General features: G+C 68.0%; 73 protein-coding genes, 1 tRNA gene and 5 pseudogenes. 40 read left to right on the forward strand and 39 right to left on the reverse strand.

The features are described from left to right. Positions 1-125: 125 nt before the first annotated feature. Complete coding sequence (locus A3CU_RS51210) at positions 126-476, forward strand: FmdB family zinc ribbon protein (protein ID WP_084143490.1); 351 nt, start codon at positions 126-128, stop codon at positions 474-476. 138 nt (positions 477-614) lie between these two features. Continuing rightward, positions 615-1,103 (forward strand): hypothetical protein, encoded by a 489-nt coding sequence (locus A3CU_RS0120925; protein WP_027943963.1) that lies wholly within the window; start codon positions 615-617, stop codon positions 1,101-1,103. Positions 1,104-1,123: 20 nt separating this feature from the next. Here the strand turns inward: A3CU_RS0120925 and A3CU_RS45820 are convergent, their stop codons facing one another. The 10 genes from A3CU_RS45820 to A3CU_RS0120975 form a co-directional block, all read right to left on the reverse strand. Further along, positions 1,124-1,291, reverse strand: a complete 168-nt coding sequence (locus tag A3CU_RS45820; protein ID WP_245617237.1) for a hypothetical protein — start codon at positions 1,289-1,291, stop codon at positions 1,124-1,126. Next, entirely contained in the window at positions 1,278-1,778 is a 501-nt protein-coding gene (locus A3CU_RS0120935) for a MogA/MoaB family molybdenum cofactor biosynthesis protein (RefSeq protein WP_043841944.1), read from the reverse strand. The genes A3CU_RS45820 and A3CU_RS0120935 overlap by 14 nt, the downstream gene beginning before the upstream one ends. A gap of 192 nt (positions 1,779-1,970) precedes the next feature. Continuing rightward, the gene (locus tag A3CU_RS0120940; protein ID WP_027943965.1) at positions 1,971-3,017 is read right to left on the reverse strand and encodes a sensor histidine kinase; all 1,047 of its coding nucleotides are present in this window, start codon (positions 3,015-3,017) and stop codon (positions 1,971-1,973) included. Beyond that, a complete protein-coding gene (locus tag A3CU_RS0120945; RefSeq protein WP_027943966.1) occupies positions 3,014-3,730 on the reverse strand; it encodes a response regulator transcription factor in 717 nt (238 codons plus the stop codon). The genes A3CU_RS0120940 and A3CU_RS0120945 overlap by 4 nt, the downstream gene beginning before the upstream one ends. Positions 3,731-4,430: 700 nt before the next feature. After that, positions 4,431-5,549 carry a S1C family serine protease gene (locus A3CU_RS45825; RefSeq protein ID WP_425388270.1) on the reverse strand — a complete coding sequence of 373 codons (1,119 nt, stop codon included), beginning with the start codon at positions 5,547-5,549 and terminating at the stop codon, positions 4,431-4,433. A 502-nt stretch (positions 5,550-6,051) separates the two neighbouring features. Further along, entirely contained in the window at positions 6,052-7,137 is a 1,086-nt protein-coding gene (gene galT, locus A3CU_RS0120955) for a galactose-1-phosphate uridylyltransferase (RefSeq protein ID WP_027943967.1), read from the reverse strand. Positions 7,138-7,182: 45 nt separating this feature from the next. Further along, a complete protein-coding gene (locus A3CU_RS0120960; protein ID WP_027943968.1) occupies positions 7,183-7,968 on the reverse strand; it encodes a DeoR/GlpR family DNA-binding transcription regulator in 786 nt (261 codons plus the stop codon). Between the two features lie 126 nt (positions 7,969-8,094). After that, a complete protein-coding gene (locus A3CU_RS0120965; RefSeq protein ID WP_084143516.1) occupies positions 8,095-9,432 on the reverse strand; it encodes a HAMP domain-containing sensor histidine kinase in 1,338 nt (445 codons plus the stop codon). A gap of 104 nt (positions 9,433-9,536) precedes the next feature. Next, positions 9,537-10,229, reverse strand: coding sequence for a response regulator transcription factor (locus tag A3CU_RS0120970; protein ID WP_027943970.1), 693 nt, complete (start codon positions 10,227-10,229; stop codon positions 9,537-9,539). Between the two features lie 59 nt (positions 10,230-10,288). After that, positions 10,289-10,945 (reverse strand): response regulator, encoded by a 657-nt coding sequence (locus A3CU_RS0120975; protein WP_027943971.1) that lies wholly within the window; start codon positions 10,943-10,945, stop codon positions 10,289-10,291. Positions 10,946-11,167: 222 nt separating this feature from the next. Here A3CU_RS0120975 and A3CU_RS0120980 point away from each other — a divergent pair. Continuing rightward, positions 11,168-11,240, forward strand: a tRNA-Arg gene (locus A3CU_RS0120980). A gap of 119 nt (positions 11,241-11,359) precedes the next feature. Here A3CU_RS0120980 and A3CU_RS45830 read toward each other — a convergent pair. Continuing rightward, positions 11,360-11,593: a hypothetical protein gene (locus tag A3CU_RS45830; protein ID WP_211246475.1), complete on the reverse strand. Its 234-nt coding sequence runs from the start codon at positions 11,591-11,593 to the stop codon at positions 11,360-11,362. Positions 11,594-13,503: 1,910 nt separating this feature from the next. On the opposite strand from A3CU_RS45830, the gene A3CU_RS55700 reads away from it, so the two are divergent. The 5 genes from A3CU_RS55700 (at position 13,504) to A3CU_RS51225 (ending at position 17,638) form a co-directional block, all read left to right on the forward strand. Then, complete coding sequence (locus A3CU_RS55700; protein WP_211246476.1) at positions 13,504-13,830, forward strand: GntR family transcriptional regulator; 327 nt, start codon at positions 13,504-13,506, stop codon at positions 13,828-13,830. Positions 13,831-13,974: 144 nt separating this feature from the next. Next, entirely contained in the window at positions 13,975-15,258 is a 1,284-nt protein-coding gene (locus A3CU_RS51220; protein WP_169739663.1) for a pentapeptide repeat-containing protein, read from the forward strand. A gap of 54 nt (positions 15,259-15,312) precedes the next feature. Next, positions 15,313-15,987: an NsdA family TPR-like regulatory protein gene (locus tag A3CU_RS45835; RefSeq protein ID WP_483756958.1), complete on the forward strand. Its 675-nt coding sequence runs from the start codon at positions 15,313-15,315 to the stop codon at positions 15,985-15,987. Next, entirely contained in the window at positions 15,975-16,499 is a 525-nt protein-coding gene (locus tag A3CU_RS0121000) for an NUDIX domain-containing protein (protein WP_052371929.1), read from the forward strand. The genes A3CU_RS45835 and A3CU_RS0121000 overlap by 13 nt, the downstream gene beginning before the upstream one ends. Before the next feature lie 158 nt (positions 16,500-16,657). Next, positions 16,658-17,638, forward strand: a complete 981-nt coding sequence (locus A3CU_RS51225; RefSeq protein WP_084143494.1) for an HNH endonuclease signature motif containing protein — start codon at positions 16,658-16,660, stop codon at positions 17,636-17,638. Positions 17,639-18,051: 413 nt separating this feature from the next. Here A3CU_RS51225 and A3CU_RS0121010 read toward each other — a convergent pair whose 3' ends face one another. Further along, a complete protein-coding gene (locus A3CU_RS0121010; RefSeq protein ID WP_211246477.1) occupies positions 18,052-18,732 on the reverse strand; it encodes a response regulator transcription factor in 681 nt (226 codons plus the stop codon). A gap of 58 nt (positions 18,733-18,790) precedes the next feature. Here A3CU_RS0121010 and A3CU_RS0121015 point away from each other — a divergent pair, with 58 nt between their 5' ends. After that, on the forward strand, positions 18,791-19,453 hold the full coding sequence (locus A3CU_RS0121015; protein ID WP_027943974.1) for a winged helix-turn-helix domain-containing protein: 663 nt from the start codon (positions 18,791-18,793) through the stop codon (positions 19,451-19,453). Positions 19,454-19,500: 47 nt separating this feature from the next. On the opposite strand, the gene A3CU_RS0121020 is transcribed toward A3CU_RS0121015, so the two are convergent. Further along, on the reverse strand, positions 19,501-21,159 hold the full coding sequence (locus A3CU_RS0121020; protein ID WP_027943975.1) for a right-handed parallel beta-helix repeat-containing protein: 1,659 nt from the start codon (positions 21,157-21,159) through the stop codon (positions 19,501-19,503). Beyond that, the gene (locus tag A3CU_RS51230; RefSeq protein ID WP_084143496.1) at positions 21,159-22,505 is read right to left on the reverse strand and encodes a BTAD domain-containing putative transcriptional regulator; all 1,347 of its coding nucleotides are present in this window, start codon (positions 22,503-22,505) and stop codon (positions 21,159-21,161) included. The genes A3CU_RS0121020 and A3CU_RS51230 overlap by 1 nt, the downstream gene beginning before the upstream one ends. A gap of 34 nt (positions 22,506-22,539) precedes the next feature. Between A3CU_RS51230 and A3CU_RS45840 the strand changes: the two genes are divergently transcribed. Continuing rightward, positions 22,540-23,829 carry a sensor histidine kinase gene (locus tag A3CU_RS45840; RefSeq protein ID WP_043841950.1) on the forward strand — a complete coding sequence of 430 codons (1,290 nt, stop codon included), beginning with the start codon at positions 22,540-22,542 and terminating at the stop codon, positions 23,827-23,829. A 31-nt stretch (positions 23,830-23,860) separates the two neighbouring features. On the opposite strand, the gene A3CU_RS0121035 is transcribed toward A3CU_RS45840, so the two are convergent. The 6 genes from A3CU_RS0121035 to A3CU_RS0121060 form a co-directional block, all read right to left on the reverse strand. Then, the gene (locus tag A3CU_RS0121035; RefSeq protein WP_027943977.1) at positions 23,861-24,286 is read right to left on the reverse strand and encodes a hypothetical protein; all 426 of its coding nucleotides are present in this window, start codon (positions 24,284-24,286) and stop codon (positions 23,861-23,863) included. A 94-nt stretch (positions 24,287-24,380) separates the two neighbouring features. Further along, the gene (locus A3CU_RS0121040) at positions 24,381-25,544 is read right to left on the reverse strand and encodes a hypothetical protein (protein WP_027943978.1); all 1,164 of its coding nucleotides are present in this window, start codon (positions 25,542-25,544) and stop codon (positions 24,381-24,383) included. After that, positions 25,541-26,065: a hypothetical protein gene (locus A3CU_RS0121045; RefSeq protein WP_027943979.1), complete on the reverse strand. Its 525-nt coding sequence runs from the start codon at positions 26,063-26,065 to the stop codon at positions 25,541-25,543. The genes A3CU_RS0121040 and A3CU_RS0121045 overlap by 4 nt, the downstream gene beginning before the upstream one ends. A 12-nt stretch (positions 26,066-26,077) precedes the next feature. Next, complete coding sequence (locus A3CU_RS0121050; RefSeq protein WP_027943980.1) at positions 26,078-27,439, reverse strand: hypothetical protein; 1,362 nt, start codon at positions 27,437-27,439, stop codon at positions 26,078-26,080. A gap of 10 nt (positions 27,440-27,449) precedes the next feature. Then, positions 27,450-27,833, reverse strand: coding sequence for a hypothetical protein (locus A3CU_RS0121055; RefSeq protein ID WP_156960454.1), 384 nt, complete (start codon positions 27,831-27,833; stop codon positions 27,450-27,452). 79 nt (positions 27,834-27,912) lie between these two features. Then, positions 27,913-31,878 carry a type VII secretion protein EccC gene (locus A3CU_RS0121060; protein ID WP_027943982.1) on the reverse strand — a complete coding sequence of 1,322 codons (3,966 nt, stop codon included), beginning with the start codon at positions 31,876-31,878 and terminating at the stop codon, positions 27,913-27,915. Between the two features lie 132 nt (positions 31,879-32,010). Here A3CU_RS0121060 and A3CU_RS0121065 point away from each other — a divergent pair, with 132 nt between their 5' ends. Further along, the gene (locus A3CU_RS0121065) at positions 32,011-32,361 is read left to right on the forward strand and encodes a WXG100 family type VII secretion target (protein ID WP_027943983.1); all 351 of its coding nucleotides are present in this window, start codon (positions 32,011-32,013) and stop codon (positions 32,359-32,361) included. A 29-nt stretch (positions 32,362-32,390) separates the two neighbouring features. Next, a complete protein-coding gene (locus A3CU_RS0121070) occupies positions 32,391-32,690 on the forward strand; it encodes a hypothetical protein (protein ID WP_027943984.1) in 300 nt (99 codons plus the stop codon). A gap of 58 nt (positions 32,691-32,748) precedes the next feature. Here A3CU_RS0121070 and mycP read toward each other — a convergent pair whose 3' ends face one another. Continuing rightward, positions 32,749-34,035 (reverse strand): type VII secretion-associated serine protease mycosin, encoded by a 1,287-nt coding sequence (mycP, locus tag A3CU_RS0121075; RefSeq protein WP_027943985.1) that lies wholly within the window; start codon positions 34,033-34,035, stop codon positions 32,749-32,751. Between the two features lie 112 nt (positions 34,036-34,147). Here mycP and A3CU_RS0121080 point away from each other — a divergent pair, with 112 nt between their 5' ends. From A3CU_RS0121080 to A3CU_RS0121090, 3 genes are read left to right on the forward strand one after another with little or no spacing between them, the layout of a single operon-like run. Then, entirely contained in the window at positions 34,148-34,501 is a 354-nt protein-coding gene (locus A3CU_RS0121080; RefSeq protein WP_027943986.1) for a YbaB/EbfC family nucleoid-associated protein, read from the forward strand. Then, complete coding sequence (locus A3CU_RS0121085; protein WP_027943987.1) at positions 34,501-34,854, forward strand: hypothetical protein; 354 nt, start codon at positions 34,501-34,503, stop codon at positions 34,852-34,854. Before A3CU_RS0121080 ends, A3CU_RS0121085 begins: the two co-directional genes overlap by 1 nt. A 9-nt stretch (positions 34,855-34,863) precedes the next feature. Further along, positions 34,864-52,371 (forward strand): WXG100-like domain-containing protein, encoded by a 17,508-nt coding sequence (locus tag A3CU_RS0121090; protein ID WP_027943988.1) that lies wholly within the window; start codon positions 34,864-34,866, stop codon positions 52,369-52,371. A 37-nt stretch (positions 52,372-52,408) separates the two neighbouring features. Here A3CU_RS0121090 and A3CU_RS55705 read toward each other — a convergent pair. Continuing rightward, positions 52,409-52,501 (reverse strand): annotated as a pseudogene (locus A3CU_RS55705) (IS5 family transposase); the annotation flags it as partial. Positions 52,502-52,702: 201 nt separating this feature from the next. Here A3CU_RS55705 and A3CU_RS50595 point away from each other — a divergent pair. Then, complete coding sequence (locus A3CU_RS50595) at positions 52,703-53,950, forward strand: HNH endonuclease (protein WP_063628864.1); 1,248 nt, start codon at positions 52,703-52,705, stop codon at positions 53,948-53,950. 92 nt (positions 53,951-54,042) lie between these two features. On the opposite strand, the pseudogene A3CU_RS51240 reads toward A3CU_RS50595, so the two are convergent. From A3CU_RS51240 to eccD, 3 genes and pseudogenes are all read right to left on the reverse strand, one after another. Beyond that, a pseudogene (locus A3CU_RS51240) lies at positions 54,043-54,228 on the reverse strand (IS30 family transposase); the annotation flags it as partial. Positions 54,229-54,397: 169 nt separating this feature from the next. Then, positions 54,398-55,828, reverse strand: a complete 1,431-nt coding sequence (gene eccB / locus A3CU_RS0121100) for a type VII secretion protein EccB (RefSeq protein WP_027943989.1) — start codon at positions 55,826-55,828, stop codon at positions 54,398-54,400. Between the two features lie 4 nt (positions 55,829-55,832). Beyond that, entirely contained in the window at positions 55,833-57,206 is a 1,374-nt protein-coding gene (gene eccD / locus A3CU_RS0121105) for a type VII secretion integral membrane protein EccD (RefSeq protein ID WP_027943990.1), read from the reverse strand. Between the two features lie 106 nt (positions 57,207-57,312). On the opposite strand from eccD, the gene A3CU_RS54000 reads away from it, so the two are divergent. The 3 genes and pseudogenes from A3CU_RS54000 to A3CU_RS0121115 all read left to right on the forward strand — a co-directional run bounded on the left by A3CU_RS54000 (position 57,313) and on the right by A3CU_RS0121115 (position 61,581). After that, the gene (locus A3CU_RS54000) at positions 57,313-59,643 is read left to right on the forward strand and encodes a protein kinase domain-containing protein (protein WP_052371930.1); all 2,331 of its coding nucleotides are present in this window, start codon (positions 57,313-57,315) and stop codon (positions 59,641-59,643) included. A 182-nt stretch (positions 59,644-59,825) separates the two neighbouring features. Continuing rightward, positions 59,826-60,134, forward strand: a pseudogene (locus A3CU_RS55710) (DUF6907 domain-containing protein); the annotation flags it as partial. Positions 60,135-60,309: 175 nt separating this feature from the next. Further along, on the forward strand, positions 60,310-61,581 hold the full coding sequence (locus A3CU_RS0121115) for an HNH endonuclease signature motif containing protein (protein WP_043841954.1): 1,272 nt from the start codon (positions 60,310-60,312) through the stop codon (positions 61,579-61,581). A gap of 147 nt (positions 61,582-61,728) precedes the next feature. Here A3CU_RS0121115 and A3CU_RS0121120 read toward each other — a convergent pair whose 3' ends face one another. Genes A3CU_RS0121120 through A3CU_RS0121135 form a run of 4 tightly spaced genes read right to left on the reverse strand, consistent with a single transcriptional unit; the run spans position 61,729 to position 68,016 of the window. After that, positions 61,729-63,843 (reverse strand): transglutaminase TgpA family protein, encoded by a 2,115-nt coding sequence (locus A3CU_RS0121120; protein ID WP_043841956.1) that lies wholly within the window; start codon positions 63,841-63,843, stop codon positions 61,729-61,731. Beyond that, positions 63,840-64,958, reverse strand: coding sequence for a DUF58 domain-containing protein (locus A3CU_RS0121125; RefSeq protein WP_027943993.1), 1,119 nt, complete (start codon positions 64,956-64,958; stop codon positions 63,840-63,842). Before A3CU_RS0121125 ends, A3CU_RS0121120 begins: the two co-directional genes overlap by 4 nt. Positions 64,959-64,960: 2 nt before the next feature. Then, positions 64,961-65,914, reverse strand: coding sequence for an AAA family ATPase (locus A3CU_RS0121130; protein WP_027943994.1), 954 nt, complete (start codon positions 65,912-65,914; stop codon positions 64,961-64,963). After that, the gene (locus A3CU_RS0121135) at positions 65,911-68,016 is read right to left on the reverse strand and encodes a fibronectin type III domain-containing protein (protein ID WP_027943995.1); all 2,106 of its coding nucleotides are present in this window, start codon (positions 68,014-68,016) and stop codon (positions 65,911-65,913) included. The genes A3CU_RS0121130 and A3CU_RS0121135 overlap by 4 nt, the downstream gene beginning before the upstream one ends. 444 nt (positions 68,017-68,460) lie before the next feature. Between A3CU_RS0121135 and A3CU_RS0121140 the strand changes: the two genes are divergently transcribed. After that, on the forward strand, positions 68,461-69,465 hold the full coding sequence (locus A3CU_RS0121140; protein WP_245617239.1) for a type VII secretion protein EccE: 1,005 nt from the start codon (positions 68,461-68,463) through the stop codon (positions 69,463-69,465). A gap of 122 nt (positions 69,466-69,587) precedes the next feature. After that, positions 69,588-70,025: a hypothetical protein gene (locus tag A3CU_RS0121145; RefSeq protein ID WP_027943997.1), complete on the forward strand. Its 438-nt coding sequence runs from the start codon at positions 69,588-69,590 to the stop codon at positions 70,023-70,025. 74 nt (positions 70,026-70,099) lie between these two features. Here A3CU_RS0121145 and A3CU_RS45860 read toward each other — a convergent pair whose 3' ends face one another. After that, a complete protein-coding gene (locus tag A3CU_RS45860) occupies positions 70,100-70,930 on the reverse strand; it encodes an ion transporter (protein WP_052371948.1) in 831 nt (276 codons plus the stop codon). Between the two features lie 195 nt (positions 70,931-71,125). Here A3CU_RS45860 and A3CU_RS0121155 point away from each other — a divergent pair, with 195 nt between their 5' ends. The 6 genes from A3CU_RS0121155 (at position 71,126) to A3CU_RS0121175 (ending at position 77,405) form a co-directional block, all read left to right on the forward strand. Further along, positions 71,126-71,749 (forward strand): TetR/AcrR family transcriptional regulator, encoded by a 624-nt coding sequence (locus tag A3CU_RS0121155; RefSeq protein WP_027943998.1) that lies wholly within the window; start codon positions 71,126-71,128, stop codon positions 71,747-71,749. A gap of 28 nt (positions 71,750-71,777) precedes the next feature. Continuing rightward, positions 71,778-72,689, forward strand: coding sequence for an ABC transporter ATP-binding protein (locus A3CU_RS0121160; RefSeq protein WP_027943999.1), 912 nt, complete (start codon positions 71,778-71,780; stop codon positions 72,687-72,689). Continuing rightward, positions 72,686-74,281, forward strand: a complete 1,596-nt coding sequence (locus A3CU_RS0121165; RefSeq protein WP_027944000.1) for an ABC transporter permease — start codon at positions 72,686-72,688, stop codon at positions 74,279-74,281. Before A3CU_RS0121160 ends, A3CU_RS0121165 begins: the two co-directional genes overlap by 4 nt. 480 nt (positions 74,282-74,761) lie before the next feature. Continuing rightward, a complete protein-coding gene (gene rpmF / locus A3CU_RS51250; RefSeq protein WP_156960463.1) occupies positions 74,762-74,947 on the forward strand; it encodes a 50S ribosomal protein L32 in 186 nt (61 codons plus the stop codon). 29 nt (positions 74,948-74,976) lie between these two features. Beyond that, positions 74,977-76,074, forward strand: coding sequence for a radical SAM protein (locus A3CU_RS45865; RefSeq protein ID WP_084143500.1), 1,098 nt, complete (start codon positions 74,977-74,979; stop codon positions 76,072-76,074). 77 nt (positions 76,075-76,151) lie between these two features. Then, a complete protein-coding gene (locus A3CU_RS0121175) occupies positions 76,152-77,405 on the forward strand; it encodes an MFS transporter (RefSeq protein WP_169739665.1) in 1,254 nt (417 codons plus the stop codon). A 118-nt stretch (positions 77,406-77,523) separates the two neighbouring features. Here A3CU_RS0121175 and A3CU_RS55715 read toward each other — a convergent pair whose 3' ends face one another. From A3CU_RS55715 to A3CU_RS45875, 4 genes and pseudogenes are all read right to left on the reverse strand, one after another. Further along, positions 77,524-78,120 (reverse strand): ClpP family protease, encoded by a 597-nt coding sequence (locus A3CU_RS55715; protein WP_052371949.1) that lies wholly within the window; start codon positions 78,118-78,120, stop codon positions 77,524-77,526. 126 nt (positions 78,121-78,246) lie between these two features. After that, a pseudogene (locus A3CU_RS55720) lies at positions 78,247-78,903 on the reverse strand (caspase family protein); the annotation flags it as partial. A gap of 2 nt (positions 78,904-78,905) precedes the next feature. Continuing rightward, complete coding sequence (locus tag A3CU_RS0121190; RefSeq protein WP_052371933.1) at positions 78,906-79,268, reverse strand: effector-associated constant component EACC1; 363 nt, start codon at positions 79,266-79,268, stop codon at positions 78,906-78,908. A 111-nt stretch (positions 79,269-79,379) separates the two neighbouring features. Next, positions 79,380-80,660 (reverse strand): ROK family transcriptional regulator, encoded by a 1,281-nt coding sequence (locus A3CU_RS45875; RefSeq protein ID WP_052371934.1) that lies wholly within the window; start codon positions 80,658-80,660, stop codon positions 79,380-79,382. A 177-nt stretch (positions 80,661-80,837) separates the two neighbouring features. Between A3CU_RS45875 and ggh the strand changes: the two genes are divergently transcribed. Beyond that, positions 80,838-82,214, forward strand: a complete 1,377-nt coding sequence (ggh, locus tag A3CU_RS45880) for a glucosylglycerate hydrolase (protein ID WP_245617241.1) — start codon at positions 80,838-80,840, stop codon at positions 82,212-82,214. Here the strand turns inward: ggh and A3CU_RS45885 are convergent. Further along, positions 82,166-83,167 (reverse strand): 2-hydroxyacid dehydrogenase, encoded by a 1,002-nt coding sequence (locus A3CU_RS45885; RefSeq protein WP_063628865.1) that lies wholly within the window; start codon positions 83,165-83,167, stop codon positions 82,166-82,168. The two genes, ggh and A3CU_RS45885, sit on opposite strands and share 49 nt — an antisense overlap. Before the next feature lie 41 nt (positions 83,168-83,208). After that, positions 83,209-84,399 (reverse strand): enolase C-terminal domain-like protein, encoded by a 1,191-nt coding sequence (locus A3CU_RS45890; protein ID WP_052371936.1) that lies wholly within the window; start codon positions 84,397-84,399, stop codon positions 83,209-83,211. A 102-nt stretch (positions 84,400-84,501) separates the two neighbouring features. Here A3CU_RS45890 and A3CU_RS0121215 point away from each other — a divergent pair, with 102 nt between their 5' ends. The 10 genes from A3CU_RS0121215 (at position 84,502) to A3CU_RS0121260 (ending at position 95,909) form a co-directional block, all read left to right on the forward strand. Beyond that, positions 84,502-86,760 carry a xanthine dehydrogenase family protein molybdopterin-binding subunit gene (locus A3CU_RS0121215; RefSeq protein WP_169739666.1) on the forward strand — a complete coding sequence of 753 codons (2,259 nt, stop codon included), beginning with the start codon at positions 84,502-84,504 and terminating at the stop codon, positions 86,758-86,760. Continuing rightward, entirely contained in the window at positions 86,757-87,197 is a 441-nt protein-coding gene (locus A3CU_RS0121220) for a (2Fe-2S)-binding protein (protein ID WP_027944004.1), read from the forward strand. Before A3CU_RS0121215 ends, A3CU_RS0121220 begins: the two co-directional genes overlap by 4 nt. Then, entirely contained in the window at positions 87,194-88,114 is a 921-nt protein-coding gene (locus A3CU_RS45895; RefSeq protein WP_084143510.1) for an FAD binding domain-containing protein, read from the forward strand. The genes A3CU_RS0121220 and A3CU_RS45895 overlap by 4 nt, the downstream gene beginning before the upstream one ends. Next, a complete protein-coding gene (locus A3CU_RS0121230; protein WP_027944005.1) occupies positions 88,111-89,079 on the forward strand; it encodes an LLM class flavin-dependent oxidoreductase in 969 nt (322 codons plus the stop codon). Before A3CU_RS45895 ends, A3CU_RS0121230 begins: the two co-directional genes overlap by 4 nt. Beyond that, on the forward strand, positions 89,076-90,188 hold the full coding sequence (locus tag A3CU_RS0121235; RefSeq protein WP_027944006.1) for an NAD/NADP octopine/nopaline dehydrogenase family protein: 1,113 nt from the start codon (positions 89,076-89,078) through the stop codon (positions 90,186-90,188). Before A3CU_RS0121230 ends, A3CU_RS0121235 begins: the two co-directional genes overlap by 4 nt. Next, on the forward strand, positions 90,185-91,522 hold the full coding sequence (locus tag A3CU_RS49905) for an amidohydrolase family protein (protein ID WP_156960458.1): 1,338 nt from the start codon (positions 90,185-90,187) through the stop codon (positions 91,520-91,522). Before A3CU_RS0121235 ends, A3CU_RS49905 begins: the two co-directional genes overlap by 4 nt. An 85-nt stretch (positions 91,523-91,607) precedes the next feature. Then, a complete protein-coding gene (locus tag A3CU_RS0121245) occupies positions 91,608-92,918 on the forward strand; it encodes an ABC transporter substrate-binding protein (RefSeq protein WP_027944007.1) in 1,311 nt (436 codons plus the stop codon). After that, positions 92,918-93,877, forward strand: a complete 960-nt coding sequence (locus A3CU_RS45905; protein WP_084143512.1) for a carbohydrate ABC transporter permease — start codon at positions 92,918-92,920, stop codon at positions 93,875-93,877. Before A3CU_RS0121245 ends, A3CU_RS45905 begins: the two co-directional genes overlap by 1 nt. Then, positions 93,874-94,704, forward strand: coding sequence for a carbohydrate ABC transporter permease (locus A3CU_RS0121255; protein ID WP_027944008.1), 831 nt, complete (start codon positions 93,874-93,876; stop codon positions 94,702-94,704). Before A3CU_RS45905 ends, A3CU_RS0121255 begins: the two co-directional genes overlap by 4 nt. Continuing rightward, positions 94,701-95,909 carry an amidohydrolase family protein gene (locus A3CU_RS0121260; protein WP_043841960.1) on the forward strand — a complete coding sequence of 403 codons (1,209 nt, stop codon included), beginning with the start codon at positions 94,701-94,703 and terminating at the stop codon, positions 95,907-95,909. The genes A3CU_RS0121255 and A3CU_RS0121260 overlap by 4 nt, the downstream gene beginning before the upstream one ends. On the opposite strand, the gene A3CU_RS45910 is transcribed toward A3CU_RS0121260, so the two are convergent. Next, a complete protein-coding gene (locus A3CU_RS45910; protein WP_211246478.1) occupies positions 95,906-97,156 on the reverse strand; it encodes an MFS transporter in 1,251 nt (416 codons plus the stop codon). The two genes, A3CU_RS0121260 and A3CU_RS45910, sit on opposite strands and share 4 nt — an antisense overlap. Positions 97,157-97,326: 170 nt before the next feature. After that, positions 97,327-97,713 (reverse strand): VOC family protein, encoded by a 387-nt coding sequence (locus tag A3CU_RS0121270; protein ID WP_027944010.1) that lies wholly within the window; start codon positions 97,711-97,713, stop codon positions 97,327-97,329. Positions 97,714-98,032: 319 nt separating this feature from the next. On the opposite strand from A3CU_RS0121270, the gene A3CU_RS52545 reads away from it, so the two are divergent. Together A3CU_RS52545 and A3CU_RS49915 are read left to right on the forward strand one after the other, a co-directional pair. Continuing rightward, positions 98,033-98,686, forward strand: coding sequence for a GNAT family N-acetyltransferase (locus A3CU_RS52545; protein WP_156960459.1), 654 nt, complete (start codon positions 98,033-98,035; stop codon positions 98,684-98,686). A gap of 530 nt (positions 98,687-99,216) precedes the next feature. Continuing rightward, the gene (locus A3CU_RS49915) at positions 99,217-100,068 is read left to right on the forward strand and encodes a DUF222 domain-containing protein (protein WP_169739667.1); all 852 of its coding nucleotides are present in this window, start codon (positions 99,217-99,219) and stop codon (positions 100,066-100,068) included. Here A3CU_RS49915 and A3CU_RS54005 read toward each other — a convergent pair. Next, positions 100,022-100,217: pseudogene (locus A3CU_RS54005) on the reverse strand (hypothetical protein); the annotation flags it as partial. The gene A3CU_RS49915 and the pseudogene A3CU_RS54005 overlap by 47 nt on opposite strands.

Genomic DNA, 100,217 nt, shown 5'->3' on the forward strand with positions numbered 1-100,217 from the left:
GGAATCTGCGCGCGAGTGATCCCAAGTGATTCCCGGAAACCCCGTTTGACCTGCGAAGGAACATCCCAGTATCGTTCAGCGTTAGCACTCTTGCCGAGAGAGTGCCAATGCGCGAAGGAGCACCAGTGCCCACGTACCAGTACGCCTGCAAAGAATGCGGTCACCGCTTCGAGGCCGTGCAGTCCTTCTCGGATGCCAGCCTGACCGAGTGCCCCCAGTGCACCGGCCCCCTGCGCAAGCTGTACGGAGCCGTCGGCGTGATCTTCAAGGGCAGCGGCTTCTACCGCACGGATTCCCGGTCGGAGTCTTCGAAGTCGTCTTCGAACGGCAGCAAGTCCAGCTCCACCAAGTCCGAGTCCGGCTCGGCCAAATCCGACTCCGGCTCGACCAACGGGCAGAGCAAGAGCAGCTCGTCGGACTCGAGCTCTTCGTCGTCTTCCTCGAGCACGACGAAAACGTCCGCCGCCGCCTCGTAACGGCGGAGTTGTCCACACACCCCCAGTTGTCCACAGCAGCGTGAGCAGCCGCTTCCAGCGCGCTGCCAGCCACCCCTAGCGTCGATTACGACGGCGGATACCCGTCGTCTCGGCCTTCGATGCTGGGGGTGCGCCGCGATGAAGATCGCCCCACGCTCTTACTGGAACCGCCTGCGACCGCGTTTGCGTGGCCGGACCATCACGCTGACGCGGCGGGTGCTGGCCGCGGGACTATTGGTCGTGGCCGCTGTCATCGCCGCCCGGCCGACCGCGGCCGGGCCGGCTCCGCCCGCACCCGCGCCGGTCTCGGCGCCCTCGGGTGCCGCCATCACGGCAGGACCGGGCTTCGCGACCGTACCGATCCGACTCGCCGACCCGGGTGTCGCCGAACTGCTCAACCGGGGAACGCGCGTCGACGTGGTGGCCACCGAAGGCGGTGAGCCGAGTCGGAAGGTGCTGGCCAGCATGGCGACCGTGGTGGACGTGCGCTCGTCGCCCCCGGCCGCGGGCAACCTGTTTCCCGCCGAAAGCAGCGGCCCGCTGGTGCTGATCTCCGTTCCGGCCGAAGTCGCCGTGCAGGTGGCCGCGTTGTCTCTACGGAACCCGGTGACAGTCACCCTCCGTTGACAGAGCGGAACCGCGTAGCGCTATTCGTGATGGGGCGGCCGATTCTCCTGGTACCACGAGTCACGATCGCGCTCGGGCGCGCCGGCGTCGCGCTCGTCCGAGGTGGTCTCCGGCAGCACATCGCCGAAGACCTCGTCCAGCCGCCTGCGGTCGGGGTCCCGGCGATGCTCGCGATCAGGATCCGTCAAGGCCCGACAACTCATCGATGACGTGGGGAACCAATGACGACAACGTCGCCATGCCGTCGCGCACCGCCGCCCGCGAGCCGGCCAGGTTGACCACCAGCGTGCTGCCCGAGATGCCGACGAGACCGCGTGAAATGCCCGCGTCCACCGCTCCGGCGGCCAAGCCGGACGAGCGCAGTGCCTCTCCTATCCCGGGGATCGGGCGGTCGAGCACGCCGGCTGTGGCGTCGGGCGTGACGTCGCGCGGGGACACCCCCGTCCCGCCCACGGTGATCACCAGGTCGACCCCGCCGATGACGGCGGTGTTGAGCGCATTGCGGATCGCGACCGTGTCGGCGTGGACGACCACCACACCGTCCACGATGAACCCGGCTTCCTCCAGCAGTTCCGTGACCAGGGGGCCGGAGGTGTCGTCGTGCTCACCATGCGCCGCGCGGTCGTCCACGATCACCACGAGAGCGCGGCCAAGCCGCTGTGCACTGCGTTCCATGACGCATACCGTAGAACGTCTTCCCCATGAGCGTGGCGGCACCCGAGCCATCGACCGAACTCGTGCCGGGAACCTGGTGCCGGGGCCCGCCGGGCATCGGTGCCGGGGTCTTGTCAGAACCCGACGGCCGGCTGGCAGGGCTGCGCCGCTGCGGGCCTCGGTCGTGTTGTAGACCGCTTCGTCGAGGCCGAATCAGCGCGCGGCGAGTGGGAGGCGGACCTCGAACCGGCAGCCAGGCCCGTGGTTGTGCACCTGGATGCGGCCCCGGTGCGCCTCGACCAGGCCCTTGGCGATCGCCAGGCCGAGGCCGCCGCCGGTCGTGCTGGTCCGATCCGGCGTGCGCGCCTGAGTTCCCCGGAAGGCGACCTCGAACACCCGGCCGATCTCCTCCAGGGGGATGCCGCCGCAACCGTCTTCCACCGCGAGCAGGGCGTTGTCGCCGTCGATCCCGACGTGCACTGCGACCGTACCGTCGGGCGGCGTGTGCCTGATCGCGTTGGACACCAGATTGGAGACTATCCGGGCCAGTTCTGGATCGCTGCCGGCGACCACCGGCCAGATGTCGGCGTCTGCCCGTAGCTTGACCTTCTTCTGCCGGGCGACCGGTGTCTGCACGGCCAGCGTTTCACTGATGACCTCTTGCAGGGGCACCGCCGACAAGGTGAGCCGCAGGGCCCCGGCGGTGATCCGGGAGAGCTCGAACAGATCGCCGACCATACCGGACAGCCGGGTCGTCTCGCCGCTGATGCGCTGGGCGTAGCCGGCGACCTCGCCGGGCTCCGACACGATCCCGTCCGCCAGGGCTTCGGCCATGGCCCGGATGCCCGCGAGCGGGCTGCGCAGGTCGTGGCTGATCCAGGCCACCAGGTCGCGGCGGGCCGCCTCCGCCGCGCGTTCCCGTTCCCGTGCCTCGCGTTCCCACACGCTGCGCCGCGCGATGGCGCGGCCCAGGATGATGGCCGATGGCACGGTGACCACCCCGACCAGCAGGCATACGAGCAGCATCGTGGTGAGCGCCGGGGTGAACATGAACCCGCTGATCCCGAGCACGCCGGCGAACGTGGCCAGCACCGGGATCAGCATCAGCACGGTGAGCGAGGTGACCAGGGACCGGCCGCGCAGCCGGTACAGCACCGCTCCGCCCAGGAGCGCGACGGGCAACGCGAACACCAGTGCGAGGGGCAGGATGTGCCAGACATGCGTGAGCATGTCCCCGAAGGACTCGCTGGGCTCGATCATGACCGCACCGGGTCGTAGCGGTATCCCACGCCCCATACCGTCGCCACCCGGACCGGTTTCGCGGGGTCGGCTTCGATCTTCTCCCGCAGCCGCCGCACGTGAACGGTCACCGTGGATTGGTCGCCGAACTTCCAGCCCCACACCTTTTCCAGCAGATCGGCGCGCGAGAAGGCGGTGCCGGGATGGTCGAGGAAGAAGGCCAGCAGGTCGAATTCCCTGGTGGTGAGGGGAAGCTCCACACCATCCAAAGTGGCCTTACGGGCGCCGAGGTGCAGGCGCAGGCCGCCGTCGGCCAGTTCGCCGGCCGAGGGTTCCGGGCGGGGCATCCGGGCACGGCGCAGCACCGAGGCGACCCGCAGGGCGAGTTCTCGTGGGCTGAACGGCTTGGTGACGTAGTCGTCGGCGCCGAGTCGCAGGCCGGCGATCCGGTCCTCCTCCTCGCCGAGCGCGGTGAGCAGCACCACGGGAATCTGACTCGACTGCCGCATCCGCCGGCACACCTCGAGTCCGTTGATACCGGGCATCATCACGTCCAACACGACGAGGTCCGGCCGCGACTGCTCGAACAGTTGCAGGCACTCCGTGCCGTTCCCGGCGACCTCCACCCTGAACCCGCCGGCCTCGAGATAACGCCGCACCACGTCACGAACCGTTTCGTCGTCATCGACGACGAGTACGCGGCCGGTCTCAGTCTCAGGCTCAGTGCCGGTCACGGAACTCCCCCAGAGCACTTGATGATTCATCGCCGGCACGGTCACCGCCCGCACGGCCGGCCACCCTCGGCACGAGCCGAGCCGCACGCAGCAACCACACCATGAACGGTGACCAGATCCGCCGAACTCCCATCCCGCCGGACCGTATCTCCGCGTCCGGCGCAGAGAAAGCCGGCACCTCGATTCGTCAGATGTCGGTAAGGAATTCGGAGCGCCGGCCAGATGACATGTCGACATGTCAATACTCGAGGCCCGAACTCATCCGGTGGTGTTTGCGCAAGAGGAACTTGAAGTCGCTGTGGATAACTGGGCGCCTGTGGATAACTAGGCCGCTTTTCGAAGAGGCCCGAGCGGAATGTCGTGGTCCTGTCGCATTGTGGGAGCCATGACGAGGCAAGACCCGCTAACCGCGATCAGCCGGCTTCAACCGAGGAACGCACCTCGGCTCTGTCCGGCATGGTTACTCCGCACCATGCGGTTCGGTGGTTCGCTGCGAAGATCCTTGAGCTGGCTCGCCGGCCGGTTCGGGATGGCTCTCGGCGATGGGCGCGCCGGCACGCCGACGCCTTCGGCGCTTCCTGGCGAACGCACCAACCACTTTCCCTTCCGGCCACAACACGCGGCTCCCGGCAACATGTCCGGATGTTGCCGGGAGCCGCGGTGGTTGGTCTCGGCCGGACATGCGGCCGAGCGCCTGGGATCACCTCACCTGGACGGGCTGTCCGCCGAGCGTGACCTGAAGTGTTCGGTTGTTGTTCAGGGTGAAGGTCACCTTGTCGTTGGGTGCCCGTGTCCTGATCGCCGCGACGAGTCCGTCGGCGTTGTCGATGGCCTGGTCGTCGACCTTGACCACCACGTCGCCGGCCTTCAGCCCGGCCTGGTCGGCGGGGCTGCCGGGGTCGACCTTCTGGATCAACGCGCCGCTGGACTGCGTGTCGGCCACGCTCGCCCCGATGTAGGTCTGCGTCGCCTTGCCCGTCCGGATGATCTCCTGCGCGGTCCGCTGCGCCTGGTTGATCGGGATCGAGAAGCCGATGCCCGCGTTGGTCGCCTCGCTCTGTCCCAGACCGCCCGAGGACGGCGGACTGTAGATCGCCGAGTTGATGCCGATGACCTGGCCGGCCAGGTTGGTCAACGGACCACCGGAGTTACCCGGGTTGATCGCGGCGTCGGTCTGGATCGCGCTCATCACCGTCGTCAGGTCCCCCGAGCCGCCCCCCGCCCGCACGGGACGGTGCAGCGCGCTGACGATGCCGGCCGTGACCGTGCCGGTGAGCTCGAAGGGCGAACCGAAGGCCACCACGGCCTGGCCGACCCTGAGGTCGTCGGAGTTACCCAGTTCGACGGGCTTGAGGTTGTTCACGCCGGTCACCTTGACCACCGCGATGTCCGTCGTGGGGTCACGGCCGATGATGGTCGCGGGTGCCTTCGTCCCGTCCGGGAACGACGCCTGGATCGAGCCGCCGTTGGCGGCCATGTCGACCACGTGGTTATTGGTGACGATGTAGCCGTCGGTGGACACCACGAACCCGGAACCCTCACTCTGCTGCTGGTTGCCGGAGGTCCGCAGTTCCACCACGCTGGGCGAGACGTTCTGCGCCACTGCCTCGACAGTACCCGCGGGAGCTGGACGGCCCGTCTGGGTGGGCAGCGGCTGGTTGAGGGCGTTGTAGCTGCCGCCGCCCGAATTCTGGGTCGCGAGATAGCCCGCGCCCCACCCGGCGCCGCCACCGACCAGCAACGCGAGCGCAGCGACACCCGCGACCAGCTTTCCCACCCCGCGCTTGCGCTGCTGCGGGACTCCGGTGGCCGGATACACCGCCGTGCCGTAGGACGTCGTGTCGTAAGGCCCCGCATAGGGGTGCGACCCCGTCGTGGCGCCTGGCGGAGACGGCTGGCCCGGGGAAGGCTGCTGGCCTTGCGGAGCCGACTGTCCCTGGGAAAAGGACTGCCCCTGGAGCGGCTGGCCTGAAGGTTGCCCGGGTGACGAAGACTGTCCCGCCGATGAGGACTGTGCCCACGGGTTTCCGGGGGTTTGTTGCGCCTGCGCCGACCATGGGCTCGGCGGCTGCTGGGCACCGAGTGGCGTACCCCGAGGGGGCGTCGCAGCGTCCTCCTGCGCCGACTTCTCCGGCACGGCCTCTTGAGCGGCTTTATCCGGCGCGGCCTCTTGAGCGGCATTCTCCGACTCAGCCTCTTGAGGGACACCGCCTGGCTGCGGTGTGCCGGGGTCGTTCTCGGTCATGTGATCACCTTGCTGGTTGGTCCTGAGAGCATGCTGAGGCCAGGCTGAGGTTCCAGCATGAAGTATGCCGAGGTTTTCAGCCTACCGCCCGCAGACGCTCGGCGATTTGCTCCGGAGTGACGTCGTTGATCCACACACCCATACCCGATTCCGACCCGGCCAGGTACTTCAGCTTGTCTTTTGTACGCAGGATCGAGAACAGCTCCAGATGCAGCCAGGCGAGGTCCCGGCCGGAATGGACGGGAGCCTGATTCCAGGAGGCGATATACGGCAGCGGCCGATCGAAAAGCCGATCGCATCGGCTCAACACCCGCAAATAGACGTCGGCGAAGTCGTCCCGTTCCGCCGCGTCGAGGGCCGGGATGTCGGGCACCTGCCGGTGCGGTACCAGCAGCACCTGCACCGGCCACCGGGCAGCCGGCGGCACGAAAGCGGTCCAATGCTCGCCCTCGGCGACCACCCGCGTGCCGACCTTGCGCTCGGCGGCCAGCACATCACCGAGGACCGGCCGCCCGTGCCGCTCCCGATAGGCACGGGCGGTCTCCAGCATGCGCCGGGTCCGCGGGGTGACAAACGGGTAGCCATAAATCTGACCGTGCGGGTGATGCAAGGTGACACCGATTTCCTCGCCACGGTTCTCGAACGGGAAGACCTGTTCGATTCCATCCACAGTAGACAGTTCCGCGGTCCGGTCGGCCCAGGCGTCCATGACCGTGCGTACCCGCTCCGGAGGCAACCTGGCGAACGAGCCACCGTGGTCGCTGGTGAAGCAGACGACCTCGCACCGTCCGCGCCCGGGTGCCGTCGGAACCAGCCCCAGGTCGTCCACTGTGGAAGGAGCACCGGAAACGGACTGCGAGAAGGAGGGGAACCGGTTCTCGAACACGACCACGTCGTAGTCGGACTCCGGAATCTCGGTGGGTCTGCCCGGCCGGCTGGGACACAGCGGGCACAGGTCGGCGGGGGGCTTGTAGGTGCGGGTCTGCCGGTGTGCGGCCATCGCGACCCACTCGCCGGTCAGCGGGTCGAGGCGGATCTCCGAGGCCGCCGCCACCGGAGGCAGGTCGCGGGCGTCCACCGCGACTCGCGGAGCGGTGTCCGCCCGCTCGTCGAAGTAGATGATCTCCCTGCCGTCGGCGAGGTGCCGAACCGTGCGCTTCACGCTTCCTCCGTGTTCCGATTCCGCGGCGGGACCGGCGCCGCCCGCTCAGTCCGCGCCGTCCACCTGCGCGATCAACAGCTCATCCACCTGTTCGGCCAGGATCTTTCGAGCGAGTTCCGGCAGACCGTCGTCGGTGACGACGACGTTCGCCTCGGCGAGATCGGCGATGGTGGATATCCCGGCAATCCCCCACTTCGTGTGATCGGCCAGCACGACCAACCTGCTTCCCGCCTCGACGAGCGCGCGGTTGGTCTCGCTCTCCGTCAGGTTCGGCGTAGTGAAACCCGCGCCATCGGCCATCCCGTGCACGCCGAGAAAGACCAGGTCGAGATGTAGCCGCCGCAGGCTGTGGACGGCGACCGGGCCTACCAGCGCATCCGACGGCGTGCGCACCCCACCGGTGAGCACAACGGTGCAAGTGGGTTGCGAAGTCTCGTCGAGCACGTTCGCGACGCGGATGGAATTCGTGACGACGGTCAGTCCGGGCACCGAACCAAGTGCGCGCGCCAGCGTCCACGTCGTCGTGCCCGCCGAAATCCCGATCGCGGTACCCGGCCGGACCAGCGTCGCGGCCAACTCGGCGATAGCTTCCTTCTGCGCGCGCTGTCGGGCGAACTTCGCCTCGAAGCCAGGTTCGTCGGTGCTCTTACCCAGAACGGCCGTTGCGCCGCCGTAAACCTTCTCGACCAACCCGCGGCCGGCGAGCACATCGAGATCTCGACGAATGGTCATGTCCGACACGCCGAACCGGGCCACCAGCTCGCTGACCCGGACAGCCCCGGTTCGACGAGCTTCGTCCAGAATCGCCGCTTGCCGCTGCCGTGCCAGCACCGCAGCTCCCATCACCGCCGTCAACTACACAAAACCCTACACGATCAAACATCATCGCGCGCGACCGTGTTGGAGCAATGAACGTTTGCTACGGACTATCCGTAGCAAACGTTCATTGCTCGTGTTTCATCCTGGGGAGCCGGGCAGGCGGATGGTCATCAACGCGCCGCCCTCGGGGGCGCGGCCGGCATGCACGGTGCCGCCGCTTCGCTCGACGGCCTGCTTGACGATCGCCAGTCCCAGGCCGGAACCCGGCAGGGTTCGGGCCTCCGACGAACGGTAGAAGCGGTCGAACACCTTGGGCAGGTCGGCGTCGGCGATACCGGGGCCCGAGTCGGCCACCTCGATGACCGCGGTCCCGTCTCCCAGCGGATACATCTGCACCCGCACCGTCGATCCGGGCGGCGAGAACTTGACCGCGTTGTCGAGCAGGTTGAGCACGGCACGCTCCAGCGCGCTGGGGTCGGCGTTGAGCACCCACGGCTGGAGCGAAACGGAGAACTCGATCTCCGTGGCCCGCCGGCGCGCCCGATCGAGCGCATGCTCGACGACGTCCACCAGTTCGACCTGCTCGAACACCGCCGCGTCCTGCGCGTCCTGCTGCGCCAGGTCCACCAGGTCACCGATGAGCTGGGTCAGCTCGTCGAGCTGCGCCTTGATGTCCGCCTCGATCTCCGCGCGGTCGTTCTCGGACAGGTTCGGCGCGTCCGACCGGCTGGCCGCCAGCAGCAGTTCCAGGTTGGTGCGTAACGACGTCAGCGGTGTGCGCAACTCGTGGCCGGCGTCGGCGACGAGCTGCCGTTGCCGCTCCTGGGCTTCGGCGACCGTGCCGAGCATGGTGTTGAAGCTGTGGGTCAGCCGCGCCAACTCGTCGTCACCACTGACCGGGATCGGCCGTAGATCGCCAGTCCTGGCCACGCGCTCGGTCGCATGTGTGAGCCGCTCCACCGGACGCAGCCCCGTTCTGGCCACCGCTGTCCCGGCCAGCGCGGCGATCAGGATCCCGCCGCCGCCGATCAACCCCAGCACCAGCGCGAGCTGCGACAACGTCTGCTGGGTCGCGTCCAGCGGCTGCGCCAGCACGAAGGCGACCCCGGGGGCGTACTGGTAGGGAACGGCCAGCACCCGGTAGCCCGCGACGGTGCGCAGCGACAGTTTCGACGCGCCCGAGGCCACCGCACGCTCGTCCAGCCCGATCGGGGGCCGGTTCGCGGTCAGCGCCGAGGGCTGGAGCACCGAGTCGCCATCCTCGCGGACGAGATCGAAACGCATGTCGAACAGTTGCGTGACATACGTCGGCACACGCATGCCCCCGCTGTTGAGCACCAACGGGTCGTTGAGCACGCCGGTCGCCCGTTGCAAGAGGTTGTCGTCGACCTGCTTGTACAGGTTGAGGTCGACAGTCAGGTACGCGCCGATCGACACGAGCGCCATCACGACCGCGACACAGGCGGCGGCGAGCATCGACACCCGGGTACGCAGGGAGATCTGTCGCTTCGTGCCGTTTCGCCGTCCGCCGCTCGGGTTCTCGTGCGCAGCGGCCGTCGGTTCGCCAGTCAGGACGTGGCTCACGGTGGGGTTTCCCGTAACACGTAGCCGACCCCGCGCACCGTGTGGATGAGACGAGGCTCACCGTCCGCCTCGGTCTTGCGCCGCAGGTAGCCGACGTAGACCTCCAGCGCGTTGCCCGAGGTCGGGAAGTCGTAGCCCCAGACCTCTTCGAGAATCCGCCCCCGGGGCAGGACGTGCTTGGGGTAGGAGATGAACAGTTCCAGCAGCGCGAACTCGGTGCGGGTGAGGCTGATGTCCCGCTCGCCCCGGCGAACTTCACGGGTGCCCGGATTCAGGGTCAGATCGGCGAAGGTGAGCTTCTCGGCGTCGAGGCCGGTCTGCGCGTCGGGAGCGGCTCGCCGCAGCAGCGCACGCAGCCGGGCGAGCAATTCCTCGAGGGCGAACGGCTTGGGCAGGTAGTCGTCGGCCCCCGCGTCGAGGCCGGACACGCGATCGGACACGGTGTCCCGTGCGGTGAGCACCAGTATGGGCAGGTCGTCACCGGTGCTACGCAGGCGCCGGGCAACCTCGAGACCGTCCAGTCTGGGCATCATGACATCGAGGATCATCGCGTCCGGCCGGTCGGCCACCACCATCTCCAGCGCACGCGCACCATCACCGGCCAGGTCGACCTGGTAGCCGTTGAACTCCAGCGAACGCCGGAGCGATTCGCGAACCGCCCGATCGTCGTCGACAACGAGAATGCGCATGTAGACAGTGTTACCGACACTTCTGAGACTCGGCTAAGAGCCGGCCGCATCGGAGCTGTTCAGAGCTGGTCGAGCAACCCTCCCCGGTACGCGAGCAGGGCGGCCTGGACGCGGTTCGCCGCGCCGATCTTCGAAAGGACCGCCGACACGTATCCCTTGACCGTGGCCTCCGACAGATGCAACTTCGCACCTATCTCCGCGTTGGACAGGCCCTGGCCGATCAGACCCACGACCTCCCGCTCGCGATCCGACAAGGAGGCAAGGAGCTTGCGCGCGGGTTGCGCGGCCCGCTGCCCTTCACGATGCGCGCGAACCATCCGCACGGCCACCCCGGGATCGAGCACCGCCCCGCCGCGGGCGAGGTCACGCACCGCCCGCAGCAAGGCCGCCGGCTCAATGTCCTTGAGCAGGAAGCCGTTCGCACCGAGCCGCAGCGCGAGGCTCACGTACTCGTCCACGTCAAAGGTTGTGAGCATCGCCACGGCCGGTGCACCAGGCTGCGCGAGGATCGCCCGCAACGCCCGGATGCCGTCGTCCGGTGTCCGCATCTTGATGTCGAGGAGCACAACGTCCGGGGCGAGCCGCCTGGCCGCCTCGACAGCCGATCTGCCGTCGCCGGCCTCGCCGACGACCTCGATGTCGGGCGCCCCGGACATCATCCCGCGCAGACTCGCCCGGACCAGTTCCTCATCGTCTGCGAACATGAGCTTGATCAATGGAGCCCTCCCGCCGCTCGGGGAGCGGGATTTTCCGCATCCCAGCGTGACGGAAGGTTACCGACTAGTAGCGGAAGAGTCGATACGCGTGCGTCACGCACTGGCTCAACGCCAGTTGACCCACACTGACCTCGACGTCACAATCTGCGCCGACGGCCAGGCGGAGCCGATCACCATGCCGCGACCCCGACCGGCCGGCAGACCGCTAGACTGCAGGCGCCAGCCCTCGTAGCTCAGGGGATAGAGCACCGCTCTCCTAAAGCGGGTGTCGCAGGTTCGAATCCTGCCGGGGGCACGCAGTTCGACCTTGTAAAATCGGCCCCTGACCAGTGCAGATATGGTCAGGGGCCGATCATCTGGTGCTCAGCTTGAAGCAGCGTGGTGCGACTGTCTGTGCCGAATACGTGCCGAGAGCTACTCCCGCTTCGGGCCGCGGCCCAAGGTCGTCTGCACGTGCCGTTGGGCGATCTGGTCCTGCCCATCGAGGCACTTCGCGTGGACCTGCAAGAGCACGTCCACGGAGCGACCTGCCCACTCGGCAACCTTCGTCGGCGGCACGCCCCCGTTGAGCCAGGTGGACACGGCCGCGTGCCGAAGGTCGTAGGGGCGAGTGGCAAGCGGAGTCGCAGCGACGTTGAAACGGCACATGACCCCCACGAATGATCAAGGTTGGCCACTCATGGTCCGACCGTTACCGTGAAAATTAACCCAATCGAGTCCGCAGTCGTGGACGACACATAAAGAGTAGTGACAGTTATCCCGCCGATGCCAGCGGACCCTACAGCAAAAGTTCTTCCAAGTAGGGTGTCATCGAAGGTCGTGCATGCATTGCCCTGTGGATCAAGACATACGGTCCACGTGTTCGGAGTGACAGGCATAGAATTGGGGGTGACATACAGTGTCTGAAATTGAGGAACTACATAAGGGATCGAAAGCTGACACGCAGTGAGGGGAGGCCCCGCGGCGGTCGTAGGACAGACTTCCATCCCTTGCAGGGGAACAGCTGCCATAGCATGGGATGCGACCACTACCCTGGTGGCAGCCGCGGGTACATCCCGAGTCGGGGCTGCACTACCGGAGGTGGGCGCTACAAGGCCAAACAACAGGGGTATCAACGCCAGCAAAGTAAATCTGAAGCATTTCATAATCATCACCTATCTCTGGTACGTCATAACTACCCGCGTCCCAATGTCGTACCCGGCCTGTGCTGAACAGAAGAGCCGAAGGGCCCTCTCGAATAGGACCGGCGACCCAAAATATCCGCCGGGCCAGACCGAGAACGCCTGGCAGCGCAGCACCGCCCTACTTCGCCAAGCCCCGGCTCAAGGTCGGGGATTATTTCCTTGCGACGAACGTGCCGCGGCCGGTCGTCACGGTGACAAGACCAGGCTCGCGTGGTCTGGCGGCAGGTCAGCGCCTATTTTCAGGGGATAGCTGACCGGTGCCGAATACGTGCCGAAGCTGAGCTGCTAGACCAATGGCAGGACATATCTGCGCAGGTCGAGACGCGGTAAAGGTCTGTTTCAGTTGCCTTCTCCCAAAGCGGGTGTCGCATGTTCGAATCCTGCCGGGGGCACGCAGGCCAGAGGCCATTTCGGCAGCTGATAGCCACTCCGCGTGGTGCCGTACGTGGTGCGAGTCACGCACTCTCGCACCATGGCGGCCACCAGATCAGCGCGTTCCAAGCGCCAGCGAGGCGAGATCGAGGCGCTCCCGAGCGGCGGGCGCGCTCCGGGTCAAGCTGTACGCAGGTGTCGACCCGCTGAGCGGCCGACGTCACTACCTCCGAGAGACAATCTCGGCAGGCCCCAACGCCGAGGCCGAAGCCGAGAAGGTCCTGGTTCGGTTCATCAATGAGGTCCACGAGCGCCGCAACCCTCGAACCAGCGCGACCGTGAACCAGCTTATGGACCGCTACCTAGAACTGCTGGACGTCGACACGACGACAAAGCAGCGCTACGAGGGGAATCATCCGGACCCACGTCCGTCCGCTGATCGGCAAGATGCCGATTGCGAGGCTGGACGCCGAGACCCTCGACTCGTTCTACCGGACTCTCCGCACCTGCCGTACCCACTGCGGCGGCCGGAAGTTCGTCCGAGCACCGCAAGACAGATGAGCACGAGTGCACCGAGAAGTGCCGCGCGCACAAGTGCAAGCCGCTCGCCGCGTCAAACCATCCGCAAGGTGCACTGGTGCCTAAACGGCGCCTTCCAGGACCCGCTGCGCTGGAAGTGGATCACCGTCAACCCACTCGACCAGGCAGAGCCACCCACGTACTCGATGCCGAAACCGTGGGACTGCTACGCGCCTACCGACAGCACTGCGACGCTCAAGCAGAACTGGTCAGCACCAAGGTGACGAAGACTGGCCGCGTGTTCTCGCCCTCCGTCGACCACACGACGTGGCTAAAGCCGAGCACGGTCTCACAGCGATACCGCCGCATGTGCAAGAACCTCGACTGGGACATGCACCTTCACCAACTACGGCGCTACTCCGCGGCTACTCAGCTTGAGTTTCCGAAGCTGACCAGAAGGCAGCCAAGAGGCTCACTGGCCGGATGCCTCAGGCTCCAGTCACCATCGACGTACAGGGTAACGCCCGGACCGCGCCGAACAGGGAACCGGAGACCCCGTACCAGAAGATTGCCGCCGACCTTCGGGGAGCGATTCTGTGCGGAGCTTTACGGGTCGGCGACAAGCTTCCCCCAGTTGTCGAAATTGCAAACCGCTACAACGTCGCTCTTGGAACGGCACATCGAGCAATTGCCGAATTAAGGGAAGCGGGACTGATAACCGCCAGCCGAGGACCCCGATCAGTTGTGGGTAATCCTTCGAAACCGTGTTTGCCCGGTGCGGATCCGGGAAAAACACTCCATGCAATCTGACAGACTTCCTCGCTGACCACCAATGGCCCAGCACAGCCCATTTTGGCGACAGAAAATCACCTTACGTGTTCGGCCCCCTACTCTTGTCGTGTGGTCTTGCCAAAATGTCAGTGAAACCCCTTTGAGGCCGTGCAGTCTAGCAGGATGGCAGCTAGTCCACCCTCACGGCCGGAAGAGCTTCCCGAGCCAGATACTTCGAGTCCGACCTACAGAATTCTTTCAAATCGGACGATCGCAATGTGTACCGCAGGATTAATCATCTTCGCTGGGCTGACATGTTGGCTGCTATTTCAACTTTACGGACACGGCACCCCATCCGACCAGGCGCGGCTTGAAGGCGTTCGCACTGTAGGGACAATTGTGTTGGGCGCAGGCGGAGCCGTTGCGCTTCTCTTGACCGCGCGGCGCCAACAGACCGCCGAGCGTGACTTAGCAGCCAAAAGGTTCGAACTCGCCTTGCGCGAAAAAGCAAACGACGATATAAAATATGACGCCGCTGAGCGCAGGATCACAGAACTATACCTTAAGGCGGTCGAACAACTCGGTTCAGACAAGGCTCCAGTCCGACTAGCCGGACTTTACGCACTAGAGCGACTGGCTCAAGACAACGAGCCGCAACGTCAGACAATATTAAATGTGATCAGCGCCTACTTGCGAATGCCCTACGGACTTCCGGGCGCATTTCCAGAAATGGAGACGGGTTCAGATACACGCCGCGAGCAACAGCTTGGACTCCAAGAGCGGGAAGTTCGCATAACTGCGCAGCGGATAATTACGGAACATCTGAACCCCGACGGTGCCCCTGAGCGCTTCTGGCAGGAAATAGATCTCGACCTTAACAATGCAACATTGATCGATTTTTCCCTGCGGGGTTGCCAAATTAGAAGATCGAATTTTTCCAGGACGGACTTCACCGGAGAGGCCCTATTTTTGGGAGTTAGCTTTACAGAGGAAGCAAGGTTTGACGGCGCCACCTTTGAAAATGCGTGGTTCACGGACTCCAACTTCACGGGAAGCGTGCGGTTCGACAGAGCGAACTTTACTGGGGAGGCCAGGTTTGAAAACACGAGTTTCGCTGGCAATGTGACATTTAGGGAGTCGACATTCCTAAGCGAAGCTCGGTTTGACCGGTCGATTTTTACGGGAAGTACTGTTTTCAGTAAAGCAAATTTCTCACGCAACGCAAACTTCAGCGATGCGAGTTTTATTGAAGACGCCTGGCTTCCTGGGGTAGCCTTCATTCAAGACGCTTACTTCAAGGGGGCAAAATTCTCCAGAGACGCCTGGTTCAATCAAGCGACTTTCAGCGGAAATACAACTTTCGAGAACGCGAGCTTTTCTGGCGACATCAGATTTGAGGATGCCACACTTGATGGAACGCCATATGAGCCGCCAGAACTAAATCCAAGACCGCTTGACCCTGACTAACTTAGCACCGAGAACGCTATTGCCCAGCGGACGGCCAGCGAATTGTGACAACGACTGAATCTAGCCCTCACCACAGACCACCCCGGACTCACAGCCAACATCTGCGCCAGCATGAGCCACCTGGCCAGTCAGCTCGGCGAGGCCACAGACGCCATTCGCATCGCCGAGGTTGGCCTCGGGCACGCCAGCCAGAGCCCCGCCCGGCACCAGTTCTCCGCGCGGCTGCACGCCATGCGGGCACGCGGCTTCGCAAGCAAGGCCGAAATGCAGGACTGCCTCACCGCGTTGGGCAACGCCGAGCACATTCTCGGCTACGTGCGCCGCGATGAGCCGGCGGAATGGGTGAGCCATTTCGACGAAGGGTCCCTGGCGGTCGAAGCCGCGCTGTGTCTCAGCGAACTGGGTGATTTGACAGCGGCGGAACAGCACGCCCGCCAAGTGCTCGCGGTACGTGACGGCGACCGAGTACGAAGCCGAGCCTTCGGGCAGCTCACGCTGGCCGAAGTGCTCCTCGCGGCCGGCCAGGTAGACGAGGCAGCCACACTCGGGCACGAGGTGGCCGCCGTTGCCCCTTCCCTGGCCTCAACGCGCGTCAAGACGCGCCTTGACGATCTTGCCCGTGCGCTTGAGCCCTACAATTCACTGGCGGCGGTCCGATCGTTCCAGGCAAGCTACGCCGCCACACACAGCCCCCAGGTGGTACCCCGAGAGGAATCATGGCCGGTGTGACTGACGCGGACGATCCCCAACGGTTCGCTTACCTGGCCGCAGGCAACGCCCGACAAGCCCGCAAACGAGTCGCAGCCGACGTGCTCATCACCGACCAAGCCGGGCGTGTGCTGCTCGTCGACCCCACCTACAAGCCAGGCTGGGACATGCCAGGCGGCATGGCCGAAGCCAACGAACCGTCACGAGCAGCCGCTGAACGCGGGCTACGCGAGGAACTCGGCCTGGAACTGAACGTTGGCCGTCTGCTCCTGCTCGAATGGCAGCCGCCCCACGGACCATGGGACGACCTGCTGATGTTCGTCTTCGACGGCGGCACGCTCGACGGAGAGGCTGCCGGCGCCTTGCAGATCCGGGACGACGAGCTGCGGGCATTCACCTTCGTGTCGATCGACGACGCCCGCCCACTACTCCGACCATATGTCTGGGAACGCCTTCAACGGGCGGTTCGGGCGAAGCCGCACGGCAGGACTGTGTACGAGGAGAGACCAGCTCTCCCGCCCCAGAGCACGTAGAACAAGGACTCCAAGTGGCCCGGACGGCCTCCCTCTCCGCTCCCCACAACCGGAGCACCTGGCTGGCATAGCCGCCCGGCCTGGCGTAGGCACGCAGCCAAATCACACTGCGTGATCGTATATCTTCATCCATTACCTGATCGGGTGAAGGGCGGCCTATGGTGCTCAGGGAGTTGACCAGTCGAGTTGCCGTGGTTACCCGTGCTCGGATCGATCCACCCAAACGTGGCGACGAGTACGCGAACCGTACTGAGATCGCCGAGAGGTTCGGCGGCAGCAAAGTACCCGGCATCATGCGCTTCCCCGGCAACGACATAGTAAATGCCTTCTCTGACGAGAACGGCCCCTATGCCGATGAGCCACCGGATCCGGTCCAGCCGTTTGAATATCGTGGCGAGGGCCGCAAAGGCAATCAAACTCTCATCCGCGGCAACAAGATGCTCGACGAGGCACGACAGCACCGGCGAGCCGTGCGCTTCTGGTACCGGCCAGCGGGCGGAAAGTTCACCTTTGTGACATGGGTAGCAGTACTCGACCGAGCACAGGAATGGGCTCCCGACGACGATCAAAAACAGCGGCTTGAGTACACGTTCCTCTTCATGTCCGTACCTGGCCCCGATCCCGGCACCTGGCCACGTAGCGTCCTCCAACGCATTAACGACGGGCCGATATCAGACGAACCACCACCTCCACTCCCGGACGAGACCGAAACGGCCGACACGCGCAAGCGCTCACGCAGTTATCGGGAGTACGTCGACGCGCTTGGACCGGAGCCCGGCAAGAACCCAACCCAACCGGCGCCTAGCAAGGGGGCCCGGAACAATTATCGGCGCGACCGCAGAGCGAGAGGTGCTGTCCTCATCCGTGCCGCAGGCCAGTGTGAGAACGACGGATGCACCGGGATGCCGCCAGACACGACCGCTGACGGTTCAGCCATCCTCGAAGTCGACCATGTTCACGACTTGGCTCTCGGCGGTCCAGACCATCCAAGCCAGATGATCGCACTTTGTCCGAACTGCCACGCTGCCAAGACTCGAGGCCGCAACCGTGGAGTGTTCCGCCGGCATCTTCAAGCACGAGCCGCAGCCCTCCACCGGAAAGCCCTTGCCGACGCCGACGGTCCAGAAACCCCGTTATAACTTCGCTGACCGGTGCCGAATACGTGCCGAAGGTTCGAATCCTGCCGGGGGCACACATGACCGACCGCAGACGCCTCTGCACACGGTGTGACTGAGTAAGGCATTGGGCTGGTCTCACCCAGTTTTGGCTGCGTAGCTATGCCGCGCCTAATCCGTGTGATGGCCGGAGGAAGCTCTTGCGCCGCAACGACCTCGGTGTCGGTTTGGTGAACGGCGAGCCCGACGAGGGCGGCTCGGAGGAGTTGGTCGAGTCCACGGGGATGCCGCCGGCAAGGCGCCGACCCAACGGGTCAACCCGCTTTCCTCGGCGAGCCCCCGTCGCGGACCGACGGGCCGAGCCCGGATCGGGCGGTGAATCAACGCCGCGGCGCGGCCCGAGCTGGCCGGCTGGATCCGGTGGTCACCTCGTCCGCCTACGTCGCCAGCCGGTAACCGACCCCGCGTACGGCGTGGATCAGTTCCGGCTCGCCGAGCTTGTTCCGGAGCCGTCGGATCACTACATCGACCACATTGGACAGTGGATCGGTGCTGGAATCCCAGCAGTGCTCGCGGAGTTCCGCCCTCGGCACCACCAGTCCCGGCCGTGCCAGCAGCAGCTCGAGCACGGCGAACTCCTTGTCGCTCAAGGTGAGCAGCACACCGGCCCGGCGCACCTGCCTGCGCGCACAGTCCACTTCAAGGTCATTGTGCCGCAGCACCACCGGCCTGCCCTTGCCGGAGCTGCGGCACAGTACGAACACGCGCGCGGTCAGCTCGGCCATGCCGAACGGCTTCACCAAGTAGTCGTCGCCGCCGTGCTCGAAACCGGCGATCCGGTCGGCGACCGAATCACGCGCGGTGAGGAACAGCACGGGCACCGGCCAGCCGGTGTTTCGCTGCTGCTGCACGAAGTTCACGGCGTCCCCGTCGGGCAGCATCCGGTCGAACACGACGCAGTCGAACTGTCCCGAGCCCAGCGCCTGACCGGCTTCGGCGAGGCTCCTCGCGGGAGTCACGTCGAGGCCGTTGGCCGACAGCTCCACGCTCACCGCGAGGCGGATATTCTCGTCGTCCTCGACCACCAGCACCCGCGGGCGCGGATTCGCTCCTGACATCGGTTCCTCCCCAAGCCGTCCGGCCTTAACGCGCCCGGTCAGGCGATACCGTAGCGCGGTGCGAGTACTGATCACCGAGGACGACGAAAATTTGAGACTTGCCCTGGAAGTGTCGTTGCGCGGCGCGGGTTTCGCTGTCGACGTCGCCGCCGACCTGCCGGAGGCCGACGAGGCCCGGTTCGTCAACTCCTACGACTGCGCGGTGTTCGACCGGATGCTGCCCTCCGGCGACGCGCTCCGCTACGTCGAGGGCCTGCGCCGGTCCGGCTGGCTGGTTCCGGTGCTGTTCCTGACCGCGCGCGACGGGCTGGCCGACCGCGTCGATGGGCTGGAATGGGGTGATGACTACCTCGCCAAACCGTTCGCGATGGGTGAGCTGATCATGCGCGTGCGCAGCCTGTGCCGTCGCAGCGAGACGGCGGCCCCACCGGTGCTGCGCTGGCACGACATCGAGCTGGACACCGGCAGCCACCAGGTTCGGCGTGGCGGCACGCTGCTCACCCTGACCGCCAAGGAGTTCACCGTGCTCGAACGGCTCATGGCCGCCGCGGGCAAGGTGGTGCCGCGCGGGGACCTGATCGCGGCGGGCTGGGACGAGGTGGTGCCACCCACCGCGAACGTACTCGAAGTCGTCGTGGGGCAGCTGCGCCGCAAGCTCGGCCCGCCGCCCGTCGTCGACACCGTGCGCGGGGTCGGTTACCGGCTCATCCCGCCTGGCTGACATGTCGGTACGAACGCACGACACACCTGCGAGAGGGCGCGACACAGTTAGCCGCATATCGCGGCTCGGACGTCGGCGAGGTGCAGGGCGCGGAGCTCGTCGACGGCCGGGATCCGGCCGAGTTTGCGCAGCCGCTGGGACTGGGCCTGCCGCATGCCCTCGAACAGGCGGCGCGCGTCCCGGGCGTTGCCGAAGTTCGTTTCGGCTGCGATGCGCCCGAAGTAGGCCATCAGCTCGTCATTGGCCTTGTGCTCCAGCTCGTAGGACTCCGCCGCGACCATCCGGCCGATGATGCCCACCAGCTCGGGCGGGCTGTAGTTCTCGAACTTGATCGTCTTGCCGAACCGGGACGCGAGCCCGGGGTTCGCGGACAGGAACTTGCCCATCTCCCCGGTGTATCCGGCCACGATCACGGCGATCTCGTCGCGATGGTCCTCCATCAGCTTGACCAGCGTGTCGATGGCCTCCTGGCCGAAGTCGCCGTCCGAGCTGCCATCCCGGAACAGGGTGTACGCCTCGTCGATGAACAGCACCCCGCCGAGCGCCTCCTCGAACAGCTTCGCCGTCTTCTCCACGGTGTGGCCGATGTACTGGCCGACCAGGTCCCGCCGCGACACCTCGCGAAACTGGCCGCGCGGCAGCACTCCCAGGGCACGTAGCAGCCTGCCGTAGATCCGCGCCACGGTGGTCTTTCCGGTGCCGGGGGCGCCGGTGAAGATCAGGTGGTGACTCGCGGCCCCAACCGGCAGCCCGGCATTGCGGCGCCACTCGTTCACCTGCAGCTCGTCGATGAGCGCCCGCACACCGGCCTTCACGCCGGGCAGGCCGATCATGGCGTCCAGCTCCGCGAGCAGCTCGTCCAACTCGTGGCCACCGCGTCCGGTCGCGCCGGCCGGGCCGGCGTCGGCAAGCACGGTCGGCGTGGCTCCCTCGGCCAGCGCGACGCCCGGTTCGGCGGTGTTGTCCACCTGGCACGCCTCGACGGTGCCCTCGCAGCCGGAGGCGAACGCGATGCCGACGCCGCTGGTGTCGTGCACGGAACAGTGCCGCAACACCGGCGCGCTGTGGTGGGCGACCGCGATGCCTTCGAGCCCGGTGCGCGAGATCTCGCAGCCCTCGATGACCGGGCGTCCGTATTGGTAGACGTAGATCCCACGCAGCCTGCAGCCGGTCACGGTGCAGTTCCGGATGACCGGGTCCGCGCCCATCCCGACCACGATGCCGTCGCCGGTCACGTCCTCGATGACGGTGTCCTCCAGCAGCCCGCCCGCGCCCTCGACGGCCACGCCCTGCTCGGCCGCGGTGATGGTGCAGCCCGTCACCTCGAACGCCGCCGAACCACGGATGCCGATCGCGGGCCCACGGCCGCCGGTGACGGTGCAGCCTCGCGCGATGAGCGCGGCCTCGTCGACGGCGATCGCGGCGGCATCGCCCGCGCGGACCTCGATTCCGTGCAGCGTAAGGGATCCCTTGTCGACGTGAAGGACGGGTTGGTCTGCGCCACTGCCATCAATGACGACCTTCGCGCCGTTCGCGGCGGCCAGTGTCACCCGTGACCCGGTCAGCTCCAAGACCTCCCGGTAGGTGCCGTCGGCGATGGTGACGACCGTGCCGTCGCCCGCGTCGGCGAGCGCGTGTCCGATCGTCGGGTAGGCGCCAGGGCGGTCGGCGACCAGCAGCATCCGGCCGGATACGGAGATGTCCATCAGCTCGCCTTCTCCAGCAGCCAGCCCCGGTCGACCGCCTTGACCCCGGCCTGGAACCGGCTCCGCGCGCCGAGGCGGTTCATGATGTCCGCGACCATCCGCCGGACCGTGCGGACCGAGATGCCGAGCTTGACCGCGGCCGACTCGTCCGTGCTCCCGGAGCAGAGCAGGGCAAGCAGGTCACGCTCGCGGTGGGTGAGCACCTCGTCGTCGGCCCGGGAAAGGTCCGCCGGGATGAGCGGCACGGCCGCCTGCCAGACCCGCTCGAACAGGCCTGCCGTCGCGGTCACGACGCCTGGCGAGCGGAAGATCGTCGCGCCCGCCGAGCCGTCCGCGGGCAGGACGACGGCGGTCCCGTCGATCACCAGCGCCTCCATCGGGACCTCGGCGTCGGTCCGTACGTCCGCACCAGCCAGCGACAGGCTGTTCAGCGGGCCGGACAGGCGGACGGCATCCGGGCAGAGCACCCGGTAACGCACGCCGTTGCGGAGGTTTCCGCGGCCGATGCGGCGAATCGCCTCCAGCGGCCACGAGTTCGCGCCCGCGCTCATGACCAGGATCTCGCTGGTGGCCGAGGCCAGCAGCGCGTCAATCCCGGTAACGCTGCCGGGCACCAGGCCGAGTGTCCGGTTGCCGAGGACTTTCCGGTGCGCCGCAACGAGTTCCGGACCCGGCTCGACGTCCAGCTCACGAAGGAGCACGGCCTTGGCCTGGTCGTAGGTGGCCAGCGCCTCGGCCGGCTTGCCTGCCTGGTGCAGGGCCCGCACAAGCCGCGCCCAGGCGCCTTCGGACAGCGGGTTGTGCTCGGTGAGGTCGCGCAGCAGCGCCGTCGCCTCGGCGACCCGGCCCAGTGCGAGGTACGCCTCGGCCAGCAGGCAGGTCAGCTCGCACCGGGTCTCATCCAAAGTGGACGCCGTCGTGGCCGCGAAGGCGAACCCGTCGAACGGCCTGCCGCGCCACAGCGCCAGCGCGGCGAAGAGTCGTTCGGCGGCGATCGCGTGGGCGCCGTCGGTCATCGCCGTCCTGGCGGACGAGGCGAGCGTCTCGAGCCGGTCGGTGTCCAGCTCGCCGGGCAGCACCCGGATCCGGTAGCCGCCGGGGCGGCCCTCCAGCCGGTCGCCGAGCTCGCGGCGGAGCCGGCAAACGTAACTGCGCAGGTTGCGCACAGCGGAGGCGGGGACGACCTGTTCATGCCAGATTCCCTCGATCAGCTGATCTATGCTCACCCAGGCGTTAGCGTGCAGGAGCAACACGGCCAACAGCGCGGCGGGCTTCGTGGCCCTCGGCTCGAGGAGGGTTCCGTGCGGCGTGCGCACCTCGAGCGGGCCGAGTACGTGAAACTGCATGCGCCTACTTTCCGTCGGCACACATGAGGATTCGATGACAAGCACGAGCCGCTCGTCGGCCGACCGGTTGCGCAGGCTGCGCCGGGGGCTGACCGCACTGTTCACGACGATGAGCGCGCTGGCGCTCGTGCCGCTCGCGTGGTTCGTCATCTACGAGGACAGTGAGCAGGGCGTGGCGCGGATAGACGCCGACCTGAACCGGGTCACGTCGTCGGTGAGCAGGCTGGTCGGCTTCGACGAGACAATCGACTTCAGCCTGGTCAACACCGACGTGCTGGATCAGAGCTGCCCACAGTTCGCAATCATGCCCGGCGTCACGTCAGCGTTCCAGGCGCATCTGTCCCGGCGGGTCTGCGTGCCGATGGACACCGGGGTGCTCAACGGGCTGGCGGCGAGCGCGGTACAGACCGGCAGGACGGGCCCCGGCTACCAGCGGGGCACCGACGGCTCACTCGTCCGGGTGCTTGCGGAGCCACTGCTGAACCGCGGCGGGAAGTACCTCGGGGCGGTGGTCGCGGTCGCCGACACCGGGCCACAGCGGCAGCAGCACACCGAACTGGTGCTGTGGGTGATCGGCGGCAGCATCCTGCTGATCACCGTGCTGGGGTTCGCCAGCCATGTGTTGTCCGGCCGGTCGATCCGCCCGGCTGCGGCGGCGCTGGAGCAGCAGGAGGTGCTGCTCGCCGAGACGGCACACGATTTGCGGACACCGGTCGCCGCGTTGCGCGCGCTGGCCGAGGCGGCGCAGAACAACCCGGGTCTGTCCGCGGAGCTGCTCCCCCGCACGGTCCGCCTGGCCGCGCGGATGGGCGGGATCATCGACGACCTGCTGGTGCGCGCGCGGCTCGCGGCCGGGGTGGAGCAGCTGTCGATCCAGCCGGTTTTCCTGGACCAGCTGGTGGCCGCGGTGGTCGAGGAGGCGCAGACCAGGGACGCACACATCACCCTGACGACGGCCCCGACCGCAGTCGACGCCGACCCGGCGCTGGTCCAGCGAGCGATCGGGAACCTGCTGGACAATGCCGTGAAGTACGGGCGGCAGCCGGGCGCACAGGCGATCGTGCACATCACGGTGGCCGGCGGAACGGTGACGGTGGCCGACCACGGACCGGGCATCGACGCCGAGGCTGCGGCCGAGACCTTCGACCGGTTCAGCAGCACGGGCGGCTCGTCGGGCCTGGGGTTGTCGATCGTGCGGTGGGTGGCTCAGGCGCACGGCGGCACGCTGTCGGTCTACAACGCGGACGAGGGCGGGGCCATCTTCGAGCTGCGGTTGCCGCTGAGCGCACCGCGACCGGTGGGGTCTGCCAGCTCTTGGGCTTGACGCAGCGCAACCGCTGCTGACTGGCATCGGGTCAGCCGATCGTGATGCTCTGCCAGGGCGGGAGGCTGACCCAGTCCGCGTCGAGCCGGTAGGCCAGGTAGTAGGTGTAGACCCCGGGATCAAGCCGGTCGCGGTTGAAGACGAGCTCCTGCGGCGCCGTGGTGAGACCGACGTTCGCCTGGGCGGGGAAGTCGTGGTAGGCCCCGGCCTCGTCGCGGACCTTGATGGTGAGCGCGCGCAGGGTGACCGGCCGGTCCGCGCTGATGGTGACCCGCGCCGTCGCCGTTGCACCTGCCTGGTCCATGGTGAGCCGCCCGGCGATGGTCGGCGCACCGGTGGTGACCGGCGTGACCGGCACCAGATCCGGTTGCCCGGGCCGGACCAGCAGAAACACCACGACGGCGGCCAACACCACGGCCGCGCCGGTCAGGTAGGGCCACAGCCGCTTGCCGATCACCCTCCCAGGGTAGGGAGTCAGTCAGCCCGGCGGCACGGCTTTCCCGGTGTGGGCGTGTTTCACACCGGGAAAGGCGGTCCCGCCGAGGCGGCGGTCACGTGGCTTCGATGAGTTCCACCGTGCCCGTGTCCGATTCGCCTCGCCGTCCGCGGGGCAGGACGAAGCCGTCGCTACTCCCGGCCCGGCCTCGGAGTTCCGCCGTGACGCCGTCGATAGCCGTCGCATGCCGGTGGCTGCCTTCGGACCGGCCGTTCGAGTCCTCCGCCACACCCGGACGCAGGGTGCCCGCGCCACCGGCCCCCAGGTTCTGCGGCATCATCGGCGGCACCGCGCCGCCTCCCGAGGTCTTGGACGAAGCCGCGCCCGGTCGGATCTCCGCTTCCGATGAGGTAGTCCGCTTCCCAGAAGCTCCGCCCAGGCCCGGGATACCGCCGAGACCGCTGCCCACCAGGCCCACCGCACCCGGCGGCAGGCTTGCCACCGGAGCCGAGCCCGCCGGGGACAGGCTCGGCATACCGCCCGAGGCGCCGGCCGTCAGCGAACTCGCCCCCAACCCCGCCAGCGACGGGCCCTGCCACGAAGCCCAGTCCTGCGGGTTGAAGCCGACCGACGACGGCAGGTTCAGGTCTTTCAGGCTCGACGGACTCCCCAGGCTCCCGCTGCCGCCACCCACGGACTGCGCCAGGCTCTGCACCTCGGTCAGGAAATCCACCGCGGCGTTGGCGGTTTTCACCGCGTCGGCCGAGGAGATGTTGAAGTTCGGGATCAGATCGCCCGGGTTCGTCACTCCGGCCGCCGCGCATACGGCCAGCATGGTGCTGTCGTACTGCGCCCCCAGCGCGGTCATTCGCGTCGCGGACGCCTGCCAGATCGGGATCGCGGCTCCCGCGGTGAAGATGTTCGATATCGCCGCCTGGTATTCCCCGTACAGCCCCAGCACGGTGGACAGCGCCTCGGGCAACGTACTGGCCAGCGTGGTGAGCTGCGACGACACCTGCGACCCGGCGATGCGGTCGCCCCACATCTTCAGGTCCGCGATGGACCGGCCCGTCTTGGCCTGGAACGAATCCGCGGCCATGTCCCGCCAGTCCGGGCTCAGGTTGCCCGCGTTGGTCTGCAGCTGCGTGGCCGCCTCCTGGGTCCAGGCGTGTGCCTCCGTGAACATCTGGGCCGCGCTGAGCAGCACCGGAATCCTGGCCTGCTCCTGTTGGATCATCCACACATGCGCCTCGATCGGCAGCACATTGTAGGGAATCACGCCGTCACTCCTTTGTGGACGATCGACTGCAGGGCATCGGCCACGGACTGAGCCCCGGCCGTGGTCGGGCCGGTCCCCGTCGAACCCGCGCTCCCGGTGGTGGCGCCGCCGGAACTGTGGCCGCTCGAACCGCCGCTGCCGCTCGAACCGCTGCCCGAGCTGCCGCTGGAACCGCTGCCGGACAACGTCTTCGCCAGCCCAATGCCCTTCTCCGCCAGCTTCACCGTGGAGGTGCCCAGCTCGATACTGTTGATCAGGTCCGTGGCCTTGTACTGCGCGGCACTGGCCTTGACCTTCGCCGAGATCGTGGTCATGTCCTCGCTGGTGTTCGCGATGTACGCCGAGATCAATCCGCTGACGGCCTTGTGCAGCACGCCGAACAGAACCCCTTCTACCGTGCCACCGAGGCCGACCGGCGCGGTCAGGTTGCCGCTCAGCGACGGCGGCTGCGGGGGTGCCTGCGTCCGCGCGGAAAAGGTGGCCTTGGACTCGGGATTGCCGTCGATGAACGACGCGGACATAACGCCCCCTCCTTAGGTTCGGTAACTGGTTTCGGTGGCCTTGACGCGCCACAGGTCTTCGTCGAGCACAGGCTCGCCTTCGGTGACGGGCCGCGGTTTCGGCGCCTGCGACAAGGCCTGCTGCGCGGGTGTGCCCTTGCCCTTGCGGTTCCGCCCTTCCTTGCCCTGGCCGTCCCGGCCGGGCAGCACGACACCGGCCTTCTCGTCGGGCTTACGGGACTTCACGGCGTTGACCTGCTCCGCCGCCCCGGACCGGACACCGCCGGAGGAGCCCCGCCCCGCCCCGGTCTGCGGCGGATACATCGGCGGAATCCCGCCCACGCCGGTACTTCCGGCCGCGGTGGACGAACCCATGACCGCCGGTATCGCACTGCTCGCGCTACCGGAAATCGAGCCGGACACGGGAAGACCGCCGGACGAAATACTGCCCAAACCGGACAGTGCACCCGTCGAGCCGCCCAAGCCCCCGCCGCCACTCGAAGCCAGGCCCGGCAGACCCGAGTCCGGCACGGAACCCAGCGGAGAGTCCGCGGTGTTCAGCAAGTCCGACGGATCGAACGTACTCCCGGCCAGGCTCGCCGGATCAGGTATCTGCGAAGCCCCGGAGGAGGCCGCGTTCTTGGCCAGGTCAACGAGTTTGCTCGCCACGTCGACCGCGTTCTTCGCGGTCACCAACGGCGATTCCTGGGAGCCGTCCTTGGCTTTGTCCGGACCCTGCGCATTCGCCGGGTCCTGAGCACCCGGGGCGTCCTGCGGGTCGACCGAACTCGGATCACCGCCACCACCGGCGGTCGGAGCAGCGGCAGGACCAGGCGGACCGTCCGTTGCGGACGATGGCACCGCGACCAGCGGCACGTCGGTCATCGGCCGCCCGATGGCGATGTGCATGCGGGTGGCCACGTTGTCGTAATAGGGAATCAGCGAGTTCATTTTGGACGCGACGACATCCCGGGCGTCGGCCCGGTCCTTGTCCGACGCGTTGGCCGAAAGCTTTTCCACCTCGCCGTCCGCCTCACGTCGGACGTTGCGGATTCCCTGGGCCAGCGAGTCGATCCCCGTGGTGAGGTCATCCGTGGTGACCCCGGTGGCCGAGGGCTTGCCCGACTCCGGATCCGTCATGCCCTCGTCGGTCCACGACTCCGTGACACTGATGATCCCGGTGAGCGTCTCGTCGAAAACGGTGCCCGCCAGATCGCGCCAGGACTCGCCGAGGTCACGCTGCATCGCCCGCAACAACTGGGCCTGCGAGCTCAACCAGGCCCGAGCGGACTTCCACATCGCCGCCGCGGCGTCGAGCATCGGCGCGTGCCGGTCCGCTTCCGCCACCATCATCGCGCGGAGATCCTCGACGGAAAGCGTCCCATAGTCGGCCATGCCCGCGCCCCTACTTGCTTTCCGGGGAACTGAGCGCGGGCAGGACGTCGGGCAGCCCTTCGCCGGTCATCTTGTCGAACTCGGCCTTGGTGAACGCGTCGAACGCGGCCTTGTTGGCCTGGTCGGTGAAGTCGTAGGTGGTGCCGGCGTAGTGGGCGAAGGTGCTCAGCGCGGCCACCGTCTCCTTGAACCGCGTGATGAACTCGTACAGCAACGCGGTGGTCTTGTTGTCGGCGTCGATCACCTCGTCATGCCCGTTCACCCCGCTGCCGCACTGGCCGTTGCCCCGGCCGGTGACCTCAGCCGGTAGCTCCGTGCATGCCAGTTGGTCGGCGAGCTCGGCGAACCGCAGCATCGCCCCGGGGATACCGTCCATTTTTGATGGTGGTGCCATCAGTTGCTCCTGACTCGTTGTCCTGACCACTCAAACACGCCACGGGCCCACGCGACGGGCGACGACAGGAACCGGCCATCTACTGGCGCGGCGGCAGCCACGCGAGCTGCACCAGGCTCTTGGTGCCACGCCGGTCGACCAGCCAGCCGCGGCCGGGCGGCAGCACCTGCGCGCGCATTCCGCCGAGCAGCGGGCCCTCGTCCCGGTCGCCGGACATCATCAAGCCGCTCGCGCCGACCTCACGCAACCGGTTGAGCACCGGTTCGAACAGCCCCTTGCCCGCGCCGCCGGATCGCCGGGCGAGCACCACTCGCAGGCCGATGTCGGAGGCTTGCGCGGCGAGCGGGAACAGCGGCATGAGCGGGTGGTCCTTGTGCGTGGCGACCATGTCGTAGTCGTCGACGAGCACGAAGATTTCCGGCCCCTGCCACCAGCTCCGGGCACGCAGCTGCTCCGGCGTCACGTCCGGGCCCGGCAGACGTTTGGAGATCGCGGCGACGACCTCGTTCATCAACTCGATGCTGTGCGCGTCGTTGCTACCGGTGCCGAGCAGGTACTCGTCGGGGATCTCGCCGAGCAGCGACCGCCGGTGGTCGATGAGCACGATCCGCGCCTGTTCCGGCGTGTATGTCTCGCAGATCCGGCGTGCCAGCACGCGCAGGAACGACGTCTTGCCGCTTTCGGTGTCGGCCAGCGCGAAGAAATGCGGATCCGTGGCGAAGTTGAGCCGCACGGGCGACAGGTCGTGCTCGTGGATACCGATGGACAGCCCCGCGTTCGGCCCGGAAAGCGTGTCGGTGGCGGGAAGTTCGTGATACGGGAACAAACCGGGCAGCAGCCGCACCGAGGGCACGTGGTCGCCTGGCCAGGCCGCGGCGATCTTCTCGACCATGCCGTCGATTCCGGTGGCCAGGTTGTCCGCGTCCTGCCCGCCGTCGATACGCGGCAACGCGATCAGCATCTGGTGCTTGCTCATCGCCAGCCCGCGCCCTGGCTTCTCGGCGGGCACGCCCATGGCGGCGCGCCGGTCGATGAGCGAGTCGATCGGATCGCTGATCTTCAGCTCGAGCCGGCTGGCGAACAGGTCCCGGACGTTCATCCGCAGGTCGAACGAGCGGGAACAGCTCGCGACCACGTGCACGCCGTAGGCGAGTCCGCGCGCGGCGATGTCGCCGACCTGGTCCTCCTGCACCTCGAAGTCGTTGCGCAGGGTCAGCCAGCCGTCGACGACGAGGAACACGTCACCGTGTGGATCGTCGGCGAAGTTGCCCGCCGCCTTCAGTTTCCGGTAGGTGGCCATGCTGTCGATCTTGTGCTCGGCGAACCGCCGCTCGCGTTGTTCCAGCACCGTCGCCACCTCGGCGACCGTGCGGCGGACCGCGCCGGTGTCGAGCCGCCCGGCCACCCCGGCGACGTGCGGCAGGCCGACCATCGGGGCCAGCGAGCCGCCGCCGAAATCGAGACAGTAGAACTGTACTTCGCGCGGGGTGTGCGTAAGCGCGAGGCTTGAGATGAGCGTGCGCAGTGCGGTGCTCTTGCCGGTGCGCGGCCCGCCGACCACCACGACGTGCCCGGCCGCGCCGGAGAGGTCGAGCGTCAGCGGATCGCGTCGCTGCTCGAACGGGCGGTCCACGATTCCGAGCACCGGGCGCAGCGAGCCGGCCAGTTCGGTCGAGTTGGCGGTCAGCCCGCGCTCGCGATGGTGGACCAGTTCGGGCAGCAGCTGGTCCAGGGTCGGCGATTCGTCCAGCGGCGGCAACCAAACCTGGTGCGCCGGGGTGCCGCGGCCGACCAGACGGTCGACCATGATGTCCAGCAGCGTGTCGCCCATCGCGGAGTCGGGCTCCTGCTCGGCTTCCGTATCGTCGACGTCGAACGCGGGGGCGACATAGGCGGTGGTGTATTCGTTCAGTACCAAGTGTTCCTGCGCGGCGACGGCCGCTCCAGCTTGAGTGGTCCGCTGGTGCACGCCGGATACGTAGGCGGAGCGGAACCGCACCATGGGATCGGTGCCGACCTTGAGGAAGCCGTTGCCCGGCGCCCTGGGCAGTTTGAACGCGTCCGGCACGCCGAGCACCGCGCGGCTTTCCATCTCGGAGAACGTCCGCAGGCCGATCCGGTAGGACAGGTGGCCTTCCAGCCCACGCAGCCTGCCCTCGTCCAGCCGCTGCGAAGCGAGTAGCAGGTGCACCCCGAGCGAGCGGCCCAACCGTCCGATTTGGACGAACATGTCGATGAAGTCCGGCTTGGCTGACAGCAGTTCGGAGAATTCGTCGCAGATGACCAGCAGGGTCGGCACCTCGGGAAGCGGCGCGCCCGCCTGGCGGGCCTTCTCGTAGTCGCGCAGGGACGAGAAGTTTCCGGCCGCGCGAAGGAGTTCCTGCCGCCGGATCAGCTCGCCGTTGATCGCGTCGGTCATCCGGTCGACCAGGTGCAGTTCCTCGGCCAGGTTCGTGATCACCGCGCTGGTGTGCGGCAGCTTGTCCAGCCTGGTGAAGGTCGCGCCGCCCTTGAAGTCGATCAGCGCGAAGTTCAGCGAGCTCGGTGGGTGCGTGACCGCGAGCGCCAGCACGAGGGTCCGCAGCAGCTCCGACTTGCCCGAACCGGTCGCGCCGATCAGCAAACCGTGTGGCCCCATGCCATCCTGGGCGGATTCCTTGAGATCCAGGTCGATGGGCGTGCCGTCCTCTCCGATGCCGAACCGGATCCGCAGCCGGTCGCGGTTGGGCCGCGGCACCCACGTGTCGTCCGGGTCGAGGTCGTAGGGATCGTCCAGCTCCAGCAAATCCGCGAGCCCCAGCTCCGAGCTCATCGGCGCGTCGCCGCGGATCCCGGCGGTCAGCCGCAACGGTGCCAGCTGCCGGGCCAGCCCCTCCGCGGCGAGGAGATCGAGGAAGTCCGCCCGGCCGAGCGGTGCGTCACCGTCGGCGCCCAGGTTGGTCAGCGTGCCGTCCTCGTCGACCGCGAGCACGACGGCGGACCGGTCCGGGGTGCGCGGTGGCGTGGTGGTCAGATCGACGACCGTGACGCCCTCGACCCCGCCGCCGGTCATCAGGTGATCGGACCCGGCGACGACTCCGCCGTCCAGAACGACCACCAGGTGGGGGCCGGGAACGCGGACCTGGTCATCGGGATCGAACCGCGGCCGCGAACCGAGTTCCTCCTCCAGCATCGACTCCAGCGCGGAGATCGTCGGCGCGACCAGGCGCAGCGGGCCGAGCGCGTCGGCGCGTTCCGGGTGCTGGGCGTGCGGGAGCCACTTGACCCATTCCCAGTCGATACGGCGATGCTCGCTCGTGCAGACGGCGATACGCAGGTCGTCGGGCGACTGGAGGGTGGCCAACTGGGCCAGCACCGCGCGCAGCATGCCCAGCGTCGCCTCGCGGTCTCCGGTCAGGTGGATCCGGCTGAACCCGTTGACGGCGATGGCCAACGGAAGCCGGTTGACGGTGCTGTGCGTGACGAGAAACCGGCGCAAAGCCAAGGCGGACAGCGGTTCGAGTTCTTCCAGCGGCAGCGTGTCCGGTGCGACCAGGGTCAGCGCCGGGTTCTGCGGGCCACGGCCGATGCGCGCGACGGCGAAGTCCTTGTCCTCCTTGCGGCGCTCCCACAGCCGGTAGCTCGCCACGAGCGACCACAGCGCCTCGGGCTCCGGGTGCAGGTAGTCCATGGTCGCACGCTGGCGGCGCACCGCGCGGCGCAACCGGACCCGGTGCTGCGAAAGGTGCCGCAGGTACTTTCGCCTGGCGTGACCCATTTCGCGCTTGCTCGGGCCGCCGCTCTGCAGGAAACCGGTGATGAGCATGCCAAGCATGCCGACGCCCATCAGGCCGTAGATCACGAACCGGATGGACCCGGCCATGCTGCCCGAATACAGCAACAGCATCGACGCCATCATGGCCAGCATCGGCAGCACGGTGAACACCTGCGCCCACTGCCGGCCCGGCGGGGCCGGAATCGCGGGCGGCGGCTGCAGCATCAGCTCGCCCGCGGGCATTTCCGGCGCCGGTTTACGCGCCGGTCGCTTCACCAGGACAGTCGCCATGGTCGTCATAGTGCGGGTTCGGGGGCTCCCTGTGGCCGCCTTGGCAGGAACGTGCCGTACGGCCTTTCCGGAGGTTCTCCGGCTCTAGCGTCGGCAGGGTAATACCTCGCGCACAACGGAATGGAGGGCTCTATGTCGGGCTACGACTTCATGCACGGCGATGTCGACGCGATGCGCCGCACCGCCGACAACTGGCGTCAGTCCCACGAAGAGGTCGCGGGCCGCAACACCCGCCTCAACGGCGGCAACACCGGTCTGGAGGCGGTGTGGAAAGGTCAGGGCGGCCGGACCTTCCAGAACATCGAGCCGGAACGGTTCGGCCAGAACAAGCGGCTGACCACCACCGGTGACGGCCTCGCCGACACCATGGTGACCTCGTCGAACAAGTATTTCGACACCGATTCCGACAACGGCCGCGTCCTCAGCGCCTCGGGTGGTTTCCACGTCGACAGCGCGGCGATCTCCAACGCCATCTCGGCCTGACAAAAGTTTCACCAGAGAAAGGAAAAGGCATGTCCGACGGTCAGATCCTGATGCATTTCGACTCCGTGCAGGGCCAGATCGAGGCCATGGGCACGAATGTCGGTCTCGACACCGGGGCGTTCACCGACGTCTACCAGCACGCGAAGGACGCGCATGCGTCGTTCTTCACCGGCGCCGATGGCGAGTCGATGGAGGCGCGCCTCGGCCAGCACAACAAAACCGCGGCCGAGTACAACGACCAGGTCACCGCGCTTCGCGGGGCCACCGTTGACGCGCTGGACCGCTCGCGGGACTGCGTGCAGAGCTGCGCGGCGATGTGGCACGCGTAGGTCGCCGAACCACCCGGCGCGCCCCGCACTCCTGCGGGGCGCGCTCTTGTTTGTCCCGTCAGGACTTCTTGATGAGGAAAACCTGTTCTGGCGGCTCGTTCACGGCCGGTTCGGCTGCCGGGGAGGCGGCCAGCCCCGGTTCCCAGCCACGCCGCCGGCCACGGCGCATGACGACGACGGTCAGCGCGGCCAGCACGATCGCGCCGAGCACAGCCAGGGTCAGCCAGCCCGCCTTGTTTTCGACGTCGTCCAGCCAGTTCGCGCGATCGAGCGCGGCTTGGTCCACTGGTGCGGGTTGGTAATTTGGGACATTGGCCGCTGGGCTGAGGTCCATTCCGTCCGTGACCGCGCGGTACGGGTTCACCAAGCCCGCACCGTAGGAGTCGCTGCCCTGGCCGCCGCGGGCCGGGCTCGCGGTCGCCTTGATCCGCTGGATCACTTCGGCCGCGGACAGTTGCGGCCAGGCAGCCCGTACCAGTGCGGCCGTGCCCGCGACGAAGGGCGTGGCGAAGCTGGTGCCCTCCACGTAGGCGTGACCGTCCACCCTGGTCGCGGCCAGCACCTTGTCTCCTGGCGCGACAATGCCTACGTAGGACCCGATCTGGGAATTGGCGGCCCGCGCGCCGTCGATGTCGATCTCGCCGACGCCAAGCACGCCGGGATAATCGGCTGGGTACGAGGGCAGCTCGGTTGAGGTGTCCTGCTGCGCGTTGCCCGCCGCGGCTACCACGACGACGTCCCTGGCCACGGCGTAGGCGACGGCGTCTCGGATGGCGGGGAAGTCGGCGGTGCCGGCCAGGGACAGGTTGAGCACACGCGCACCCTGGTCGACCGCGTAGCGAATGGCGTCACCGATCGTCTGGGGGCTGATCCGCAGGGTCTGCCCCTGCTCGCCGAGATCCCGCTCGGTGACCCGCACGGGCAAGATCCGCGCGTCCGGGGCCATGCCATGGAAACCTGTGCCGGGCAAGGAATCGCCCGCGATGATGCTCGCCACCGCGGTGCCGTGAGAGTCGCAGTCGAAGTTGCCCGGCAGGTTCTGGCCGGCCACGAAGTCCCTGCCGGTGAGCACCTTGCCCGGCCTGCGTAGCTGCGGGTGGTCGGCGTCCACCCCGGAGTCGACGACGCCGACGACCACCCCGCCGCCGCGGCTGTACGGCCAGGCGGCATCGGGATCGAGCATTTGCTGCGCCCACGGCTGAGCCGTGATCTGGGCGTGCGCGGGCTCGGCGTCGCGGCAGGCGCCCGCCGGGGGTGCCGCGTGCGCGACCCCACTGGTCGCGGCGAACAGGAGCAGGGCCACGGCGGCGATCGAGACCAGACGGTGTCGTTTCACCCTCGCCATGCTGCGGCAGGTTTCGCGGGGGTTCCCGGCGATGGCAGCTACCGGTCATCGCCGCTGTCCGGGCCGGTCTGGGCCGCAGACTGGCTGGGCGAGAAGGGAGAGCCCCGTGGACATGTACGACGAATACCGGCGGCTGGCCGAGGATGTCCGGAGCGCGCAGGCCCAGATGGCAGAGGTGCGGGCCGAGGCTTCGTCCGACGATGACCTGATCACGGCGGTCGTCGGTGGTTCCGGGGAACTCGTGTCACTCCGACTGGACCCGCGTATTTACCGGAGTCCCGATTCGGATCAGCTCGCGGCCGATATCACCGCGGTGGTGCACGAGGCGGCGGAGGGCGCCCGGCAGGAGACTTTCGAGATTCTGGCGGGATTTCTGCCGCCCGAAGCCCAGGCGGAGACGGCTGATTTCCGGGCCGGGCCGCTGCTGCACGAGCTCGACCGGCAGGTCGCGGGGAGGGGTCGCTGATGGCACCGCCGGACGAAAGCGGAATCGTCAACAACGCCGACGGGCTTATCGACATGTATCCCGATGCGGCCGAACGGATTTTTCAGGCACTGGGCCAGATTCACCAGACTTTCACCGAGGGGTTGCCGAGTATTCGCCAGGTTCTCGAGCAGGAAATGACCCTGGGCAACGGGAAGGCGGGGGAAAGTTTTCTCAACTCCTATAAGCCGAGCGCGACCGATACTTTTCGTTATGTCCAGCAAAGGCTGCGGATGCTCAGCCAGGACGCGCAGGACGGTCACGTGCAGGTGACCAGGTACCGGGCGGTGGACGCGCAGAACGCCGCCGCCCTGCGACGTTCGCAGCAGGACTAGGACCGCGGCATGTCCGACCCGGGCGATATTCCGGAGCCGGGTGACGAGCTTTTCATCCGGACCAAGAGGATCTGGGGCATCGACGCGGTCTGGCCGCGAGACAGCGAAGGTGATGCCAAGAAGCTGGGCGACACCTGGGATTTGCTCGGCAACGCGCTGAAAAAGGTCGTCGACGACGCCATGGCCCAGCTCAACGAGCTTCGCCAAGCGTGGCAGGACCTGGGTGGGCTCGCCGCCCACGAGTCCATTCGCAACCTCCTGGTCGGAACCGACGGCAACGGCGGAGTTCAGGCGCTGGCCGACCAATGCCACAAGCTGGCCGAGTTTTGCCGGGACTACGCCAAGAAGATCTCCGACATCAAAGGTGAGATCATCGCCGACCTCGCCATCAACGTCGGCTTGTTCGCCTTGTCTTTCGCTCTGGCGGGGCCCGCGGGCGAAGCCTTCTTCGCGGCCCGGTTCGGCGCCATGCTCGCGGTGAAAATGGCACAGTTCGCCAAATGGGTCGACGAGCTGGGCGCCCTGGGCAGGCTCGCGGTACAGGGCGGTTTGAGCGCGGCTGTCGGTGCCGCTACCGGTGGCCTGGGCAATCTCGCCGGCCAGGAATGGAGCAACCTCCGGGGATACGGCCCCATCGACTGGGATCACGTAGGGAAAGCCGCGGTGAACGGCGCCATAGCGGGCACCATCGCCCACGGCGTTTATCAGGGCGCCGGAAAGTGGATCGGCCAAGGCACAAGCCGGGCGGTCAGCAATATTCCGCGGATATCGGATACGGTAGCGGGGCAGATCGGCAATACCGTGGGCATGGCCGTCACGGGTGCCGTCACCGGTGCGGCGATGAACCACGAGGACCCGGTCGGCGGCGCGATCGCGGGAGCGGGCGCCGGTGGCCTCGGCGCGCTGTCCGTACACGGTGGAGCCACTACCGCGTCGCAGATCACCGGCAAGCCCCCGAACACCTTGTCGGACCTGATCAAAACCCACGGTGGCGACAATCCACCGTCCGGAAGCAACGCCCATCCGACGGGTGGAGACCCTCATGCCGGGTCTGAGCCGGCACGGCCTGCCGGTTCTGGTGAGTCCGCTGGGGCCGGTAGTTCCGCTGGGTCTGCCGAGTCCGCGGGTTCGGCACACGCACAGACCGGCGGGGGGTCACAGCACGGGGGCCAGCAAGGTGGAGCCACCGCTGCTCAGGGCGGCACGCAGTCCGAACACCCGGGAAGTTCGGCCGGCAACGCGGATTCCGGTGCGGCCGGTGCCAATCCCGGCCACGAGGCCGTAACGGCCACCGGCGAGCAAGCAGGCGGCGCCGCCCCAGCCATGGCGCAGCAGGCGGCCCCCCAAGCATCGGGGAACACCGGTGGGACCGCCCACGGTGGAGGTTCTGGCAACTCGACTTCCGCACACACCCCGATGAAGCCGACGGGCGGCGAGCAACCATCCACCGGGGACACTTCAAAGGCAAGCACGCAGTCGCAAGCGCCGAAACCAGGCGCCGTGGAGTCCAAACCGGACTCCGCGGCGAAGACCGGAGAGCAGCCCAAGGCCACAAGCGAAGGCACAAGCCGGCCCGCCACGGCGGAGAAGGCCGGGACCGCTACGCCGGAACCTCGAACTCAAGAGGCGGTCAAGGGCCGGGCACTGGCGGCCGGTGGCAAGCCGGTAGAGGCGAAAGGCGGTCCTGGGCCAGAAGACGTCCCACCGACACCTCCCGCTGGCGACTCCCCCTCCGGCCCACGAGTAGCTCACACACCACACAGTGCCGATGGCGGCCGGACCGATCAGCCGGGCCTCGGCGCGGGTCGCCCCGCGACCGCTGACGGCTCGGCGGGGCCGCCAGAGGCACGACAGCTCTACAGCACCCTCACTCCCCGGCAAACAGCCGTGTTCGACCAGGTATGGCACGAGACGGCCGACAGCGGCTATCCGGCCCATGTTCGGCGGGAGTTCGCGTTTTTGCGCGCGACCGAGGACCTTCCCATCACACGTGGAGCGGAAGGACCCGCGGCGATCCGGCCCGGGCACAGCACCCCGGTCAGGGTGTCCGACTTGCACAACGGTGGTCTGGGCGCCGACGCCTGGGCGAACAGGGCGAAAGCACTTCCGGGCACCGCGGACCTGGAGGCCGCGAGAACCGCCGAGGCCGCGGGTCCGAAGAGTGACTCGGCCAGCGAGACCAAGGAAAACACGCCTGGTTCGGCGAATCACCAGGGCGATTCCGGGCGAGCCGGCGAGCCCCGCGCTCCGCGGACGGGCGAGGCGGGTCAGCGTGGCCTCTCGTTTGTCATCCGCGAGGATGGCAGCGTCCAGCCGCTGGTCAAGGAGCATGGCCGCGACTCGGCGGAAGCCGGGCAAGGTCACGGCGAAGACGGCGCTACTGACGGTCCCGCGAGTGCCGAAACCGATTCGCCGCGGGGCAGGCCCGATGACAACCCGCCGTCCATTGACGATTTCGCGAAAGAGAAGCACCCGGCGGAATACGCCAAACGGCATGGCGGGCCTGATGAGTCCGACGGCGGTACCGGGCCGGGCGGCGGCACTCCTCCACCGCCACCTGGCGGCAGCGGTGGTGCGGCGGCGCAGGGGGCGGCGCGGAGTAGCTCGGTCGCGGTGGCGGAAAGGCCGGCCACCGCGGGTCACGGGGCGGCCGCGGGCTCCCCGAAACCTGACCAGCCGCACCCGTCATCCACGACGATCGTCAACGAGGTGCGGCAAGCCGAGCGCGGTGATGCCGGGGAACTCGCCGAGCCCATGACGATCGATGAACGGGTCGCGCGGCAACAGATAGTGGAGACGGGGGAAACAGGCAAACCAGACTCGGTCTCGATGCCTCCCGAGCAGCGCCCGGAGCCACCCGCGCGTACGCCGGCTCCGCCGGAGGCCGGGTCCGCGTCGCCGCCCGCCGACGGCTCTGCCGCGCCGCACGCGGGCGACACCAGCGACAACCCCGCCTTGGTGAACCGCGACTTCGTACCCGAAGTGTCACCAGCGACACCGGAGGCGGCATCGGCCGTACCCCACACAACACCCGCACCGGAGACGCAGCCCGCCCCACAAGCCGTCCCCAAGGCACCGCTTGAGACAAAACAGACCACAAAAACCGCGGACCAGCCGGTGCCCGAGCTACCCCGGGCCGAACCCGCCCGGATCGAGCGGCTACCCCAGGCCATCACCGGCCAAGCAGGAGAGCACGCCGCGCGGACCGAACCACCTCGCGTCGGCGACCCGGTACGGACGCCGGTCGGGGATCCAGCACCACTCCGGGTCGGCGACCCGACACCGACTCGCGTAGGAGACCCGCCGCCCACCCGAGTCTCAGACCCCGCGCCGGTCCGAGTAGGAGACCCTGCGCCCACCCGGATCGGCGAGCCAACCCGCACAGGCCATCCGGCACCGACGCGAGTCGGCCCTCCGAGCGCGATCTCCGCCGTGACCGCGATTCCCCAACTGCCGGGCGACTTTCCCTGGCCCGACGGCCATCCCCGCCGAGGCCGGCCGTTCACCCCACTGCCGCAAACCAAGCCCGAAGTCCCCCGCCCGCTGACCACGCCCGAGGTCGAGTACCCCCAGCCCACGCACGAAGGGCCGGTAGTCACCCCACTTCGTCACGACTATGCCGCCGACCCACCGACACAGCGACCGGTCCGCGAATGGACCGAAACCGTCCCCATGCGGCAGGACTACCCCGGCCAGGAACCGCCGGCGCCCCCGGTGCCCGCGCCCGACGAGAACCCGCTCTTCGATCTGCCCGACGAAGTCCGCAGACAGCTCGGCGACACCGAGCTCACCGACCTCTGGGCACTCGTCCTGATCACCGGCGTCACCGCCACCCGCATCCTCGAATGGCTCACCGACAAGGTCATCTTCGACCGCGCACGCAGCGTCCGCGACCGCACGTTCATCACCTCGCACGCGAGCCTCGCCGAGAAACTCCGCTTCCTCACCAACGAACTCGAAGAAGACCGCCCCGCCATCAGCGACCGCCTGGCCGAGCTCAACGGCCGCCAGGCGCCACGAGCCCGAAAGAGCGGCGGGAGCCTCGGACCCAACGGCGCCAGCGGAATTCAGCCACGTTACGGACGCCGCACCGAATGGCAATTCGCGAACAACCTCGTCATCAAGCTGCTCAACCTCGCCGACGACATCGATACCCTGCGGGCCCTGGAAAACTTCTTTCGTTCACCCGTGCAGTTCCCGCTGTCCGACGAAATGCGCCGCCGAGTCGCGGCCCTGCTGCCGTCGCTGCCGAAGCAAGTCAGGGACGCGTATCGCCGGCACCTGCCGTCCTCGGAAATGGTCTCGCTGCTGCACGACCTGGCAATGCAAAAGAACGACGAATACCTGTCAATGGCATACCCGGAAACAGGTTTCCTCGCCGCGCTCGGCCGGGCCGGCACCGAGGACCGGAACAAGCTCGGCTTTCCTCAGGCAACGAACTTCCGGGACCGGACTCGGCTCCCCCAACGCAAAACCGTCGACGGGGTCGCCGAGTTCACCTTCGAACTTCCCGGCGGCCGGACCAAAACCGGCGTGATCATCCCCATACACCGCCCCGACGAGGCAGGCCGGAACGAAGCACTGCGCCTCGCCCAGCAATATCTCGCGAAGGTCAAAGGCGAAAAACCCTACGTGGTCTTCAGCCGCGAATGGCAAGGGCCGGACGAGCCGGACCTGACCGGGCTCGCCAGCCAGTTGACCGGTGCCGCGGCCGTGTTGTACAGCAACCGTTCCCCGCACCGCCCGGCCACCACGCCCCGGATCTCGCTGCTCCACATGAGCGACGAGCTCCGCGAAGAAGTGAACGTCCTGACCACAGCCGGCCGGCTCGAGGACGTCGCGGGACTGCTGGCGACAGCCAGTCACTTGGCGACACCAGACCGACCGTCCACACAGGTCATAAACACACTCACACACCTACTCGACAGCCCCGACCAGGAAGTAGCCGCGACCGCAGCGGTAACCTTGCTGGCACTGGATGACACCGCACTGCAAAACCTGTGGCTCCCCGGACGCTTCGATGCTCCCCAACGAACCGGAAACCTCCTGGAATTCCCGGTTTCCAGCGCCGCCTCCAACAGCCCCGAATACCGAATCGTCGTCACACAACTGAACAACCGAGACCCCCAGGAACTACTCGACGAAATCCAGCACTACCAGAACTCGATCCCCCCAACCGACACGAACCGACGACTCCTCATCCTCACCAACAAAGGTGAAACCGAAAACCCCGAACGGCTGACGGAACTGTCCTGGCAACTACTAGCCACAGGATTCGACGCAGTACCAGTACTACACACCAATGGGCAGCCAACCTTCGACATCCTTGCCGCAAAAGAAAACCTGCTGACCAAACTAACCACGAACGCCATCGGCCCGCTCCAACCACGGTCCACACAAGGACTCGCGAACTGGACACTCAACAAGGCACTAGCCGTATACCAGGAACACCAGCACGACGGCGCGTCCGATTCGAATGGCCGACCCTCCGGCGGCGGTCACGCGGTGTGGGAACACGAGGTATTCGCCGAGGGGGCGAACTGGCATCGCGGTGACGACGGTTGGTACACCTCAGCGGACGGGGGATCGTTCGAGCACAAGCCGGCCGCGGACGGGCAGCCGGGCCGGGCGGAGCTGCCGCCTGGCACGAAAGGCATGTTCGACGGGTCGGGGAACCTCAAGCACGTGGTGCTGCCGGACGGCATCAGCCATGAGCGCGGGTTCGACGGGCAGTGGTCGCCGCCGCGGAGGGAGCCGGGCGAGGTCGTCGTCCAGAAGATCAGCCACGACGAGTCGGTCATCGTGCGGACCGATGACGGCGAGAAGTCCGTCACCTTCGGCACCGGTAACGAGAAGGTGTTCGACAAGGGCACGAACTCGGTGACGGCGTACCGGATGACCAAGGACGCGGCCGGCAACCGCCTGCCGCAGCCGGAAATCTTCGTGCCGAACTCCGAGGGTATTTGGTCCAAACACGCGCTAGTGGACACGGCCGGCTTCGAGGCGTACATGGCGGCCGCGAACAAGGCACACGACACGGCACGGACGCTCAACGACATCGCGGCCCGTTCCGGTGAACGGGTTCCCGTCGAGAACAAGCTGACCAACATCGACAACAAGCAGCTGGAGGAACTGCTCAAGAACAGCAACCCCGACGACACGAGGGCGGCCACCTTCGAGTTGTTGCGCCGCGAGAAGGGCGTCTCGCTGCGGTGGACACAGATGGACGCTGCACTGGCGTTCGACCACCACAAGATGGTCGATATGGCCGCGGGAGAGGGGAAGTCCTGGCTGTTCTTCTTCAATGCGGTTACCAGGGCGGTCGAGGAGAACATCGACGCGGTGTACATGATGACCACGCGGGACAACCTGGCCGACCGCGAATTGCCCACGTACCTGGATCTGCTGACCGAATTCGGCTTCGACATTCACCGGATGAACTCCGACGACATGCCACCGCCGCCGAGCGACGGACGGCCGACGATCTACCTTGGCACTCCGCAGGACCTGGCCTTCGGTGTGTTGAAGCACGGTCTGCTCCAGGGACAGACCGGGCCCGATGCCCAGCTCAAGATCCACGTCCTGATGGACGAGGCCGACGAGGCGTTCATCCACTCGAACGGGCTGTACCTCCTCTCCCGGGGGGACATGGACCAGCCGGCGCCCCAGGACGTGCTCGACAAGGTCACCTTCGCCGGTAACACCCTGCGCGGCTACCTGAAGACCGGGGATCTGTCCGAGGCGGACTTCGGCCGCGCCCCGGGCCAGCGGGGTGGGGGCGCGGCATTGACCGATGCGGGCCGTAACAAGCTGGAAGGACTGCTGAACCACGAGCTGACCGGCGAACAGGTGCACCGGTTGAACATGGCCGCGTACGCACGGTGGGTGTATGAGTTGGGAACCCACTACGAGGCGCACCACGGCAAGATCTACATCATCGACGAGGTCACCGGGCAGGTGCTGGCCGACCTGCAGAAGTCGTCGGTGTCCCGGTGGAACAACGGGTTGGCCCAGGCGATCGAGGAGCACCTGGGGCTGACCATCCGCCCGGACAACGACGGCAGCCTGAGCACCACGCTGCACCAGGTGTTGTCCAATCCGTCGATCGTGTCGGTTGTCGGCGCTTCGGGAACCGCGAAGGGCCACAACTTCGGCGCCTTCGGCTACCTTCCCGACCAGGTGCACGACGTCCACCGCTATCAGGAACACCGACTGGTCGTGCATCCGGACGTGATCAACCCCGACGACGCGTCGAAGCTGCGCGAGATCGTCCAGCACATCAAGGAAACGTGGGCGGACGGGACCGGCCGGCCGCAGCTGATCGTGGCCCAGAACAACGTCGACATCCAGAAGCTCTCGAAAATGCTGAACGAGCTGGGCGTGGAACACAATGCGGTCGACGCCAAATGGATGCTGGAACACCAGGAAAGAGGTAACGCGGACGAAGCATACGAGCAGATCCTCAAGAATGCTGGCAAGTTCGGCGCGGTGACACTGACCAACAACGTCGGCGGCCGGGGAACGGACATCAAGATCGCCGTGGCGGAGGATGCGGCCGGTGGCCTACACGTGATCGGCGACAGCCACTCGAAGTGGCTGGACGCCGACCGGCAGTTGATGAACCGCGGGGGCCGCGACGGAGGCACGGGCGACGTCGTCTTCTTCGGTTCACCCGACGACGCCGTGTACGCCGTCGATCCCGACCCGAGCGTGCAGAAGGTCGTCGTCCAATACGTCAACGCGGCCAAGGCCCACGACACTCACCACACCGACGCCACCGAGCACGCGCTGCACCAGGCCGAGCAGAACATGCGCGACATCGTCCCGCACATCCAGGACGCCGCCTCCGAGGCACTGCGGAATCGGCTGGAGCACATGAACCAGCCGAACGCGCCACCGGCGGACACCACCAGCAAGCACACGCCCGACCACCCGGCCACGGACAACAACCGACCGCCCGATCCACCCCCCAGCGCCGGCCGGCTCGAGGAGGTCGCGGGACTGCTGGCGACAGCCAGTCACTTGGCGACACCAGATCAACCGTCCACACAGGTCATAAACACACTCACACACCTACTCGACAGCCCCGACCAGGAAGTAGCCGCGACCGCGGCGGTAGCCTTGCTGGCACTGGATGACACCGCACTGCAAAACCTGTGGCTCCCCGGACGCTTCGATGCTCCCCAACGAACCGGAAACCTCCTGGAATTCCCGGTTCACAGCGCCGCCTCCAACAGCCCCGAATACCGAATCGTCGTCACACAACTGAACAACCGCGACCCCCAGGAACTACTCGACGAAATCCAGCACTACCACAACTCGATCCCCCCAACCGACACAAACCGACGACTCCTCATCCTCACCAACAAAGGCGACTCCGGAACCCGCGAGCGGCTGACGGAACTATCCTGGCAACTACTGGCCACAGGCTTCGACGCGATACCAGTACTACACACCGATGAGCAGCCGACCTTCGAAATCCTTGCCGCAAAAGAAAACCTGCTGACCAAACTAACCGCGAACGCCATCGGCCCGCTCGAAACACGGTCCACACAAGGACTCGCGAACTGGACACTCAACAAGGCACTAGCGATCGGCGACCTGCTCGGCACCGTCGCCCCGGGCGAGCTGGCGGATCTGGTGCGGGACGTGGCGGCGCGACTGTCGCCCGGCACGATCGGCCGGACGATCAGCGACATCACCGCCGGGATGACCGATGCCACCTGGCAGGTGCTGGGCGAGCGGTTGGCCGCCGAGGCCGCCGTGCACCGGATGTGGGGCGGGAACCCCTTGGCGCGGCGGGAAATATCCGCTTTGCTGGCGCGGTTACATCCGGCCGAAGCGGCGGCAGCTCTGTGGCGGATCGCCGACCTGCTGGGGAAATCGACCACCGAGCCGAGCGCTGGGCCGACCACCCCGCCGGGCGAGGGCGGGGTGACCCCGGCCGAGCTGCGCCTGCTCAGCCCCGATCCCGGCAAGGGAATCCTGCTGGAAGCGGCCGACGCCAAGCGAATCCTTGACGAACTGGCAGCGCGCGGCATCGACGTCAGCCAGGTTGAGCAGGACCTCCGGGACAGCCTGCACGACGTCGGCCGGGTACTGGACGGCGACGTCACGGTCGACCGGGCGGCACTGGAGGGACACGAGCGCAACGTCGGCCGGCTCCTCGCCGCGGTCGACGCGGCGCTGGCCCTCGCCGATCTGCATCCCGGGCTGCTGGCCGACCTGGGCCTGCCCGGCCTGAAGATCACCGGCCTGCGGCTGTCCGGCGCGGCTGGGCTCGAGATACTCGGACAGCAGGCGGAGGGCGCCGAGGCCCGGATCGCGCTCGACACCGGGCAACTGTCGCAGACGGTCGTGGATTCATTACTGGACAACGGTTTCCACACCGTCCTGGTGCACCACGGTGCCCAGGTCTTCACCGTCGAGGGGCAGACGCAGGCGGAGCCGTCCGGCCCCTCGACCGGAACACCGCAACAGCCGAGGGAGAACCCCGAGCCCGGCCGGGGCTGGCGGGCCGCGCTGGCCCGGCTGTTCACCTTCGACATCATTCCCGGCCGGTACCTGCTGCGCGGCGTGGACCTGGCCAGGCAACTGACCGACGTGGCCACCGCGACGCTGCCCCAGCAGCAGGCGTTGCAAGACATGCTGGGCACCTACGCACGGGCGGTCGGGCGGATCGGGAACCGTGACCTCTACGTGAAGGCGCTGCTGGCTCGGTGGACCGAGCTGACCGGGCGGGACCAGTACGACGCCGAGGTCATCGAGGTGCTGGCGGCGGCCTACGGTATGTCGTCGCAAGCGGTGCGGGCGATCGCGGCCGACCCGTCGGTGCGCGGGCGGCTACCGGATGCGCGCATGCTGGAACAGCAGGACTTCACCGAGCTGGTGCGGTCGGCAGCGACTCACTACCGGCAGTTGCTCGGCACGGCAGAGGGGGCCATCGCGATGCTGGAGCCGGCCGATCGGCAATGGCGGCAGGCCCGCGACGAAGCACTGTCCACAATGGAGAAGATCGCCGCTGAGGCGGTGCGGAACGGGTTGCCGGAGAAGATCAGGGAAAAGGTGCTCGCCTGGCCGGAGGCCAAACTCAGGTCGGTGCGCACCCGGCCCGAGCTGCCCCGGCGCGACGAGCCCGCGGAACCGGAAAGGCCGCGCAATCCCGGCGTTCTCGCCAGGTTCGGGATCCGCGGTGAACTGCTGGCCGCGGCGCGGGCCGCGGAACCGGCACCGGCGTGGCGCGCGGCCGAACGCGAATACCAGGAGGCACTGTACGAGCTGCGCCGGGCGCGCGGGGCGGCCGAGGAACTCACCGGCTGGGCACCGCACCTGCTCAACGTCGCCGAACAGCAGGAGGTCGCCGAGGCGCTGAACCTGCCTGCCGAATACGTTGCCGCGCAACGACTGCTGTCCGCCGAAGCGCACGAAGGCCCGGCCGTGGCGGGCACCACTGGGGTGCGCCAGGAGGTCGTCGAGCGGCAGAACCGGCTCGAACAGGCGACTGAGGCGCTGCGGGCCGCCGAAACCGCGCGGGAGCAGGCGCGCCGGGAGTACCGTGAGGCGCTAACCGGCGTGATGCGCAAGGCAAGCCTGGCCGGACTGTCCAACCTGGCCATCGCCGGTCTCACCGGACTGGACTTCGACGAGGTCAGCGCGATCACCGGCAAGCCGGAGATCCTGCCGGAAAGCAGACGGCCACTGGTCGATCTGAACCAGACGCTGGTGGCGAACCTGACCGCGCTGACCGACCGCGCCCTCGGCCGCCCGGCGTTCCCCGCGGACATACAGAGCGAACTGGCCGCGCTCGACCCGAACAGTCCGGACTACGCCCAGCAGCTCAGGGAACTCGGGGTGCCCGAGCGGGTCGCGCGGCGGCTGGGCAAGCCGAAACGCTTCCCGTTCTTCCACGACATCCACATGCACCCCGAGGGCTACGACGCCGGGCGCTACATCGACTACCGGGATCTGGTGAAATGGCTGGTCACCAAGGGCCTGCCGAACATCGTGGTCGCCTCGCCCATCCCGCAGCGCGGTCGCGGCCTGGTCGCCGGTTCCAGCGGTGCCTTCTACTACGCGCTCACCAGTGCCGTGCGCATGTCCACCGTGTTCGGCAAGAAAATGCTCGACATGCACGGCCAGTTCTCCGACGTACGGTTCTTCGACGCAAGGGAGTCGATGACCGAGGAGGAGAAGTCGCACTGGTTCCCCGGTATCTCCGGGTCCAGATTGGACATTCCAGGGGTCGGCGCCTACCTGATGTCGAAGCTGATCCTGCACGGCGACGTGGCCAGGTATCTCGCCGAGACCACCATCACCAAGGAACTCGTCCAGCCGATGCTGAAACGGCAGGCGAGCGAGGTGTTCAACCCGGTCTGGGTGGACTTCGCCGGAAAGCTGATCGCCGCCGCCGAACTGGTCAAGGCAGACCTCGCGGCCGGACGGCTCAGCCGGGAGTCGTTCGACACCCAGGCCAGGCAGGATCCGGCGCTGAACCGCCTGTTCCCGGCCGACGGCAGCTTCAGCGACCTCGCCGGAATGGAGTTCTATGACGTCCTCACCCGCAACGCGTCCCGGATTCACGCCCTGCTCGCGGCCGCGGGCCGGTACCAGGAAATGCGCGGTCTGCCGGAAACCGCGCCCGAGATGTACAACCCGAACGTCGTCGAGCTGCTGACCGCCATCGCCATCACCGGTCAGGTACTGATCCTGCACAACGACATGGGCCTGGCCCGGCTGGCGGACAACGGGTTGCAGAAGCCAGGCCCGCCGGACGAGCGCAACCTCGCGCCGATGGCGCACCTGCTGCAGCAGGAACGGTTCGCCGGGGCGAGGGTGGTCTGGGCACACCTCGGGGTCGGGCACTGGACGAACCTCACCGTCGGGCACCTGGAATGGCTGCAATGGTTGCTGGACACCACGAACATCAGGATGGACCTGTCCTGGAACGTGCTCGCCCAGCACGTCCAGAACGCCGAGAACGCGGCGGTCAAAGAGGAGTTCATCCGGTTCGTCATCCGCAACCAGGACCGGCTGGTGTTCGGTACCGACTCGGTCAACCCGCAGCCGGGCGGGCACTATCTGCGCCACCCCAACGAGATGGCTCCGCTGCTCGACGAGATCGAGGCCCGGCCGGGCGGGAAACAGGCCGTCGCGAAGCTGATGCACGGCAACTTCGCCGCGCTGCACGCCGAGGCGGGCGAGGCGACGGCGAGGTTCGCGTTCAACGAGATCTCCTCCGGTGCCTGGGACGGGTTTCTCGAGTCGTTCGGCTCGGAGCGCCAACAGCGGGTGCGGGACTGGACGAACGACCGGCTCGCCGAGGGCTGGGTGCCCGACCCGGATTACCAGCCGTACGGCCCCACCTTCGGGCTTGAGGAGGCCAAGCTCACCGGCGACCAGCCGTGGCTGGCCAACCCGCAGCTGAAGTCGATGAAGATGTGGTACGACGCCGCCGACCAGCGGGTCGCGGCGAATCACAACCCACGGCGCCTCTACGCCACCGCGGCCCGGCTCGCCGCCGCGGAGCTCGCCGACGACTTCCGGGTCTTCCGCGAGGAACTGGCCAGGCTGTGGCATGAACGCGGCGGGGTCCGGCCGTCGGCGAACACCGACGCGCTGGCCCGCGGCGGGCATACCGTGGACGCGTTGCTCGCCGGCGACCGGATGCGGGCCGCTCTCGAAGCGGGCGAGGCCGCCCGGGCCAGGCTCAACATGGACCCCGATCGGCTCGCCACCCTGCCGTTCTCGGAAGCCGAGCGGGCGGGCAAACTCGGCGAGCTCATCGACCTGGTCGAGCAGACCGAGCGCGAGCAGGTCGAGACCCGGGAAAACATCGCCAAGTTCCGCACGGAATGGCTCAACCGGAACGCGTCGGCCTGGGCCAAGCTCGGTGCCGGCGCCGCGGTCGCGATCGGTGCGGGTGCGGTGTTCGGCGTGCCCGCCGCGCTCGCGGCCGGAGCGTTCGGCATCGCGGGCAGTTCGGCGTTCGCGCTGCGGGGTGTGCTGAACAGCGCAAAGGTCGCGTACTCGCAGTACAACCGGGCACGCACGGAAGGACTGGTGGAGCGCGGCAGGCTGGACTACCAGTCCGCCGTGTCGATCAGCCGGTTGATCAACGAGTACCTGGCGGCCGACGTCAATCCGCTCGGCCGGTTCGAGAAGATCCTGGCGGAGGTGGAGAGCAAGACGGCGGAGGAAACCGTCCAGTTCCTCACCGGTCTGCAGGCCATCATCTACGCCCCGCTGGCTGAGGGGGAGACGCAGTTCCAGCGGGCGCAGGACATCAGCGAGGAGGTGTCCCGCTACCTGAACATGGTCGGCAGGTCGTTCGGCGCCGACCCCGGCGCGATCAGCATGCTGCACCCGCACTCGGGCCTGCTCGGCAGGCTGGTGGCGGGCGGGATCGCCCTTAGCTGGCTGGTGAACCTGGCCGCGCACAGCGATCAGGCGATGCACCTGCCCGGATTCGGCGCGTGGGTCGGGGGTGCCTACGCCGTGGCGGACGGCCTGTTCCTGATCGCCGCGCTGCCGAACTTCGTCAGCGGACTGTCCGGTTTGGACAACACGCTGCGTCCGCTGTACCGGTGGATCCAGAACGCGGTCGCGTTCCCGGTTCTGACCGTCGCCAACGGCATGCTGGTGGTGCAGGACCTCGTCGAGGGCAGGTGGCTCGAGGCGGGTGTGATGGCCGCGCTCACCGGCGCCACCGCCTACATCTCGAAGCTGGGCTTCGACATCGAGCTCAAGCTGGGCAGGCAGGGCGCACGGAAGGGCCCGCTGGCCGCGTTCACCGCCGCGTCCGCGCTGGGCGGGCTCGGGGTGATGGGGCTTTCGTCGATGCCGCTGCTGGACGCCGCGGGTGCGGCGATCGGCTTCTCCGGCGCACTGCTGTGGGCGGGCAACGGAGTCTGGCAGCGGGTGCGGAACTCCCGGGCACTGGATCCCGCGAAGGAGATCATGCACGCGCTGGCCGACCGCCTGCCGGGCGCACACCTGGCCGTCGACCTGAGCGCCCCGAAGCTCATCGAGGCACCGAACCCCGATGATCCCACCGATCCCGACAACCCTGACGATCCCGGCGATCCCGGTGGCTCGCCGACCGCGCCGGTCCCGCCGAAGCCGCCGCGCCCGGCCGGTCCGTCCAGCCGGCCCGATCCCGGGCCGGCCCCGTCGCACCCGGGCCCGCCCAAGACCGGCTTCCCAGCGTCGCACCAGGGTCCCGCCGCGCCGCGCAGCATCGACGACCTGATCAACCCCAAGCCGTCCACACCGGACGGTCAGAAACCGGCGGACGCGACGGTGAGCACCGGCCAGCAGGTGCGGTACGCGCCCGCCGGAATGGCGATCGGGAACGACCCGGACACCGGCGACGCGCACCTGCGCATCACCAACGGAAACGCTCCGGATCCGCGGCAGCCCTACCTGGTTACCTTGCACAGCAGCATATCCGGGCATCCGGTGCCCGGCCTCGCGCCCAGCCCCGAGCAGGCCGGCGAGGAGCAGTACCGGATCAGTCCGGAAGAAGTCGCCGAGGCGATCAGGAACAGCCCCCACTACACCGAAGGCCGTCCGGTTCAGCTGGAGTCGTGTGGCGCGATCTTCTGGGCGCAGCGCCTGGCCGACGCGCTGGGGGCGGAAGTCCTTGCTCCCGCCGGTATCGCCGACGTTCCGCCGGACGGAAAGGTGACCGTGGCCGGGTTCCCGGCCGGCGGCGGCCGGTGGCGTTTCACCGCGGGACGAACGCGGCCGAGCATGGTGCCCGCGCCAGGCGCGTCCGGCGGGCTTTTCGCCGCCGAACCCGCCGGCGGGGACGTCATCAGCATGGGTGGCGGGCGATGGCGGCAGTATCGCGACATCTCGGCGCTGACCCGGGGGATGATCCCGCCCAGCGTCGAACCGACGTGGCATCGGCACGCCCGGGGGATCGTCACCGCGGCGAGTGGCATCGTGAGCGGGAACGTCCCGGAGCCACCGCCCGGTCTGGCGCGCTGGGTGACGCTGGTCGAGACGGCGTACGGCATGTTGTACAACGCGCGGCAGTTGCGGGCCGAGGGTACCTACGATCCCGAGTTGCTGCGGTGGGCGCAGGAACACCCGGAGGCCATGAAGTACTTCCGGATGCCCGAACTCTCGCCACTGGCGCGAACCAGCGAGGTCAACGCCCTGCCCGCGATCCACGCGGGTGTGGTGACGGCGGCCGAGCAGCGGTGGTACATCGCCAACCAGCACCCGTTGCTGCCCAAGGTCAACCCGAACTTCCATCGCCCGGACGCCTATGCGGCAGGTTGGCAGACCAACGGCCCGCAGGCCGTCGTCGGCTATTTCCACGGCACGCTCGGCAACGAGATGCGGGTCGAACCGGTCCCGCCCGAGGAAGCCTGGCGGGTGGACGGAAAGGCGTACGTCGCCGAGCAACTCCACGGGACCTGGGAAGCCCACGACAGCTACGACAGTGTCATCGACGACATCTACGGCGAGTGGTGGGCGCCGAAGAGCCCCTCTCCGCTGCCGCCGATGGCCGCATTGCACCTGACCTACCTCAGCCCCAAAACCGGAGAGGTCGTGGAGAAATGGGGCCAGGTGTGGTGGACCGAGGGCGGGGTCGTGTTCCTGTCTCCGGTGCCGGGGACCTTGATGCTGCTACCGGAAAACCCGCTCTCCATATCCCTGCTGCCGATCACCTACCGGGAGGCGGGGAGGATCAACCTGCCGGAACGGGCCACCGGCCCGGTCGCGCCGCCGGTGGTGCCCGATGTGCCCGCCCGTCCCGCCGATCCCGGCCAGGTCGCGTGGGCGCTGGGTGAACTGGACGCCGGGCGGCTGGCCGGGCTGGCGTTGCCCGGGCTGGTCATCGACGGCGTCGACACCGACCGGCCGACCGTCCTGCACGGTACGCTGGCCGACGGGACCGCGGTCCTGATCGACGTGGTGAAGGCCGGCTCAACCGGCGTTCCCGCCTTCGACATCTTTCTCGGCCGGATCATCAGGGACCGGGCGACGGCCCCGCCCGGCACCAAACTCGTGTACCTGTTCGCCGAGGCGCCGGGCACCCAACTGGCCGAGGCACTGGTCGGGATCGGCGCGGACCTGGTGCTGGCCCGGGCGGGCGCCACGGACTTCGCGGTGGTCGCGGCCCGGGATTCCGGCCCGGCACCCGACTTGTTCAGCCGCCGGACCACCCGAAGCAACCAGGACATCGTCGAAAGCGGCGACGGCCTGCCGCGCACCCGCGAAACCGTGGCCCGCACGGCCGAAGCCGCCGGGATCGACCTGACCGGCGTCGGGGTTCATCTGGTCGAAACGAGAAGCGAGATCGAGTACCTCGACGAGGTGGCCGCCTGCGCCGTCACCCCGCCGGAGCTGGCCGGCCGGCAGATCCGGCTCGGCCCGGCCAGCTTCGCCGACGTCGAGACCCTGGTGGCCGTGCTCGCCCACGAGCTGACCCACGTGCGGCAGCTCCGCTCCGGAATCATCCCGACCGAGCAGACCCGAGAGCGCCTCGAAGCAGAGGCGGAAGCCAACGAAATCCCGGCCCTGGAAAGGTTCCGCAACCATGACGACAACGATGTTCGAGGTCGAGAAGACGTTCGACCTGCCGGGCCGAGACGGGATCCTGGTGATCGGCCGGCTGCGCAGCGGCACGCTGGCAGGTGGGTCAACCCTCCGGCACCAGGCGACGGGAGCACCGATCCGGGTCCTCGGCCTGGAGTTCACCAGTCCGAACCAGCGGGGAACCGACCGCCGGACCATCCGGATCGACCGGAGGGACGCGAAGCCGGTGACCCCGGGCTCGATGCTGACCGAGGAGCCCCCGGCGCCGTCCTGAACCTGCCGCCCACCGTGTTGCGGCCGCCGATGCGTCAGGCACCGCGGCCGCCTGGTCCGGCCGAAAACCGTGGCCGGAGCAGCACGCCCTGGGAAGGCAACTCGCGTTTCCCCCGCGCGACGCCTTGGCAGAACAACACGCCCAAGCCCGACGTTCCGGCTGGGCCGGACTGGAATGACCCGCTCGGTCACGTCCGGGAGGGCACCAGGGTCGACCGAGCTTATGTCGAGGAAGCGCTGATGCTGGGGTACGGCCGGCGCGCACTGGTGTGGCGCACGGACCGGGATCCGTTGTTCCGGCACGACGACCGTCCGCCGGAGGTGATCTTCAACGCCAAGCAGGGCTTCACCGGGCAGGGCACGAGGATCGGTCTGGCGCAACATCTTTCCGATGTCCGAGGCGGCCTGGTCGCGACGACCCGTGACCTCCAGCACGCCATCACCAGGGCCATGCGAGAACTGGGCGAGGGCAAGTCAGAGGGCACGCCAAAGGTCGTGTCCTACGTATACGAGATCTACGCGCCGGGCGGTGTCGACGTGACGAGAATGGGTCTGGGCGACCCCATCGAGGCGGAGGTGGCCTTCGTGCACAGTGTCGATGTCCGCTATATCAGGAACTGCTTGGTCATCGACGAAAACGGCGTGGTCACCGCCCACATCTGGAACCCCCATTTCTCGGGTGACGAGGGCTGAGAGAGGTCGCAGTGAGGCAGTGCAGCTCACCCTCGGTCCGCGCGCCCGCCGCGTGCTGATGCGCCCGGTTGATAGCGGAGTCCACGCTGAAATCCCACGTGATCAGCCCAGCGGTGTCGGCGCGCGCCTGCAACGCCGTCACGACGTCGATGATCGATCTACCGGAGACCTCGCCTATTTGATCAACGACACGCCGACCTCGCCAGAACCCAGGTCAAGACATTGAAACGCACCCTAGGCCGACTCCCAATTCTCACATTGTGTTCGATGGAGTGTCGCTCGCCTGATCGATATAATCGAGGTATTCCGTCTGCGAGAAAAGGACTCCCCCATGCTGTTGAACCTGTTTTCGTTGTGCGGCGACGATATCGTCCGCATGTCCGACGACGCTGCGGTCGAGACCATGACCGTGGCGCGAGAAGCGATCTGCCGAGCCGAAGCCCTCCAAGTTCACGCGCTCGCCCGATTATGCAAGATCCGTGGTCATAGCAGGTGGGTGGCCGATGAGGTCGCCCTCGACCTGGCCCTCAGCAAACACGCCGCTGATGGTTTGGTCGGTGCGGTGGAGGTGTTGACCACCCGGTTGCCTCGGTTATTGGCCGCTATGGAGGCGGGGGAAATTGATCTGCGTACGGCGGGCAAGGTTTGTGAGGTAACGGCGGCACTGTCGGATGAGCAGGCGCGTAAGGTGGATGAGAACATCGCGGGGCGGGTAGCGGGTAAGGACGCGGAGAGGGTACGCAGGATGGCGCGCGACGCGGTGTGCGCCATCGACCCGGATGGGTATGCGGAGCGAGCCAAGAAGCGACGAAAGGACCGGCGGGTCGAGTTGATCCATACCGGCGAGGGAATGGCTCAACTCTTCGCCTACCTGCCCGCGGAAATCGCCTCGGCGATCTATGTTCGGGTGGATGGCATTGCCCGCAAGTTGAAGACCAAGGACGAGGACCGCACACTCGACCAACTACGGGCTGACGTCCTCGCCGACCTCGCACTCGGTAAACACGAGGGCCTACCCGGCGTGCTCGCCCAGGTATATGTGCACGTGCCCATCGACGCGGCACTGGGCATCACCAACGATGGATGTCACCTCGAAGGACACGGCCCCATACCGGGCGAGCTCGCCCGCCGGATCATGGCAGACAAGAACAGTGTGTGGCGGAAGGTCACCTGCGAGCCGGTCTCCGGCGCCGTGCTCGACGTCGGCCGCACCCGCTACCGGCCACCCGCCGCCCTGGATGAGTTCGTCCGCGTCCGGGACCGCGAATGTCGAGTAGCCGGATGTCGCCGACCGGCACAACGGTCTGATGTAGACCCTCATCGTGACTACCGACGCGGCAAGAACGGCCGCACCGCCAAGGAGAATCTCACCTGCCTTTGTCGTCGGCACCATCGACTGAAGGACGTTGAAGGATGGCGCTTCACCCTCGACGAGACGACGGCCGAGCTGACGGTGACGACCCCGACCGGACGCGGCCACACCACCCGGCCCGAGACCATCCTCAAGCCCGCCGTTGAAAAATCCGACGAGTCTACAAAGGACAACTTGGGCGACGACACCTCGGAGCCGCCATTCTAAACCCACAACGAATCCGCCCGTGGCGTTACCCTCTTCTGGCGAACATGCCGAACTCGTGGCGGCGAAGCGACGGGAAGTCAAGGGGGAGCCAGCCGGGCGATTTGCTCTGGACTCCATGCCGTGGCCCAGCGTCGGTCCTGGACATAGCGCCGCGGTCGCTCGTTGGCGGCGAGTTTGGCTATTTTCGGGCGGCGGGCTTGCCGATCGGCATGCCACTGCGCAACCGAGGCCCAATAGTCCAGGCGACCACCTCGAGTGGCCGCGTTGCGTCGTAGCTCCGCAATCGCTGCCCACGCCCCTCGCTCGGAACCGTCGGCGACGGCTACGACAACGCGATGCGAGCCGTGAGACGCCTGTAGAACTCATGGCCGCCGAACCTGCTCGTGCCCCAAGCGCTGTCTCCCAGTCGAGGTCGTGCACACCGACCACCACGGCCTCGCTGAGGGTTCAGGACACCACACGCTGAGCCGCCACCGGATCCAGCCCAGCCCCCTCCGGCACCCGCGCCACCAACCCACCCGGCAACCGGACCGGCGTGGCAGCCGAGTACCCGAGCATCTTCAGCACATCCGAAGAAGCCAGCGGATACCGCCGCCCCATGTCGGTCACCAGCGTCAAGGTCCCGGAAGGCGCACCGGCGGACGGCAGGGCCGACACCAGCGCGGCCCGGCCCGGCGGCACGTAAATCCGGTCAGCCAACGGGGTTCCCGCGGCCGATCGCCCGGTCGTCGTGGACCACGCATTGGCCGGCGGCAACGTCGCGCCGAGAACCACCCGGGGCGTCACGTTGCCCGGATCGAAAGTCGCGCACGCCGTGACCTGGTTGTCTGCCAACGGAACGATCGACGGCCGGGCCGTCGGCGCCGCGTCCGCCGCAGCCGCGACGGGATCGAGCCGCCGAGCAGCCGCCGCCAGCATCGGGGCCAACGGAAGCGCCTTGGGCACGCCACCCGGATACGCCGCCTGCGCCACGTGAGCGTCCGCCAGCTGTATTTCGTACTGCAGCTCGGTGATCGGCCGCAATGCGTCGTGTTCGGCAAGGTAGTACTGCCGCCCGCCACCAGAGGCCTGTACCACCAGCAACGACCCGATCAAGATGTCGGTTCGCCCTGGCACGGCCGTCGACGGTTGTCCCGCCTGCGCCACCTCGACCGGCTCGATCGGCGCGCCTTCCGGCAGCACGTCCAGCCACGCCTGGTCCACCCTCGCCCACGGTTCGGCGGTCAGCGCGAGCCCCGTGCCGACCGTGCCGTAGTCGTTGATCTTGTGCCGGTACCCGCGCCAGACCACGTAACGGTCCCCATTGGACACCAGCTCCACCAGCAGCGCCTGGTCGCCGAGTCCGAGGCCACCCGACGGCTGGGCACCCGCCATCAACACCGACTGCGCGATCTCGGTCCCGGACGCGTCGCTGGCCGGTGTCGAGCACAGCGACCACGAGCCGGTCAGCAGCTTTTCCGCCGCGGGCAACCCATTCGGCGCGCCCGCGATACCGATCCTCGGCCCCCTCGGCACGCCCTCCAGCGAATTCCGCGAAACCTCCACAGTCGACCGGTAATCGCCGAGCAGCAGCAACGCGGACGCGTAGTTCGCGACTGGGTACAGCTTCTCGTTGAGATACACGTACTGTGTGCCGGTCTCCTTCTCGACGATCACCGCGGACTGCGTGCGCCAGGAGTTGTTGCCGCCCGGCACGATCATCCCATACACGCCGACACACGCCAGCGATATGATGGCCAGCGCGATGCCGACGAACGCCGCGCCTGCGGGACGGCGGAACGGCGGTTGTTGCGGGTCGGTCTCCCTGGTCACCAACGCGGAAATCGCCCGCTGGACGAGGAACTGGTACGCCTGGAGTTGATCACGTTTCGACGCCACGTGCTCAGCCCCCCAGCCCGCGCACGAAGCCGTACAGCTCGAGCACCCAGCACGTCACGGGCACGAGCGCGGCCATCAGCAACATCTCGGAGTACTCGGCGATCCGGCCGAGATAGGGGTTCGCGGCGCGGGTGGACAGCAGGCTGCCCGTCGCGATCACGCCCGCCGCCACGGCGAGGAGCAGTGCACCCGCGGACACCAGCGGCATCGCGCCTGCCGTGCCGACGACCAGGCAGGCCGCGCCGAAGATTCCGGTCGCCAGTAAGGGGATTCGTTGTCGCAGCGTCGGATACAACCTGGCCCGTAACAGAAAACCGGCCGAGAGGACCGCGACGAGCGTCACCGAGCCTCCCCCGCCGCCGCGGATCAGCAGCACCTCGCAGCACATCACCACCGCGGACGCCCCGGCGAGCATGCCGGTGAGCAGCCCGTCCGCCCTGGCAACCGCGGCGTGGACCCGGTCGATCGGCGGCGGTGGATCATCTCGGACCAGGTCCGCCGTCGAACGCGGCAGCACCGGCATCGGCACCTTGCCGAGCCGCAACGCCAGCGGCGCGAACCCGATGGACAACACCAGCACCGCCGCGGCGACGACCCCCGCGGCCTGGCGACCTGGCAGGTCGGCGGCCTCGGCGAGGATTCCGCCGAGCACGGCGAGCAGACCGGCGGTGGCCGCCCCGGCGAACAGGGTCTGCGCGGCGGCGACGCCGAGGTAGCCGACCAGCGCGGCCGCCGAAAGCGCGACGCCCGCGAGGATGAGGTGCCCGGCCGATAGGTCGGTCACCGCGTAGCCACCGGCGAGCACCAGGCCCCCGCCGATGAACGCGAACGGCAACGCGGGGGCGGCGATGGCCGCGCCCGCTTCGGCGTCGCCGACCGCGCGGGCCAGCACGACGCCCGCGACCAGGAGCATTCCGGCGACGCCGAGCGCCCAGGAGGCCGGCGCCGGCCACGGGGGTCCGGCGCGCAATACCGGGACCAGACCGAGCAGGATCGTCGTGGCGCCCACGGCCAGGCCCGCGAGCCGGGTGTGCCGCGGCCCCCAGGCCCGGCCGGTGTGGGTGGCGCCGGTGGCGATCGCGTCGACGACGTCGTCGTATTCGGGCTCGGGCCAGTTGGTGCGTGCGCTGGCCAGGTGGAGGATCTCGCCGTCCCGGACGCGGTGCGCGGCGAGCGTGCGGCCGAGGTCGAAGGAAGTCCCGTCGGCTCGGCGCAGCTGCCAGCCGCCGCCGGGGACGCCCTCGTCGGCCAGCCCCTCACCGGCGCGGGCCAGCAGGCCGGGCAGCAGTTCGGCGAGGCTCGCGTGCTCGGGCAGCGCCATGTCGATTCGTCGCCTCGGGGCGGCGATCGTGATCCTGATGAGACCGGCTGTCTGCATGGGACCAGGTTCGGCGCTGCGACGATTTTCCGGGCGGTGAAGGCAGGAACCTGCCGTGCGGCACGTTCTTGGGGTGTGCGCGGGCGTTCTGCTGGAGAATGGGGTCATGAGCATCGAGAGCAGTGGCATGAGGCTGCTCGGCGAGGGGCCGGTCGCGACGGTCTACGCGGGGTGGGTGAACGGCGCCGAGGTCGCGGTTAAGGTCTTTCCGGGCGGGTTCGACCGCGAGACCACGAAGGCGCTGGACCGTGAGCGGAAGGCGCTGGGCACGGTGCGGTCGCAGCGGCCGGTGCTGGCGATCGACGAGGTGATCGAGGCGCCGGACGGCCGGTCGGCGGTGCGAATGGAGCTGTGCCGGGGTTCGGTGGCAGGGTTGCTGGGGAAGCCGATGCCGCCGGAGTATGCGCTGGCTGTTGGCTGGACGGTGGCGACCGCGCTGGCTGAAGCGCACGAGGCGGGTGTGGTGCATGGTGGGGTTACGCCGCACAACGTGCTTTATCGCGCCTCCGGTGAACTGGTCGTGGCTGACTTCGGCCAGGCACTGCGCAGGCGTTTTCCGCGGGATCCGATGTATGCCGTGGAGTACGTGGCCCCCGAAGCGCTCCGAGATGACGCGCTGTCGGAAGCGGCTGACCTGTACGGCCTCGGCGCGGTGCTCTATGCGGCGCTGACGGGCGCACCCCCGTTCCCGAAGCGCACGGGGCAACTGCCCAGCGAACGAATCCTCCAGGTCCTGCGCGATCCGGTGCCGGCCTTGCGGGTGCCCGATGTCCCAACTGGACTGTCCGAGGTGGTCGGTCAGCTACTGGCGAAGGACCCGGCGAAGCGGCCCCAGGACGCGGCAACCGTGGCGAGGACGCTAGGGCAGATGTACCACGCAGTGACTGGAGGCCGGGCCAGGGAAGAGGTCGAGTTCGACGACTTCGCCGGCCAGGCCGCGGCGGGATCTGCCGGGGCGGGGGCGGCGGCGGCGCCGGGACAGCAGCCTTGGCCAGTGTGGTCAGGGCAGCCGTGGCCGGGGCAACCGGTGCAATCAGGGCGTTCAATGCAGCCCTGGCCAGGGCAGGCAGCGCAGCAGACCGGCCCCACACAGTCCTGGCCGGTTCGGAACGGGTTTGCGCCGGCCTACCCGGCGCAACCAGCTCCGGCCACCCATCCCCGGCCGCCGCAACCGGCCAGCTTCGCGGGACCGAGTCAACCCCCGCGACCAGCCCAGCCCGCGCCGAACCAGCCGGCCCGACCAATCCAGGCCGCCGGACCGAACCAACCAGCCCGGCCCGCGCCACAAACCGGGCCAGCACAGCCAGTCCAGGCGGCACAGCCAGTCCAGTCGGCACAGCCAGTCCAGTCGGCACAGCCAGTCCAGTCGGCACAGCCAGTCCAGCCGGCGCGATCGGTCCACCCCACGGAACCAGTCCAACCCGAGCAGCCGACTCAGCCCCGGCAGCAGACCGAGCCCCGGCAGCCCGCTGAGGCCGTGCGAACGGTGCAGCCCGCTGAGGCCGTGCGAACGGTGCAGCCCGCTGAGGCCGTGCGCACGGTGCAGCCTGCTGAGGCCGTGCGAACGGTGCAGCCTGCTGAGGCCGTGCGAACGGTGCAGTCGGCTCAGCAAGTCCAGGCGCGACCGGACCAGTCGACGGAATCACTACCCCCGGCCCCGGTCGCCACAGTCGCCACGTCCCCATCGGTCACCGCGACCGCCGCGGTCGGCGCAACCACCACGCCCGCCCCCGGCCCCGCAACCACCGCAACCACCGCGGCCGCCGCAGCCCCGGCGAACACCGCAGACACCTCGGTTACCACAGCCACCCCGGCCACCGGGCCGGTCGGGGTTACCGCAACCGCCTCAGCCGCCACGACTACCCCACCCGTCGAGACCAGCGTGACCGCCGCGGCCACCCCGGCCACCGGGCCCGTCCCGCCTACCGGGCGCACCCTCGTCTACTCCGTCGGCGGGGCGGACTCGTCCACAAAGGACAAACGCGCGCGGATCGAGTGGCGGCCTGCTGTCCTGGTGGGCCTCGGCGTCGTGATCGCGGGGCTCATCGTGGTACCGATCATCGTCACGCAGGACGATTCGGCCGGCCAGACCGGCGCGCCCGCGTCCGAGACGTCGCAGGCCCCGGTGTCGTCAGTGCCCGGCTCGGCATCGACGATGCCCGCGTCGCCGTCGGACGTGCATCTCGTGCTGGCCCCACCGACCGACCTGGGCACGCAGATCCAGCTGAGCTGGAGCGCCGACGGCGACCTCGACTTCACCGTCGTCGTCGCGGGCGAACGCCTCGACCCGATGACGTTGGTGGCCAACCGCCGCCACACCATGACGGTCAACGTCGACCCGGCACGCAAGTACTGCTTCCAGCTCCGCGCCACGGACGGCGCCCACATCTACACGACCGACCCCGTCCCGGTTCGCGGCGGGGTCTGCAACCCCTGACGCAACCTTTACGAAACGGGCTACAACAATCACAACCCGAGCGAGATAGTCACCAGATTAGACTCAAAAAACGAATAACAAGCGTAGGACAAAGCCCGTAAAACAAGACGGCCCCCGGCGGTGCGCCAACACCAACCGAGGGCCTTGATCGACTGATAAGGAGTCGACCCATGAGTGATTCTATGCCCCTGCCCTTCTGGCAGAGTCACCCGTGCCCACCCTGGTGCGCCATCACCCACACCGACACCGACTTCCCCGAAGACCGGATACACCGGCCGGATCAGGAACTCGCGGCCGTCCCGCTGACCATCAACGACCCGGTCCACTGCCAACGCCCAAACGACTCGTGGTACTTCGAACCTCCTCTGCTCCGCGTCGACCTGGAGCAACACACACGAGAAACCGCGCCACGCATCCTGCTTAGCGAACCCAACTCGGTCGGATACACCCTCACCGCCACCGAAGCCCTCACCATCGCCCACGCCCTTGTCAAAGCCAAAACTCGCCAACGAAACACCCTGATCAACCGCAGGAGCCGCGTCGAGAAGCGCTGCCTCGCTCAAGGGACAGCGCTTCTGATTTTGCTTGTGGCCGCTTGCACGTACCCGCAGCACATTCACTCGAACGTGTGTCGAACACAAGCCCGAAACGATATATTATGGAAGCGTGTCCGAGCAGACTCCCACTTCCCGGTTGTGGCAGGTCCCCGATGGGGATCTCGCCACGATTATGGTGGCGTGCGAGGAAAAGCTGCGGACCGGCTATGCGGAGATGCTCGCGATCGTCGGCGAGATCGAGCAGCGTGGGCTGGCAAAATCGTTGGGGTTCAAGGACACGTCCGCGTTCCTGACGGATGCGTTGCGAATCTCCGGGCGGGAGGCCAGACAGCGGATCGAGCATGCGGCGGCCATCATGCCGTCCTCGTCGCTGACCGGGGTGCCACAACCGCCGCCCCTGTCCGCCACCGGTGAAGCCCTGGCCACTGGGGATATCAACGCAGAGCACGTTCACGCGATCACCGCGATCTTTCAGGCCTGCCCCACGGAAATTCCCGCCGAGCAGCGCGAGGCGGATGAGCGGATTCTGGTGGAGCTGGCTCGGCAGGCCGGGCCCGAGGCGGTGCGGAAAGCCTGCCGCCGGTTACACGCGATCTGGGAACAGGACACCGCGCCACCGGAGGACAAGGACCGCGAGCAGGTCAACCCGCCACGCCGACTGGACATCACCCACCGCAAGGACGGCAGCATCCGCTTCAAGGGCGAACTCGACGCCGAAACCGCCGAAGAACTCGACGGACTACTCGGGCCGCTGGCCAAACCACACAAGAATCCCGCAACCGGCGAACACGATACCCGCACCGCCGCCGAACGGGCCGGAGACGCGCTGGCCGAGATCATTGCCCTGGCCGCCCGCTGCGACGAACTGTCCACCCAAGGCGGCGAACGCGCGGTCATGATCGTGACCGTCACACTGGCGGAACTGGAGGACCGTGTCCAGCAAGCCCTCCTCAACGTCCCCGGACTGACCAGCATCGACGCACTCCGCCGCCTCGCCTGCGAGTCCAAGATGGTACCCGCGATCTTCGGCAACAATGCCGCACCCCTCTACGTCGGGGACGCCTCCCGGTTCGCCACCCCCGCCCAACGCCGCTACCTCACCGCCCGAGACGGCGGGTGCGCGTGGCCGGGCTGCACCCGTGGTCCTAAGTGGACGACGCCGCATCATGTGGTGGCGTGGTCGGTGGACAAGCGCACCGATGTCGACAATCTCGTACTGTTGTGCACTCGCCACCATAGGATGGCGCACCACACGGCCTGGGAGGTAAGGATGAACGGGCATCTGCCCGAATTCATCCCGCCACCCTGGATCGACGAACAGCGAAAACCCATGCGCAATCTCGCGCACGCACCTCCACCCGAATACCAACAAGCCGCATAATCCCGCAGGGCGTCAGCACCGGACAGACAACACCATCGCCCGGGCACTGCCTCCATTACCTTCTTGGTGGCCCCGCAATTGGGCGACCGGCCTCCGGAGCCGGCGTGACTTCTCCTCTTGCCGAACACAGGCCCTGGCGCACCCCCGCTATTGACGCCGCAAAGTCCGGGCTTCCAACGCCGCCCGCAACCGGGCACCCAACGGACGCCCGGCGAGGCTGCGGCGTACCGCCCGGACCTCCTCCCACGCATGCCCGGCCGCGCCATCAGGCACCGGGGCACCGGACCACAAAGCGGCATCCAGCACCTGGGCCAGCCGCCCCATCGGCTCCCGAATCCGCCCGCCCAGCGTCGAGTGCGCGGCGTCCGCCAAGTCCCGCGGGGTCATGCCGATCCGGTACGGGACACCGTGTGCGGTAAGCCTGTCGCGCACCTCCGCCCACGCGCCCAGCACCCCCTGCCTCCTTCGACGACGGAGCGCGCGGACGGCCTTCGCCAGCGGGACACCCGCCAGCCGGGCCACGATCAAGGCCAGGCCCACAGCACCGACCGTCCACCAGAGCCAGGAACCCATACCCGTCGTCGCACCGGCGGCGTCGTCCTGGCCACCCGGCGGCAGCTGTGGCGGGCTCAGCTTGTTTTCCGGCGGCAGTTGGGCCCTTGCCTGCGCTGCCGCCTTCGCGAGGCCGGACTGTGCCTGGCCCGCCTGGACCGCGTTCCGCACCGGGTCCAGGGGAACCCAGCCCACTCCGGTGACCGCGACCTCCGGCCACGCCACCACATCGCGGTTTCGCACGATGTGGAAGCCATCCTGGACCTCGCTCGAGCCGCGATAGCCGACCACGAGCCGGGCCGGGATGCCCACGATCCGGGCCAGCGCCACGTACGCCGCCGCGAACTGCTCGCTCGTCCCACGTTTGGTATCGAGGAGAAACTGTTGCAGCTGCGGCCATCCGTGCCCGGTCGGCAGATCGTCACCGACCGCGACCTGGTAGTGCTCACTCAGGTACCGCTCGAGTTGCAGTGCCGCCTGGAAAGTGGGGCGCAAGCCATGCAGCGCGTCGGTGGCCAGCGCGCTGATTTCCGTTGGCACGACACCAAGATCCCCGAGCCCCCCGGCCGCCTGCGTGTCGACCGGCGCGGCGGCGAGGCGGGCGGAGTCGACCTCGGGCGCCGACCAGGTCAGCCGGTAGCTCGACGCCACCGGCTGGTCCAGCAACAGCGTGCCCGCGGACTGGTCCACCAGCGAGGCCACACCGTCCACTGCGACCGGGTTCGCCTGGCTCGGCAGCCACGGCCCGGACTCCTCGCCCACCCGCACGTCGGCCGTGTTCTCGGCGGCGCCCGCGACGCCGTGGAGTCGCGCCCCCATGCGTTGCAGCCGCGTGTCGGCCGTCCAGTTCACGCCGTCGAAACCGTCCAACGTGATCAACCGCCACCGGTCGACCGCGGTGTCGCTGCGATAGCGGAACACCTCTTCGCCGGGGTCGCTCAATCGCGCGCCGATCTCGTCCAGCGGATTGGTGAGCTGGTTTTGCGGCGGCGGCGCGGGGTGGCTGTCCGCGAGGCGGTAGGGCGCACGCCCGGCCGGGTCAAGGCTGCCGAGCGCGACGGCTCCGGCCAGGACCGCGATCACCGTGAGCACCGCCAGCAGCACGCCGGCACCGGTTGGCCGCCGCGCCGGACGGTCGGTTGACCGGACCGTGCGCTCGGCCCGCATCAGCAGGCCCGCCGGGGCCAGGTACGCGACCGCGGCCAGGAGAGCGGAGACGCCGGGCAGCGCAAAATATGCCTGGGAGAGCCCGGCGACGGCCAGGCTCGGCAGCAGCGCGAGGAGCGGTTTTCGCCAGCGCAGCAACAGTTCCAGGCTGACGGCCACCGCGAGCAGCACCGCCAGCGGGACGAACAGCAACTGCTCGGCGTCCGGCCTGGCAGGCAGGGTGGACTGGAGGGTGAGCAGCCAGCTTCTCGTCAATCCGCTTTCCAGTGCCCGCAGCGTCGCCACCGTAGGCAGCCCGGCCGCCGTGGTCGCGAACAACACCGCCTCCGTCAGCCCGAGCAAGCCGGTCAGCGCCACCAGAACCGGCCGCCACGGCAGCAGACCCGGCCAGCGCGCGGACAGCTCGACCCAGCCGTATCCGACGAGAACGACCACGAGGACGGGGACGAGTACCGGCACCAAGCCGAACACCGGAGCGAAGAGCAGTCCGGCGACGGCGGTAGCGGCGAGCACCCCGGCCACCGCAGGGCGGTTCAGCGTCACTTGGCCCCCAAGGCATTCCACACCGCGACTGCACCGGCGGCATCCGGGGCGCCGATCCACCCCAGCCCCGATGACGACGGCACACCCAGCCGGATGACCGTGTCCGGGCGCCATCGGCGGGCCGCGCCCAAATCCGCGACCGGGCCAGTGATCACGGCCAGCACGCCGCCCGGCCTGGCGGCGGTCACCGTGGCCACCGGCATCAAGGGCTCGTCATCTCGAGCGTCCTGCGCCATCAGGCACAGTTGGTCCAGCAACGTTCGTACCACCCGCAAACCGCTGTCTACCGGGGTGTCCAGGCCGGCCGGGGTGATCAAGCGACAATGCTGACCCGCCATTGCCGAGGCGTACAACAACGACGCCGCCACCTCGACGGCCTCCTCGAACATGGCCGGACTCATCGCACCAGGGCGGGTATCGAGCACCGTCGTGAAGCGAGGCTGCGCAGGATCCGCATAGTCGCGTACCATCAGCTGGCCGGTCCGGGCCGTTGCCTTCCAGTGGAGATACCGAACCTCATCCCCGATCACATATTGCCGGACTTCCCGCAGATCCGCCGAACCACGCAGCGGCGGATCGGTGATCGGCCCGTCATGGTGGTGCCGCGGATGTCCGGCACGCACCGGACGCGCCGGATGCAATCGCGGATACGCCCACAGAAAAGCGGTACTGCCCACGGTCCGGTCGCCCTGGGCAAGGCCGAAGGGGTCAAAACGGTTCAGCGCCAACGGTCCTGCCTGGACCCGCCCACGCCGAAACGTCGGCAGCTCGTAGTGGTACGTGGCCTCCGCGCCGGGCGCGAGCGGGCGCACCCAAACCTTGCGCGTCTGGGCCCCCGCCCGGTCATCCGCGGCGAAACCGCCCTGTCGTCGGGAAGTTTCGTTGCGCACCACCAAAGTCGCCAACGCCGGTGTGCCCCGCTCCAGCCGGTCCGGCTGCACCGACCGCTCGATCTCCACCTTCGGCCGGAAAACCGTCGCCACCACGGCCGCGAGCACGGCGCCCAGCAAGACCCCGGCAACGGCCCGGAAAAACGGGTACCCAGCCAGTTCCCCTACCAGGTAACAACACACGGCGCCGACGAGCACGGCGACGCCGCGGCGGGTGAGCCGCACGCTTACCGTCCACTCGCGACAGTCGGCGCGGCGGTGTCGGCCAGCAGTTCGTCCACCACCTCACGGGTCTGCCGCTGGTTCAGCTCCGCGTCGGGGGTCAGCACCAGACGATGCCCGAGCACCGGATGAGCCACATCCTTCACATCATCCGGCGTCACGTACTCACGCCCGTGCGTGGCGGCGAGCGCCTGCGCCGCGCGGATCAACGCGATGCTGCCACGCGGGCTCGCCCCGTACCGGATCGCCGGATGCGTCCGGCTCGCCGCGGCCAGCCGGACCGCGTACGAGACGATTTCCGGCGCCAGATGGGACTTGCGCACCTGGGTTATGACCTGCTGCAACGCGGCGATGTCGAGCACCGGCCGCAGCTCGTTCGGGGTGATCCCGGCGCAGTCGCCCATCACCACCATCACCTCGGCGTCATGCTCGGGATACCCGACCGACAGCCGCATCAGGAACCGGTCCAGCTGCGCCTCCGGCAGCCGGTAGGTGCCCTCCATCTCGATCGGATTCTGCGTCGCCACAACGAAAAACGGCCGCGGCACGTCCTGACTGACCGAGTCGACCGTCACCCGGTGCTCGGCCATCACCTCCAGCAGCGCGGCCTGCGTCTTGGGCGTGCCCCGGTTGATCTCGTCGGCCAGCACCACGTTCGCGAAGATCCCGCCGGGGTGGAACTGGAACTGCTCGGCGCCCTGGTGGTACACCATCACGCCGGTGATATCCCCGGGCAGCAGGTCCGGCGTGAACTGGATCCGGCTCCACCGGCCACCGATGCTGGCCGCGATGCAGCGGGCCAAGGTGGTCTTCCCGACCCCGGGCACGTCCTCGATCAGCAGGTGCCCCTCGGCGAACAACGCCGCGACGGCCAGCCGGACGGTGTCGGCCTGGCCGCGCAGCACTGTCTGCACGTTGTCGGCGATGAGGTCGTAGGCCGCTTTCGGCGTCAGGGTCACGACTTACCTTTCTGGCTTTTCCACAGGCTTTTCGAGCGGGTTCCGGCCAGCAGCGCGGTCGGGAAGAGCAGGAACACGAAGCCCGCCCCCGGGTCGCCCAGCCAGCTATCCGTGCCGGTGCCCTCCGAGTTCTTGATGGTCGCCTTGACCGGCACCGAACCCGCCCAGAACGCACTGTTGAACGTGATGGTGGTGATGCCGTTGCACGGCACCCAGGCGGAGTTGACATTGATGAAGGTCGCCATGCAGGTCGCGGCCGCACCGTTCGCGTTGGCGTCGACGGTGACGACCAGGTTGCCGCCTTGAGATGCGCCATGAACCTTGACGATCTTCACGGTCGGTGGACCGGCCGGGATCGTGACCTGCTTCGTACCGGCGGCACCGGTGAGCTGCGAGCCCGAGCCGTACTTGGTAAGTGCTCGGACGGTCACGGTGACGGTGCCCGTCAGCCCGGTGAGCGTCGTGGAGGTGCCCGACACCGAGCGGCTGCCCTGGCCGGAAACGGACACCTGGTAGTTCACCAGGTCCGCGCCATGCAGGTTGGGCGCCGTCCAGGACACCGAGACCCGGCCCGAACTGACGTTCGCGGTCACGACGGGCGCGTCCGCGGGCTGCCCGAGCGTGACCGATTTGGCGCTGGCGGCGGGGCCGCGACCCGCCGAGTTCTCCGCGGCCACGCTGATCACGTAGGACTTTCCACTGGTCAGACCGGTTAGTGTCGTGCTCGCCGACGATCCGTCGACGGTGGTCGAACCACCCGGCCAGGAGACGACGTATCTGGTGATTCGCGATCCGTTGCTCGGCGCGGCCGACCACGACACCTTCACCGAACCGTTGCCGCCGACGGTCGCGCTGACCCCCCTCGGCGCGCCCGGCACTGTCGCGGACGCGGTGGTCGGCGGGCCGGCGGGCGGTGGCGCGGCAGGTGGCGGCGCTTGCTGCTGGGTCTCGGTCTGCGGGCCCGGGTTCGGCGTGCGGTGAGACTGAGCGTCGACGTCCACGTCGGCGGTGGAGCCGTTCTTGCCGTCCACCACCAGCACGTGCGAGCCGTCCGGGTTGTCGACGTAGATCCGCCCGTCCTGACCGGCGGCGGGCTTCGACGCACCACCTGAGCCGGGAATCTTCTTCGTGCTCTTCAACGCGCCGGTGCTGTCGTAGGTGAGCACGTCGTTCCGGGTCTGGTCCACCAGCACCACGGTGTGTGCGGTGGCGACCGGCCCGGCGAACCGGCTCCCGGCGGGCAGGCCGACCGATACGGGCTTGACGACCGGGCTGTCCTTCAGCAGCCCGGAGGCGTCGATGAGATGCAACTGGCTCTGGTCAGGATCGGCGACGGCGAGCCGCCCGTCGACGGTGCTGTTCGCGACCTGGACAGTAGAGCGCAGATCGACGCCGATGTTGGCTGCGTCGCCGAGCCCATCCGTGCCGACGGGGCTCAGCGTGTCGGCGGTCGTGTCGATCACGACGAGCTGATCGTCGACAACGGACAGCGCTCCGTCGTGGCCCTGTGGCAGGCGCGCGGGGCAGGACGGCAGCGTCGCGTCCTTCGGCAGCTCGCAGATCGCGCCGTTGTCGATGCGGTGAATCCACACCGTCCCATCGGAGGTCGCGACGGGGTCGGACACCGGCCCGCCCGCGGCGACGGTCGCCATTGGATCGCCGAGCCGGACGATCTGCCCAGCGTTGCGGTAGACGAGGTACGGACCGCCGGCGACCTCCAGCACCACCGGTTCCTCGGTGGCGGGCGGGGTCGCGCTGTTCTCCACGCTGAGCGTCGACTTGCTGAATTCGGTGATGCGGGTCCGCTCGACGACGTACCCGGAGCGAGCTCCCTGCGTCACCTGGCTGCCCTGCGCAACACCGGGCACGCTTGCCCGCGCGTCCACCTGGCCAGTGGCACCGTCCACGTGGTACGTGGACTGGGACGCGGTGTTGTAGACCCAGTGGCCGACCTGGATGAACTGAAGGCTCGGCGGCAGCGGCACGTTGCCGGTGAGGGCCATGCAGACCGCCGCGACGCAGCACGCGACCACGACCACCGCGGCACGGCTGCGCACCGCCGCGCCGAGGAAGCGCCGCAGTCTCGAACTGGACAGATCCATCGCCACGTCGGGATCGTAGCGGCGCCGGATACACGGCGGATACATCTGGCGGCAAAACCGGGCCGGCAACCGAAAACCCTGTCACCGAAAACTCAGGTTCTCCCGGAAAGCTGGGCGGGGACGGCTCGAGGAGGAATTCCGGTGACTCATCTTGGCGCGCCCCAGGCATTACCACGGCACTTGCCCGCACCACCGCAGGCAGTTCCCGCCGCGCAGCCGACTCCGTATGGCACCGCGAGCTCCGCCGCGGCGGGCTCGCGCGAAGCGGCTCGTGCGGCCGCGGTGGCCGCATTGTCAGCGGCTAGTTCGGCCCAGGCGAGTTCGCAGTGGGCGAGCCCACAGTGGTCGAGCACCACGCCAACGACCGCATCGCGCGAAATACCGGTTACTCCGGCGAAACCAACGCCGTCCCGACGCCGTGAACGGCGCCCGACCACCGTCCGGGTGGTCCAGATCATCTGCTGTGAGCTCGCGGTACTGGCGCTCGCCCTCACCATCGGCCGCTCATGGGCCACGACCGGTTCCGTCGCTTTTGGATCTTTTGTCGTCGTGGCGATCACCGCGGCGCGAATCCGCGGCCGCTGGGCCTACGAATGGCTGATCCTTTCCTACGGTTACCTGTCGCGTCGACGTGATCGCGACTTGCCGGGCGCCGCCGGCGGAGCGCTGTTGAGGTCGATCGCGCCGGAAACAAAGGGGTTTGAGGACACTCTCGACGGCGACCAGGTCTTCCTGGTCAGCCGCGCGGCGGGAATCAGCGCGGTCCTGCAACCCGCACCGGGTCCGCTGCCGCCCGCCGAGGCGATGCTGCCGCCGTCCGACGAGCGTGGCCTGGCCTTCGCCGTGCAAGTGATCCACCACGTCGGTCCGGGCGGCGGGCAGGCGCCGCGGGTGTGGGTCGCTCTGCAGGCGCTTCGCACGATCGACGTGCATCAGGACACCGACATCCGGCGGGAGCTCGGCAACGCGCTGCGGCGGGTGCGGCGGCGACTCCGCCGGGACGGCCTGTCCACCGTCGCGCTGGGCGAGCGCGAGTTCTGTGGCACGGTCGCCTCGCTCGCGCACGTCACCGCGGGCCGGGGCCGAGTGCGGGAGGAGTGGCGGCTCTGGCACAGCGGGCCGATCGCGCAGGCGACGTTCCGGCTCGGCGGCTGGGCACGCCTTTCCGCGGCGTTCGCGCCGCAGGTGGTACGCGGCCTGCTCGCGGCGGCGCCACACGCGGCGGTGACGATCTCGGTCACCACAAGCCGGTCGGCCACCGCGACCCGCACAGACGCGACCATGCGCGTCGCGGCGGCGAGCTTGCCAGTGCTGGAACAGGCCGCACAAACGCTTGCCCGGCTGGCCGACGGCTACGGCCTCGCCACGGAAAGGCTCGACGGCCGCCACGCCTGGGGCCTGGCCGCGACCCTGCCCATCGGCCTCCCCGAAACCCCACGATCGCGGTAACCCGCGCTCCTGGTCAAGGTGCGGTATAAACCTACGGGAGGGCAAGAAAACCAGCGGCCAACCAGCAGCCGGCATCTGGTGTCGAACCCCCCACCCTGCGCCAAGGACCGCCAGGAGACCGCATGGCGACCACACCACCGCCCTGGCGACGCCTCGCCATAGAAGCCCTCTTCCACGCCATGGAAAAGGACCAAGACGCCGTCGACAGATCCATGACCGAACTCATCCAGACCCACGGCACCGAAACCATCCCCGAAGCCGCCACCCTCTGGGCTGACGCCCTCATCGCCAATTGGCCAGACCTCCGCAACAAGGCCCACCGCGGATTCACGTTCTACAACGAAGAAACCGGACAAGACCGGGACATCAACGACGTCCACCCAGCCGTCGTCTGGGCCGCCCGCTTCATAACAGCGCGAGCACTGAACGACGACGACCAACTCGAAGCCCTGTTCGCATCACCCCCCAGCGACCGGGCCTACGCAGACTGCGTCGAAGCCCTCCTTGACACCGTCGCCACAAGCCTCCGCAACCTCACCGAGGGAACCACCGATTCCTGACCGAAGTGCGTCGCCTGCAACCGACACGAGACTAGAGCTGGTAGTCGTATCGAGCTTTACGTTTCGGGAGCCCATCATGGGGTGGACGCCGGGCTCTCGCGCCGCTCGCGCTCGGCCTCGCGCTGGAGCGCGGCGTCGTGCAGCGCCCGCAGTTCCCGGAGTTCGGCCAGCACCAGCTCCAGCGTCGCGGCCTGATCCTCCGCCGATTTGGCCGGCTCGGTGTCGTTGCGGGAGGTCTGGGCTTCCATCGCGTTGACCGCGACGGCGATGAACAGGTTGAGCACGGTGAACGTGGCCACCACGATGTAGGCGACGAAGAAGATCCACGCCACCGGTTGCTCGGCCATCACCGTCCGGGCCACCTCCGACCACGCCTCCCCGGTCATCACCTGGAACAGCGTGAACAGCGAGTCACCGAGGTTCCCGAAGTACTCCGGTGAGACCCCGCTGAACAACTTGGTGGCCATCACCGCCGACACGTACAGCACCAGGACCAGCAACGCCGCGATCGACACCATCCCCGGCAACGCCCCCAACAACGCCGCCACCACCCGCCGCATGCTCGGCACCATCGAGATCAACCGCAGCGCACGCAGGATCCGCAATGCCCGCAACACCGAGAACGCACCTGTGGTCGGCAACAACGCCACGACCACGATCACCGTGTCGAACCAGTTCCACGGGTCACGCAAGAAACTCCAGCCGTGCGCGTAGATCCGCGCCACCAGCTCCACCACGAAGATCACCAGCACGGCCCGGTCCACCACGTGCAGCAGCGGACCGTACTCGGCCACCAACACCGACGAGGTCTCACAGCCCAGGGTGACCGCGTTGAGCAGGATCACCCCGGTGATCACCTTCTGGAACAACGGCGCGTCCACGACGGCACGCACTCGCTCCCGCACACCCACTCCCGCACGCCTCCAACACGACTTACTCGCCAGCCGACGAAGATCAACCTATCGAGTGGCGCGTCAGGCCGGTGTCGAGCGGCGCTACTCGAAAGCCGTCTGGACGTGGACTCTGCGGCATGACTACACGAATGTGTAGTATCTTATCCGTGCGTACAGTAAAGTACGCACGCGTGTAGGAGGGGAACGATGACCGAACCTGATTCGGAGGACCTCACCGCCCGCGCCCGGATCCGGGACGCGGCGTTGCGGCACTTCGGCGAGCACGGCTTCGACCGGGCGACGATCCGCGGGATCGCCGAAACGGCGGGGGTGTCGTCAGGCCTGCTGCGCCACCACTTCGGCTCCAAGGAAGCGCTCCGCGATGCGTGTGACGCCTATCTGGTCAAGGCCCTGGAGCGGATCAACGACCAGGTCAGGACCGACGGTGCGGGCGAAGGGGTGAACTACGTCGCGGTCACGGGGGCGGCGTTCGGCCCGTATCAGAAGTACATCGCACGTGCCCTGGGCGAGGGGCGGGCGGCACCGCTGTTCGACAAGCTGGTCGAGCTGGGTCAGCAATGGCTGGCCGAGGTCGACGAGAAACGCTCCGACCGCCCCGATGTTCCGATCGAGAAAAGGGCCGTGGTAAGTGCGGCAATGACGTTGTCCATCGCGGTTCTCCACCAGCACGTGTCACGCGGGCTCGGTGTCGACGTGCTCAGCCCACAGGGAGCGGAGGTGCTGGCCCCGATCCTGCTCGACCTCTACTCCCATCCCTACCTCAGTCCGCAGGAGGCCGCCGAGCTCCGATCACGTCTCGGCAAGGACTGAACCTCAGCAAACTCAAGAAAGGCTCATGATGACCGATCCTGTTTCGGTAAGCGGTCTGGTCAAGACGTTCGGCCGCACCACCGCGTTGGACGGGCTTGACCTCACGGTGCACACCGGTGAGGTGCACGGCTTCCTCGGACCGAACGGTGCCGGGAAGAGCACCACGATCCGCATTCTGTTGGGCCTGCTGCGCGCGGACGCGGGTTCCGTCCGATTGCTCGGCGGCGATCCGTGGGCCGACGCGACCACGTTGCACCGACAGGTTGCCTACGTACCCGGAGATGTCACGCTCTGGCCGAGTCTGTCCGGTGGCGAGGTCATCGATCTTCTGGTGCAGGTACGTGGCGGCCTCGATCCCACCCGGCGGGACGAGTTGGTCGAACGCTTCGACCTGAACCCGCGGACCAAGACCCGTGCCTACTCCAAGGGTAACCGGCAGAAGGTGGCATTGATCGCCGCGTTTGCCTCCGACACCGAATTGCTGATTCTCGATGAGCCCACCACGGGTCTGGATCCGTTGATGGAGAAGGTATTCCAGGATGTCGTCCGCGAGGAGCGCCGGGCCGGGCGGACCGTGCTGCTCTCCAGCCACATCCTGGCCGAGGTGGAGGCGCTGTGCGACCGCGTCACCATCGTCCGCGACGGCCGGACGGTCGACACCGGTAGCCTCGCCGAGCTTCGGCATCTGACCCATACCTCCATCCAGGCCGAGATCTCCGGGTCCGCGGACGGGCTCGCGGATCTGCCGGGAGTGCACGACCTGCGGGTCGAGGGCGGCCTCGTTCGCTTCGACGTCGAGACCGGCGCGCTCGGCCCAGTCCTGCGTCACCTCGACATGCTCGGCGTTCGCAGTATCGTCAGCCAACCGCCGACGCTCGAAGAACTGTTCCTGCGGCACTACGACCGTTCCGGCGCACACCGGGTGGAGGTCGGCCGATGAACGCGACCGCCGGCACCGGCCGTCTGGTCAAACTGGCGCTGCGCCGCGAGAAAACCCTTGCGCCGTGGTGGATTCTCCTGCTCTGCACCATGGCGCTGGTCATGCTCGCCTACATCAAGCGGAACATGCCCACGCCCGAGGCGATGCAGACCTACTTCAAGCTGATCAACGGCAACACTTTCCTCCGCTCGCTCGGCGGCTCGTACGTCGTGCCCGACGTCGGCTTCATGGCGGCCTGGCGCAGCGGCGGATTCCTCTACGTGCTCAGCGGGCTGGCCGCCGTGATGATCGTCGTCCGCCATACCCGCGCCGACGAGGACACCGGCCGCACCGAACTGCTCCGCGCTGGTCAGATTGGCCGCTCCGCCGCACTGAGCACGGCCCTGCTGGTCGCGGGCGGAGCCAGCCTGGCGGGCGGGGTACTGCCCGCACTCGTGTTGATCGCGACCGGGCTGGACCCGGTCGGATCGATCACCTACGGCGCTGCCATGACCGCGGCCGGCTGGGTGTTCGCCGCCGTCGCCGCGGTGGCCGCCCAGCTCGCGCGCACCGCCCGCACGGCCAGGGCCATCAGTCTGGCCGTCCTCGGTGGCGCCTACATCCTCCGCTACGCGGGCGACGCGAGCGAACAGTACTGGATGAAGTACCTCTCGCCGATCGGCTGGAGCCACCTGGTCGTGCCGTACTCGGGTAACCACTGGGAGATGCTCGCGGTGTCGCTCGCGGTGGCAGCGTGCCTGTCGGCCCTTGCCTACTGGCTGGTCGGCAACCGTGACCTGGGTGAAGGGCTGCTTCCCGAGCGTCAAGGGCACGAGAGGGCTCCCGGACTCCACGGCCCGATCAGCCTGTCCTGGCGCCTCAACCGCGGCCTGTTGATCAAATGGGCCGTCGCGATCGGCGTCTTCGCCGCGGCCGCCGGGTCTCTCACCAATCTGATAGCGGGGACCGACACGCCTCCCTCGTTCGCCAAGCAACTGGTGGAAGGCTTCGGTGGCAAGCCGGGAGCAACATATCTCGACAACGGCCTCTGGGCATTCACCATGATCTTCGCCTACGTCATCGCGCTCTACCCGGTCCTGATGATCCAGCGGCTACGCGCGGACGAGACCAGCGGCCGCACCGAAGCCCTCCAGGCCACGCCGGTGACCCGGCTGCGCTGGGCAGCCGGGCACCTGGTGGTGGCCGGCCTCGGCACCGCGGCACTGCTGGCCATCGCCGGTCTGGTCTGCGGCACGGTGTTCTCGCAGGTCGCGGGCCAGCCGTCGGACATACTCCGCCTTCTCGCCGCAACGATGGGAACTCTCCCCGCGGCCTGGCTGACCGGCGCGATCTGTTTGTTCGCCTACGGCCTGATCCCCAGGGCCGCGATCGCGATCTCCTGGATCGCCTGGATCGCGACCGTCGTGCTCGGGCGGATCGCCGGCCCGTTGTACGGACTCTGGGGCGGAACCCCCGTCGAACCGTTCCACTACATCCCGAACACCGTTGCCGGAGCACCATTCGACGCCATGCCCGCCATCGTGATGCTCACGCTGTCGGCTCTCCTGCTCGGCGGCGGACTACTCGCCCTCCGCTGCCGCGATTTCGGCTGAATCCGACTTGCCATCTCTTCGGTGTCCATTATGGACATCGAAGAGACAGCTTGTGACCCCCAATGGCCTGGGGGCCGCCCACCGCCTGCGCTCGGCTGGAGAAATTACGGCTGATAGGGTGGGTGGCGTGATCGAGGTCGACAGAATCTAGCCACCGAACTGCCGGTGGCTTTCATCCGCGTGGCCGATGCCCACGCTGGTGTACGACCGTTCTCCTTGCGCAGCAGCGTGAGCGCGCCCGTCCAAGGCGTCGACACCTCTGCTTGAACTTCGCCGGCACGTTCGCACCGCACCGACCTCGGTCTTGAGTTCGTGCCCGCGAACTTCGATCCTCCTCGTGCCCATCCGTCGCCCGGCATCGCACGCAGACGGCACCCCGGTTACTCCGGTCGAATCTCTCGCCGCAGTGACTCACGGCCCGTGGTCGGTTGTCCCGCCAGCTCCGCTGGCATTCACAACCACTCACGAAGGGCCATGGCCATGCAGCACCGCACGTCGCGTTCCCGCGCTCGCCACCGTCGCGCCCGCTGGAAAGCGACCGCTCCAACGCTCACCACCTGCACGAATTCCGCCTGCGGCAAGCTCATCCCGGCGCACTGCGCATGCCCGTACTGCGGCTTCTACCGGGGGCGCGAAGTCTTGCCTTCGACCGGTGGTGACACGTGAGCACTGTCCTGACCACGAGGAGCCGCTGGATGCGCATTCGCGACCATCTCGCACAGGCCGGTACGCCCGCGTTCCGGTTCCGTCAGCTCATCGCCGCGTGGCAGAACTCGACGGTCGAGACCTTCGCCGACGTTCATGCGCTGCCCGCCGGCCTGCGGGCCGACCTCGCGGAGCGATTCGGCCCGCGGCTGCATCCCTTGACCCCGCTGGAAGTCCACCGAGACGAACAGGTCGAGAAGGTGCTGTTCGCTTCCGAAAGCGGCGCCCGCATCGAGACCGTCGTGTCGCACTATCGAGCCGGTTGGGACTCCATGTGCATCTCGTCGCAGGCCGGGTGCGGACTGGGCTGCACCTTCTGCGCCACCGGCGCGATGGGCCTGGTCCGCAACCTCACCGCCGACGAGATCGTCGCCCAGGTGATGCATCCACATTGGACCCGCGAAGGGTGGCCCCGACCCGCGAGTGTCGCGTTCATGGGGATGGGAGAGGCGCTCGCCAATCCTCACGTGTTCGACGCGCTGACCCTGCTGACCGATGCGCGCTACGCGGGGATGTCCGCACGGCGGGTGACCGTGTCCACCGTGGGGTTCGCGCCGAACCTGGCCCGGCTGGTCGACGAGCACCCGCAGGTGACGATCACCCTGTCCGTGCACTCGCCGTTCACGCCCGAGCGTGCCCGCATCATCCCGCTCGAGGAACGCTTCCCGCTCGCGCAGAGCCTCGACATCCTCGACCGGCACGCCGCCACGAACCGTCGAAAGGTCTACCTCGCCTATCTGCTCATCGAAAGCGTCAACGACAGCGACGACCATCTCGCTGCTCTCGCCGAACTGGTCCATGCTCGATCTCGACCGGACCTGTTCCAGGTCAGCGTCATCCGCTACAACGACGCGGCCGGGGCAGCGCCGGACTACCGGGCCCCGTCCTCCGCCCGAGTCGACGAGTTCGTGTGCGGACTCACCACGCGCGGCGTGCGCGCGACGAGGCGGCGGCAGTCCGGTACCGGCATCGCGGCCGGCTGCGGTCAGCTCCACGCCAAGTACCTCGCGGCGAACCAAGCCGGCACCGTGAGCGTGGCCGGTTACCTCGGTGAGGGTGGTGCGGTCAGGGTGTTCTCGCAGAGCTGAGCGAGGTGGGGCGCGTTGCCATGGTGTCGCTCGGCCGGGACCGCTATGTCTGGGTACTGGGCGGAACAGGAGTGGACATGGCAGAGCCGCAATACGAGGACCCCGTGACGCCGGCAGACCGCGCCGCGAGTCGGCGCGATGAGCGCTCATCCGTGTGGTGGCGGCGCACCCGCTATCCCGCCTTCGCCCTGTCGCGGTTCATCTCGCAGGCCGGCGACATGGCGGCGATCACCGCGCTCACCGTGCACGTGTATGCGATCACCGACTCCGGGTTCGCCGTGGGCGCGCTGTTCGTCGCCCGGGTGCTCCCGCGCATCCTCGGGCTGCTCGCCGGTGCCGTCGGCGACCGGACCGAGCTGCGCCGACTCATGATCGCCTGTGACCTCGTGTGCGGCATCGTGTTCCTGGGCATCGCCGTCGTCGATCCCGGGTACCTGGCGTTGCTGGTGCTGGTGTTCGTCGCGGAGTGCGCCGCGACGGTCGCGCTGCCCGCGTCGCGCACGATGATCGGCCGGGTGGTGCCCGACGAACACCGGACGGCGGCCAACGGGCTGCTGCTGGCCGCGGTGGCGGTGGGCTTCGTCGGCGGGTCCGCGTTGGGTGGGCTGGCTGCGGCCGCATGGGACTACCGGTGGGCGCTCGTGGCGAACGCGGGGAGCTTCGTGATCTCCGCGTTGCTGCTGACCCGCCTGCCCACCGCAACGCCCGTGCCGAGGACCACGCCGTCCGCAGGGTTCCTCGCCGATGCTGTCGCGGGGCTGTCGGTGCTGCGCGCCGACCGCTGGGTCACGACGGTGACCATCGGCATGGTGGGCATCGCGTTCGCCGCGTCGATCGACCGGCCCGCGATGATCGTCTTGGTCGAGGAGGACCTGCGGTCGTCCGGCCTCGGGTACGGACTCGCGCTGGGCGGAATCGCGCTCGGCGCGCTGGTGGTCTCACTCGCCGCGCTGCGGTCGAAGATGTTGAACGGCCGGTCCATGGCGGTGTTCTCCCTTGGAGTCGTCGTGCAGGCAGCCGGCCACCTCGCCATGGGAGTGAGCCCGGTGGTGGCGGTGCTGGTGGCCGCCGCGGTCGTCGCGGGAATCGGCAACGGCATGGAGTCGGTGTGCGGCAATTCTCTCCTGCAACGCAGCACACCGCAGGAGTCGCTCGGAGTGGTCATGGGCGTCGTGCTGAGCGGGTCGTTCCTGGCCAACGCGCTCGGCTCCGTCGTCGGCGGCGCAGCGGTAGGACTGCTCGGCGCGCAATGGACGTTCGTGGTCGCGGCCGCGGTCATGATGGCCTGTGCCGTGCCCGTGCTGCGCCGAAGCAGACGCGAACCCGGCTGAACGAAGACAGCCTGCGAGCCCGTTCACGGTCACTGAGCTGTCACCACACCGCCCGAGAGTGCCCCGCTGGAAGACCGGGTTGTTGCGGAAAAGATCGCCCACATCGCCGCAGCGCCGGCTAACCAGCGATGTTCAACCGTGTGACGACCTGGTCGATCAAGCCGTAGTCGAGCGCCTCCCGCGCGGAGAACCAACGCGCCTGGCGGGCGTCCGCCTCAACCTGCTTGACTGACTGGCCGGTGTCTTCCGCGATAATCCGCACGATCTCCTTGTTCCATTTGACAAACAGGGACTCGTGCTCTTTCGAGCGCAAGCCCGGTGCCCAGGCCGCCTTCAACAGGATTCTGGCATGGGGAAGTGCGTACCGTTTGCCCGGCATGCCACTTGAGAGCAGCAATTGCGCCGTGCCGGAGGCCAACCCGATCGCCCAAGTGGACACGTCCGGCTCGATCAATCTAATTGTGTCGTAGATGGCTACGCCAGCCGAGACGGAGCCACCAGTTGAATTGATGTAAAGACTGATGTCAGCTGCTGGATCTTCGTCCGCAAGGATCAGCAGGTGCGCGCAAATTCGATTAGCCACATTGTCGTCGATCTCCGTGTTCAGCACGAGTACCCTGTTGCCCAAGAGTTGGTGAAGTACGGTCTCGTTTACCTGATCGGTCAGTAGCGCTTGCAGCAAACCGGCAGCTGGGTCTGGGTGCGCGCCGGCCATCTGCTTGACGGTGATCCGCGGGTCGGCGGGCTGGTCGGGTAGGTGAGCGGGGTTGCGCCCCAAGGCCAAATCGTGCACGTTGTCGGTCCCGCGCTGCTTGGGTATTGGCCAACCCTTCGCCGCCATCCGATGCCGCAGTTGTTGATAGAGCAGGTGAAGGTCCAACTCGGCCGGGCCGGCGGTTATCCCGTCACGCAGCAGGGCGAGCAACTCTCCAGAGAACGCGGTGTAACGCGCCCCTGGCGGGGCGAGCGCGGGCGTATTGGCCGAGGTTGAGGTCAGGGTGTAGGTCCCGCTCACGTCGACCTGACCCAACACCAGCGATTCGTGGTCGGCCATGAAATCGTCAATGGCGCGGCCGGAAAAACAGCAGTCCAGGATCAGCACTTTGGTGCTTGCCCGGCTGTCCAACAGTTCGTCGCGCACCCAGGCGAAGGGCAATGCGGAATATTGCGGCCGGTCCAGATCAGTGGTGGTCAACCCCAGATACAACTCGTGCTGCCGCGCGCCGATCACGCCATGCCCGGCGTAGTAGACCAGCAGCACATCATCGGCGGCGGTGGCGATGTCGGCCAGCAACATCGCCACTCGGCGGTCATCGGTCGGGTCTTCGACCAGAGTGCAGTGCTCTGCGTCGAACACGCCGGTGTCCGGGTCCGTGAGTACGGCCTTCAGATCGGTGAGATTGTTGGCGACCGAAGGGAGGTCGGGCAGGCGCGCGTCCTGATAACTGCCGGTGCCGATCAGAATGGCCCGGGATCGGGGCCGGTCGGGCAGTGGCATGGCTACCGGTCACCAGGGTGGTGCACGCAGCCACGCAACAGGCCCTCGATCTCGCCGGCGGTGCGCAGATTCTCGCCGGTGATCTCCACCCTGGTGCCATCGGGCGTGGCCACCGCGATCCGGACCGTGGCTCGGCGCGGCTGGCGCAGCCACACAGACAGTGAACCGGCCAGCGCGGTGAGCGCGCCGCCACCGCCGACCGCTACCGCCAGAACGTCGACCAGGGAACCCATCTGGCCCTGTTCCGGCGGGTGACGAATCAATCGGACCCGGCCGCGCAGCTCTCCCTCACGACGCAGCCAGTCGGTGAGCGACGCCAGTCCGGCGACCGCATCGACACCTTCCACCACCAGCCATGACTCCATCAAGACCCCTTTCGGCGCACCCGAACGCTTTCGTGCGCCAGCAATCAGTGGCTGACAACTGGCGTTACAGGATAGAGATTGCCGTATTCGCGGGAGCCATCGGAGACATTCTTATCGTCGCCGGGTCGATTTTCGGGGCGCGCGGCTGGGCTGGGCAACTGGGACGCTGTCCTCGGTGGCCTCGGTAGCATCCGCGGGCTCCGTTTTGGCGGAGTCGGCGAGCAGGGTGTCGATCGCGGTTGCCGAATAGACGTTGCGGACCAGTTTCCTGCTGAGCCCGACGGTTCCGCCCTCGTCGCCGATCCGGGCGGGCACGACCCGCAGCTTCAACATGGCGCGCTCGACGGTGTCGCCGCGCACCTGTCGCTCGATCTCCGCCGCAACGACGTCCAGCCGACCCAGTGAGCCGCCGAGCACCAGCGTCTCCGGGTTGACGATGGCCACCATCGAGGCGAGTACCCGGCCGAGTCTTCGGGCACCCTTACGCAGTGCGCCGACGACCACGGGGTCGCCTTCACGGGCACGCTGCACGACATCTTCCAGGTCGTGCATGCCGTGCCCGCGCAGTTGCTCGACGATGGCCCGGCCCGAGGCCCACGCGGCGAGGCACCCCCGGCGGCCGCAGGTACATGGCGGGCCGTCGTCGGTGAGCCGGATGTGGCCGATGTCGCCGGCCGCGCCGTTGGCGCCGCCGATCACTTCCCCGCCCACGACGACGCCGGCCCCGATGCCGCTGGAGTACTTGACGCCCAGCAGGATGCCGGCTTCCCCGGTGGCCGCCGCCTCCCCCAGGCTGAACGCCCGCGCGTCGTTCTCCAGCAGCACCGGCACGCCCCACCGTTGCTGAATGCGTTCCTTCAACCCGTAGTCCTGCCAGCCCGGCATCGTCGTGCATTCGCTCATCTGGCCGGTCTCCGAGTCGACCGGGGCCGGAATGCCCATGCCCACGCCGACCAGGTGCGCACTGGGGTCGGCCGCCAGCAGGGCGTCGCCCTGGTCCAGGAGCCGCGGCAGCAACCGCGAGGGTGGGTTGGAGATGTCGAACCGGAGGGACACCATGCGGAGCGTGTTTCCGGAGAGGTCGGCAACGGCGATCCGGCCGTGCACGTGCCCCAGATCGAAGATCAGGAGCACCCGGTCGCGGTCGTCGAAGCGCAGCAGTTGCGCCGGCCGGCCACCCTCGGAGCTGGTGGTGCCGGCTTCGTACACCAGCCCGGCCTTGAAGAGCTGATCCAGCCTCTCGAACAGGGTGGTACGTGAGACGCCGGTCGCGGCGAGCAGCTGCTGCCGAGTCCAGCCAGGGCGGCTCCGGATCAGCGAGAACATGTGGCCTGCGGACGTGGGCCCGGTGCCCGCCGCGACGGCGCTGGTCTTCGAGTTCTCGGAAGTCACACGCTTATCTTCCTCCCGATCGCTCCAATGACCTTGACCACCGGCAGCTCGCTCATTACGTTCAGTCAGAATACATAAGTCCGGACCGCCGATCCAGGCTGTAGCGCCCGTTGTTCGCGGTCTCGCCCGTCAGCGCGCCGGTCCGGCCCGCCATCAAGCGAGTGAGGGATCAAGTACGTGGAGACAGACGCCGTCGTGTCGTCTACTGCCGGCTCTCGAGCGGCTGATACGCCCGACCGGCCGGCCGGCGAACTTGCCGAGGCCGCGGCCGCGGTCTTGCGCAGCAACGACAACGGCGTGACATTGGTGGCCGCACCCGAGCTCTACCCGCATCAATGGAGCTGGGACGCCGCGTTCATCTCGGTTGGTCTGGCCCACCTGTCGGTGCCGCGCGCGCTCGCCGAACTGTCCTTCCTGGTGCGCGCGCAGTGGCGGACCGGAATGATCCCGCACATCGTCTTCGGCGACTCCGGGGACTATTTCCCCGGCCCGCGGCGGTGGCGCACCGAACGCTCGCCGAACCGGCCGGCGGGCGTGGCCACCTCGGGGATTTGTCAGCCGCCCGTACATAGCATCGCCCTGGCCGCGATCGGCGACGTGGCTCGTCGTCACGGGGCCACCGAACGGCGCGCCTTCGACGAGTTCCTGCGCGCCACCCTGGACAGCTGGCTGGCCTGGCACGTCTGGCTGGCCACCGCTCGCGACCCTGGCGAGACCGGCCTGTTCGAGATTCACCACGGCTGGGAGTCAGGTATGGACAACTCCCCTCGCTGGGACGCGCCCTACTCGCGCGTGGTCCCCGGCCACATGGAACCGTTCGAACGACGCGACATCCTGCACGTCGAAGACATCAACGAACGGCCGACCGATGCCGACTACCGGCGCTACATCTGGCTCGTCGACCAGATGGCCGAGGCGCGCTACGACGACGACGTCATCGCGCGCACGATCGACTTCCGGGTCGGCGACGTCTTCAGCTCAGCGCTGCTGGCGCAGGCCAGTGACGTGCTCGCTGAATTGGCAGAGGACATCGGTCGCCGTTCGGCGGCAGAGCAACTACGCACCATCGCGGCGCGTTTTCGCCGCGGGGTGATCGAGGCCGTGTCCCCGGAGACCGGACTGGCTCGTGACCGCGACCGGATCACCGGTGAATGGCTGTCCACCGCGACGATCGGCGGCTTCGCGCCCATGCTGTGCGGCGGAGACGACGGCATCCTGGCCGGGCAACGCGCGAAACTGCTGGGTCCGGACTGGTGCGGCCACCCGGCGCTGCGCTACGCGCTGGTGCCGAGCACGTCGCCCAACGACGACGCGTTCCAACCCGGCCGGTACTGGCGTGGCCCGCAATGGCCCGTGATCAACTGGCTGTTCGCGCACGCGGCCTCGGCGCGCGGCGACGCCGAGCTGTCCGAAACGCTCCGCGAGGAGTCGTTGCGCCAGCTCAGCGACGCCAGCTTCGCCGAGTACTACCACCCGTTCACGGGCGAACCGCTGGGCAGCCGCTATCAGTCCTGGACGGCCGCCGTGGCGCTCGACTGGTCGGCGGCACGGTAAGACTCGTTTACGACGTCGCGCGGCGCCTGCCCGGCGAGCACGCGCCGCAGGTTCTCGGCGACGGCCTGCCGCACCCGGACCCGGGACTGCTGGGAGTTCGCGCCGATGTGGGGCGAAAGGTAGACGTTGTCGAGTCCGCGCAGCGGCGAGCGCGGGTCGAGCGGCTCGGACTCGAACACGTCGAGGGCCGCGGCCGCCGGTCGCCCGGCGCGCAGCCCGGCCACCAGGGCCGCGGTGTCGATCAACCCGCCGCGGGCGGAGTTCACCAGGATGGCGCCCGGCTTCATCCGCGCGAACTCGGCCGCGCCGAAGGAGTGCCGGGTCGCGGCGGTCAGCGGCAGGTGCAGGCTGATCACATCGGACTCCGCGAGCAGCCGGTCCAGCGGGACGGCGTGGGCGCCGGGCACGTCGACTCCGCGGCGCGTGGTGTAGTGGACCCGCGACCCGAAGCCGCTCAGGCGGGCGGTGACGGCGCGGGCCACCGCGCCCATGCCGACCAGCCCGACGGTGAGCTCTCCGAGTTCGGTGCGGAGTTCGGCCGCGTAAGGAATTCCGGCACGCATGGCATTGTGCGCGGCCACGCCGTCCCGCAGCAGGTTCAACGTCGCCATGATCACCCAGTCAGCGACGGCCGGCGCGTTGCGGCCGGGCGTGTTCGCGACCGGGATCCCCTGGGCCGCGGCCTGTTCGACGTCGATGGAGTCGTACCCGGCGGCCGGCTGCTGGATGAACCGGCAGCGCGTCATGGCCGAGATGGCCGTCCGGTCGAGCAGGTACCGGCGGGCCGCGTCGGCGATCACGATATCGGCGTCGGACACGAGGTCGCGCAGCTCGTCCCGGTCGCCGCCGCCCGAGGCGATGCGGATCTCTGGTTCGGCGGTTCCGGCCAGTTCCCGCACGAGCGCGTCGTCGTAGGCTGACAGGCAGGCCAGCACGGGCCGTGGACTGGTCAAAGTGGACTCTCCGGCTGCTCGGTGGTCGGTCAGGGGCTGGGTCAGCTCAGCGGTCGCGCGTCGCGGATCGCTTCATCGTTGAGGCGCATGCCGAGGCCGGTCGCCCGCGGGGCGTGGATCACCCCGTTTTCCGGGCGGATCGGCTCCGCGAGGAAGTGCTGGTACAGCGGGGCCAGCCGGAGGAGGTACTCCATCTCCGGCACCAGAGCCGGCGAGGACGCGAAGGTCAGCGCGGCGTTGCACTGCACCGACTGGCCGTGCGGGATGAACTGGCGTCCCGCCGCCGAAACCAGTGCGCCGATCCGTGTCATCTCGCTGATGCCGCCGCCCCAGTGCGGGTCGGCCTGGTACATGTCGAGCAGGTCGTCACGCAGCAGCCGGGCGATGCCCCAGCGGGTGTACTCGTGTTCGCCGCCGGCGAGCTGGGTCCGGCCGCCGACGAGCGTGCGCAGCGACTTCAAGCCCGCGGAGTCGTCCGGCAGCAGGGGTTCCTCGATCCACCGCAGCCGCAGGTGCTCGGTTTCGCGAGCCACCGCGACGGTGAACGGGATGTCCCAGGAGTTCCACGCGTCCAGCATGATCTCGAGGTCGTCGCCACCCGCCTCGCGGACGGCGGCGACGAGCCGGACGACCTTGTCGACACCGGCGTGACCGTCGTTCGGGCCCCATCGCGGGAACCACTTGACCCCGCCGAAGCCCTGCGCACGCAGTTCGCGGGTGCGCGCCCGGACGTCATCGAGGTTGAGCGAATCGCCGAGGGTCGACGCGTAGACCGGTGCGATGTCCCGCGTCGGACCGCCGAGCAGCACGTGCGCCGGTACTCCGAAGTACTGGCCGCGGATGTCCCACAGCGCGCAGTCCACTGCGGACACCGCGAGCATGCCGGTGCCGGCGCGGCCGTGGATCGCCGATCGGTACGCGAGGTCCCAGACGCGTTCGCCGGCGAGCGGGTCGGCACCCAGCAACACGGACCGCAGCGTGGCCGACACCGCGTGTGCCTGCTCGGCCGACAGCACCGCGGTGGTGCCGGTGATCCCCTCGTCCGTGTCGATGTGCAGGAAGATCTGCCGGACCTCCAGCTCGCCGCCGGGGAGTTCGGGCAGCTGCTGCGGGCCGCGAGCGGCGAATTCCGGATACACGTCGACGGGGCGGCGGAGGCGGTCGCGCCAGAACGGCTCGCCGCCGGGCAGCGCACCCAGGTACTCAACGCATCGAACATCGACGATCCGCACGAAAAACCTCCCATGATTTGTCAGAGGAGTGTACAAAAGTCAGTCTCGCGGGTTACCGTGTCGCAGCGCGTTGGATTGATCGAACTTGAAGGTGTCTGGAAAATGAGTGGGGCTTCTGCAACAACAGACCTCGCCGTGGGCGAACCGACCGCGTCGGTCGGGCGTTCCGTCCCGAGTGACCAGGCCCGCGCGATCGTCGCCGGTGAGCTCGAGTACGTCACGGACCGGCGCCTGGCCGGCATGCTGCACGGCGCTGTACTGCGTTCCACCGTCCCGCACGCGCGCATCCTCGGCATCGACACGACTGCGGCACGCAGCATGGCCGGTGTGCAGGCCGTCGTGCTGGGAACCGACGTGCCGTTCAATCAACTCGGCCCGAACGAGGCCGATGGGCCGGTGCTGGCCGACGCCACGATTCGTCAGGTGGGCGACCCGATCGCCTTGGTCGCGGCGGTCGACGAGGGCACCGCACGGCGCGCGGCCGCGGCGATCGTGGTGGATCTCGAGCCGCTGCCGGTCGTGGCCGACGCGCAAGCCGCGCTCGCGGCCGACGCACCGAAGCTCTATCCGGCCGGCAACGTCGCCGGCCGGATAGCCTTCGCCTCGGGCGACGTGGAAGCCGCCCTCGCCGCGTCGGATCTCGTGGTGGAGCGCAGGGTATCGACGCCCGCGCAGGAACATGTGGCGATCGAAACTCCCGGTGGCGTGGCGGTTTGGGAGAACGAGCGGGTCACGATCTGGTGCGGCTCGCAGAACCCCGGCCTGCACCGGCGGAAGGTCGCCCGAGCGCTCGCGATCGACCTCGAAGACGTCCGGCTCATCGCCGGCCCGGTCGGTGGCGCCTTCGGTGCCCGCAACGACGATCCGATGCCGGTTCTGCTGGCGCTGCTCGCCCGGATCGCGGACAAGCCGGTCACCATGCGGATGAGCCGCGAGGAAACGATGATCGCCGGGCCGAAGCGGCATCCGTTCGAAACGGTGGCCCGGCTGGGCGTCAGCGCCGACGGGCGGTTCACGGCCGCTGACATGACCGCCCTGGCCGACACTGGTCCATACCTCACCTCGGGACCCAACGTGCTCAAGACGTCGGCCGAGATGTCCGTGGGCCCGTACCGGATGGCCCTCGCCCGCTACGACGGCCGCGTCATGCACACCAACAACGCCAATGCGGGCGCGTTTCGCGGCTACGGGGTGCCGCAGGTGGCGTTCCCGCTGGAGACCGCGATCGACGAGGCGGCCGAGGCGCTGGGCCTCGACCCGGTCGAACTCCGGATGCGCAATCTGCTCCGCGGTGGCGACCGGCACGGCCTGTACGGGCATGTCGTGACTTCGGGCCTGCGGGCGGTGGAGACGCTACGGGCCGCCGCCGGCGACGCATGGTGGGTCGAGCGGGCCGCGTGGCAGCGGCAGGGAGTGGCGCCGTGGCGGCGCGGCACCGGCATCGCGATGGCGGTGAAGGGAGTCGGCCTGGGCAGCGGCCGCGGTGATGCCGCCCGCGCTCGCCTGCTCGTCTCGCTCGACGGCCGGGTGCGCATCTGGGCGGGGCCGAACCACACCGGGCAGGCGATCGATGTCACCTACCGGCAGATCGCGGCCGACGCGCTGAACACCTCACCGGAGGCCATCGAAGTCATCGTTGGCGACACCCAGCTGGTGCCCGAATCCGGCGCCACCGCCGCCTCCCGCAGCACTTACGCCGGCGGCGCGGCGGTCGAGGCCGTGTGCGGGCAGCTTCTCCGGGTCATGCGCGAGTACGGCGCGTCGGACTTCCGGAGCATCGCGGCGCGGCTCGTCGCCGAGGGACGCGCCGAATTCGAGGCGACCTTCACCCTGCCCGACGTCGCGGACCCCGGGATGATCGATCCGGAGCAGCTCGGCACCTACGCGCCGCACCTGGTGTACGGCACCTCGGCGCAGGTGGTCCGGCTCGAGGTCAACGAACTGACGGGAGAGGTCCGCGTCGCCGGCGTCGTCTGCGCCGTCGACTGCGGCACGGCCATCAACCCGGGTGCGGTGATCGGTCAGGCCGAAGGCGGGGTCGTTCAGGGCCTCGGTTTCGCACTCATGGAGGACTACCGCATGGCCGACGGCCGGCCGGTGACCCGCAGCCTGGAGAACTACCTGATCCCCACGATCCGCGATGTGCCGGAGATCCGCACCCACCTCGTCTCGGGTTCGGAACCGTCCGGGCCGATGGGCGCGAAGGGGATGTCCGAGGTGGTCATCGTGCCGACGGGCCCCGCTGTGGCCGCAGCCATCGCGGATGCGGTGGGCGTGCGGCCCGACCGGTTGCCGATCACCCCCGAGCGCCTCCTCACCGGCCTGCGGGAGCGCCGCCGAGCGTCACGGAGGGCGTCATGAAGATCAACGGCATCGAGACGACGCCACCATCCGAGCCCGACGTACGGCTGATCGACTACCTGCGTGACGAACTCGGGCTGATCGGCACCAAAGAAGGCTGCGGGATGGGCGAATGCGGCAGCTGCACCGTGCTCCTGAATGGACGCCCGGTGTGCTCCTGCCTCGTGCTCGCCGGGCAGGCCGCCGACGCGGACATCGTCACGGTCGAAGGAGTGGGCGCCATCCCGGCCGGCCGGGCGGTGCGGGATGCGCTGGTGGCCAACCAGGCCGTGCAGTGCGGTTTCTGCACCGCGGGCGTCGTCGTGTCAGCCACCGCTTTGCTGAGCGAGCACCCCGAGCCGGACGGCGAGCAGATGCGTGCCGCGCTGGAAGGGAACCTGTGCCGCTGCACGGGCTATGGCGCGATCAGCCGCGCGATCCGGAGTGCACACCGATGACACCACTCCCTGTGCCAAGCCGCGGCAATCAAGATGACCACAGCGCCGTACCCGCGGAGGAGCAGTCGACATTTCGGAATCCCCGCACGACGGCGGAACTGGCGGCGCTGGACGGCGACATCAGCCTGCTTGCCGGCGGCACCGACGTGCTCGTACAGCGCCGGGACGGCCGCGAGTTCGGCACGCTCGTCGATCTCACGGGTCTGTCCGACGCCCCACCCGCCGTGTCGCATGGCGGGGGTGTGATCACGCTTTCCGCGCTGGCCCCGCTCACCGACATCAGCCTCGGCCTCGGGAGTGCGCTACCGGGGTTGCGGGCGGCGATCGGGTGTTTCGCGTCCGCGCAGATCCGTAATCGGGCCACGCTCGGCGGGAACCTCGCGAACGCGTCGCCGGCCGCGGACAGCGTGCCGCCACTCGTCGCGGCCAGTGCGGTGCTGACGCTGCGCAGTGGCGCCGGCAGCCGGCGGGTGGGTGTGGAGGAGTTCCTCCTCGGGCCGGGTCGCACCTGCCTGCGTCGCGGCGAGTGGATTCACACGATCGACGTGCCCGATGAACCCGGCCGGCAGGAAGGGTTCCGCAAGATCGCCGGCCGCCGTGCACTCGCCATCTCGGTGGTGAGCCTGGCGTGGGCCTGGACCCCCACCGACAGCGGGTTACGGGACGTGCGGCTCGCCGCGGGCGCCGTGGCGCCGACGGTGATCCGCTGCCCGCGAACCGAAGCGGTGCTGACCGGGCAACTGCCCACATCGGAACTGGCCATTACTGCCGCCGCGGTGCTGCGCGAGGAGATCTCTCCGATCGACGACCTGCGCGCTACCGCCGACTACCGGTACGCCGCGATCGCCGGTGCGCTCGTCGAAGCGCTCAACGGCATCAACGGCATTGCCGGCTTCCAAATCCCGGAGGAGATATGAAGATATCCGTAACCGTACGGCTCGACCGGCCGCTGACCGAGGCGGCCGAGATCGCCCGCCGGGCCGAAGAGCTTGGCTTCTCGGGCGTTTGGGTCGCCGATCACTACTTCCACCGCGACGCCACCGGGGCATTGGCACTGATGGCCGCGGCGACGAACCAGGTGACGCTCGGCACCGCCGTCACCAGCCCACTGCTGCGGCATCCGGCGCTGCTGGCCAGCACGGCGGCGTCGCTGACCGAAGTCAGCGACGGCCGGTTCATCCTCGGCCTCGGCGCCGGCGGCTACGAGTTCGGCAGCGAACTCGGCATCCCCATCCGCCGGCCACTCGGGCTCACCCGGGAAACCGTGAACATCGTGCGGAGCCTGGCGAATGGCACCACCACCGTCGAAGGCGACACCTTCGCAGTGACCGGGGCCGGCCTGCGGTTCCAGGCGTCGGCCGCGCCGGTGTACCTCGCGGCGCGTGGGCCGAAGATGCTTCGCCTCGCCGGCGAGGTGTCCGATGGCGTCATCACGCACGGGCTGAGTGCCGCGCACATCCGGTTCGTCACCGACCAACTCGACGCGGCGGAGTCCGGCCGGCGCCCGCAAGTCGTCCTCATGCTGGACGTGCAGGTCGACAACGACCGAGACCGGGCGGTCGACGCACTGCGCGGCCGTTGCCTCACCATGGCCGGTGGCTCCTACGCCGATGAGCTGATCGAGATCTACGGTCTCGACCCCGACGCGGTCGCCCGGCTGCGCGCCGCGGTCCGTTCGGGCGACCGAGCCACGGCGACCGCACTCGTTACCGACGACATGGTGGACGCCTTCGCGATCGGCGGTTCGCCCGCGCACCTCGCCGACCGACTGTCCGAATTGGACGATCTGGCTGTCGACGAGGTCATCCTGTCCACCGACGGCGGCGACCTGGACAGCGCCACGAACAACCTCACCGAACTGGCGAAAGCAGTGATCCGATGAACGTTCCCGAATCCGCCGCTGTTCTCGGTTCCGGGGCGGGTGCCCTGTCCTGCGCAATGGAGCTGTCGCTGGCCGGCATCAAGGTGACCGTCGCCGATTTGCCGCAGTTCTCCGCCAATGTGACCGCGCTGGCCGAGACGGGCGTCGTCCGGCTCAAAAGCCCCTGGCACGGGGTGATCGAGTCGCCGATCGCGCATGCGTCGACCGATCCGCGGCAAGCTGTTCGCGACAACCCGTTCATCGTTGTCTCGGTTCCGGCGTTCGGCCACCAGACGTTCGCCGAACTGCTCGCCGACACACTCGAGGACGGTCAGTCGGTGCTGTGGGTCGGTGAGGGTGGCGGCGCGCTGACCCTGGCGGCGGCGATGCGCCGCACCAAGCGGCGGCGCGAGGTGCAGCTCGCGGAAACGAACAGCCTGCCCTACGGTGCCCGCGTGCGCGCGCCCGGCCTCATCACCGCCTCGCGCAAGTCCGGCGGGACCCGGGTCGCCGGGCTGCCGGCCGGCAACGATCTGGTCGAACTCGTCGGCCAGATCTGGCCCTGGGTCAGCCCGGCCGAGAACGTCTGGGAAACGATGCTCCTCAACTTCAACGCGATCGACCACGTCGCGCCGATCGTCTGCAACCTGGGCGCGGTCCAGGGCCGCACCGGCGGGTTCCTGTTGTGGGGAGAAGGGGCCACGCCGGGGGTCGCGCGGGTCATCGAGGGCGTCGACAACGAACTGCTCGCGATCCGCGCCGCACTCGGTCTACGCGATCGGGCCGGCTACGCCGATTACCTGGTGGAGCAGGGCTTCGCGCCCGAGCGCGGGGAAACCCTGCACGCCACATTGCAGTCCTCCGCCTTCGCCGGCAGCACGTTCCCGTCCGGGCCCGACGCGCTGAACAACCGCTACATCACCGAGGACGTCCCGTTCGCGCTGGTCACGCTGGCCTCGCTCGGAGACGAGGTCGGGGTCGACACGCCGACCGTCGACAGCCTGATCCACCTGTCCGGTATCGCTTCCGGTACCGACTTCTGGGCGACCGGCCGGACGCTCGCCGACCTGGATCTCGCCGGGCTCGGCCGCGACGGTCTGCTCGCCGCCGCTCAGGACGGTTGGTGGTGAGCCCCCTGCTGATTCGCGGCGGCAGCGTTGTCTCAGTCGTCACCGCCGATGACACCCCTGACACGCCACTGCCGCGCGATCTCGAACTGCGCGACGGCGTGATCACCGATCCTTCCGGCGGTGCGACCGAAGAGCTGGACGCCCGGGGATGCCTGGTGTTTCCCGGGCTCGTGAACGGGCACGACCATCTCCGCTCGATGCTGCCGTCCACGCGGCGGGCCGACACGAGCGCGCTGGCCGACGTCATCGAGGCCGGTCAGCGAGCCAGCGTCGTCACGACACCGGCGGACTACCGTGCGCTGACCGCGCTCGCGTCCGCCCGGCAACTGCTCTCCGGCACCGTCGGGGTGGTCGACCACGTCTACCCGCTGCACCGCGATGGCATGCTGCAGGCCATTGTGGACGGACACGCCGACGTGGGGCTGCGCGCACACGTCGCCTACGGGTTGCTGACCGCGGGGCCGGCCGAAGTGCTGAGCAGCATTGACGCACAGCTGGCACGCGCCGTGTCCGCCGCCGACGATGTGCTACCCGCGGATCGGCTTTACCTCGCGCCGGTTTCGCTGCGGCAGACGTCGGTGGACGGCTACCGGGCCGCGGTGGCGGCCGCCGACCGCACCGGTCTGCGGTTGTACACGCACGTGGCGGAGTCGACCGACGAGGTCGAGCAGTGCCTGGCCGAGCACGGGAAACGACCGATCGAGCTGCTGCACGACATCGGGTTCCTCCGGCCCGGCACCGTGCTCGTCCACTGTGTACAGCTCTCCGAACGCGAGATCGACTTGCTGGCGCAGAACTCCGTCGCCGTCGCGTACTGCCCGTCCAACCACCTCAAGCTGGCGAAGGGTGTCGCCCCGGTGCTGGCGATGCGCGAAGCGGGCGTGCGAGTGTGCCTCGGCGTGGACGGCATGACGGACCTGTTCGCCGAAATGCGGCAGGCGGTGTACGTCCAGGGCAGCGCCGCACGACGACCAGGCGCGCTCGACACTCAGGCCGCGCTGCGGATGGCCACCGCCGACGGTTGCGCGGCGCTCGGCGAGAAGTCCGGCTGGCTGCGGCCGGGTGATCCGGCGGACCTCATCACCGTCCGCATGGACAACGCGATGCTGGCACCGCTGACCGACCCGGCCTACGCGCTCGTGCACCGGGGTTCCGGCGCCGCGGTCCGGGACGTGGTCGTGGCCGGCGAACCCGTCGTGCGGGAAGGCGCTCTGGTGCGGGCCGATCTCGGCGAACTCATCGAACGTGCCTGGCAGGCCACCCGTGGCATCGCCGTCCGAAGTGGCAGACAAGTGCCCTCCGACTGGAGCTGGCAGCGGTTTCACGCTGGCTGAGGACCATCCACAACCGCATCGGGGCACAACGCAGTGATAGACCGGGCTGTCGCAAAGTCGCGACATGAGTGAGGAAGGCTGAACCATGCGTAAGCAACGCCCGCTCGTCCAAGGTGGACTCAACGGACTGCTGCAAGTTTCTGTGAGCCGTCGCGGCGTTCTCGCCGGCGCCGGCGGTATTGGCCTCGCGGCCGCCTTGGCCGCGTGCGGCGGCTCAGGCGGCTCAGGCAAGAACGGCAGCCTGACGATCTGGGCATCCAACTCGTTCGCCGCCAACAACAGCTCTGCCCTGGCCAAGGCGGGGAACGACTTCGGCGCCGCCAACGACGTCGCCATGACCGTGCAGGGGTTCGGCGCGAACGACCTGATCAACAAGATCACCACCACGCTTTCCGGCGGTGGCGGACCGGACATCGTGATCGTCGACAGCTCCCAGGTTGCCCAGCTCGGTGACGCCAAGTTGCTCGTCGACCTGACCGACCGCGTGACGCCGATCAAGGACCAGTTCTTCGCCGGCAACGTCGCCGCGGCGACGAGCAAGGGTGTGACCTACGGGGTGCCGTTCGACACGTCCAATGTGGCGCTGTTCTGGAACAAGAAGATGTTCGAGAAAGCCGGTATCGCAAACCCGCCGACCACCTGGGACGAACTGCGCTCGGTGGCCAAGGAACTGACCGGTGGCGACAAGTACGGCTACATGCTCGGTGCGAAGGGCTACGGCTCGTTCCTGTTCTGGCCTTGGCTGTGGCAGAACGGCGGCAAGGTGACGAACGAGGATTACACGAAGGCCACCTTCAACGATGCCGCCGGGCAGGAGGCCTGGGAGTTCTATTCCGGACTGCACCTCAAGGACAAGGTCGTGCCGCCGACCTTCCTCGGCGTGACCGACTCGTGGGACCAGTTCGAGCAGCCCTTCATCACCGAGCAGGTCGCGATGATGGCGGCCGGCGATTTCGCCGTCGCGCCGCTGAAGAAGGGCAACCCCGGGCTGGAGTACGCGGTCGCGCCGTTGCCCAAGAAGATCAATGCCGCCACGGTGCAGGGCGGCAACGTGGTCAGCGTCACCAAGGCGGCGAAGAACGTGGACCTCGCCTGGAAGTTCGTGTCCTGGCTGACCTCCGCCGAACAGGAGAAGGTGCTCCAAGACGGTTACCAGCGTCTCCCCGCGCGCACCGACGTCACCGGTTCGGCCTTCGCCACCAGTGACCAGGCGCGCTCCGTCTTCGTGTCACAGGCCGCCTTCGCGCAGCCCCGTCCCCCGGTGCCTCAGTGGGGCAGCATCGAGTGGGGCGTCATGGCCGACGCCTGGGACTCGGTGGTGCAAGGGAAGTCGTCCCCGGCCGACGCGCTCAACAACGCGGCGACGGCGGCGACCGGAAAACTGACGGGTAACTGATGACTCTCAGTCATGTCAAGGGGTCTCCGGCGCGGGTTCCGCCCGCGCCGGCGCCCACCCCGGCCCGGCCACGCCGACACCGCCGGCGTGCCCTGGAGCCATGGTTCTACCTGGTGCCCGCGCTGATCGTGCTCGCCGGCATTCTCGGCTACCCCGTGCTCAGCGCGGCGTGGACGAGCCTGAACCACAGCGTGCTCACCGATCCCGCCGCCGACCGGTTCATCGGCATCGCCAACTACGCGGCGGTATTCGGTGACCCCGCCTTCTTCTCGGCGCTGTGGCACACCCTGTTGTGGGCGGCGGCCAACCTCGTGTTGCAGTTGACGCTCGGCCTCGCGCTTGCCCTGCTGATGCACCAGAAAATGGCCGGTCGCGCGTTCTTCCGCAGTGTCGTGATCATTCCCTGGATCGTCCCGTCGGTGGTCGTCGCGGTCATCTGGCGATACCTGCTCGATCCCACGTCTGGTCCCATCAACCAGTTGCTGACCGGCATCGGCCTGATGGACGACCCGCCGTTGTGGCTGTCCGACCAGTCCACCGCGATGCCGGTGGTGATCCTGTTGAGCGTGTGGAAGTGGACGCCGTTCGTCGCGGTGATCCTGCTCGCCGGGCTGCAGGCGATTCCGGAGGAACTGCACGAGGCGGCCAAGCTCGACGGTGCCAGCACGGTGCAGCGGCTGCGCTACGTCATCCTGCCCGGTATCCGGATGCCGCTCGCGCTGGCCAGCCTGCTGACCCTGGGCTACTCGGTGAACAACTTCAACGGCATCTGGCTGTTCACCCAGGGTGGGCCGATCGGGGCGACCGAAACGTTCACGACATTCGTCTACCGCATAGCCTTCACCGACTTCGATCTCGGCAAGGCGGCGGCGGTCGCCGTGGTGCTCTTCGCCGGACTGTTCGTGGTCAGCACGTCGTACTTCTTCGTGGTGGAGGGACGGAAGGGGAGAAAACTTTGACCGCCCCACGCGTCCGGAGCCGCGTCGGCATCTACATCGGCATGCTGCTCGCTCTGGTGATCTTCGTTGGCCCGTTCCTGTACGCGGTCCTGTCGAGCTTCAAACAACCGCAAGAACTTAACGGCGTCGTCAACGACTTCCTGCCCCAAACGCTCTACACGGACAACTACTCGAACCTGTTCGAGAGCAGCAACTTCCCCGTTTACCTGCTCAACAGCCTGGTGATCGCGGTTGTCACCACGGGGATCTCCCTGGTGCTCGCCATTCTGGCCGGCTATGCGCTGGCCAGGTACAAGTTCGTCGGCAACCGGGTGCTCCTGCTGTCCATTGTGAACATGCAGATGTTTCCGACCGTGCTGATGGCGGTGCCGCTGTATCAGATCCTGCGGCACCTGGGCATGCTCAACTCGCAGACCGGGCTCATCCTGGTCAACTCGACGATGGCGCTGCCGTTCTGCATCTGGATGATGCGCAACTACTTCCTCACCGTGCCGATCGAGATCGAGGAAGCCGCGCTCATCGACGGTTGCAGCCGGTTCACCGCACTGTGGCGGGTTGCTCTCCCGCCGGCGCTGCCCGGTGCCGCTGCCGCCGGTGCGTTCTGCATCGTCCAGGTGTGGGACGAATTCTTGTACGCCAACACCTTCATCGACAGCGACGAGAGGCGAACCCTGTCCGTGGGGCTGAACTCCCTGATCGGTCAGTACACAACGGACTGGGGCCAGCTGCTCGCGGGCGGGGTGCTGATGACCATTCCGGTCGTGGTCATCTTCTCGTTTTTGCAGCGTTACCTGACCCAGATCGCCGGCGGCGGTGTGAAGGGATGAACGAGGCGGCGACCGAGCTGCTGCGCGGAGGCCGCCGTAGCGACGGCACGGCGGCCGACTTTCGCGTGAGTGATGGCGTCGTGGTCGAGGTCGGCACGTTGTCGCCGCGTGCCGGCGAACCGGTTACAGAGCTGGACGGACGGCTCGTGCTGCCCGCGTTCGCCGAACCGCACGTTCACCTCGACAAGGCCTTCACCGCCAGCCGTGTCGTCAACGCCACGGGAAATCTCGGCGGCGCCATGGCCTCGTACGCGCACCTGGCGGCGAACGGGAAACGAGGCGACATCCAAGCCCGGGCGCGCCGCGCACTGGGCCTGTTCGTCGCTGCGGGCGTTACCGCGGTGCGTGCCCAGATCGGTGCCGGTCCGCTGTCGGGGGTGAGTGCCATTGAGGCGCTCGCCGAGCTGCGATCAAGCGTCGCCGACTATGTCGACCTGCAGATCGTCGCCCACGCGGCCGTACCGCCGGGCGGGCCCGCGGCACATCGCGCGCTCCTGCTCCGCGCGCTCGACGCCGGAGCCGACCATCTCGGCGGCAACCCGTTTCTCGAAGAGGATCCACAGCGCGCGTTCCAGACCTGCCTTCAGGTCGCGACCGAGCGCGGCTGTGAGCTGGACCTGCACGTCGACGAGTCGTTCGATTCGCTCACCTTCGACCAAGTGGTGGCCGGAGCGCACGAAAGCGGCGTCCGGATCGTCGCGGCCCACTGCGTGTCCCTGAGTCGCCTACCGCTCGGGCAGCTCCGCGAACTCGCCGCAAGCGCCGCGGCGGCCGGTGTCTCCGTCGTGACCCTGCCCATGACCAACCTCTTTCTCCAAGGCAGGGAACAGGAATCGGCGAAGCCGCGCGGCCTGACGGCGATCAGCCCGCTGCGTGCGGCGGGTGTGCTCGTCGCCGCCGGATCGGACAACGTGCAGGATCCGTTCAACCCGGTCGGCCGGTGCGACCCGCTGGAAATCGCGTCCCTGCTCGTGACGGCGGGCCACCAGACGGTGGCCGACGCCGTCACGATGGTGGGGCCCGACGCACGCCAGGTCCTGTCTCACGCGTCCGATTTCCCGGCCATCGGGTCTCCGGCCGATCTGGTCGCGATAGCCGCGGCGGATCTCGGCGATGCGGTGGCCGGCGCACCGGCCGACCGCCTCGTCTGGCGCCGCGGCCGACTGGTGGCTCGGACCAGCACCACTGCCGAAATCCCGTTCTAACCTCGCGTGCCGGCGGCGATCGCGGCCGGCACCGCGGCGGCGACCAGCACCGCGCACACCACGAACGTGCCGGTCAGGTGCAGGCCGGTGGCGGCGACCAGGCCGACGCCGTAGGACCCGATTGCCGTGCCCGCGTCGAAGAATATGTTCCACACCGCGCTCGCCGTCACGGCGTGGCGCTCACCGGCGCGCGCGAAAACCGCGATCTGGGTGAGGTTCTGGGTCGCACCGTAGCCGGCGCCGAAGATCGCGGCGCCGGCGAGCATGGCGACGGTCCAGATGGTGCCGGCGTTGCCATCCCCCGAGCCGGGAAGCGCGGCCGCGACGGCCGCCAGGCCGAGCGCGCTTGCCACGAGCGCCGCCGGCAGCAGCAGCCGCATACCTATCCGGTCGTTGATCATCCCGGCCTGCCAGCGACCCAGCGTGCCCGTGATACCGAAGACCAGCAGCGTGATGCTGGCAAGTTGGCCATCCGACAGCGCGATCGGCAAGAACGTCACCAGCCCGCCGCCGGAGAGCGTGACGACCAGCAGCACCACGGACGGCACGATCGCTACTCGCACGGCACCGGCCACGCCATGGCGCGCCGGCGCGCGGGAGGTCTGGGGACTTGCCTTCCCAGACTCCCCAGACGACACCGCCGTCGAATCGCTGCCGCGGAACACGCGCACCAGCGGTATGGCCAGCACCGGGCAGGCCGCGAGCACGGCGACCCAGAAGAAGTGGTTCGAAGACGTCAGCGCCGCACCTGCCGGCACCGCAAGGAGATTCGGTACCGCGATGGCCAGTCCGTAGAGCCCCACCGCCTTTCCCTGACGGTTGGACGGAGCGACTTGACTGACGAGCCGGGCCGCGACGACCGTCAGCAGGCCGAAACCGACGCCGCGGATCGCGGAAACCGCGATCAGGCCAGGTAAGTGGTCGCCGAGCAGGTAGAACGGCGCCGGAGCGCCAAGGGCCAGCAGTCCCAGCGCGAGCAGGGTCGCGGAGCCGACGCGGCGCTGAAGCGCCGGCACCATTGTCTGGATCACTACCGTGAAACCCAGCATGACAGCGGTCACCGAGCCGGCTGACGCGTCACTCGCGCCCCCGCGAACGGCCCACAACGGCACCGAACCCAGAGTCAGGAAGAAGCTCGTGAACCCGAGCGCCGTCACGGTCAGCAGTTGCCAGACGCCAACCTCACGCCAGAGCGGCCTGGACCGGCGGGATTGCTCGCGTGGCAGTGCCGGCATCGACTCGGCCATCAGTTGGACCTTCGCACTCAACCTTCCCAGCCCGCACTCCAACTGGCGCCCCGGCCGAGCCGCGCCGGTCCGCTGTGGACCATGGCACGCCAGCACATTATGCCCTGTACGGGCATGTTCTGGCGACGTCGGAAATCACACTTGCCCGAACGGCGTGTGCGGCCTGGCGATCAGGGGTGGCGGCCCGCAAGGACGCAGAACTCGTTCCCCTCCGGGTCGGCGAGTACGACCCAGCTCTGTCCGCCCTGGCCGACGTCGGCGCGTCGGGCACCCAGGTCGAGCAGGCGACGGACCTCTTCGTCCTGTTCCCTGTCGGTAGGGTTAACGTCGAGGTGGAGCCTGTTCTTGACGGTCTTACCCTCGGGCACGCGCGCGAAGGTCAACGTCGGTGGCACCGGGCCACGGCGGCTCTTGCCTTCAGGCACCAAAGGGGAGCCAATTGTGACAAGTCCGTCCTCTTCGTCTTGCACCTCGTATTCGAGGACCGAGCACCAGAACCGGGCGAGACCGTGGGGATCGGCGCAGTCGATCGCAAGCTCGGTGAACTTACTGGCCATGTCAGAACCTCCCAGTCAGGTAGCGGGTTCGCCACCGGCCACACGTTAATCGCAGTGCCGGGACGCCGGATGTTCGGATGGTTTGGGCGGTGACGCCCGCGAACATGCCGAACCTGCCGGTCTGGCGCTTGAAACGGTAGCTCCACAAGGCTTCGCTCGGTGAGTGGATTACCGATGCCGGGGCAGTCATGCTGGAGCTGTGTCGTGGGATGTCAGCAGGGCCGAATGGGCGCTTCACCGCCGAGCAGGCTTGGCCGGCGAGGCAGCGACGGACGCGGGTGTGCCAGGTCGCTTCCGGGTATGGGCTGAGGCGGGTCTGATGGCGGTGCTGGCCACGGATCCCGCGTTGGGTTACCTGTCGACGGTGTCCGGAGTCACGCGGCAGAGAGTGCACAGGGCGGTCGATCTCGTGAACGCGCCCGTTTGGAACGGCGTCAAGCCGAACGTGGTGGTGTCGGCAAACCTTGGCGGGGCAGGAGAAACGCTGCTGCGGGCCGCTGGGTTGGTGCGGACAGGAGATCGCATCCTGGCTCTCAAACGACTTGATGCTTGGCCCGCATCGGCTATGGGGACTGCGGATCGGGATGTGGTAGATGCCGGTGAGGACAACAACACGTTTGTGGATGTCCTGCTGGCCGGATATCAGGCGGACGGGGTGATCGCCGCGTTCATCCGGGCGGAACATGGGTTCCCGACGATGCGGCGGTTCCTTGTCGTGGAACGAAAGACCCCGATCGCGGCCGCGGCCATGACGATCCATGACAATATCGCTGTGCTCGGAGCCGCCTCGACTCTGCTTGCGCATCGGCGTCGTGGCGCGCAGTCGCGGTTGCTACAGCACCGACTCCGCACAGCTGCGAAAGCGGGCTGTGCCCTGGCCGTCGCGACGGCCCGCCCCGACTCGGTGAGTGCGGCCAATCTCCGCAAGGCAGGGTTTCACCTGCACCGGCGCTCGGTGTGGACGAAGAGCTGATCATGCCCTTTCGAGTCTGCGCGTTCAACTGACGGCGGCGCCGAACCACCGGGGCAACTGGCTGAGCAGATCTTGCTGGCCTTACCCGGCCCACCCCACGTGGCCGTCCGGCCGCGGCAGCACCGCGGGCACGTCAAGTTCCTCGCTGACTTTGACGACGCATTTCGATGCTGCGCACGTGCAGTCGCGACTCGCTGGCCGGCATCAAGCCGATCCCCTCAACGACAGGGCAGCTCGGCCACCAAGGGAGCACTCACATCATCTTGATCAGACGCGTTGGCGCCAATTTCAGCGAATACCAGCCATATTTTCGTGAACTCATAGCACGAACGGTCCCTTCGTTCGTTTCGTGCTTCTATCGTTCGTTCACGTTTGCCACAAGTTCGAACGTTCGATAATGTGTTCGTATGCAAGATCACTCTGAGTCGTCGGTGGAGTGGAAACTTCAGCGCCTCCTTGAGTCCGAGGAGGTGAGGTGGTATTTCCGCTACGAGCCGGACCTTGTTGACCCGTTTCCGGATCTTCCGACGGTGACGTTGGACCGGCGTGGCTTGTTGTGTCGTATCCAGTCCGTGCAGTCGGAGATCAACCGGTTGCAGGCCATACAGTACGAAGCGGTCGCCGCGTTCGCCGGCAAAGCTGACGATCGCAGTGTGGTGGCCCGTGAGCTGGCGTTGGCGTTGGCGGTGTCTCCGCGCATGGCGGAAAACCAGATCGAGCTGGCTCAGGCACTGGTGTCCCGGCTGCCGGAAACGTGGAAAGCCATGCAGCGTGGCGAGATCGACGCCTACAAAGCATCAAAGATCCACGAACCCACCACCACACTGTCCGATGAGCAAGCCCGCGAGGTCGACGCCATCATGGCGACCCGGATCGACCGCAAGGACCCCACCGGGTTGCGGCGATCCACCGCACTGGCGGTGGCGAAGGTCGACCCGGACGGTTATGCCCACCGCTGCAAGCGACGGCGTGCCCAGCGGCGGGTCGAGTTGATCCCGAAAGGCGAGGGCATGGTCAAGCTCAGCGCCAACCTCCCCATCGAGGTCGGTGTCGCCGCCTACACCAGGATCGACGCCGAAGCCCGACGCCGCCGCAAAACCGACACCACCAAAACCCTCGAGCAGCACCGCGCTGATGTCTTCGCCGAGTTACTACTGAAAGACACCTCCGGGCTGACGGTAGGGCCGAAAGCAGAAGTCTTCATCTACATGGACGTCTACACCTGGCTCAACCTCAACACCAAACCCGCCGAAATGGCCGGGGTGAGTAGCCGGACGGGATTGCACCGTCCGGCTCTCCGAGAACCGTGCGTGACACTCTCGCGTCACACGGCTCCTATTGCCCGATCGGATGTGGTTTTGCTCCCCAGCGCCAGTGCCTGAACATGCCCGGATAGGTCTGACTGACCTTGTAGAGCAGTGCGAAGGCTTTCCGATAGCTGCGGCGCAGTCGTTTATATTTACGTATGAGCCACCGCGCTAAATGTTCGTTGACGCGGCGGAGGGTCTCATATAACTCGAAGCCGTAGAAG

Source organism: Amycolatopsis taiwanensis DSM 45107 (assembly GCF_000519205.1).
In the GTDB taxonomy this organism is placed as follows: Bacteria; Actinomycetota; Actinomycetes; order Mycobacteriales; family Pseudonocardiaceae; genus Amycolatopsis_E; species Amycolatopsis_E taiwanensis.

Excerpts from the sequence above, each read along its gene's own strand:
- A3CU_RS0120925 (WP_027943963.1), top strand. The coding sequence starts at position 615 with ATGAAGATCGCCCCACGCTCTTACTGGAACCGCCTGCGACCGCGTTTG.
- A3CU_RS0120935 (WP_043841944.1), bottom strand. The coding sequence starts at position 1,778 with ATGGAACGCAGTGCACAGCGGCTTGGCCGCGCTCTCGTGGTGATCGTG.
- A3CU_RS0120940 (WP_027943965.1), bottom strand. The coding sequence starts at position 3,017 with ATGATCGAGCCCAGCGAGTCCTTCGGGGACATGCTCACGCATGTCTGG.
- A3CU_RS0120965 (WP_084143516.1), bottom strand. The coding sequence starts at position 9,432 with ATGCTCGCCGCCGCCTGTGTCGCGGTCGTGATGGCGCTCGTGTCGATC.
- A3CU_RS0120970 (WP_027943970.1), bottom strand. The coding sequence starts at position 10,229 with ATGCGCATTCTCGTTGTCGACGACGATCGGGCGGTTCGCGAATCGCTC.
- A3CU_RS45830 (WP_211246475.1), bottom strand. The coding sequence starts at position 11,593 with ATGTGCCGTTTCAACGTCGCTGCGACTCCGCTTGCCACTCGCCCCTAC.
- A3CU_RS55700 (WP_211246476.1), top strand. The coding sequence starts at position 13,504 with ATGCCTCAGGCTCCAGTCACCATCGACGTACAGGGTAACGCCCGGACC.
- A3CU_RS51220 (WP_169739663.1), top strand. The coding sequence starts at position 13,975 with ATGGCAGCTAGTCCACCCTCACGGCCGGAAGAGCTTCCCGAGCCAGAT.
- A3CU_RS0121000 (WP_052371929.1), top strand. The coding sequence starts at position 15,975 with ATGGCCGGTGTGACTGACGCGGACGATCCCCAACGGTTCGCTTACCTG.
- A3CU_RS51225 (WP_084143494.1), top strand. The coding sequence starts at position 16,658 with ATGGTGCTCAGGGAGTTGACCAGTCGAGTTGCCGTGGTTACCCGTGCT.
- A3CU_RS0121010 (WP_211246477.1), bottom strand. The coding sequence starts at position 18,732 with ATGTCAGGAGCGAATCCGCGCCCGCGGGTGCTGGTGGTCGAGGACGAC.
- A3CU_RS0121020 (WP_027943975.1), bottom strand. The coding sequence starts at position 21,159 with ATGGACATCTCCGTATCCGGCCGGATGCTGCTGGTCGCCGACCGCCCT.
- A3CU_RS51230 (WP_084143496.1), bottom strand. The coding sequence starts at position 22,505 with ATGCAGTTTCACGTACTCGGCCCGCTCGAGGTGCGCACGCCGCACGGA.
- A3CU_RS45840 (WP_043841950.1), top strand. The coding sequence starts at position 22,540 with ATGACAAGCACGAGCCGCTCGTCGGCCGACCGGTTGCGCAGGCTGCGC.
- A3CU_RS0121045 (WP_027943979.1), bottom strand. The coding sequence starts at position 26,065 with ATGTCCGCGTCGTTCATCGACGGCAATCCCGAGTCCAAGGCCACCTTT.
- A3CU_RS0121050 (WP_027943980.1), bottom strand. The coding sequence starts at position 27,439 with ATGGCCGACTATGGGACGCTTTCCGTCGAGGATCTCCGCGCGATGATG.
- A3CU_RS0121055 (WP_156960454.1), bottom strand. The coding sequence starts at position 27,833 with ATGGCACCACCATCAAAAATGGACGGTATCCCCGGGGCGATGCTGCGG.
- A3CU_RS0121060 (WP_027943982.1), bottom strand. The coding sequence starts at position 31,878 with ATGGCGACTGTCCTGGTGAAGCGACCGGCGCGTAAACCGGCGCCGGAA.
- A3CU_RS0121065 (WP_027943983.1), top strand. The coding sequence starts at position 32,011 with ATGTCGGGCTACGACTTCATGCACGGCGATGTCGACGCGATGCGCCGC.
- A3CU_RS0121070 (WP_027943984.1), top strand. The coding sequence starts at position 32,391 with ATGTCCGACGGTCAGATCCTGATGCATTTCGACTCCGTGCAGGGCCAG.
- mycP (WP_027943985.1), bottom strand. The coding sequence starts at position 34,035 with ATGGCGAGGGTGAAACGACACCGTCTGGTCTCGATCGCCGCCGTGGCC.
- A3CU_RS0121080 (WP_027943986.1), top strand. The coding sequence starts at position 34,148 with ATGTACGACGAATACCGGCGGCTGGCCGAGGATGTCCGGAGCGCGCAG.
- A3CU_RS0121085 (WP_027943987.1), top strand. The coding sequence starts at position 34,501 with ATGGCACCGCCGGACGAAAGCGGAATCGTCAACAACGCCGACGGGCTT.
- A3CU_RS0121090 (WP_027943988.1), top strand. The coding sequence starts at position 34,864 with ATGTCCGACCCGGGCGATATTCCGGAGCCGGGTGACGAGCTTTTCATC.
- A3CU_RS50595 (WP_063628864.1), top strand. The coding sequence starts at position 52,703 with ATGCTGTTGAACCTGTTTTCGTTGTGCGGCGACGATATCGTCCGCATG.
- eccD (WP_027943990.1), bottom strand. The coding sequence starts at position 57,206 with ATGCAGACAGCCGGTCTCATCAGGATCACGATCGCCGCCCCGAGGCGA.
- A3CU_RS54000 (WP_052371930.1), top strand. The coding sequence starts at position 57,313 with ATGAGCATCGAGAGCAGTGGCATGAGGCTGCTCGGCGAGGGGCCGGTC.
- A3CU_RS0121135 (WP_027943995.1), bottom strand. The coding sequence starts at position 68,016 with ATGGATCTGTCCAGTTCGAGACTGCGGCGCTTCCTCGGCGCGGCGGTG.
- A3CU_RS0121145 (WP_027943997.1), top strand. The coding sequence starts at position 69,588 with ATGGCGACCACACCACCGCCCTGGCGACGCCTCGCCATAGAAGCCCTC.
- A3CU_RS0121155 (WP_027943998.1), top strand. The coding sequence starts at position 71,126 with ATGACCGAACCTGATTCGGAGGACCTCACCGCCCGCGCCCGGATCCGG.
- A3CU_RS0121160 (WP_027943999.1), top strand. The coding sequence starts at position 71,778 with ATGACCGATCCTGTTTCGGTAAGCGGTCTGGTCAAGACGTTCGGCCGC.
- A3CU_RS0121165 (WP_027944000.1), top strand. The coding sequence starts at position 72,686 with ATGAACGCGACCGCCGGCACCGGCCGTCTGGTCAAACTGGCGCTGCGC.
- rpmF (WP_156960463.1), top strand. The coding sequence starts at position 74,762 with ATGCAGCACCGCACGTCGCGTTCCCGCGCTCGCCACCGTCGCGCCCGC.
- A3CU_RS45865 (WP_084143500.1), top strand. The coding sequence starts at position 74,977 with ATGCGCATTCGCGACCATCTCGCACAGGCCGGTACGCCCGCGTTCCGG.
- A3CU_RS0121175 (WP_169739665.1), top strand. The coding sequence starts at position 76,152 with ATGGCAGAGCCGCAATACGAGGACCCCGTGACGCCGGCAGACCGCGCC.
- A3CU_RS55715 (WP_052371949.1), bottom strand. The coding sequence starts at position 78,120 with ATGGCCGGCGCGCACCCAGACCCAGCTGCCGGTTTGCTGCAAGCGCTA.
- A3CU_RS0121190 (WP_052371933.1), bottom strand. The coding sequence starts at position 79,268 with ATGGAGTCATGGCTGGTGGTGGAAGGTGTCGATGCGGTCGCCGGACTG.
- A3CU_RS0121215 (WP_169739666.1), top strand. The coding sequence starts at position 84,502 with ATGAGTGGGGCTTCTGCAACAACAGACCTCGCCGTGGGCGAACCGACC.
- A3CU_RS0121220 (WP_027944004.1), top strand. The coding sequence starts at position 86,757 with ATGAAGATCAACGGCATCGAGACGACGCCACCATCCGAGCCCGACGTA.
- A3CU_RS45895 (WP_084143510.1), top strand. The coding sequence starts at position 87,194 with ATGACACCACTCCCTGTGCCAAGCCGCGGCAATCAAGATGACCACAGC.
- A3CU_RS0121230 (WP_027944005.1), top strand. The coding sequence starts at position 88,111 with ATGAAGATATCCGTAACCGTACGGCTCGACCGGCCGCTGACCGAGGCG.
- A3CU_RS0121235 (WP_027944006.1), top strand. The coding sequence starts at position 89,076 with ATGAACGTTCCCGAATCCGCCGCTGTTCTCGGTTCCGGGGCGGGTGCC.
- A3CU_RS0121245 (WP_027944007.1), top strand. The coding sequence starts at position 91,608 with ATGCGTAAGCAACGCCCGCTCGTCCAAGGTGGACTCAACGGACTGCTG.
- A3CU_RS45905 (WP_084143512.1), top strand. The coding sequence starts at position 92,918 with ATGACTCTCAGTCATGTCAAGGGGTCTCCGGCGCGGGTTCCGCCCGCG.
- A3CU_RS0121260 (WP_043841960.1), top strand. The coding sequence starts at position 94,701 with ATGAACGAGGCGGCGACCGAGCTGCTGCGCGGAGGCCGCCGTAGCGAC.
- A3CU_RS45910 (WP_211246478.1), bottom strand. The coding sequence starts at position 97,156 with ATGGCCGAGTCGATGCCGGCACTGCCACGCGAGCAATCCCGCCGGTCC.
- A3CU_RS0121270 (WP_027944010.1), bottom strand. The coding sequence starts at position 97,713 with ATGGCCAGTAAGTTCACCGAGCTTGCGATCGACTGCGCCGATCCCCAC.
- A3CU_RS52545 (WP_156960459.1), top strand. The coding sequence starts at position 98,033 with ATGGCGGTGCTGGCCACGGATCCCGCGTTGGGTTACCTGTCGACGGTG.